At 73.4% G+C, this 115343-nt stretch carries 90 protein-coding genes (1 of these 90 only partly in view); 25 read left to right on the top strand and 65 right to left on the bottom strand.

The features are described from left to right. Positions 1 to 27: the 5' portion of a LysR family transcriptional regulator gene (locus OG335_RS37400; RefSeq protein ID WP_405009418.1), read on the bottom strand. Its footprint begins 1005 nt before the window's first position; 27 of the gene's 1032 nt are visible here — the first part of the coding sequence; its start codon is at positions 25 to 27; the stop codon falls past the left edge of the window. A 196-nt stretch (positions 28 to 223) separates the two neighbouring features. Between OG335_RS37400 and OG335_RS37395 the strand changes: the two genes are divergently transcribed. Continuing rightward, positions 224 to 1084 (top strand): EamA family transporter, encoded by an 861-nt coding sequence (locus OG335_RS37395; RefSeq protein WP_405009419.1) that lies wholly within the window; start codon positions 224 to 226, stop codon positions 1082 to 1084. A gap of 260 nt (positions 1085 to 1344) precedes the next feature. Next, positions 1345 to 2697 carry an MFS transporter gene (locus OG335_RS37390; RefSeq protein ID WP_405015294.1) on the top strand — a complete coding sequence of 451 codons (1353 nt, stop codon included), beginning with the start codon at positions 1345 to 1347 and terminating at the stop codon, positions 2695 to 2697. A 145-nt stretch (positions 2698 to 2842) separates the two neighbouring features. Here the strand turns inward: OG335_RS37390 and OG335_RS37385 are convergent, their stop codons facing one another. The 14 genes from OG335_RS37385 to OG335_RS37320 form a co-directional block, all read right to left on the bottom strand. Next, a complete protein-coding gene (locus OG335_RS37385) occupies positions 2843 to 3952 on the bottom strand; it encodes an LLM class flavin-dependent oxidoreductase (RefSeq protein WP_405009420.1) in 1110 nt (369 codons plus the stop codon). Beyond that, positions 3949 to 4482 carry a flavin reductase family protein gene (locus tag OG335_RS37380; protein ID WP_405009421.1) on the bottom strand — a complete coding sequence of 178 codons (534 nt, stop codon included), beginning with the start codon at positions 4480 to 4482 and terminating at the stop codon, positions 3949 to 3951. The genes OG335_RS37385 and OG335_RS37380 overlap by 4 nt, the downstream gene beginning before the upstream one ends. After that, positions 4479 to 5249 carry a serine aminopeptidase domain-containing protein gene (locus OG335_RS37375; RefSeq protein WP_405009422.1) on the bottom strand — a complete coding sequence of 257 codons (771 nt, stop codon included), beginning with the start codon at positions 5247 to 5249 and terminating at the stop codon, positions 4479 to 4481. Before OG335_RS37375 ends, OG335_RS37380 begins: the two co-directional genes overlap by 4 nt. Continuing rightward, positions 5246 to 6382 (bottom strand): LLM class flavin-dependent oxidoreductase, encoded by a 1137-nt coding sequence (locus OG335_RS37370; protein ID WP_405009423.1) that lies wholly within the window; start codon positions 6380 to 6382, stop codon positions 5246 to 5248. The genes OG335_RS37375 and OG335_RS37370 overlap by 4 nt, the downstream gene beginning before the upstream one ends. 3 nt (positions 6383 to 6385) lie before the next feature. Beyond that, positions 6386 to 7576 carry an acyl-CoA dehydrogenase family protein gene (locus tag OG335_RS37365; RefSeq protein ID WP_405009424.1) on the bottom strand — a complete coding sequence of 397 codons (1191 nt, stop codon included), beginning with the start codon at positions 7574 to 7576 and terminating at the stop codon, positions 6386 to 6388. Then, positions 7573 to 9909: a molybdopterin-dependent oxidoreductase gene (locus tag OG335_RS37360; RefSeq protein ID WP_405009425.1), complete on the bottom strand. Its 2337-nt coding sequence runs from the start codon at positions 9907 to 9909 to the stop codon at positions 7573 to 7575. The genes OG335_RS37365 and OG335_RS37360 overlap by 4 nt, the downstream gene beginning before the upstream one ends. After that, positions 9906 to 11039, bottom strand: coding sequence for an LLM class flavin-dependent oxidoreductase (locus OG335_RS37355; RefSeq protein ID WP_405009426.1), 1134 nt, complete (start codon positions 11037 to 11039; stop codon positions 9906 to 9908). The genes OG335_RS37360 and OG335_RS37355 overlap by 4 nt, the downstream gene beginning before the upstream one ends. 76 nt (positions 11040 to 11115) lie before the next feature. After that, positions 11116 to 12135: an ABC transporter ATP-binding protein gene (locus OG335_RS37350; protein WP_405009427.1), complete on the bottom strand. Its 1020-nt coding sequence runs from the start codon at positions 12133 to 12135 to the stop codon at positions 11116 to 11118. Continuing rightward, positions 12132 to 13163 (bottom strand): ABC transporter ATP-binding protein, encoded by a 1032-nt coding sequence (locus OG335_RS37345; protein ID WP_405009428.1) that lies wholly within the window; start codon positions 13161 to 13163, stop codon positions 12132 to 12134. Before OG335_RS37345 ends, OG335_RS37350 begins: the two co-directional genes overlap by 4 nt. Continuing rightward, entirely contained in the window at positions 13150 to 14085 is a 936-nt protein-coding gene (locus OG335_RS37340) for an ABC transporter permease (RefSeq protein ID WP_405009429.1), read from the bottom strand. Before OG335_RS37340 ends, OG335_RS37345 begins: the two co-directional genes overlap by 14 nt. Further along, positions 14082 to 15125, bottom strand: a complete 1044-nt coding sequence (locus OG335_RS37335) for an ABC transporter permease (RefSeq protein WP_405009430.1) — start codon at positions 15123 to 15125, stop codon at positions 14082 to 14084. Before OG335_RS37335 ends, OG335_RS37340 begins: the two co-directional genes overlap by 4 nt. Continuing rightward, complete coding sequence (locus OG335_RS37330) at positions 15122 to 16672, bottom strand: ABC transporter substrate-binding protein (RefSeq protein ID WP_405009431.1); 1551 nt, start codon at positions 16670 to 16672, stop codon at positions 15122 to 15124. The genes OG335_RS37335 and OG335_RS37330 overlap by 4 nt, the downstream gene beginning before the upstream one ends. 631 nt (positions 16673 to 17303) lie before the next feature. After that, positions 17304 to 18233, bottom strand: a complete 930-nt coding sequence (locus tag OG335_RS37325) for a DsbA family protein (RefSeq protein ID WP_405009432.1) — start codon at positions 18231 to 18233, stop codon at positions 17304 to 17306. Positions 18234 to 18301: 68 nt separating this feature from the next. Further along, a complete protein-coding gene (locus OG335_RS37320; protein ID WP_405009433.1) occupies positions 18302 to 18742 on the bottom strand; it encodes an RrF2 family transcriptional regulator in 441 nt (146 codons plus the stop codon). A 233-nt stretch (positions 18743 to 18975) separates the two neighbouring features. On the opposite strand from OG335_RS37320, the gene OG335_RS37315 reads away from it, so the two are divergent. Next, a complete protein-coding gene (locus OG335_RS37315; RefSeq protein ID WP_405009434.1) occupies positions 18976 to 19518 on the top strand; it encodes a cupin domain-containing protein in 543 nt (180 codons plus the stop codon). 106 nt (positions 19519 to 19624) lie between these two features. Here OG335_RS37315 and OG335_RS37310 read toward each other — a convergent pair whose 3' ends face one another. Beyond that, positions 19625 to 22375: a beta-L-arabinofuranosidase domain-containing protein gene (locus OG335_RS37310; protein WP_405009435.1), complete on the bottom strand. Its 2751-nt coding sequence runs from the start codon at positions 22373 to 22375 to the stop codon at positions 19625 to 19627. A gap of 783 nt (positions 22376 to 23158) precedes the next feature. On the opposite strand from OG335_RS37310, the gene OG335_RS37305 reads away from it, so the two are divergent. Beyond that, positions 23159 to 23455: a hypothetical protein gene (locus OG335_RS37305; RefSeq protein ID WP_405009436.1), complete on the top strand. Its 297-nt coding sequence runs from the start codon at positions 23159 to 23161 to the stop codon at positions 23453 to 23455. Here OG335_RS37305 and OG335_RS37300 read toward each other — a convergent pair. Further along, positions 23415 to 24317, bottom strand: a complete 903-nt coding sequence (locus OG335_RS37300) for a helix-turn-helix domain-containing protein (protein ID WP_405009437.1) — start codon at positions 24315 to 24317, stop codon at positions 23415 to 23417. The two genes, OG335_RS37305 and OG335_RS37300, sit on opposite strands and share 41 nt — an antisense overlap. Positions 24318 to 24555: 238 nt before the next feature. Here OG335_RS37300 and OG335_RS37295 point away from each other — a divergent pair, with 238 nt between their 5' ends. Both OG335_RS37295 and OG335_RS37290 read left to right on the top strand, forming a co-directional pair. Beyond that, positions 24556 to 25698 carry an MFS transporter gene (locus OG335_RS37295; RefSeq protein WP_405009438.1) on the top strand — a complete coding sequence of 381 codons (1143 nt, stop codon included), beginning with the start codon at positions 24556 to 24558 and terminating at the stop codon, positions 25696 to 25698. 405 nt (positions 25699 to 26103) lie between these two features. Beyond that, complete coding sequence (locus OG335_RS37290; protein WP_405009439.1) at positions 26104 to 26499, top strand: transglycosylase family protein; 396 nt, start codon at positions 26104 to 26106, stop codon at positions 26497 to 26499. A gap of 344 nt (positions 26500 to 26843) precedes the next feature. Here the strand turns inward: OG335_RS37290 and OG335_RS37285 are convergent, their stop codons facing one another. The 5 genes from OG335_RS37285 to OG335_RS37265 all read right to left on the bottom strand — a co-directional run bounded on the left by OG335_RS37285 (position 26844) and on the right by OG335_RS37265 (position 36256). Continuing rightward, entirely contained in the window at positions 26844 to 30224 is a 3381-nt protein-coding gene (locus OG335_RS37285; protein WP_405009440.1) for a glycoside hydrolase family 3 C-terminal domain-containing protein, read from the bottom strand. A 671-nt stretch (positions 30225 to 30895) separates the two neighbouring features. Beyond that, positions 30896 to 31948 (bottom strand): formylglycine-generating enzyme family protein, encoded by a 1053-nt coding sequence (locus tag OG335_RS37280; RefSeq protein WP_405009441.1) that lies wholly within the window; start codon positions 31946 to 31948, stop codon positions 30896 to 30898. Positions 31949 to 32109: 161 nt separating this feature from the next. Continuing rightward, positions 32110 to 33525 (bottom strand): sulfatase, encoded by a 1416-nt coding sequence (locus OG335_RS37275; RefSeq protein ID WP_405009442.1) that lies wholly within the window; start codon positions 33523 to 33525, stop codon positions 32110 to 32112. A gap of 450 nt (positions 33526 to 33975) precedes the next feature. Further along, on the bottom strand, positions 33976 to 35484 hold the full coding sequence (locus OG335_RS37270) for an MFS transporter (protein ID WP_405009443.1): 1509 nt from the start codon (positions 35482 to 35484) through the stop codon (positions 33976 to 33978). A 139-nt stretch (positions 35485 to 35623) separates the two neighbouring features. Next, positions 35624 to 36256 (bottom strand): hypothetical protein, encoded by a 633-nt coding sequence (locus tag OG335_RS37265; protein ID WP_405009444.1) that lies wholly within the window; start codon positions 36254 to 36256, stop codon positions 35624 to 35626. Positions 36257 to 36487: 231 nt separating this feature from the next. Here OG335_RS37265 and OG335_RS37260 point away from each other — a divergent pair, with 231 nt between their 5' ends. Next, a complete protein-coding gene (locus OG335_RS37260; protein ID WP_405009445.1) occupies positions 36488 to 36871 on the top strand; it encodes a VOC family protein in 384 nt (127 codons plus the stop codon). A 196-nt stretch (positions 36872 to 37067) separates the two neighbouring features. Here OG335_RS37260 and OG335_RS37255 read toward each other — a convergent pair whose 3' ends face one another. Together OG335_RS37255 and OG335_RS37250 are read right to left on the bottom strand one after the other, a co-directional pair. Continuing rightward, positions 37068 to 38405 carry a chloride channel protein gene (locus OG335_RS37255; RefSeq protein WP_405009446.1) on the bottom strand — a complete coding sequence of 446 codons (1338 nt, stop codon included), beginning with the start codon at positions 38403 to 38405 and terminating at the stop codon, positions 37068 to 37070. A 212-nt stretch (positions 38406 to 38617) separates the two neighbouring features. Then, positions 38618 to 40051 carry a DUF2252 domain-containing protein gene (locus tag OG335_RS37250; protein WP_405009447.1) on the bottom strand — a complete coding sequence of 478 codons (1434 nt, stop codon included), beginning with the start codon at positions 40049 to 40051 and terminating at the stop codon, positions 38618 to 38620. Positions 40052 to 40768: 717 nt separating this feature from the next. On the opposite strand from OG335_RS37250, the gene OG335_RS37245 reads away from it, so the two are divergent. After that, positions 40769 to 41971 (top strand): hypothetical protein, encoded by a 1203-nt coding sequence (locus OG335_RS37245; RefSeq protein ID WP_405009448.1) that lies wholly within the window; start codon positions 40769 to 40771, stop codon positions 41969 to 41971. Here the strand turns inward: OG335_RS37245 and OG335_RS37240 are convergent. The 5 genes from OG335_RS37240 to OG335_RS37220 all read right to left on the bottom strand — a co-directional run bounded on the left by OG335_RS37240 (position 41961) and on the right by OG335_RS37220 (position 48392). After that, positions 41961 to 42926, bottom strand: a complete 966-nt coding sequence (locus OG335_RS37240; protein WP_405009449.1) for a DUF389 domain-containing protein — start codon at positions 42924 to 42926, stop codon at positions 41961 to 41963. The genes OG335_RS37245 and OG335_RS37240 overlap by 11 nt on opposite strands. A gap of 25 nt (positions 42927 to 42951) precedes the next feature. Next, entirely contained in the window at positions 42952 to 44757 is a 1806-nt protein-coding gene (locus tag OG335_RS37235; protein WP_405009450.1) for a cation:proton antiporter, read from the bottom strand. Positions 44758 to 45052: 295 nt separating this feature from the next. Beyond that, positions 45053 to 46057 (bottom strand): 2-hydroxyacid dehydrogenase, encoded by a 1005-nt coding sequence (locus OG335_RS37230; protein ID WP_405009451.1) that lies wholly within the window; start codon positions 46055 to 46057, stop codon positions 45053 to 45055. A 158-nt stretch (positions 46058 to 46215) separates the two neighbouring features. Next, a complete protein-coding gene (locus OG335_RS37225) occupies positions 46216 to 46800 on the bottom strand; it encodes an HdeD family acid-resistance protein (RefSeq protein ID WP_405009452.1) in 585 nt (194 codons plus the stop codon). 251 nt (positions 46801 to 47051) lie between these two features. Continuing rightward, complete coding sequence (locus tag OG335_RS37220) at positions 47052 to 48392, bottom strand: glycoside hydrolase family 43 protein (protein WP_405009453.1); 1341 nt, start codon at positions 48390 to 48392, stop codon at positions 47052 to 47054. Between the two features lie 816 nt (positions 48393 to 49208). Between OG335_RS37220 and OG335_RS37215 the strand changes: the two genes are divergently transcribed. Beyond that, a complete protein-coding gene (locus OG335_RS37215) occupies positions 49209 to 50615 on the top strand; it encodes an AbfB domain-containing protein (RefSeq protein ID WP_405009454.1) in 1407 nt (468 codons plus the stop codon). Between the two features lie 127 nt (positions 50616 to 50742). Here the strand turns inward: OG335_RS37215 and pulA are convergent, their stop codons facing one another. The 6 genes from pulA to OG335_RS37185 all read right to left on the bottom strand — a co-directional run bounded on the left by pulA (position 50743) and on the right by OG335_RS37185 (position 60907). Continuing rightward, positions 50743 to 54090, bottom strand: coding sequence for a pullulanase-type alpha-1,6-glucosidase (pulA, locus tag OG335_RS37210; protein ID WP_405009455.1), 3348 nt, complete (start codon positions 54088 to 54090; stop codon positions 50743 to 50745). Positions 54091 to 54160: 70 nt separating this feature from the next. Next, entirely contained in the window at positions 54161 to 55900 is a 1740-nt protein-coding gene (locus OG335_RS37205) for a glycoside hydrolase family 13 protein (RefSeq protein ID WP_405009456.1), read from the bottom strand. A 91-nt stretch (positions 55901 to 55991) separates the two neighbouring features. Beyond that, positions 55992 to 56933, bottom strand: a complete 942-nt coding sequence (locus OG335_RS37200) for a sugar ABC transporter permease (RefSeq protein WP_405009457.1) — start codon at positions 56931 to 56933, stop codon at positions 55992 to 55994. Then, on the bottom strand, positions 56930 to 57916 hold the full coding sequence (locus OG335_RS37195; protein ID WP_405009458.1) for a carbohydrate ABC transporter permease: 987 nt from the start codon (positions 57914 to 57916) through the stop codon (positions 56930 to 56932). The genes OG335_RS37200 and OG335_RS37195 overlap by 4 nt, the downstream gene beginning before the upstream one ends. Positions 57917 to 58068: 152 nt before the next feature. Further along, complete coding sequence (locus OG335_RS37190) at positions 58069 to 59346, bottom strand: extracellular solute-binding protein (RefSeq protein WP_405009459.1); 1278 nt, start codon at positions 59344 to 59346, stop codon at positions 58069 to 58071. A 466-nt stretch (positions 59347 to 59812) separates the two neighbouring features. Then, positions 59813 to 60907, bottom strand: coding sequence for a LacI family DNA-binding transcriptional regulator (locus tag OG335_RS37185; RefSeq protein WP_405009460.1), 1095 nt, complete (start codon positions 60905 to 60907; stop codon positions 59813 to 59815). A 362-nt stretch (positions 60908 to 61269) separates the two neighbouring features. Between OG335_RS37185 and OG335_RS37180 the strand changes: the two genes are divergently transcribed. From OG335_RS37180 to OG335_RS37170, 3 genes are all read left to right on the top strand, one after another. After that, on the top strand, positions 61270 to 62160 hold the full coding sequence (locus tag OG335_RS37180; RefSeq protein ID WP_405009461.1) for an SDR family NAD(P)-dependent oxidoreductase: 891 nt from the start codon (positions 61270 to 61272) through the stop codon (positions 62158 to 62160). Positions 62161 to 62169: 9 nt separating this feature from the next. Continuing rightward, entirely contained in the window at positions 62170 to 62748 is a 579-nt protein-coding gene (locus tag OG335_RS37175; RefSeq protein WP_405009462.1) for a TetR/AcrR family transcriptional regulator, read from the top strand. Positions 62749 to 63609: 861 nt separating this feature from the next. After that, the gene (locus OG335_RS37170) at positions 63610 to 66207 is read left to right on the top strand and encodes an alpha-amylase family glycosyl hydrolase (RefSeq protein ID WP_405009463.1); all 2598 of its coding nucleotides are present in this window, start codon (positions 63610 to 63612) and stop codon (positions 66205 to 66207) included. A 118-nt stretch (positions 66208 to 66325) separates the two neighbouring features. Here OG335_RS37170 and OG335_RS37165 read toward each other — a convergent pair whose 3' ends face one another. Next, positions 66326 to 67264 (bottom strand): SDR family NAD(P)-dependent oxidoreductase, encoded by a 939-nt coding sequence (locus OG335_RS37165; RefSeq protein WP_405009464.1) that lies wholly within the window; start codon positions 67262 to 67264, stop codon positions 66326 to 66328. A gap of 181 nt (positions 67265 to 67445) precedes the next feature. On the opposite strand from OG335_RS37165, the gene OG335_RS37160 reads away from it, so the two are divergent. Continuing rightward, positions 67446 to 68042 (top strand): TetR/AcrR family transcriptional regulator, encoded by a 597-nt coding sequence (locus tag OG335_RS37160; protein WP_405009465.1) that lies wholly within the window; start codon positions 67446 to 67448, stop codon positions 68040 to 68042. An 84-nt stretch (positions 68043 to 68126) separates the two neighbouring features. Here OG335_RS37160 and OG335_RS37155 read toward each other — a convergent pair whose 3' ends face one another. Then, positions 68127 to 69164 carry a hypothetical protein gene (locus tag OG335_RS37155; protein ID WP_405009466.1) on the bottom strand — a complete coding sequence of 346 codons (1038 nt, stop codon included), beginning with the start codon at positions 69162 to 69164 and terminating at the stop codon, positions 68127 to 68129. 54 nt (positions 69165 to 69218) lie between these two features. Here OG335_RS37155 and OG335_RS37150 point away from each other — a divergent pair, with 54 nt between their 5' ends. The 3 genes from OG335_RS37150 (at position 69219) to OG335_RS37140 (ending at position 71879) form a co-directional block, all read left to right on the top strand. Further along, complete coding sequence (locus tag OG335_RS37150; RefSeq protein ID WP_405009467.1) at positions 69219 to 69731, top strand: EndoU domain-containing protein; 513 nt, start codon at positions 69219 to 69221, stop codon at positions 69729 to 69731. Positions 69732 to 69907: 176 nt separating this feature from the next. Then, positions 69908 to 70288: a hypothetical protein gene (locus OG335_RS37145; RefSeq protein WP_405009468.1), complete on the top strand. Its 381-nt coding sequence runs from the start codon at positions 69908 to 69910 to the stop codon at positions 70286 to 70288. 484 nt (positions 70289 to 70772) lie between these two features. Next, complete coding sequence (locus tag OG335_RS37140) at positions 70773 to 71879, top strand: hypothetical protein (RefSeq protein WP_405009469.1); 1107 nt, start codon at positions 70773 to 70775, stop codon at positions 71877 to 71879. A gap of 108 nt (positions 71880 to 71987) precedes the next feature. Here the strand turns inward: OG335_RS37140 and sucB are convergent, their stop codons facing one another. From sucB to OG335_RS37125, 3 genes are all read right to left on the bottom strand, one after another. Continuing rightward, positions 71988 to 73364, bottom strand: coding sequence for a 2-oxoglutarate dehydrogenase, E2 component, dihydrolipoamide succinyltransferase (sucB, locus tag OG335_RS37135; protein WP_405009470.1), 1377 nt, complete (start codon positions 73362 to 73364; stop codon positions 71988 to 71990). A 63-nt stretch (positions 73365 to 73427) separates the two neighbouring features. After that, positions 73428 to 74816: a dihydrolipoyl dehydrogenase gene (gene lpdA / locus OG335_RS37130; RefSeq protein WP_405009471.1), complete on the bottom strand. Its 1389-nt coding sequence runs from the start codon at positions 74814 to 74816 to the stop codon at positions 73428 to 73430. Between the two features lie 28 nt (positions 74817 to 74844). After that, the gene (locus OG335_RS37125; protein ID WP_405009472.1) at positions 74845 to 77187 is read right to left on the bottom strand and encodes a transketolase-like TK C-terminal-containing protein; all 2343 of its coding nucleotides are present in this window, start codon (positions 77185 to 77187) and stop codon (positions 74845 to 74847) included. Between the two features lie 159 nt (positions 77188 to 77346). Between OG335_RS37125 and OG335_RS37120 the strand changes: the two genes are divergently transcribed. From OG335_RS37120 to OG335_RS37110, 3 genes are all read left to right on the top strand, one after another. Continuing rightward, a complete protein-coding gene (locus tag OG335_RS37120) occupies positions 77347 to 77868 on the top strand; it encodes an Lrp/AsnC family transcriptional regulator (RefSeq protein ID WP_405015295.1) in 522 nt (173 codons plus the stop codon). A gap of 1526 nt (positions 77869 to 79394) precedes the next feature. Then, the gene (locus tag OG335_RS37115; RefSeq protein WP_405009473.1) at positions 79395 to 80174 is read left to right on the top strand and encodes a CoA transferase subunit A; all 780 of its coding nucleotides are present in this window, start codon (positions 79395 to 79397) and stop codon (positions 80172 to 80174) included. After that, positions 80174 to 80809, top strand: a complete 636-nt coding sequence (locus tag OG335_RS37110) for a CoA transferase subunit B (RefSeq protein ID WP_405009474.1) — start codon at positions 80174 to 80176, stop codon at positions 80807 to 80809. Before OG335_RS37115 ends, OG335_RS37110 begins: the two co-directional genes overlap by 1 nt. Before the next feature lie 175 nt (positions 80810 to 80984). Here OG335_RS37110 and OG335_RS37105 read toward each other — a convergent pair whose 3' ends face one another. The 3 genes from OG335_RS37105 to OG335_RS37095 all read right to left on the bottom strand — a co-directional run bounded on the left by OG335_RS37105 (position 80985) and on the right by OG335_RS37095 (position 84908). Next, a complete protein-coding gene (locus OG335_RS37105) occupies positions 80985 to 83309 on the bottom strand; it encodes a SpoIIE family protein phosphatase (protein ID WP_405015296.1) in 2325 nt (774 codons plus the stop codon). A 218-nt stretch (positions 83310 to 83527) separates the two neighbouring features. Continuing rightward, positions 83528 to 84166: a nuclear transport factor 2 family protein gene (locus OG335_RS37100; protein ID WP_405009475.1), complete on the bottom strand. Its 639-nt coding sequence runs from the start codon at positions 84164 to 84166 to the stop codon at positions 83528 to 83530. 163 nt (positions 84167 to 84329) lie between these two features. Further along, complete coding sequence (locus OG335_RS37095; protein ID WP_405009476.1) at positions 84330 to 84908, bottom strand: NADPH-dependent FMN reductase; 579 nt, start codon at positions 84906 to 84908, stop codon at positions 84330 to 84332. 385 nt (positions 84909 to 85293) lie between these two features. On the opposite strand from OG335_RS37095, the gene OG335_RS37090 reads away from it, so the two are divergent. Further along, on the top strand, positions 85294 to 85992 hold the full coding sequence (locus OG335_RS37090) for a GntR family transcriptional regulator (protein ID WP_405009477.1): 699 nt from the start codon (positions 85294 to 85296) through the stop codon (positions 85990 to 85992). A gap of 81 nt (positions 85993 to 86073) precedes the next feature. Here the strand turns inward: OG335_RS37090 and OG335_RS37085 are convergent, their stop codons facing one another. The 16 genes from OG335_RS37085 to OG335_RS37010 all read right to left on the bottom strand — a co-directional run bounded on the left by OG335_RS37085 (position 86074) and on the right by OG335_RS37010 (position 102311). Then, positions 86074 to 86931 (bottom strand): SDR family oxidoreductase, encoded by an 858-nt coding sequence (locus OG335_RS37085; RefSeq protein ID WP_405009478.1) that lies wholly within the window; start codon positions 86929 to 86931, stop codon positions 86074 to 86076. Between the two features lie 172 nt (positions 86932 to 87103). Next, positions 87104 to 88312, bottom strand: coding sequence for an acyl-CoA dehydrogenase family protein (locus OG335_RS37080; RefSeq protein WP_405009479.1), 1209 nt, complete (start codon positions 88310 to 88312; stop codon positions 87104 to 87106). A 233-nt stretch (positions 88313 to 88545) separates the two neighbouring features. Then, the gene (locus OG335_RS37075; protein WP_405009480.1) at positions 88546 to 89409 is read right to left on the bottom strand and encodes an SDR family oxidoreductase; all 864 of its coding nucleotides are present in this window, start codon (positions 89407 to 89409) and stop codon (positions 88546 to 88548) included. Between the two features lie 123 nt (positions 89410 to 89532). Continuing rightward, entirely contained in the window at positions 89533 to 90177 is a 645-nt protein-coding gene (locus OG335_RS37070) for an NAD(P)-dependent oxidoreductase (RefSeq protein ID WP_405009481.1), read from the bottom strand. Positions 90178 to 90274: 97 nt separating this feature from the next. Then, complete coding sequence (locus tag OG335_RS37065) at positions 90275 to 90736, bottom strand: hypothetical protein (protein WP_405009482.1); 462 nt, start codon at positions 90734 to 90736, stop codon at positions 90275 to 90277. Positions 90737 to 90824: 88 nt separating this feature from the next. Further along, positions 90825 to 91670, bottom strand: coding sequence for a fumarylacetoacetate hydrolase family protein (locus OG335_RS37060; RefSeq protein WP_405009483.1), 846 nt, complete (start codon positions 91668 to 91670; stop codon positions 90825 to 90827). Positions 91671 to 91849: 179 nt separating this feature from the next. Next, positions 91850 to 92410: a VOC family protein gene (locus OG335_RS37055; RefSeq protein ID WP_405009484.1), complete on the bottom strand. Its 561-nt coding sequence runs from the start codon at positions 92408 to 92410 to the stop codon at positions 91850 to 91852. Positions 92411 to 92485: 75 nt separating this feature from the next. Next, positions 92486 to 93340 carry an oxidoreductase gene (locus OG335_RS37050; RefSeq protein WP_405009485.1) on the bottom strand — a complete coding sequence of 285 codons (855 nt, stop codon included), beginning with the start codon at positions 93338 to 93340 and terminating at the stop codon, positions 92486 to 92488. 110 nt (positions 93341 to 93450) lie between these two features. Next, positions 93451 to 94659 (bottom strand): sugar ABC transporter substrate-binding protein, encoded by a 1209-nt coding sequence (locus OG335_RS37045; protein ID WP_405009486.1) that lies wholly within the window; start codon positions 94657 to 94659, stop codon positions 93451 to 93453. Positions 94660 to 94726: 67 nt separating this feature from the next. After that, positions 94727 to 95785 (bottom strand): ABC transporter permease, encoded by a 1059-nt coding sequence (locus OG335_RS37040; RefSeq protein ID WP_405009487.1) that lies wholly within the window; start codon positions 95783 to 95785, stop codon positions 94727 to 94729. A gap of 43 nt (positions 95786 to 95828) precedes the next feature. Further along, positions 95829 to 97442, bottom strand: coding sequence for a sugar ABC transporter ATP-binding protein (locus OG335_RS37035; protein WP_405009488.1), 1614 nt, complete (start codon positions 97440 to 97442; stop codon positions 95829 to 95831). A gap of 161 nt (positions 97443 to 97603) precedes the next feature. After that, positions 97604 to 98815, bottom strand: a complete 1212-nt coding sequence (locus OG335_RS37030; RefSeq protein ID WP_405009489.1) for an acyl-CoA dehydrogenase family protein — start codon at positions 98813 to 98815, stop codon at positions 97604 to 97606. 28 nt (positions 98816 to 98843) lie between these two features. Beyond that, a complete protein-coding gene (locus OG335_RS37025) occupies positions 98844 to 99383 on the bottom strand; it encodes a flavin reductase family protein (protein ID WP_405009490.1) in 540 nt (179 codons plus the stop codon). A 97-nt stretch (positions 99384 to 99480) separates the two neighbouring features. Further along, a complete protein-coding gene (locus OG335_RS37020; RefSeq protein ID WP_405009491.1) occupies positions 99481 to 100440 on the bottom strand; it encodes a dihydrodipicolinate synthase family protein in 960 nt (319 codons plus the stop codon). A 13-nt stretch (positions 100441 to 100453) separates the two neighbouring features. After that, positions 100454 to 101029 (bottom strand): VOC family protein, encoded by a 576-nt coding sequence (locus tag OG335_RS37015; protein ID WP_405009492.1) that lies wholly within the window; start codon positions 101027 to 101029, stop codon positions 100454 to 100456. A gap of 601 nt (positions 101030 to 101630) precedes the next feature. Continuing rightward, on the bottom strand, positions 101631 to 102311 hold the full coding sequence (locus tag OG335_RS37010) for a GntR family transcriptional regulator (protein WP_405009493.1): 681 nt from the start codon (positions 102309 to 102311) through the stop codon (positions 101631 to 101633). 536 nt (positions 102312 to 102847) lie between these two features. On the opposite strand from OG335_RS37010, the gene OG335_RS37005 reads away from it, so the two are divergent. From OG335_RS37005 to OG335_RS36995, 3 genes are all read left to right on the top strand, one after another. Then, the gene (locus OG335_RS37005; RefSeq protein ID WP_405009494.1) at positions 102848 to 103372 is read left to right on the top strand and encodes a SigE family RNA polymerase sigma factor; all 525 of its coding nucleotides are present in this window, start codon (positions 102848 to 102850) and stop codon (positions 103370 to 103372) included. Between the two features lie 11 nt (positions 103373 to 103383). Further along, positions 103384 to 103791 carry a cellulase gene (locus OG335_RS37000; RefSeq protein ID WP_405009495.1) on the top strand — a complete coding sequence of 136 codons (408 nt, stop codon included), beginning with the start codon at positions 103384 to 103386 and terminating at the stop codon, positions 103789 to 103791. A gap of 175 nt (positions 103792 to 103966) precedes the next feature. Next, the gene (locus tag OG335_RS36995; RefSeq protein ID WP_405015297.1) at positions 103967 to 105658 is read left to right on the top strand and encodes a dolichyl-phosphate-mannose--protein mannosyltransferase; all 1692 of its coding nucleotides are present in this window, start codon (positions 103967 to 103969) and stop codon (positions 105656 to 105658) included. 660 nt (positions 105659 to 106318) lie between these two features. Here the strand turns inward: OG335_RS36995 and OG335_RS36990 are convergent. From OG335_RS36990 to OG335_RS36980, 3 genes are all read right to left on the bottom strand, one after another. After that, on the bottom strand, positions 106319 to 106711 hold the full coding sequence (locus tag OG335_RS36990) for a CBS domain-containing protein (protein ID WP_405009496.1): 393 nt from the start codon (positions 106709 to 106711) through the stop codon (positions 106319 to 106321). A 163-nt stretch (positions 106712 to 106874) separates the two neighbouring features. After that, positions 106875 to 108464 carry a DEAD/DEAH box helicase gene (locus OG335_RS36985; RefSeq protein WP_405009497.1) on the bottom strand — a complete coding sequence of 530 codons (1590 nt, stop codon included), beginning with the start codon at positions 108462 to 108464 and terminating at the stop codon, positions 106875 to 106877. Positions 108465 to 108825: 361 nt separating this feature from the next. Next, positions 108826 to 109029 carry a cold-shock protein gene (locus OG335_RS36980; protein WP_030918248.1) on the bottom strand — a complete coding sequence of 68 codons (204 nt, stop codon included), beginning with the start codon at positions 109027 to 109029 and terminating at the stop codon, positions 108826 to 108828. A 900-nt stretch (positions 109030 to 109929) separates the two neighbouring features. On the opposite strand from OG335_RS36980, the gene OG335_RS36975 reads away from it, so the two are divergent. Next, positions 109930 to 110826 (top strand): hypothetical protein, encoded by an 897-nt coding sequence (locus OG335_RS36975; protein ID WP_405015265.1) that lies wholly within the window; start codon positions 109930 to 109932, stop codon positions 110824 to 110826. A 197-nt stretch (positions 110827 to 111023) separates the two neighbouring features. Then, a complete protein-coding gene (locus OG335_RS36970; RefSeq protein WP_405009499.1) occupies positions 111024 to 112139 on the top strand; it encodes a hypothetical protein in 1116 nt (371 codons plus the stop codon). 84 nt (positions 112140 to 112223) lie between these two features. Here the strand turns inward: OG335_RS36970 and OG335_RS36965 are convergent, their stop codons facing one another. The 3 genes from OG335_RS36965 to OG335_RS36955 all read right to left on the bottom strand — a co-directional run bounded on the left by OG335_RS36965 (position 112224) and on the right by OG335_RS36955 (position 114991). Then, complete coding sequence (locus OG335_RS36965; RefSeq protein WP_405009500.1) at positions 112224 to 112925, bottom strand: 2-phosphosulfolactate phosphatase; 702 nt, start codon at positions 112923 to 112925, stop codon at positions 112224 to 112226. Between the two features lie 102 nt (positions 112926 to 113027). Continuing rightward, the gene (locus tag OG335_RS36960; RefSeq protein ID WP_405009501.1) at positions 113028 to 113675 is read right to left on the bottom strand and encodes a class I SAM-dependent methyltransferase; all 648 of its coding nucleotides are present in this window, start codon (positions 113673 to 113675) and stop codon (positions 113028 to 113030) included. A 224-nt stretch (positions 113676 to 113899) separates the two neighbouring features. Continuing rightward, positions 113900 to 114991: a vWA domain-containing protein gene (locus tag OG335_RS36955; protein ID WP_405009502.1), complete on the bottom strand. Its 1092-nt coding sequence runs from the start codon at positions 114989 to 114991 to the stop codon at positions 113900 to 113902. Between the last annotated feature and the right edge of the window lie 352 nt (positions 114992 to 115343).

Raw genomic sequence — 115343 nt, 5'->3', positions numbered from 1 at the left:
CAGGCGGGACGGCCCGTCCGCGGTCATCGGGTCGGTCTGTCGGTGGTCATCCCGGGATCATCCACCATCGGTGGACGGTCGGTCCACCGATGGCCCGTGGACGGAAACGGGTGCGGGCCGGTCCAATGGCCGGGTGACCTCCACCGCCGCACCGGCCCCGGCCGCCCCTCCCGTCCTTCCCGTCCCTGCGCCACCGTCCTTGCCGACGTCCACGCCGACCGGCGTGCCCGCGCCCGGTCGGCGCCGGGTGCCCGGGGCGGTGCTGCTGCTCGTCTCCATGGCGGTGCTGCACACCGGCAGTGCGCTCGCCACCGAGCTGTTCCGGTCGCTCGGCCCGGCGGGCACGACCTGGCTGCGGCTGACGTTCGCCGCCGCGGTCCTGCTCGCGTTCACCGGGCGCTCGCTGGGCCGTACGCTGCGGGCCGCATCCCGGCGGGACGTGCTGGCCACGGTGCTGCTGGGCGCGGTGAGCGCGGGCATGATGCTGCTCTTCTCGGAGGCCGCGGCGCGACTGCCGCTCGGCACCGCGACCGCGCTGGAGTTCCTCGGGCCGCTGGCCGTGGCCGTGGCGGCGTCGAAACGGCGGGCGGAACTCGGCTGGCTCGCTCTGGCGGCGGGCGGGGTGCTGCTCCTCACCTCGCCGTGGACGGGCACCGCGGGCCTGGCGGGCGTGCTGTTCGGGCTCGGCGCCGGCGCCTGCTGGGCGCTGTACGTGCTCGGCACGGCGCACGTGGGCAGCAGGTTCTCCGCCGCGCACGGACTGGCGATGTCGCTGACGGTGGCCACGCTGGTCGCGGCGCCGTTCGGCGTGCCGGGGGTCGTCGGCCACCTCACGTGGGGTGCGGTGGCCGCGGTGGCGGGGATCGCGGTGCTGATGCCGCTGGTGCCGTTCCTGCTGGAGATGCGGGCGCTGCAGCGGCTGGGCGCGACGGCGTACGGCACCCTGGCCGGCCTCGAACCGGCGGTGAGCCTGCTGGCGGGCGTGGTGCTGGTCGCGCAGACCCCGACAGTGGTGCAGGTGGCCGGGACGGCCCTGGTGGTGGCCGCGGGCATCGGCGCGGCCCGCCGGGAGGACGGGGGCTGAGTCGGCGCCCTCGACGGGCCGGGACGCACAGCCAAACTGTACAGCCAAACTGGACAGATGCGGCTGAAGAGATCTACGGTGGGCGGCATGAACGGCATCGACCACGGCAGCGGAAGGACCCCCCCGACCGAGGCGGCGGCGGGCGACGGACGGAGCGCCGACGGACGGAGCCCGGCGGCACGGCCGTGACCGGACTCGCCACCGCCGGCCCCGGCCGGCGCACCCGCGCCGCGGGCTTCGACCGGCGGCTGCTCGCACCGATGATGCTCGGCTCGGTGCTCAACCCGATCAACTCCTCGATGCTCGCCGTCGCCCTCGTCCCCATCGGCCACGCCTTCGGCGCACCGCCCTCGCAGACCGCCTGGCTCGTCACCGGCCTCTACCTCGCGACCGCCGTCGGCCAGCCCGTCATCGGCCGGCTCGTCGACGCGTACGGCCCGCGCCCGCTCTACCTCACCGGCACCGCCCTGGTCGGCGTCGCCGGACTCACCGGCGTGCTGGCCCCGAACCTGTGGGTGCTGGTGCTCTCCCGGGTGCTGCTGGGCTTCGGCACCTCCGCCGCCTACCCGGCCTCCATGCACCTGCTGCGCAGCGAGTCCGACCGCACCGGCGCCGACAGCCCCGCCGGGGTGCTCGCCGCACTCTCGATCGCCAACCAGGTCGTCGCCGTCGTCGGCCCCACCCTCGGCGGGCTGCTGATCGGCGCAGGCGGCTGGCACCTGATCTTCGCGATCAACGTGCCGCTCTCCGCGGCCTGCCTCGTACTCGGCGCCCGCCGACTGCCCCGGCGGGCCACCCGGACGGTCCGCCCCGACAGCACCGACAGCCACGGCGGGTCCGGCGGCGTCGACGTCACCGGCATGCTGCTCTTCGCCGCCGCCCTCACCGCCCTCATGGTGTTCCTGATGGAGCCGCAGGCCGCCCACCGGCCGCTGCTCCTGGTCGGCGCCGCGGCCGGCACCGGCTTCACCGCCCGCGAGCTCCGCACCGCCCGCCCGTTCGTCGACCTGCGGGTGCTGAGCGGCAACCCACCACTGCTCGCGACGTACGGCCGCCAGTTCCTCGCCTACACCACCTCGTACGCCTTCCTCTACGGCTACACCCAGTGGCTGGAGGAGGGCAGGTCGCTCGGTGCCTCCACCGCCGGGCTCGTCCTGCTGCCCATGTCGGCGGGCGCGATCGCCGTCACCGCGGCCACCGGCCGCCGGGCCGGCGTCCGCGGCAAGCTCCTCGTGGGCGGGCTCGCGCAGCTCGCCGCGTGCGGTCTGCTCCTGCTGCTCGGCCCGGGCAGCCCGGTCTGGCTGCTCGTGGCACTCGGCGCGCTCGTCGGCATCCCGCAGGGCCTCAACGGCCTCGCCAACCAGAACGCCCTCTACGCCCAGGCCGACCCGGCCCGGATGGGCTCCTCCGCCGGCCTGCTCCGCACCTTCATGTACCTCGGCGCGCTCGGCGCCTCCGCGGCCACCGCCGCGTTCTACGGGCAGGGCGCCGACACCGGCGGCCTGCACCACCTCGCCGTGCTGCTGCTCGGGGTCTCCGCGCTCTTCCTCGCGACCACCCTCGCGGACCGCTCGCTCGGCCGCGTCGGCAGCCTCGGCCGCCGGACCGGCTGAGCCGCCCCGCGCCCGTCCGCGGCTCCCCCGTCCCGCCCGTTCCCATCCTGCCCGTTACCGTCCCCCCGCCCGGCCGGTGCCGCGCCGGACGCCGGGCCCGACAGCACCGGCACCGGCACCGGAGCGGGGATGCCGAGCGGGTGTGTCAGGTGCCCGCCCCCGGCCGGTGCCACAGCCCGCGCCGGGCGAGCAACGGCAGCACGCCCTCCCCGACCCGGTACGCCTCCTCCAGGTGCGGGACACCGGAGAGCACGAACTCGTCGACGCCCAGGCGGTGGTACTCCTCGATCCGGTCGGCGACCTCCGTGTGGCTGCCGACCAGGGCCGTGCCCGCGCCACCGCGGACGAGGCCGATGCCGGCCCACAGGTTCGGGTACACCTCCAGCCTGTCGGTGGCCCCGCCGTGCAGCTCCCGCATCCGGCGCTGGCCCTCCGACTCGCTCTCCGCGAGGGCGCGCTGGGTCGTGCGGATGCGCTCCGGGTCCATCCCGGCGAGCAGCCGGGCCGCCTCCCCCCAGGCCTCCTCGGAGGTGTCGCGGGTGATGGTGTGCAGCCGGATCCCGAAGCGCGGGGTGCGGCCGTGCCGGGCGGCGAGGGTGCGGATCCGCTCGATCTTCTCCGCGACCTGCGGCGGCGGCTCGCCCCAGGTGAGGTAGACGTCGGCGTGGCGGGCCGCGACCTGTTCGGCCGCGGGCGACGACCCGCCGAAGTACACCTCCGGCACCGGGTCGGGCAGCCGGTTGAGCCGGGCCCCCTCGACCCGCAGGTGCGGGCCGTGGTGGTCGACGGTCTCCCCGCGCCAGAGGCGTCCGACGATGTCGAGGAACTCGCCCGTCCGGGCGTACCGGCCGTCCTTGTCGAGGAAGTCGCCGTACGCCCGCTGCTCGGCCGACTCGCCGCCGGTGACGACGTTGAGCAGCAGCCGTCCCCGGGACTGCTGCTGGTAGCTCGTCGCCATCTGCGCGGCCAGGGTCGGGCTGATCAGGCCGGGCCGGAACGCCACCAGGTAGCGGAGGCGTTCGGTCTGCTGCGTGAGCATCGCGGTGGTCAGCCAGGCGTCCTCGCACCAGGGACCGGTCGGGGTCAGCGCACCGGAGAACCCCGACTGCTCGGCGGCGCGCGCGATCTGGCCCAGGTAGGCGATGCTCGGCTGCCGGTCGGAACCGGCCTCGCCCGGGGTGGAGCCGTGGCCGCCGCCCACCACGTGGCGGCTGTCGCCCGTGGTGGGCAGGAACCAGTGGAAGGTCGCCGTCACCGTGCGGCCCGGCCTGCCGCCCCGGCGACGAACCCGCCGAAGGCGCCGTCGTGGTGGAGCAGCGGCGAGCCGCCGTCCGCGTCGGCGTCGAGCACCTCGCCGACGACCAGCAGGTGGTCGCCGACCTGCTGGAGGAGCACCGGCCGGGCGGTCAGCCGGGCGGCGACGCCGTCGAGGAGCGGGGTGCCGTGCGGGCCTGTCCGCCAGCCGGTGCCCGCGAAGCGGTCGATCCCGCTGGTGGCGAACCGCTGGGCCAGCGCCTCCTGTTCGCGGCTCAGCACGTGCACGGTGAACGCCTCCGCGGCACGGACGGCCGGGGCCGCCGAGGCGGTGCCGGCGAGGTAGAAGGAGACCAGGGCCGGTTCCAGGCTGACCGAGGTGAAGGAGGTCGCGGTGAATCCGGCCGGGCCTGGCACGGTGATGACGGTGACCCCGGCCGCGTGCCGGCGCAGGGTGCGGCGCAGCAGGTCGGCGCGCTCGGTGTCCTCCACCGGGCGTGCGCTGACGGGGCGTTCGTCGACGGCGGTCATGAGGTGGTTCCTTCCCAGGAGGAGGACGCGGTGAGCAGGTGGGGCAGCGTGGTGCGGTCGGCGCGGAGCCGTTCGAGCCACTGGACGATCTGTGCGGCGACGCTGCGGTGCGCGGCGTCGTTGAGCACGTCGTGCAACCCGTCGGTGACGAGCACGAGTTCGGCGCGCTTCAGGCGGGCGGCGAGTCGGCGGGCGGCCGCCGGCGGGGCGACCGGGTCGGCCAGGCCGTGCAGCACGAGGACCGGCAGGTCGGGGGTGGCGGCCTCGGCGGCGGCGGCGAGTTCGGCCGGTACGGGCACGCCGAGCCGGCCGGGGCGGAAGTCGGGGTCGGCGGCGAGCAGTCCGCGGTGCACCGGGCAGGCCGTCCGCGCGGTCAACTCGTCGTGCCAGACGGGACGTTCCTCGGCCGCACCGCCGGCGGGCAGGGTGGCCGGGGCTCCGACGAGCAGGACGCCGTCGGGGCGGGCGGCGCCCGCGGACGCCGCCAGGGCGAGCAGCGCCCCGGTGTCGGAGCCCGCGAGCACCACCGGGGCGCCGGCCTCGCGGGCGGTGTCGACCTGCTCGGCGAGGCGCGTGGCGTCGGCGAGCGCGCCGACGTCGGCGAACGCCTGCACGCGGTAGCCGTCGTACGCCAGGCGTCGGCCGAACCGGCCGTACACGCCCGGGTGTTCGCCGCGTCCGGGGAGCAGCAGCACGGTGCCGCGCACGACGACGCCCTCGGCGGGGTGCCAGGTGTCGGCGGACCGCAGGGCGGGGGCGGCGGTCACCGGGCACCGCCCGCGAGCGCGGCGGGACGTGCGGCGGCGGCGTCGCGGCGGGCGACCTCCTGCCGGACCAGCGGCAGCAGCTCGCGGCCGTAGTCGAGGGCGTCCTCCAGCGGGTCGTAGCCGCGGATGAGCAGGGTGGTGACGCCGAGGTCGACGTAGTCGAGCAGGGCCTGCGCCACGGTCTCCGGGGTGCCGACCAGGGCGGTGGAGTTGCCGGCCGCGCCGGTCGCGGCGGCGGGCGCCGTCCAGAGGGCGCGGTCGTGGAGGTCGCCCTTGGCCGCGGCGGCGAGCAGCCGCTGCGAGCCGACGTTCTGCGGTGCGGCGCCGGGACCGGTGGGGAGGATCGCGCGGCGCCCGCCGAAGGCGTCGGCCCGGCCGCGGATGGTTTCGAGGATGCGGTGCGCGCGCTCCCACGCCTCGTCCTCGGTGCGGCCGAGGATCGGGCGGAAGGAGACGCTGAAGCCCGGCGGGGTGGTGCGGCCCGCGGCCTCGGCGGCGGCCCGCACGCGGCCGATCTGCTCGGCGGTCTCGGCGAGCGGCTCGCCCCACAGCGCGAACGTGTCGGCGTGCTTGCCGCCGACGCGGTAGGCGGCCTCGGAGGAGCCGCCGAAGAAGAGCGGGATGCGCGGCTGCTGGAACGGCCGCACCTCGGAGCGGAAGTCGGCGAAGCGGTAGTAGGGGCCCTCGTGGTCGAAGGGCTTCTCCTCCGTCCACGCGCGGGTCAGCACGGTGAGGTAGTCGTCGGTGCGGGCGTACCGCTCGTCCTTGGTGAGGTAGTCGCCGTCGCGGCGCTGCTCGGCGTCGTGGCCGCCGGTGATGATGTGCACGGCCACCCGGCCGGCGGAGAACTGGTCGAGGGTGGCGAAGGTGCGGGCGGCGACGGTCGGGGAGATGAAGCCCGGCCGGTGCGCGATGAGCAGGCCGAGGCGCTCGGTGTGCGCGGCGGCGTAGGCGGCGACCTGGTTGGGGTCGGGGCTCGCGGAGGAGTGGGCGACGAGGATGCGGTCGAAGCCGGCCTCCTCGTGGGCCTGCGCGAAGCGGCGGGTGTAGTCGGCGTCGACGACGGGTCCGTGGGCCGCGCGGGTCTCGGAGACGTCGTGGGTGGAGATCATGCCGATGAATTCGACGGGCACGGGTCAGCCTCTTTCGTGGGAAGGGGTGGCGGCGGCGAGGGCCGCTCGGCCGAGGGCGAGCAGGACGATGTCGTCCTGCGGGGTGTGCACGCGGCTGCAGAGCACGTCGCGCAGGTGGCGCTGGAGCGGGTGGTGGTGGGTGAGTCCGTGGTTGCCGACCAGGGCGACGGCCTGCTGCACGGCGTCGATCGCGGCCCGGGTGCCGAGCAGCTTGGCGCCGGCCGACTCCTCCGCCGCCCCGGGCTCGTCGGCGTCGACGGCGGCGGCGAGGGCGCCGACGAGGCGTTCGGCCCCGGAGAGGGCGATGTCGATCTCGCCGACGGCGCTCTGGAAGCGCGGCAGGGTGGCGAGCGGGGCGCCGAGCGCGGTGGGGATGCGCTCGTGCAGGAAGCCGGTGAGCCAGTGCTGGGCGGCGCGGGCGACGCCCAGGTAGAGGGCGGTGAGGCCGAGGGAGTTCCAGGCGCCGCCGGTCGCGTCGCGCCCGCCGTCCGCGCCGGGTACGGCGAGGTGCGTGGTGCGGTCCAGCGGCACGGGTACGGCGTCGAGGAGCACGTCGTCGCTGCGGCTGGCGCGCAGGCCGAGGTGGTCCCAGGTGGGCAGCACGGTGAGGCCGGGGCTGTCGGAGCGGACGAGGAACGAGCCGACGCGCGGCTCGGGTTCGTCGGTGCGCGCCCAGACGAGCATCCAGCGCAGCGCGACGGCGCCGGTGGAGAAGATTTTGCGGCCGGTCAGCTCCCAGTGGTCGCCGCGCCGGTGGGCGACGGTGGCGGGCAGGCCGCCGCGGACGGGCGTGCCGAGTTCCGGTTCCACCCGCAGCGCGTTGACCAGCACCGGCCGTTCGGCCGACTCGTGGAGCAGGTCGGTGAGCGCCGACGGGGGCCAGTGCGGGGCGCGGGCCTCGGCGGCGTGCGTGAAGAGGGTCATCGCGGTGACCAGCGCCACCGCCGGATCGCCCTCGCCCAGGGCGCGCAGGATGCGGGCGGTGTCGGCGAGGCCGCGGCCGGGGCCGCCGTGGCGCCGGGCCACGGTGGCGGTCAGCAGCCCTGCCCCGTGGACGAGTTCGACGCCCTCGTACGGGAAGGTGGCGTGCCGGTCGTGGTCGGCGGCGCGGGCGGCGAGCGCCGCGGTGAGCTCGGGCAGCCGGTCGAGGTCGGGCGGGGCGAGTGCGGGCGGGGGTGGTGCGAGGGCGTTCACGGGGTGTTCTCCAGGACGGGCGGCGGCGGTCGGTGCGGCAGCAGTACGGGCGCGTGGCGGACGGTGACGGGTGGCGGTTCGCCGTCGGCCCAGCGTTCGATCTCGACGAGCGCGTGCTGGCCGGTGCAGCCCTGCGAGAGGCGTGAGCTGGGCTCGTCCGCGGTCAGCACGTTGGGGTTGCCGTGCGCGCAGAGCGGCGGTTCGGTGCCGGGCACGGGGTCGAACCAGGCGCCGGTGGGCAGCCGGACGACGCCGGGGCGCAGCCGGTCGGTGAGCCGGGCGCCGGCGAGGCAGGCGCCGCGGTCGTTGAAGACGCGGACGAGGTCGCCGTCGGCGATCGACCGGGCGGCGGCGTCGGCCGGGTGCAGTTCGACGGCCTCCCGGTCGGCCACCTTGTCGGCCAGGCTCGGTGCGCCGACGTCGAGTTGGCTGTGCAGCCGGGTGGCGGGCTGGTTGGCGACGAGCAGCAGCGGGTGGCGTTCGGCGGCGCGGGTGCCGAGCCGTTCGGGCGGGTCGAGCCAGGTGGGGTGGCCGGGGCAGTCGGGCAGGCCGAGGGCCGCGACGGTGGCGGAGTGGAGCTCGATCCGGCCGCTGGGAGTGGCGAGCGGGTGGCCGGCCGGGTCGGCCCGGAACGCCTCGAACAACGTGCGCTCCTGGGCCTGTTCGGGCAGCTGCCACTCCCCCGCGGCCCAGAGCTCGGCGAACGGCGGCGGGTCGCCCGCGCCTTCGGCGCGCAGGCTGTCGGCCCATCCGCCGTAGAGGTGTTCGAGCCATTCGCGCGGGCTGCGGCCCTCGGTGAACTCCTCGGCGAAGCCGAGGCGTTCGGCGAGGCCGGCGAGCACGGCGTGGTCGTCGCGGGCCTCGCCGAACGGGGCCACGGCGCGGTGCATGGCGATCAGGTGGGTGTCGCGGCGGCCGCCGCCGAGGTCCTCGCGTTCGAGGGCGGTGGTGACGGGCAGCACGATGTCGGCGTGGCGGGCGGTGGCCGTCCAGTGCGGCTCGTGCACGACGACGGTGTCGGGGCGGGCGAAGGCGCGGCGCAGCCGTCCGAGGTCCTGGTGGTGGTGGAAGGGGTTGCCGCCGGCCCAGTGGACGAGCCTGATGTCGGGGTAGGTGCGGCGGGTGCCGTCGTAGTCGTACGTCTCGCCGGGGTGCAGCAGCAGGTCGGCGATGCGTGCGCAGGGGATGAACTCGTCGACGGGGTTGGGGCCCTGGGGCAGGAAGGGCAGGCGCAGCGCGGGGCCGGTGTCGCCGACGTCGCCCATGGAGCCGTAGCCGTGGCCGAAGCCTCCGCCGGGCAGGCCGATCTGGCCGAGGGCGGCGGCGAGGGCGATGGCGGCCCAGACGGGCTGTTCGCCGTACCGGGCCCGCTGGAGCGACCAGGTGACGGTGACCAGGGTGCGGGTGGCGGCCATCCGGCGGGCGAGGGTGCGGATGCGGTCGGCGTCGAGTCCGCAGATCGGGGCGGCCCAGTCGGCGCTCTTGGGGGTGCCGTCGGTGCTGCCGTCGAGGTAGGCGGCGAGGGTGTCCCAGCCGGTGGTGCAGCGGTCGAGGAAGGCGCGGTCGTGCAGGCCCTCGGTGAGCAGGGTGTGGGTGAGGGCGAGCATGAGGGCGGTGTCGGTGCCGGGGGCGACGGGGTGCCAGTCGGTGGCGGGGCCGTCGGGCAGGTCGTCGCGGAGAGGGCTGACGAGTGCCACCTCCACCCCGGCGGCGGCGAGTTCGGCGAGGTGGCCGGGGGTGCCGTGGCGGGTGACCCCGCCCGGCGTGACGTGCACGTTCTTGGCGGGGATGCCGCCGAAGGCGACGATGAGCCGGGTGTGCCGGGTGATGACCGGCCAGGAGGTGGAGGCGCGGAGCACCGTCTCGGCGTCGCCGACGACGTGCGGCAGCAGCACGAGCGAGGTGCCGAGGCTGTAGGAGTTGCGGGAGCCCGTGTAGCCGCCGAACTGCGCCAGGAACCGATGCAGTTGGCTCTGCGCGTGGTGGAACCGCCCGGCGCTGGCCCAGCCGTAGGAGCCGCCGAAGACGGCCTGCGGGCCGTGTTCGGCGCGGACGCGGGCGAGTTCGGCGGCGACCAGGTCGAGTGCGGTGTCCCAGTCGACCTCGACGAAGGGCTCGTCGCCGCGCCGCGCGGACGGCCCGGGCCCGTGCTCCAGCCAGCCGGCCCGGACGGCCGGGCGGGCGACCCGGGTCGGGTGGCGGAGCGACCCGGGCACGCCGGCGAGCAGTGGCGACGGCGAGGGGTCGGCGGGGTGGGGCTCGACCGTGAGCGCGCCGCCGGGCCGGGTGCGGACCCGGAAGGCGCCCCAGTGCGAGGTCGTGGGCGTGGTCACGGCCGGCCGGCCCCGACCAGCGCGTCCGTGTCCGCGCTCTGCTCGCGCACCAGGCGGACGAGCGCCCCGTAGTCGCGGGCGTCCTCCAGCGGGCTGAAGCCGCGGATCAGCAGGGTGGAGACGCCGAGCGCGGTGTAGTCGAGCAGCGACTCGGCGACCTGCTCGTAACTGCCGACGAGTGCCGTGGAGTTGCCTGCGGCGCCGGTGGCCTTGGCGATGGCCGTCCAGAGCCGCTTGTCGTGCACCTCCGCCTGGTCGGCGTAGTCCAGCAGCCGCTGCGAGCCCTGCTGGGCGGAGTGGTCGAGGTTGAACTGCTTCCGGAGGTCGCCGACCCGCTCCCGGGTGAGCCGCAGGATCTCGGCGGCCCGCTGCCAGGCCTCGGCCTCGGTGGCGGCGGGGATCGGCCGCAGGCTCACGCTGAAACGCGGGTCGCGGCCGTGGGGTGCGGCGGCGGTGCGCACCTGCCGGATACGGTCGGCGATGCCGGCGAGCGGCTCGCCCCAGAAGGCGTACACGTCGGCGTGCCGGCCGCCGACCCGGACGGCGTCGTCGGAGGCGCCGCCGAAGTAGACGGGGATCGGCTCCGCCGGGCGGACGCCGGAGAGGGCGCCGCGCACGGTGTAGAACTCGCCCTCGTGGTCGAAGGGTTCGGCGGACTCCCAGGTGCGGCGGACGATCTGCAGGAACTCGTCCGTACGCCGGTAGCGGGTGGGCTTGTCGGTGAGGTCGCCGTCGCGGGCCTGGTCGGCGTCGTCGCCGCCGGTGATCACGTGCAGGGCGACGCGGCCGGGGTGGAAGGCGTCGAGGGTGGCGAACTTGCGGGCCGCCAGCGTCGGGGCGACGAAGCCGGGGCGGTGCGCGAGCAGCACGCCCAGCCGCTCGGTGTGCGTGAGCACCTGGTCGGCGACGGTGAAGCCGTCCGGGCTGGCGGAGGTGTGCGCCACCAGCACCCGGTCGAAGCCGGCCTCCTCGTGGGCGGTGGCGAGCGCCTTCAGGTAGCCGGGCTGGATGACGGCGCCGCTCGGCGCTCCGGACTCGCTCTGCGTGGAGACGGCGTCGGCCGCGCCGGAGGCGTTGCCCGTCTCGCTGACGGGCTGGGTGGCGGTGATGCCGATGAACTCGACGGACACGGGGGCGCTCCTGGGATCGGTGCAGCTGAGCGGGGAGGGGTTCGGGGCGGCGGCGCGGACGGGCCGGCCTGCGGGGTCAGCGGGCGGCGGGCCGGGAGAGGCGGGCCCGCCAGTGCGGTGCGTGGTCGCAGGCCACGGCCCGGTCGGCACCGGCCGGCTGCACGGCGGGACGGCCGGTGCAGGCGGCGTCCGCGAACGGGCAGCGGTGCGCGAAGGCGCAGCCGGAGGCCGCCGGCGGCCGGGCCGCCGGGGTGCGCAGCAGCGCGAGGTCGGCACGGTGGGCCCGGTCGAGGCTGGGCGCGGAGGCGGTGAGCAGCGCGGTGTACGGGTGGTGCGGGTCGGTCAGCACGGCCTCCGCCGGTCCGTGCTCGACGAGGCGGCCGCGGTAGAGGACGGCGATGCGGTCGGCGATGCCCGCGAGCGAGTCGAGGTCGTGGGAGATGACGACGACGGCGAGGCCGAGCTCCCGGCGGAGGGTGTCGAGCAGCCGCAGCACGTGGTTGCGGTTGGAGGCGTCCAGGGCGCTGACGGGTTCGTCGGCGATGAGCAGCCGGGGGCGGGTGACGATGGCCCGAGCGAGGGCGACGCGCTGGCGCTGGCCTCCGGAGAGCCGGCCGGGGGTGCGGTCGGCGAGTGCCCGGTCGAGGCCGACCCGGTCCAGTGCCTCCAGCACGCGGGGTTCGCGTTCCTCCCGCGCGACCCGGGCGACGGCGAGGGGTTCGCCGACGAGTCGGCGCACGGTCAGGTCGGGGTCGAGGGAGCGCAGCGGGTCCTGGAACATGTACTGGACGGCGCCGCCGCGCCGCGTCAGGCGCAGGGCACGGCCCCGCAGCGCGGTGCGGTCCTCGCCGTCGACGGTGATGCGGCCCGCGGTGACGGGGGCGAGGCCCACGACGGCCCGGGCGAGGGTGGTCTTGCCGGAGCCGGTCTCGCCGATCACGCCGAGGATCTCGCCGGCCCGGGCGTCGAGGTCGATCCCGTCGAGGACGAGGGGCCCGCCGGGGTGGCGGACGTCGAGGCCGCGGATCCGCAGCAGCGGTGCGCCGGGCGCGACGGCCAGGGGGGCTGCGGCGCGGAGCTCGGTGGTGACGGTCATGCGGGCACCTCCGTACGGTCGGTGGATCGGGCTCCCTGCAGGGCGAGTTCGTCGGCGCGCAGGCAGCGCACGGCGCGGGTGCCGTCGGCGGCACTGTGCACGGCGGTGAGCGGCACCGGGGCCGCGGTGCACGCGTCGGTGGCGTACGTGCAGCGGTCGGCGAAGCGGCATCCGGCGCCCGCGGTGCCGGGCTCGGGCGGGCGGCCGGGGATGACCGCGAGCTCGCGCCGGTGCCGGTCGCCGAGCGAGGCGACCCGCAGCAGCGCCTCGGTGTAGGGGTGGGCCGGGGCGGCGATGACCTCGGCGGTGGGGCCGTCCTCGACGATCTCGCCGGCGTAGAGGACGAGGAGGCGGTCGGTCACCTCGGCGACGACGGCGAGGTCGTGGGTGACGAGCAGCAGGGCGAGGCCCCGGTCGCGGCGCAGCCGGTCGAGGAGGTCGAGGACCTCGGCCTGGACGACGGTGTCGAGGGCGGTGGTGGCCTCGTCGGCGACGAGGAGTTCGGGCTCGCCGGAGACCGCGATCGCGATGAGGACGCGCTGCAGCATGCCGCCGGACAGCTCGTGCGGGAAGCGGTCGTGGACGCTCTCGGGGTCGTGCAGGCCGACCGCGGCGAACAGCGCGACCGCACGGCGGCGGGCCTCGGCCCGGGAGAGGCCGAGCCGCAGCCGCAGCGGCTCGGCGAGCTGCCGGCCGACGGTGAGCGACGGGTTGAGGTAGGAGCCGGGGTCCTGGAAGACGGCGCCGAGCCGGTCGCCGCGGACGCGCTGCCAGCCGCGCTCGCCGAGCGTGGTGAGCTCGGTGCCGCCGAGGGTGATCCGGCCGGCCGAGACCGCGGTGCCGGGCGCCGGGAGGCCCAGCACGGAACGGCAGGTCAGGGTCTTGCCGCTGCCGGACTCCCCGACGAGGCCGACGGCCTCGCCCGCGCGGACGGCGAAGGAGACGTCGCGGACGGCCTCGGTGCGGCCGTGGCCGACGGTGATGTGGAGGCCCTCGACGGCGAGCACGGGCTGGTCAGGCGTGGGCATCGGCCTTCTCCTTCGCTGCTCCGGTGGCGCTGTTGCCGGGAGCGGTGGCGCCGGGAGTGATCGCTGCGGGGTTGTCGGCCGTGGCCGCGGTGCCGGGGTGCCGGACGTCGGCCGGGTCGGCGTCGCGGACGGCGTCGGCGAGCAGGTTGAGCGCGCCGACGGTGAGCATGATCAGTGCGGCGGGCAGGGCGGGCGCCCAGGGCTGCTGGGCGAGGAAGCCCAGGTCGCTGGCGAGCATGCCGCCCCAGGTCGGTGCGGGCGGCTGGACGCCGATGCCGAGGAAGGTCAGCGAGGCGACGGTGAGCAGCGCCGTGGCGAGGGCGTGGGCGGTGGTGACGGCGACGGTCGGCAGCACCTTGCGCCAGATGTGGGTGCGCAGGATGCGGGCCCGGGTGGCGCCCATCAGCTCCGCGGCCTCCACGTACTGGGCGCGGTCGAGGCCGAGTGAGGCGGCCCGGGTGACGCGGAAGAACAGCGGGGCGAGGAGCACTCCGAGGGCCAGCATCGCCTGGTGCAGGCCGTTGCCGAGAATGCCGACGGCGGCGATCGCGAACAGGGTGAACGGCAGTGTCATCAGGGCGTCGACGGCGCGCAGCGACACCCAGGTGAGCGCGGGTGCCAGGCGGACGGAGACGATGCCGGGCACGACGCCCAGGAGCATCGCCGCGCCGACCGCCTCGACCGCGGCGAGCACGGAGAGGCCGGTGCCGGAGAGCAGTCGGCTGAGGACGTCGCGGCCGAGGTAGTCGGTGCCGAGCAGGTGGCCGCCGCCCGGGCCCTGCAGCACGTGCGCGACGTCCTGGGCGAGCGGGTCGAACGGGGCGACCGCCCCGCCGAGGACGGCGAGCAGGGCGATGAGGACGAGCACGGCGAGGGCGACGCGGGCGACGGGCTGCCGGAGGACGGCGCGGGTGGCACTCACGGTCGTACCTCCGTGCGGGCGGCAGGGCGGCGGGCGGCGGGGTTGAGGGCGAACAGGCCGGCGTCGACGGCGAGGTTGGCGGCGAGCACGACGGCGACGGTGACGAGCAGGGTGCCCTGGATGACCGGCACGTCGTGCTGTTCCGCCGCCCGCAGGGAGAGTTGGGCGATGCCGGGCAGGTTGAAGATCCGCTCCGTGACGACGGCCCCGCCGATGAGCATCGGCACGCTCATGCCGAGCACGGTGACGGCCGGTCCGGCCGCGTTGCGCAGCACGTGGCCGAAGAGGACGCGGCGCCGGGAGAGGCCGCGCATGACGGCGCCGGTGGCGTAGTTCTCGCGGAGGGCGCCGACGAGCGAGGTGCGCAGCTGCCGGGCGATGCCGGCTGCGGCGTCCAGGCTGAGGGCCAGCGCCGGCAGCAGGGCGAACTGCAGCCACTGGCCCGGGTCCTGGCCGAACGGCACGTACCCGCCGGAGGGCAGCAGGCCGAGCTGGACGGAGACCAGGGTGATCAGGCCGATGGCGATGACGAAGGCGGGCAGGGTGCCGAGCAGGGTGCAGACGGCGGTGACCGCCCGGTCGGTGCGGCCGCCGTTGCTGAGGGCGGCCGCGATGCCGGCCGCCGAGCCGAGCAGTACGGCGAACACCAGGGCCAGGCCGGCGATGGAGAGGTCGACGGGCAGCGCGGCGGCGATGCTGTCGGAGACCGGCACGGTGGTGAACCAGGAGCGGCCGAGGTCGCCGCCGAGGGCGTGCGTCAGCCAGCTGCCGTACTGCGCGGCGAGCGACCGGTCGAGGCCGAACTCGTGGTCGAGGCGGGCGATGTCGGCGGGGGTGGCGGTCTCGCCGAGGACGGCGGCCGCCGGATTGGCGTCGGAGACCGCGCCGAGGCCGAAGGTGAGCACGGAGGAGAGCAGGAAGACGGTGGCGGTGCCGGCCAGCACCCGGCCGGCCGAACGGGGCGCCCGCGCGGCCCGCCGGGCGAGCCTCCCGGCCGCCGTCCACCGGGCGGCCGGGAGGGAGGCGACCGCGGCGCTCATGACGCGGTCACTCCTTCGAAGCGCTGCACCACGGTGAACTCGGGGATCTTCGAGATGGAGCGGCGGCGGGCGAGCAGCCGGGGCACGCTGTAGAGGAAGACGTTGGGCATGGTGCGCACGGCCAGGGCCGTGGCGGCCTGCAGCACCTTCGGGTAGTCGGGCGAGTCGAGGGGGGTGCGGGAGACCTTCTCGACGGCGGCCTTCAGGTCGGGCGGGGTGGTGCGGCCGGGGTTCATCAGGCCCTGCTCGCCGAAGAGCACCTGGAAGGCCTGGGCGGCGGAGTCGCGGCCGGCGAACTGGTCGGTGAACAGCGCCTTGGAGTGCTGGATGTAGATGATCTGGGTGGCCTGCGCGGCCGGGACGACCTCGATGGTGGCGCGGATGCCGACGGCCTTGAGCTGGGCCTGGATCTGCTCGGGCAGGCCCTGCGCGGCGGAGGTCGTGATGGTGAGGTCGATCCCGTCGGCGTGGCCGGCGCGGGCGAGCAACTCCTTGGCCTTGGCGGGGTCGTACGCGAAGAGGTCCTCCGAGCCGGGGTCGTGTCCGACGTAACCCTTCGGGAAGGGCTGGTAGTTGACCTCGCCGTAGCCGAAGAGCTGGGTCTTGACGAGGGCTTCGCGGTCGATGGCGTACTTGACCGCGGCGACGACGTCGGGGTTGTCGAACGGCGCCTTGGCGGTGTTGACGTCGAGCACGGCGACCACCAGCGACGGGATGACCTGCACCTCCAGGCCGGCGGCCTTGGCGGCGGCGACCTGGCTGCCGGGGATCTGCGCGACGTCGAACTGCCCGGACTGCAGGCCGCCGACGACGGTGGCCGCGTCGGGCAGCGGGTACACCTCGAAGTTCTCGACCTTGATGGCGGCGGCGTCCCAGTAGACGGGGTTGCGGCGCAGCACGGCCTTGGTGTTGAGGGTGTAGGAGGTGAGGGTGAAGGGTCCGGCGCCGGCGGGCTTGGTGGCGATGCCGGCGGCGTCGGCCTCGAAGGCCTTCGGGTTGACGACGAGTCCGGTCTTGCCCGCCAGGAGGTTGGGCAACTGGTAGTCGGGCTGGGTCAGTTGGAGCACGACGGTGGTGGCGTCCGGCGCGGACACCTCCTTCACGTGCACGAGCTGCGGGGCGACCAGCGACTTGGCGGCGGTGCGGCCGCGGTCGAGGCTCTTCTTGACGGCGGCGGCGTCGAGCGGGGTGCCGTCGCTGAAGGTGAGGCCGGCGCGGAGCTTGAAGGTGACCGAGGTGCCGTCGGGGCTGTACGTCCAGCCGGTGGCGAGGGCGGGCACCGCGGTGCCCTTCTCGTCGAGCTTGGTGAGACCGGCGTAGACGAGCGACAGCACGTGGACGTCCCAGCCGGCCGAGGAGAACACCGGGTCCCACGAAGTGGGCAGCGCCCAGCCCCACTTGAGCGTTCCCGAGGTGCCTCCGGCACCGGTGGCGACCGTGCCGGCGCTGCCGCAGGCGGCGAGCGCGAGCGCAGCCCCGGCGCCCAGGCCGAGGCCGAGGAAGGAGCGTCTGGCGAGGTTCGGTGCGGTCTCGGGAAGTCGGTTCATGAGCGTGCGTCACCTTTCGCGGGCACACCGGGGAGGCCCGGGGCAGGCCTCCGCTCCGGGGCACGGGGGCCACGGGCAGGGGTCTGGGCACGGGCGTCGGCGGGCACCGACGGTTCTGGGCCGAGTCTGGGGAGGCGGCGGCCGGCGCAGGCCTGCTCAGAGCAGGGTGCGGTGAACGGCCGGGCCGGGAATTTCGGCCGACGGGGCCCGGCGCTCAGAGGCGCGGCGAGGCGGGTCGGCGGGTGCGGCGGGCAAGGAGGCCGCCGGGGAGAGCAGGGCGCTCAGCGACAGAGGTCGCTGCTGGTGCGCCGGAAGTCCACGTAGCGGCACACCACGTTGGGGTGTGTGGAGAGCATGCGCTCATCCTGGCCAGTGCGGGGCCCGACTGTCAATGGACACCAATTGGTGTCTCATTGGGCGGTACGGCCGCCCCGCACCGCCCCGATCCACCGACTGCGAACGGTCCTTGCTGCTCAGAGGCGTACGGACACGCGACGCCCCGCGGGCCGCGGCACCGCGCGGAGCACCCGCGCCGCACCGGGCACCGGCGCCGCGCGGCCGGTCCCGCACGGAGGCCGGGACCGTACGTGCGGACGGTCGTTCCCCACGGACGGTCGTTCCCCACGGGCGGTCAGCCCCGCACCGGCGACGGGTCACGGCCGGCGAGCAGCAGCGAGCCGGCTGCCTCCCCCGGGTGCAGGTACAGCGGGCCGTTGGCGGTGGGCACCTCGACGGCACCGCTCGGCCGGGCCCCGCCACCCCCGGGCAGGTCCTGCACCGTCAGGCTGCGGTACCGGTCGAGGAGTTCCCCGGCGGACGGCACGGACGGCTCCGGCACGGCGGCGCGCAGCCCCGGACACACCGCCTCGGCCGCCGCCAGGTACGCCGGGAGCGGTCGCCAACCGGGCACCGCCCGGCGGCCCGCGGGACCGTGGAACACCAGCGTCGGCAGCGCGTACCGGTGGCCGTCCTCGGTCTCCTTCGCCGCCCCCGGGTGCGGGCCGTCCGCCCGCAGCCCGACGACCTCGGGCACCGGGCGGCGGGTCTCGGCGCGGTCCCGGGCGATCCGGGCACGCGCGGCGGGGCCGTCGGCGTCGGCGCACAGCCGGTCGAGGTCGAGCCCGGGTACGCCCCGCAGCGCGGCCCGCACCCGGGCCGGCGTGTCGGCGGGCTCGCCGAGCACGAACACCGTCTCGCGCAGCCGACGCAGCACCCGTTCCGCGACCTGCTCCCCCTGGAGTTCGGCGGCGGCCGCGGCGAGCGAGGACGGCACGCTGCTCGCCGCCACCCAGCGCAGCTCCGCGGCGCGCGGGGCGCCGGTGTGGGTGGCGATGCCGTCGAGCCGGGCGGCGTACCAGGCCGTCTCGGCGGCGGGATCGGGAGCCGGGTCGTCCTCGTCCTCGAAGAGGAGGCCGAAGACGCGGCGGTGCCGGGCGCGGCCCGCCAGCGCGCGGCGCAGCCGGCGCAGCACGGGTTCGGAGCCCCACGCCCACGGACAGAGCGGGTCGGTGTACTCGACGACTTCCAGGGCCTCGCCGGCCGCGGCAGGGCCGGCAGGCACGGCGGGAGCCGGAGGCGCGGCGGGCCCAGGCGGCGCGGCGGGCCCGGCGGTCCCCTCGTGCGGCCCGCTCACACCGGCTCCCCCACCCGGGGGCGGCCGGCGGCCGGGCCGGTGGCGTGCACCAGTCCGGCGACCGTGGTGTCGGCGAGAATCGCCCGGGCGTGCTCCTCGACGGTGCGCCAGACGGCGGGCAGCGCGTCGGCGGGGCCCGGGTAGTCGAGGCCGCCGAGCGGCTCGCCCCTGAGGGTGATGACCTCGCCGTCCACGGCCTGCACCACGTCGAGCAGGGTGATCTGGTCGGCGGCACGCCCGAGCCAGTAGCCACCCTCGCAGCCGCGCTGGCTGCGCACCAGCCCGGCCCGGCGCAGGTCGCCGACGACGGACTTCAGGAACCGGAACGGAATGCCCTGGGAGGAGGCGATGGCCTCGCACGTGAGCGGACGCGCTGCGTCGCAGGCGAGTTCCACCAGCGCGCGGGCGGCGTAGTCCGCCTTCGCGGAAATATGCATGTGCACGAGTATCCACTGCGCGGCGCCGTCTTCAAGCCCCTTCCCGGCGTGGCGGGTTGGCACGCCGGCCGAAAGGACACCTCTTGACATCCTTTCGGTCGCCCGCCTAGCGTCCACCGTACGTCGGCCGCCGCGCCCGACCGGCGGCCGCGGCACGCCCACGGCCCCGGGGCGCCCTGCAGCGCGCGCCCGTACGCCCTCCGCCAGCCTCGCCCCCGCACCGGGAGACCGCCATGTCCACAGCCTCCAGCCACCCCGCACCGGCCGCCGGCCCGGCGGGCGCGGCCTGCACCGAGGCCGGCACCGGCTTCCACCCGCACCTGCCCGGCGAGGGCGCCGCGGCGTCCGGCGGGCTGCGCGCCCGGCTGCACCACATCCGCGCGGACGCACTGGACGGCGACACCGCACAGACCGGCGGCATGCGCCGGTTCGCCGCGATCAGCGGCGGCACGGTCGGCTCGGAGAAGCTCTGGATGGGCCAGACCCACGTCGCCCCCTCCACCGCCTCCTCCGACCACCACCACGGCGATTCCGAGACGGCGATCCACGTGGTCAGCGGGCACCCGGAGTTCGTCTTCGTCGACGACTCCTCCGGCGAACCGGTCGAGGTGCGGCTGCGCACCGGCCCGGGCGACTACATCTTCGTGCCGCCCTTCGTGCCGCACCGCGAGGAGAACCCCGACCCCGCCGAGGAGGCCGTGGTGGTGATCGCCCGCAGCACGCAGGAGGCGATCGTGGTCAACCTGCCCGGCCTGTACCCGCCCGCGGCAGGCTGACCCGCCCCCGCCCGTCCCTGGGCCTGCGGACCCGCGAACCCGCAGGTCCGCAGCCCCGCAGGTCCACGGGTCTGCAGGTTCGCAGGTCCGCAGGTCGGCGGCACGGTCAGACGAAGCGCCAGAGGTGGTCGCGGGTGCCGTTGTCGTCCCACTGCACGATCTGGGCGCCCTGCGCGGTGGACGCGCCGGTGACGCCGAGCACCTTGCCGCTGTTGAGGTTCTCGATCCGGAAGTACCCGTCGGCGCCGTAGCGCAGCCGCCACAGGTGGTCGCGGGTGCCGTTGTCGTCCCACTGCAGCACGCGGGCCCCGGCGGCGGTCGACGCCCCTTCGACCCCGAGCACCTTGGCGCTGTTGAGGTTGCGCAGCCTGAACGCGCCGTCGGCGTCGCGCACCGCCTCCCAGAGGTGGTCGGCGGTGCCGTTGTCGCCCCACTGCACGGCGAGGCCGCCGGCCGCCGTCGACATGCCGGAAACGCCCAGCAGCAGTCCGCTGTTGAGGTTCTGGATGCGCCGCTGCCCGTTCGGCACGAACCACCAGTCGTGTCCGGCGGTGCCGTCGTCGGTGTCCTGCACCACCTTGGCGCCGGCCGCCGTCGAGGCACCGAGCACGGCCAGCACCTTGCCGCTGCCGCCGTTGCGGAGGCGGTGCCGTCCGCCGCCCCCGTCGACCGGGGTCCACAGGTGGTCGGCGGTGCCGGTGTCGCCCCACTGGAGGGCGTCGGCGTCGTCGGCGGTGGACATGTCCCTGATGCCGAGCACCTTGCCGCTGTTGCCGTTGCGCAGCTTGAGGGCGGTGCCGGAGACGACGAGCTGCCAGTCGTGGTCGGCGGTGCCGCTGTCGTTCCACTGCAGGGCCTGGCCGCCGTCGGCGGTCGACATGTCCTTGATGCCGAGCACCAGGCCGCTGGTGGCGTTGACGAGTCGGAAGCCCGACGTGCCGGCGCGGCCGTCGGCGTTCCAGTAGACGCTGTAGTTCTGGTGGTGGTTGTCGTAGAACGGCACGAGGTTCACGGTCGCGCCGTCGGCCGTCGCGGTGAACGTCAGCGGCGTGCCGGCCGCCTTGACCGAGCCCGAGGTGAGCACCGGCAGCCGTCCCGCGAGGTTGGTCGTGCCGTACGCACCACTCAGCACCACGGGCCCGTAGGTGAGGGCCTGCACGTACGGGTCGTCGTTGGCCGCGCGCACGCCCAGGCTCATCGGCAGCCGCACGGTGACGGTGTCGCCGGAGGCCCAGGTGCGCGTGACGGCGGCGTAACTGCCGGGTGTGGTGGCGATGTTCTGCACGGTGCCGTTGACGCTGACGGTGGCGCCGGTGGTCCAGCCGGGGATGCGGATCCGCATCGTCCAGCTGCCGGCGGTGCCGGTGACGGTGAGCGTGCTGGTGTCCGACGCGGGGAACGTCGTGGCCTGGGTGACGGTGACGCCGCGGGCCGCCCAGGTGAGCGTGGAGGCGATGAAGAGGTTGACGTGGAGCGAGGAGTCGTCGGAGAAGTAGATCGAGTCCATCAGCTTGGTCTGGGTCTCCAGACCGGTGCCCTGGCAGCAGGTGAAGGTGTCGTAGTCGCGGCTGTAGAACCGCTGCCCGCCCGGCACGGTGGGGGTGAAGTAGCAGACGTGGCCGTGCGCGTCGGCCGGGTCCTGCTGGCCGAGCAGCTGGTTCGTCAGCGCGTTCTCGTAGTAGTCGGCGTACGCCACCCGGCCGGGGTCGAGGGCGAAGAGCTCGCGGGTGAGCTTGAGCATGTTGTACGTGTTGCAGCTCTCGCACGTGTTGTCGGTCAGGAACCGGGCGACGGCGTTCGGCGGCTGGAAGAACTCGCCGACGCTGTTGCCGCCGAAGGCGTACGTGTGGGCGCCGGTGACGATGTCCCAGAAGTTGACGGCGATGTCGCGGTAGCGGGTGGTGCCGGTGGCCTTGTACTCGCGGACGGCGCCGACGATCTTCGGGATCTGGGTGTTGGCGTGCAGGCCGGAGAGTTCGTCGGCGCGGGCGGCCAGCGGGTCGATCACCGCGGCGTGGTCGAAGCGCTGTGCGACGGCGAGCCACCGGGCGTCGCCGGTGTACTGGTACAGGTCCGTGAGCACGGCGTTCATGCCGCCGAACTCGGTGCGCATGGTGGTCTGCATCTGCGCGTAGGTCAGCCGGCCGGTGCGGAAGTCGACCCATCCGGCCAGCCGGAGCAGCACGTCGCGGGCCTGGGTGCTGCCGGTCAGCCGCCACACGTCGAGCAGGCCGGCCAGCGTCTTGTGGATGCAGTAGTACGGCACGCCCTTGCGGGTGCCGGTCTCCACGGTGTCGAAGTCGGACTCCGGAAAGCCCGACAGGTAGCCGGAGTTGAACCCGGCCGCCGCGGCCTGACACTTCGCCAGCTCGGCCACCATGTAGGCGGCCTTGTCACGGAAGGCGGTCTCCCCGGTGACGGCGTACGCCTGTGCGAGCCCGCTGAGGAAGTGGCCCTGGCTGTGCGTGCGGAACTCGAAGGTGGGGGCCTCCCAGCCGTAGCACTGCTCCGCCCCCAGGGTGGAGAGCCGGTGGTTGAGGCGGAAGTTGTAGAGCAGCCGGTCGGCGTTGACGAAGCGCAGGTAGGCGAGGGTGCGGTTCATGTTGTCGCGCCAGCGTCCGGCGCCCAGTTGGACCTGGCCCAGCTCGAACGGCCGGACGACGGCGCCGATGTCGGTGCGGACCTGCGGTAGGACGGTGACGGCGGCCGCAGCCGCAGCCGCGGCGTCGGGTGCTGCGGCGGGTGCAACGGCTGGTGCTGCGGCAGGTGTTGCGGCGGCGGCCGTGAACGGGGTGGCGCCGGCCAGGGCGGTCCCCCCGGCGGCGGCGAGGAAGAGCCTGCGGTTGATCTCGGACATGGTGCCGGGACATCCCTTCGACGGGGGAACCTGGCGACGCGCGGGTGTCGGGGCGGGTGCGCGATCGCGGTCCGGGGATGGTGGAGCCGGTGCCCGCGCGGCGCGCCGCTCGGAGCGGCGCCGGGGTCATCGGCGCTCTGGATTGTTAGCGCTCACAGATTGAGTGTCAAGACATCCGGCAGAGTCGCGGTCCACCCCGACCCGCTTGAGCAGGAGACCGGCAGGCGAGGCGGGCCCAGCGCCCACCCGCCCGCAACGGGACGGGGACTGCCGATCGAGGCCACCCCCGCCCGATCCGCGGACACTCCCAAGCCGCGCTTCTTTCGGGCGCCTTGGCGCGACCAGGGCTTCCGGCGCGACCCGGAAACACGGCCGCGCACGCATATTGACATGTCATTTGTGAGCGCTAACACTCAACTCTGGTACAGACGCCGCCTTCCAGCGCCTCCCCCACCCACCCGTCGACCCCGGATCGAGGCACCATGGCGCACTCCGGGCGACTGCTCTCCGGCATCCTCGGAGCGGCCCTCGCCTTCGGCCCTCGGACGCCTCCGCCGACCGGGCCGCCGACACCACCCGGCCGACCGCGGCCCCCTGGCGCCCTGACGACGCCCCGTACCGCGCCGGGCGGGGCTGCCCCCCGCCCGGCGCACCCGGGCTGCTCCCGCCCCTCGCCCGGCGCGGCCCGAACTCCCCTGCCGTACCGGCCTTCTGGGCGACCGTCCGGAAGGCCGGTACGCTGCCGTAGGCGGTCCGTGCCGTCGCCGACGCGGGGGGTCGCACATGTCGAACACCGTTCTGCTGCTCCTGTCCCTCGGCCCGCTCGCCCTGATCCTGGCGCTGATCGCCGTACAGCGGGCGAACGAGGTCGACGACGCGTACACCGGGGAGGTGACCGACCGGTGGGTCAGCACGTCGTCCGGCACCTACGGCACGACGACCCGCTGCATGGTGCGGATCCGCACCGACGGGGGCCGGGAGCTCGCCGTGGCGGTGGACGGCCGGACGTACCAGGCGCTCGGCGTCGGCGACCGGGTGGTCAAGACGCCGGGTACGCGCTGGCCGGTGCGGTCGGAGTGACGGGCTCCGCCGGCGACTCCGCCCGGCTCGGGACGGCGGGGAGGGTCGGGGTGACCGGGAGGACCGGGGTGACTGGGAAGTCCGAGGGCTCCACGACGGGGCCGTCCGGGCCGCCCGGGGCGTCCGCCCGTCCGTGGCGGCCCGGCGTCGTGCCGAAGGCGAGCCGGAACGCCTCGATGAAGCTGCTGGGCGTGGCGTAGCCGCAGGCCGCTGCCGTCGCGGTGACCGTGCGGCCGGTCGCGAGCAGGGTCAGCGCGTGCTGCAGCCGCAGCTGGGCCCGCCACTGCGGGAAGCTCATGCCGGTCTCCCGCCGGAAGAGGCGGCTGAGCGTGCGCTCGGACGCCCCGACGGCCGTGCCCAGCTCGGCCAGCGTCCGCGGATCACCCGGGTCGGCGCCGAGCAGGGCGGCGACGTCGCGCAGCCGGGGGTCCTGCGGGGTGGGCAGCCGCCGGTCGAAGGAGGGCGCCTCGGCGAGTTCGTCGAGCGCGACCAGTTCCAGGCGCTCGCGGCGGCCGCCGGTCGGCGCGTGCGGCCCGCTGAGCACGCCGATCACCTCGCGCAGCAGCGGACTCACGGCCAGCACGGTGGGGGCGTCGAGGGCGAGCGGGTTGACGTCGGCGGCGAAGGTCAGGCAGCGCAGCTCGCTGGGCCCGTGCGCCCGGTGCGCGTGCGGCACACCGGCCGGGATCCACACCGCGCGGTGGCCCGGCACCGCCCACGAGCCGCGCGCGGTGGAGACCTGGAGCACGCCGCGGGCGGGGCAGATCAGCTGGTTGACGCTGTGGAAGTGCCAGTCGATGCGTTCGCGGTCGGCCAGCGGCACCCTGCTGGGGCCCTGCGGATCACGGCGGGTTGTCGACACAAGATGTCAGAATACCGAAAGCCCGCACCCGGTCGCGGACGCCAGGCTGGTCGCCGTCAGCGGACACCATGGACGGCAGGGGGCACGGCGCATGGCCGGCACACGGCACCAGCAACCACAGCGGCACCGTCGCGAAGGGCACGGCACGGGCGCGACGCCACCAGCGCCACCAGCGGCAACGGAAGCGACGGCAGCCACGGCGGCCGGGCAGGACACCCGGCAGGGGGTGTGGCGGCGGATGCGGCTGTGGGGCCTGGCGCACGCCGTCGACGACCTCTACCAGGGGCTGGTGCCCGCGGTCGTGCCGTACTTCGTGCTCGACCGCGGTTACGGCTACGTCGCCGCAGGCGGGCTCACCCTGGCCGCCACGCTGGGCAGCTCGGTGCCGCAGCCCGCGATCGGGATGGCCGTCGACCGGATGCGGCTCGGCCGGCTGCCCGCGGCCGGACTCGCCCTCGCCGGCATCGGGCTGGGCCTGTCGGGCCTGGCGCACTCGTACGCCGCCGTGTGGGCGCTGGTGCTGCTCTCCGGGCTGGGCGTGGCGATGTTCCATCCGTCCGCGGGCAAGGCCGCCCGGGAGGCCGCCGGGGACAGTACCGCCGCGATGAGCGTCTTCGCGGCGGGCGGCAGTGTCGGCTTCTTCCTGGCGCCGGTGCTCGCCACCCCCGCCCTGGCGGCCTGGGGCGTGCGGTCGACCCTCCTCTTCATGCCGCCCGCCCTCCTGATGGCGTACGTGCTGCTGCGCGGCCGCCACCGGCAGCGCGCCCTCGCCGCGGCGCGGGCGGCACAGGTGCGGAACGGCGCCGACCGGTGGCCGCCGTTCCTGGTGCTCACGGCGGTGGAGGTGGTGCGGTCGGTGGTCTTCTTCGGTGTCAGCACCTTCGTCGAGCTGTACTGGCTGCGCGACCTGCACGCCTCGCACGCCCTGGCGGGCACCGCGCTGGCGTGCTTCCTCGGCGGCGGTGTCGCCGGGACGCTCGGCGGCGGGCGGCTCGCCGACCGGATCGGCATGGTGCGCACGGTGCAGCTGGGCACGGCACTGGCGGTGCCCGCGCTCGCGGGGCTGTGCCTGGCACCGGGCCGACTGGTGCCGCTGCTCTTCGCGGTGCTGACCGGCGCCGCCCTGAACCTGCCGTTCGCGGTGCTGGTGAAGCTCGGGCAGGACTACCTGCCCACCCGGCCGGGAACGGCGGCCGGCGTCACGCTGGGCCTGGCCGTGAGCGCCGGCGGGCTGGTGGCACCGCTGCTGGGCCTGGTGGCGGACGCGCACGGGCCGCAGGGCGTGCTCGCGGTGCTCTGCGGGGTGCCGGTGGCCGGGCTGGCGCTGGGTGCGTTCCTGGTGGAACCGGGGCAGGAGGCGGGTCCGTCGTCGCCGGTGTGACGGGGGCCATGTCGGGGGTGGTGGTGCGGGGGTGGGTGGTGGGCGGGGGGTGGGGTGGTGGTGACGGTCTGTCGATGGTGTGGGCGGGGTCACGGGGGTTTTTCGGTGACGGGGGCCACATCGGGGGGTGGTGGTGGGTGGTGGGTGGCTCAACGGTGGGGGCGGGTGGGGTGTCGTACCGGTGGTAACGGTGCTCTGGCCTGCGGTGAAACCGAAATGCTGGATTTGTCCGGTTCGGCCTCGTAGCTTCGAAACCAGTGCAGCGAGCCACCGCGGCCCCCGGGCCGAAGGAGCGGGTTCCGCAGCACCGAGGAACGCAAGGCCCATCGCTGGGCCTGTCGACGCAGGGTCCGGCCGTACGGTCGTGGCCCGCCCGGAACCGCCCGGGACACCGAGAGGAACCGTATGATCTTCCGTCGCGAGACCACCACCGCCGGCACCACCACCGCCACCCCGGGCAAGCGCCGGGTGCGGATGGCGGTCATGGGCGGCGCGCTGGCCGTCCTGCCGGTGGCCGGGCTCGTCACGGCGAACACCGCCTCCGCCGCGCCGGTCTCCACCTGGGACAAGGTCGCGCAGTGCGAGGCGACCGGCAACTGGGCGGTCAACTCGGGCAACGGCTTCTACGGCGGTCTGCAGTTCACCTCGCAGACCTGGGGCGCCTTCGGCGGCCACGCCTACGCCGCGAACGCGCACCAGGCCAGCAAGGCCCAGCAGATCGCCGTCGCCGAGAAGGTCCTGGCCGCGCAGGGCCCCGGTGCCTGGCCGGTCTGCTCCGTCAAGGCCGGCCTCACCCGCTGAGCCCTGGCACCCGAACCCGCTGAACACCCGGCCGGGACCCGGCCGACCCCGCGCGTAGCCCGCGCCACCCGAACGGCCCGCACCCCTACCCCGGGAGCACGGCCGCCGACGCCCCCTGCACCGCCGCGACCCGGCGAGGCAGGGGGCTCGCCGTTTTCCGGGATCACGGACGGACGACGACCGCCGGCGGCGGGAACGGCTCCCGCAGGGTGAAGGCCTGCGGGCTGTCGATCGGGACGAGTAGGCGAGCAGGCGAGCGATCCGCGCACCGCGCGCGGGACCGAGCCGGAACGGGCCGGGGCCGCCACCGGCGTACAGGTGGCGGCCCCGGCCCGGCAGCGGCGTCAGGCGTAGGCGTTGAACTCGGTGACCGACCACCAGGAGGTGGCCGTGCCGGTCTGCACGACCTTCACGTACCGGGCGCTCTGCGCCGGGAAGTCGACCGTCACCAGCGCCCCCGCACCACTGCCGGACGCCACCGCCGACCCCCACGACACCCCGTCCGAGGACAGGAACACCTGGTAGCCCCGCGCGTAGTCGTTCGCACTGCCACCCGAGTCCATCGAGATCCGCGCCAACGACCGCACCGCACCGGTGTCCACCGTGATGCTCTGCCCCGACACCATCGGCGCACCCGACGACCAGCGCGTCCCCGCGACACCGTCCAGCATGTTCGCCGCCACGTCACCGCCCCCGGTCGAGGACGCCGACGCCGACCACCCCGTCCGCGGCAGGACGGTCGGCGAACCGCCGGTGCCGCCGCCGGTGGTGTACGCGTTGAACTCGGTGACCGACCACCACGAGGTGGCCGTGCCGGTCTGCACGACCTTCACGTACCGGGCGCTCTGCGCCGGGAAGTCGACCGTCACCAGCGCCCCCGCACCACTGCCGGACGCCACCGCCGACCCCCACGACACCCCGTCCGAGGACAGGAACACCTGGTAGCCCCGCGCGTAGTCGTTCGCACTGCCACCCGAGTCCATCGAGATCCGCGCCAACGACCGCACCGCACCGGTGTCCACCGTGATGCTCTGCCCCGACACCATCGGCGCACCCGACGACCAGCGCGTCCCCGCGACACCGTCCAGCATGTTCGCCGCCACGTCACCGCCCCCGGTCGAGGACGCCGACGCCGACCACCCCGTCCGCGGCAGCAGGGTGAGCCCGCCGCCGGTGCCGCCGCCGGTGGTGACGGTGGTCTGGCCGGTCAGGCGGAGGTCACGGGAGGAGGAGCCGACGGAGACGGTGTGGGTGCCGGCGGCGGTCGTCCACGAGCCGGACCAGTACTGGAAGCTGCGGGCGTCCAGGGTGAGGGTCACGTGCTTGGTCTGTCCCGGGTCGAGGGCGACCTTCTGGAAGCCGCGCAGGTTCTTCGGCGGCTCACCGCTCGCGGCCGGCTGGCCCACGTACACCTGGGCGACCTCGGAGCCGGCACGGGTGCCGGTGTTGGTGACGTCGAAGCCCACCGCGACGCTGCCGGAGGCGTCCGGCGCGGAGACGGTCAGGCCGGAGTAGCCGAAGGTGGTGTACGAGAGGCCGTAGCCGAACGGGAAGAGCGGCGCCTTGTTCTTCGCGTCGTACCAGCGGTAGCCGACGTTGATGCCCTCCGTGTACTGCACGCTGCCGTTCTGGCCGGGCCACTGGGCGGCCGTCGCGGCCGGCACGTCGGCGAGCGACTTCGGGAAGGTCACCGGCAGTTTGCCGGAGAAGTTGGTGTCGCCGTAGAGCAGGGAGGCGATCGCCGTGCCGTCCTCCTGGCCGGGGTACCAGTTCTCCACGATGCCCTGCACCGCGTCGGCCCACGGCATGGTCACCGCGGAGCCGCTGTTGACGACCACCACCGTCCGCGGGTTGACCGCGGCGACATCGGCGACGAGCTGGTTCTGCGCGGCGGAGAGGTCGATGTCGCGCAGGTCGGAGCCCTCGGACTGGAAGTCGCTGACGAAGACCACGGCGACGTCGGAGGTGCGGGCGGTGGCCACGGCCTGGTCGTGCGGCGTCTGGCCCGGCACCTGCCAGCCGAGGGCCGCACTGCTGCCGCCGCCCGCCTGGTAGTAGTCGACCTCGATGCTCACCGGCTGCCCGGCGGTCAGCGTGATGCTGCCGGTGCGGGTCGTCGGGCCCTGGTTGTACCAGTTGTTGATGACCTGCTGGCCGTTGACGATCAGCCGGGAGCCGTCGTCGCTGTTCAGCGAGAACTGGTAGCTGCCGCTGGTGGGGGGCGTCAGGGTGCCCGTCCACTTCACCGACCAGTTGGTGGTGTTGACGCCCGGCGCGGGCGAACGGCCGCCCCAGACGGTGTCGACGGCGGAGTCCACCCGGCTCGTCACCACGGCGCCGGAGAGGTCGGTGCTGTTGTGGTACTCGCCGTACAGGCCCGTACCGGTGCCCGAGGACGGCTTCAGGACGGACGTCGGCACGGGCGGCAGCGAGCCGTCGGCCGACGGCACCCCCTGCGCGAACGTGACGGTGGCGGACGATCCCGCCCGGTCCTTGATGCCCTGGTAGGGCGTCACGACGTACGGGGCGTTGACCGCGGCACTGCCGCCGCCCTGGGTCATGGCCCCGGCACCCGCGCTGTCGCCGATCACCGCGATCGAGCGGACCGACGGGGCCACCGGCAGCACGGACGCGCTGTTCTTCAGCAGGACGCTGCCGTCCTGGGCGACCTTCCGGGAGACGGCCGCGTTGGCGGCGGAGGTGACGACGGCGTCCCGGTTGCCGTTCTGGGTGCGGTCGAAGAGGCCGCGGCGGAACATCGACACGAGCACCCGCCGGGTGTGGTCGTCGACCGTCGCCTGCGTGACCTGCCCGGCGGCGACGGCGTTCGTCAGCGCGGTGCCGTAGTAGTCGCTGCCCGGCATCTCCACGTCGAGGCCGTTGTTGGCGGAGGCCACGGTGGAGTGGGTGGCGCCCCAGTCGGCGGTGATGAAGCCCTTGAAGCCGAACTCACCCTTGAGGATGCCGTTCTGGAGCGGTCCGTTCTCGCAGGCGAAGGCGCCGTTGACGGCGGAGTACGAGCACATCGCGGAGTCCGCGCCGCCCTGCCGCACGGCGGTCTCGAACGCCGGGAGGTAGACCTCGTGCTCGGCCCGGTCGGAGACGACCGCGTTGTCGGCGATCGAGTTGCGATTGGTCTCCTGATTGTAGACCGCGAAGTGCTTCACCTGCGCCATCGGGCCCTGGCTCTGGATGCCCGTGATGTCCGCCGCGGCCAACTGGCCCGCGAGGTAGGGGTCTTCACCGAACGACTCGAAGGCCCGGCCCCAGCGCGGGTCACGGACGATGTTGACGGTCGGGGCGAGCACGACGTTGGTGCCCTTGCCCCACTGCTCGGAGCCGAGCACCTGGCCGTACTGCCGCATCAGGTCCGGGTCCCAACTCGCCGCCCCGGCCACGGGCGCGGCCAGCTGGGTCACGCCGGTCAGGCCGTCGCCCGCACCGACCGGGCCGTCCTGGAAGTGCAGCGCGGGAATGCCCAGCCGGGTGTTGGCGGGCACGCAGCCCGCGTAGCCGCAGGACGGGCCACCGTGCAGCATGGTGAGCTTCTCGGCCTGGGTCATCGCGGCGAGCAGTTCGTCGGCACGCTGCTCGGGGGTCTGGGCCGCGTTGGTCCAGGGCTGGTCTGCGGCCTGCGCGGGGGCGCCGAGGACGGCGAGCGCCCCGGCCACCAGCAGCGCGGCGACGGACCCGGCCAGGGCGGATCGCGGTTTCGGACGACGCACGGGGACTCCTGACGACAAGAGAGGCCGCGGGCCTGCACGGCACGCGGCCGAGTGGGGGGTGACCGCCGCCGGGCACCGGTCCGGGGCCGCCCCGGGTGGGGAGGCGGCCCCGGAGGGGCGGCGGACCGTTGGGGTCGCCGCGCGGGGGGTGGGTGCGGGGCCGGTGCCCGTGGTGGGGGTCCGGCGCTGCGGGTGGGGGTTCGGCGGTTCTGGTGGGGGCTCGGCGGTTCGGTGGGGGGTTCGGCGGTTCTGGTGGGGGCTCGGCGGTTCGGTGGGGGGTTCGGCGGTGGGGACGGCGTGCTCGTACGTGCGCGTGCCCGTACGGGCGGGTGGGGGTGCCGTCGCGCGAGGAGAGGCCGCCGGTGCGTGCGGTGGGGTGGGTGGGCACCGCGCAGCCTCAGAGAGCGCTCTCCCGGAGTCTGCTGGGACTCCGGGGACCTGTCAAGACATCGCACCGCACCGGCGGCGTCGACCATCGCAGCACAGGAGCTCGCGCACGGCTCGAAAACCCGCCCGGACCTGCCGGAACGTCACTCCGCAGCGCCGAATCCCGGCTCGGCCCCGACTCAAGGCCGGAGGCGCCGCACGGTCACAGGAAGGCGACACCTCGGGAGAGCGCTCACTCGCCCTCCCGGTCGTCAGCCCTCACCCCCGGGCGCTCCCCCGGGTGCTCACGCCTGCACGGGTGCGGCCGCGGCGACGCGGAAGCCGGTGTTCCCGGTCGAGCTGTCCGGCGTGTTGGAGCTGCGGGCCGCCACCCGGTAGCGGTTGCAGTACGAGTCGTGGCACATGTGCGAGCCCCCGCGCATCACGTGGGCGGTACCGGTGGGCGGCCCGACCGGGTCGACGCGCGGTCCCGTGCGGTGGAAGTCGGCGCTGAAGCGGTCGGCGCACCACTCCCACACGTTGCCGACCGTGTTGTAGAGGCCGAAGCCGTTCGGCCGGTACGAGCGGACGGGTGCCGTGCCGCGGTGCCGCCCGGTGTTCGACGTCGGGAAGACGCCCTGCCAGATGTTGAGCATCTCCCTTCCGTCCGGCGCGAGTTCGTCGCCCCACGGGTAGCGGCGCTGCTCCAGGCCGCCACGCGCGGCGTACTCCCACTCGGCCTCCGTGGGGAGCCGGGTGCCCGACCACGCGCAGTAGGCCCGGGCGTCGTTCCAGGAGACGTGCACCACCGGGTGGTTCTGCCGGGCGGCGAAGCCGGAGCCGGGGCCTTCGGGGTGCCGCCAGTCGGCACCCTCCACCGCGTGCCACCACGGGGTGCCGGCGACCGTACGGGACGCGGCCCGCAGCGCGTCGGGCAGGAACCCGGCGAAGACGAACGAGAAGCCGAACCGCTCGGCGTCGGTGACGTACCCGGTGTCCTTGACGAACGACGCGAACTCGGCGTTGGTGACCGCGGCCGGGGCGATCCTGAAGGCCCCGATCTCCACCGGGCGGACCGGCCCCTCGCCGTCCGCGGGGAAGCCCACCGGATCGTCGGTGCCCATCAGGAAGCGCCCGCCGGGCAGGTCGACCAGACCCCGGGCGGCCCGCAGCGCCGCCGGCGAGGGCCGCTCGGGCGCGGCGGGGTGCACGTCCGTGGGGTGCACGCCTGCGGGGTGCGCGTCCGCGGGGGCCCCGGCCGCGGGAGTCCGGGCCGCGGGGGCGGCGAGCGCGAGCAGGACGGGGCCCGCCGGGTCCTCGTCGGACGGCGGGTTTCCGGGGGTGCAGCAGGCGCGCATCGGTGCTTCCAGGGGGTCGTCGGGCGGGCGTGGTCGAGCCTAGCGGCCGTGGGAGGGAGCCCGGCCGGGCCGCCCGGAGCGTGGGGTGCTCCGGGCGGCCTGCGGCGAACCCCGGGTGGGGCCGGGGCGTTTCGGTCCCGGGCGGCCGGCGCCCGGGCGGATCAGGCCGACCGGTCAGCGGCCAGTGCGGACGCCAGCGCGGGTATGCCGAGCCGCTGTTCGTCCTGCGGCGTGGCCTGGTAGAGCAGGTTGGTCAGCTGGTGCGGGTCCGCGACGAGGTCGTAGTACTCGCGGAAGACCACCTCGCCGGTGCCGACGGGCTTGCCCGCGGCGTCCGTGTGGATCTTGTAGTACTCGGTGTACTGCTTGCTGTCGCTCACGTACGAGGACCACGTGTTCGGGCCGCCCGCGGCCGTGCCGTGCTTCCACCACTCGACCAGCAGGTGGTCGCGCCGGTACGAGGTGAGGAGGGAGTGGCCGTCGTGCGGGGTGTCCGGCGTGATGCCGGCCGCGTCGAGGATGGTCGGGGCGATGTCGATGTTGGCCACGATCCGGTCGTCGACGGTGCCCGCACCGAGGCCTCCGGCGGGCCACGAGACGTAGAACGGCACCTCGATGGACGGCCGGTAGGGCACCGACTTCTTCAGCCAGCCGTGGTCGGCCCAGGTGTAGCCGTTGTCGCCGAGGTAGATGACCAGGGTGTTGTCCAGCTGGCCGAGTGCGGCGAGCTTGTCGTGGAAGGCCTGCACCGCGTCGTCCACGGAGAGCAGGGTGCGGAGCTGACGGCGGCGCAGCGCCTGGCCGTCGGCGAGGGTACCGGTGGCCTCCTGGATGAAGCCGGGCTTGTCGCTGCGGTCGGGCTCGGTGACGCCGGGGCGGCCGTTCCAGGCCAGCACGGCCGTGTCGGCGTACTTCGCCTCGGGCGTGTTGGGCTCGTGCGAGGCCTTGGGGGCGACGAAGGCGAACCACGGGCGGGTGTCGGTGGCGGCCTTGTCGAGGAAGGCGAGGGCGCGGTTCTTGATGACCGTGGTGCTGTAGCCGGGGATGGTGCGCAGCGTGCCGTTGTCGTTCCAGGTGCCGTCGTTGTAGACGACGGGGCTCTCCAGCAGCCACTCCTCGAAGTGCGGCGGGTTGTCGGCGGCGTGCCAGGCGTTCAGGTACTTGCCGAAGAGGCCGGTACGGTAGCCGGCCTGCTTGAGGTAGCGCTGCACGGTGGTGTGCTGGTCGAGGTTGTAGGGCGAGGAGTTGTCGAGCACGCCGTGGTTGTGGGCCTGGCGGCCGGAGAAGATCGAGGAGCGGGACGGGGCGCAGAGGGGGGTGGCGACGTGGCCGCCGCTGAAGCGTACGCCGTGGTCGGCGAGCCAGCCGACGGTCTTCGGGGTGGCCCACTCGGTCTGCTTGGGCTGGTCGTCGGTGAGGATGACCAGGATGTTGGGGCGGCCTGCGGCGGGTGCGGCGGCAGCGGGCGTGGCGGCGGCCAGGGTGCCGAGGGCGGGTGCGGCGCCCGCGGCTGCGACGGCGGCGGCTCCGGCGAGGAATCCCCGGCGTCCGACGCGGTTCCGGTCGTTCCGGCTCATGAGGCGGTCCCTTCGTGAACGGGTGGGCGGCGCGGGTCGGCCGCGTGCGGACCGCGCCGGGGCCGCCGGGCGGCGCGCGTGCACGCCCCCGGGTCGGTCCGGCGCTGCCGCACGCGGCCGTGCGTCCGCCGGACGGCGGTGCACGGGTGGGTACGGTGGCCGGGCACCGCCCGGCCTGCGCTGGGTGCTTCGGGAACGATCTCCCGCAGCCCCGGAAGCGAAGGTAGGTGGCGCGGGAGAGGGCCCGCAATGCGGGCAGGGCGTTCACCATGCGGATTTCACAGTGCCGTTGCGGGACGTCACGCAAAGGTCGCCGACGCACCGTCAGCGGACGTACCGCTCCGCCCGCCGGTACATGCCAAGCGGGCGGAGCGGGGGTGCGCCGAGGCCGAGGCGCCGTACGCGGGCCGCACTCGGCCGTACGCGGGGCCGCACTCGGGCCGTACGCGGTCAGGCCGGGGTGCCGGTCCGTTCCTCCTGGGACACGGCCGACAGCGGGCGGGCGAGCGATTCCAGGCTGCGGCGTTCGGCCCGCACCCCGATGAAGGCCTCCACCAGGCCGGCGAGAGCCATCAGCGAGGCGCCGATGCAGAACGCGAGCGTGGTGTCGCCCGGCACCCCGCTGCCGACGAGCCCGTTGAAGAGCAGCGGGCCCGTGATGCCGCCGAGCGCCGTGCCGACGGCGTAGAAGAACGCGATGCACAGCGCGCGGGTCTCCAGCGGGAAGATCTCGCTCACCGTCAGGTACGCGGCGCTGGCACCGGCCGAGGCGAGGAAGAGCACGGCCGTCCAGCACGCCGTCATGCTCACCGCGTCGAGGGAGCCCTGCTGGAAGAGGTAGGCCGTCCCGAAGAGCAGCACACCGGAGCCGATGTACGTCCCCGCGATCATCGGTTTGCGGCCCACCGAGTCGAAGAGGTGACCGAGCAGGAGCGGGCCGAGGAAGTTGCCGATCGCGATGACCGCGAAGTAGTAGCCGGTGTGCCCCTCGGGCACGTCGAAGAACGTCGTGAGGATGACCGCGTAGCCGAAGGTCACCGCGTTGTAGAGGAACGCCTGGCCGACGAAGAGCGCGAGTCCGAGGACGGTCCGGCGCGGGTAGTCGCGGGTGACCGTGCGGGCGATCGCGAGGAAGGAGATCGCACCGCGCGGCTGGATCACGATGCTCTCCCCGGGCTTGTCCAGGGTCTTCCCGGCCTCGCGTTCCACGGTCCGTTCGGCCTCCGCCACCAGGCGGTCCGCCTCGGCGGCCCGGCCGTGGGTGAGCAGCCAGCGAGGGCTCTCCGGCACGTGGCGGCGGACGAGCAGGATGACCAGGCCGAGGACGACGCCGATGCCGAAGGCGAGCCGCCAGCCGACGTCGGTGGCGAAGAGCGCCGTGTCGAGCAGGGCGATGGAGGCGAAGGCCCCGACCGCTGCGCCGATCCAGAAGCTGCCGTTGATGATCAGGTCGATCCGGCCGCGGACCCGGGCCGGGATGAGCTCGTCGATCGCGGAGTTGATGGCCGCGTACTCGCCGCCGATGCCGAACCCGGTGAGGAAGCGGCAGATGAAGAAGAACCACGCCGTCCACGAGAAGGCCGTGACCGCGGTGGCGGCGAGGTAGACGGCCAGGGTGATCATGAAGAGCTTCTTCCGGCCCAGCCGGTCGGTCAGCCGTCCGAAGAAGAGCGCGCCGACGCAGGCGCCGGCGACGTAGAGGGCGGCGGCGGTGGTGGTGACCTGGGCGGTGCTGATGGCGATGCCGCTGCCGGGCTCCGCGAGGCGGCCGGCGATGTTGCCGACGATGGTCACTTCCAGGCCGTCGAGGATCCAGACGGTGCCGAGACCGATCACGATCCGCCAGTGCCACCGCGACCACGGCAACCGGTCGAGTCTGGCCGGTACGTCCGTTCGGACGGGTGGCCCGTAGTCCTTCGCGGCACCGCCGGACCGTGCGCCCGCTGCGATCCCCTGCATGGCTGCCTCCCGAGCCGGGTCGGGCCGGGCGGGGTCGGCCCGGCGCTGCACGGCGTCTGCCCGGCGGACCGGCGGGCACACCGCCCGCGCGGCGACGGATGCGGGCGGCGCGAACGGCGCGAACGGCGCGGGCTGAGGGTCAGTCGGGAGGCCCGCCAGGGCGGACCTCCTGCAGCAGGCCCCAGGTGAAGTCGGCCGTCCAGGGCCGCGGAGTGCCGGCCGAGTCGGGCGCGGTGAAGTCGAGGTGCCGCCGGGTCGGCGCACTGCCCTCCCGGAGCACGGCGGGCGGGAACGCCAGGGCGACGTCGCCGACGACGCGGCTCCACGGGGCGAGGTCGGCGACCGTCGTGGCGGCGGGGGGCGGCACATCCTCGGCGCGCACCAGCCACTCGTTCCAGACGGGGCCGCCGGCCGGGCCACCGCTGTGCGGGCCACCGCCGTGGGGGACGCCGCCCTGCGGGCCGAGCAGGATCTCGAAGCGCAGGTCCGGCCAGAGCGGCAACGGCCACTGCTGCGCCGTGCAGTCGAGGTCACCGATGCGGCGCGGCAGGACGACGGGCGGCGGGCCGAGCACCGCGGCGAAGCGGCGCGCGCCGTGCGGGAAGCGGGGCGAGCGGAGCATCGCCTGCCACCGCTTGTTCGCCTCCCGCATCGCGGCACGGGAGGATCCGAGCCGCTCGACCGCCTGCTCGACCAGCTCGGGCCGGAAGTCGGCCATCCGCCGCAGCAGCACCAGCTGGAACTCGGTGGTCGCGAAGCCGTGGATCGCCATCCGGCCAGGCTAGCCCGGCCCACAGCCCTCCTGCCGCGCGCCCGGACCGGCCGCACCCGCGGTGGTCCCGGCCCGGACGACCTGCCGGGATCGACCCGGCTCCGGGCGGTCGGCTCCGTCAATATGTCGACCTGGCGACAGTGCCGTCGGCGGACGGTCGGCGCAGTCGTCTCAAGTACCTTGCGGCGGGAGCCCGGTGGACCTCCCCGCTGTCCACGTACACTGACCGGCATGGCATGCCGCATCAGTGAGCTGGTCATCGACGCCGCCGACCCCGACCGGCTCGCCGCGTTCTGGAGCCGGGTCCTCGGCTACGTCGAACTCGGCCGGGAGGACGACGGAAGCATCGAGATCGGGCCACCTGACGTCGGCTTCGGCGGCCCGCAGCCCACCCTGATCCTCAGCCCCAGCAGCGACCCGCGGGCCGGGAAGCTCCGGCTGCACATCGACGTCAACGCCACCGACCGCGACCAGGACGCCGAGTTGGAGCGGCTGCTCGCCCTCGGCGCCAGGCACGCCGACGTCGGCCAGACCGGCACCGAGAGCTGGTACGTCCTGACCGACCCGGAAGGCAACGAATTCTGCCTCCTGCGCACCCGGCTCAAGCCCATCTGATCCCTGCACGAGCCTGCACCGAACCGTTCGGTGCCCGAGCCGTTCGGTGCAGGCTTCCCTCGGTGCCCGAGCCGTTCGATGTCCACTTACCTCGGTGCCCACTTACCTCGGTGTCCGAGCCGGTCGGTGCCCGAGCCATCCGGTATCCGAGCTATCCGGCCTCCGAGCCGGTCGGTGTCGGATTGGCGCTGCGCTCCTACGCCGGTTGCTCGGCGCGGGCCGCGACCGGCTTCGGAGTGAGGCGCAGCACGAGCACGTACGAGACCACCACGGCGACGATGACCAGCGGCACGACGGTGACGCCGTCCGACCCGATGAGGAGGGTGGCGAGCAGCACCGAGGTCAGGGGGAGCTTCAGCATGGCCACGCACATCGCGCCGATGCCCATCGCCAGTCCGGCCGTGGTGCCCAGGCCGGGCAGGTGGGAGAGCGCGAGTCCGCCGGCGGCGCCAGCGAACAGCGCCGGGAAGACGGGGCCGCCCCGGAATCCGCTCATCGTGACGGCGTAGGCGAGTGCCTTGCAGGCGGTGAGCACGGCGAGGGTGACGGCCGAGTAGCCGGTGCTCGCCGAGATCAGGGGTGCGAGCTGGTCCTGCCCGGAGTAGAGCACCTCGGAGATGTCGTTGCCGGTGCCTTCCGCGTACACGAGGGCGATCAGGCCGACGACCACGCCGGCCAGCACGGTGCCCACGACGCGTCGGCGATCGACCCGGTCCTGCAGGACGAGGGCGACCCGGTGGATCGCCGTACCCACGAGGGCGGCGGCGATGCCGATGACGAGGGCCCAGCCGAACCCGGCGAGGTCGGGCCGGCTTGCGTGGGGCACGTCGCCGAGGCCGAGTGAGTAGGTGCCCAGCCCGGTCCACGAGCCGAGGCCGGTGAAGATGAGTGCGCCGATGCCGGCCGCGAGCAGGCCCGGCACCAGGACCATCCCGAGCATGGCGCCGCCGATACCGGACGCCTCCATGAGGAGGAAGGCTCCGATCAGGGGCGAGCCGAGCAGGGTGCTGACGGCGGCGAAGCTCCCGGCGACGCCCACGACCTCGGCGCCTTCCTTCGGGAAGTCGCGCTTGGCCAGGCGGACGGCTCCGATGGCCAGCCCGCTGCCGAGGGCGATGAGCGGCGCCTCGGGCCCCAGCACCGCGCCGAGGCTGAGGGTGGTCAGTGCCGCCAGGGCGATGCCGGGGAGGTCGACCGGCCGGGTCTGGCCGGTGGCGACCAGTCCTTCCGCGGGCTTGTGCCCGGCGGTGCCGGGCAGGTGGCGGATGGTCAGGGCGACCAGTAGTCCGGCGATGGCGAGCAGCGGCACCGCCCACCACGACGGGGTGCCGTCGAAGCCCAGGCCCTTCGGCAGGTCGGTGTAGACGAGCGACTGGAGTTCGGAGACGAGGGCGAGGAAGCCGAACGCCGCCGCCGACACCGGCACGCCCAGCACCGCCGCCACCACGAGCACGATGACGTAGCCGCGGGTCCGGACGAGCGCGTACGGGTCCTTGGCGGCCGTCTCGGGCCGTCCGCCGGGTCCGTCCGGCATTGCGCACCGCCTCCTCAGCACTCGATCCGGGGCGCCGCACGGGCGCCGGTGGGCCGTCGGCCCGTGGTGTCATGCCTGGTGTCCCGATCCATCACCGGTCGTTCCAGGCGGCAGCCGTCGTCCCGGAGATCGGGCGGACCGGAGATCGGGCGGACCGGAGATCGGGCGGACCGGCGGGGGGCCATCAGGGCAGGCCCACCCGGGCGGGCCGCTCAGGAGGCGGCCGGGTCGGCCACGGCGGGCAGACGGCCGTCCCGGACGGCGTCGACCAGTGTCCGGTGGTCGCGCTCGTTCTGGTCGGCGTAGCTCTCCCCGAAGACGGCGAGCGCCCGGTCGAAGGCCTCGCCGCCGCCGAGGTACCCGGCGATGGCGATCCGGTCGCCGGAGCGCGCGTGCGCCCGGGCGAGCGTGGCACCGCAGATCTCGCCGAACGCGTGCATGCCCTGCGGCACCATCAGTTCGGGCTGGGCGATGCCCTTCCAGTCGCGCAGCTGCCGGACGTAGAAGTCGCGGCGCCTGCCGTCGATGCCGTCGACGTGCTCCCAGCCGAGGAAGATGTCGCTGGCGGCCTGCATCAGCCGCTGGCCGGAGACGACGCGCTCGCCCTGGTTCTTGTACACGCTGGCGCCGACGTGGGGGGCGAGCACCGAGGGGCCCGCCTCCTTGGCCTGCAGCAGGAGCGGGTCGCCGCCGTCACGGCCCAGCATGAGGAAGATCCAGCAGCGGGTGCCGACGCTGCCGACGCCGACGACCTTGCGCGCCACGTCGACCAGGCGGTAGTCGTCCAGGAGGGTGCGCCGGTCGGAGGCCAGCGTGCGGCCGTAGCGCGTGACGAGCTTCTTCAGCTCGCCCTCCAGCGCGCTGCGTTCGACGTCGGGCAGCAGGTCCCCGATCGGTGTGAGCAGCGGCGGGTCCGCCGCGATCCGCAGCTGCCCGCCGACCGTCTCGGTGAGCTTCTCGAAGGCCTGCAGGCTGTCGCGGGTACGGGCCTTGGCCATCGTCTTCGCCAGCGCCTTCCGGCCCCGCTTGGCGAGGCGTCCGGCCGCCAGGTCCTGGAGCCGCTCCGCGTCGATCCGGGCGTACCAGACGTCGAGGTTGCGCATCCCGGCGAAGCGGGTCATCGCCTCGCGGTACGCCCGTACGGCGGCCTGCACGATGTCGGCGCGTTCGGCGTCGTCGAAGTCGTTGGCCCGGCCGGCGATGACGAAGCTGGTCGCGAGCCGCTTGACGTCCCACTCCCAGGGGCCGGGCAGCGTCTCGTCGAAGTCGTTGATGTCGAACAGCAGGTTCCGTTCGGGTGACGCCAGCAGGCGGAAGTTCAGCAGGTGTGCGTCGCCGCAGAGTTGGGCGCGGATGCCGGAGTCGGGGGTGCCGGCCAGGTCGGAGGCCATGATCGCCGCCGCGCCGCGGTAGAAGCGGAACGGCGACTCGGTCATCCGCCCGTAGCGGATCGGTACCAGCTCGGGCACCCGGGTGGCCGACTGGGCTTCGAGGATGTCCAGCGGGTCCGGGCGGTCGGCCGGGGGCCGGTACTCGGCGTGAGCCGAACGGGGTACGGCGCGGCGGGCCGCCCTGCCGCGGGCCGTCCGCTGCTCCGGGGTCTCGCCGGGCACCGCGCGGATCGCCGCACCGGATTTCTCTGCCATCGGGGTCTCCAGACTGCCGCACGGCCGTGGCCGCGGCCTCCAGGGCACCTGCCGGGGCCCGTCGGTGACGCTGCACCGGCCCGCCGTGAGAACGTCGTGGCCGGGACGGGCGGGGTGCTCGCAGCACCATCATCACGGACGGCACCGGTTCCGGCATTGCCGACACGGGTGGCCCCGGCAGCGGTCGGCGGGCGGCGGCAGCACCACCCGGACACGCCGCCCCGGTGGTGGGCGGACGCGCCGGAGTATCTCCTGGGAAGGCGAATCAGCCGTCCGCCGCCCGTCGTGGCGGCGGACGGCCATCGACCCAGGGAGAGCGCGATGGCCTCGAACGAGTCAGGGGCGGAGCCGGCCGACCCGGACGGCACGCCCCCCGCAGAGGGGTCGGCGCCCGACGGCGCCTCGCCCTCCGGGCCGCCTACGGGCGGTCCCGCGAAGACCCCGCCCGGCGGGTCGTCACCGGCGCCGGCCCCGACGCCGCCTCCGGCACCACCCACACCCACGCCCGCCCCCACAGCTGAGACCCCGACAGCCGCAGCAGCAGCACCGGCGGCAGCGGCACCGGCGGTTCCGGCCGCGGCGCCGACGCCGCCGCCGGCCGGCGGGCCGGGGGAGGTCGAGGAACTGAAGCAGCGGATCGCCCTGCTGGAGAAATCGGCCCCGCACCACCGGCGTCACCACTTCTGGCGGACCACCGGCTCCACCGTCCTGATCGTCGTGGCCTCCCTCCTCGCGCTGCTGTCCGTCATCGCCGTGTGGACGAGCAGCTTCGTCGGCGACACCGACCGGTACGTCGCCACGGTCGCCCCGCTCGCCTCGGACCCGGACGTGCAGGACGCGGTCAGCGCACGCGTCACCTCCGCGGTACTGGAGCAGATCGACGTCAAGGCGCTGGTCAAGCAGTTGTCCGACGCCGCGGCGCAGCAGGGGGTGCCGGCGGAGGCCTCCACCCTGATCAACGGTCTGAGCGGCCCGATCACCAGCGGCCTGACCGAGCTGGTGAACTCCACCGTCCACAAGGTCGTCTCCAGCAGCGCCTTCGAGAAGATCTGGACCGACGCGAACCGCGCCGGGCACAGCGCCGTCGACAAGGCGCTGACCGGCGAGGGCGGCGGCGTCGTCTCGCTGGAGAACAACCAGGTCGCCATCGACATCGGCCCCCTGGTGGCGCAGGTGAAGGACCAGCTGGTGAGCTCCGGGCTCGGGGTCGCGGCCAAGATCCCCGAGGTGCACACCCAGTTCGTCGTGTTCGCCTCGAAGGACATCGGCAAGGTCAAGTCGTACTTCCGCCTGCTGGAGATCCTCGGCACCTGGCTGCCGATCATCACGGTGCTGGTCGCCGCGGCGGGCGTCTTCCTGGCCGTCAACCGGCGCCGGGCGCTCGTCGGGGCCGCCGTCGGCGTGGCCCTCGCGATGCTGCTCGTCGGGGTCGTCCTCACGGTGTTCCGGGCGTTCTACCTCGACCACCTGCCGCCGGGCGCGAACCAGGCCGCGGCCGGGACCGTGTACGACACGCTCATCCGGTTCATGCGGGCGAGCGTCCGCGCGGTCGGCGCACTGGCCGTGATCACCGCCCTCGGGGCCTTCCTGATCGGCCCGTCGCGGGTGGCGGTCGCGGTCCGTACGGCGTGCCGCCGGGCGGTCTCCGCGCTGCGGGAGGTCGCCTACTCGTTCGGGCTCCGGCTGGGCGCGGCCGGCCGGTTCGTCCACCGCTACAAGCGGTGGTTCGGCGCCCTGATCCTCGCGGTGGCGGCGATCGTGCTGTTCACCTGGAGCTACCCGACCGCCGCGGTGGTGACGTGGATCGCCGTGATCGTGCTGATCGCCTTCGCCGTCCGGGAGTTCCTCGACACCGGACCGGAGGAGGGCGCGCAGGGCCCGCCGACGGGGCCGGGCGGCGCCGCTCCGGTCAGCCGCTGAGCTTCGCCCGGTCCTCGCGGTCGCGCCGGGCTCCGACCCGCCGCCAGATGGCCCGCTGGCAGCGGAGCGTCCCGGTGCCGACCACGATCAGCACCACGATGTTGAGCAGCAGCTGGATCAGCGAGCCCCGGGCCTCCGTCCAGCTGGTGAAGGCGACGGACACGCCGATGTCCGCGGCGGCCGGGATCGTCGTGACCGAGATGAACACGCCGAGCAGGGCGCTCGTGCGGGCCTCGGTGAGCGACACGATGCCGACGATCCCGGCCAGGGTCGCCACCGCCACGGAGAAGAAGTTCGGTGTGTTGATCAGGTTGGACACGGGCCGCAGCCCGATGTCGAACGCCTGGGACTGCAGCCCGAAGGCCCGGATCAGCACGCTGAAGGCGAACGTGGCCGTGATCGCCAGGGCGAAGCCGAGGCCCAGCGCGAGGAAGCCCCGCCGGACCCGCGGACGGTCACCGCGGTCGATGCCCAGCGCGATGCTGACGATCGCCCCGTACTCGGGGCCGACGACCATGGCGGCGACGATGAGGATCTGGGAGTTGGTGACGATGCCGACCGATCCGATCAGCCCGGCGATGACGAGGTAGAGGAAGAAGCTCGGCGCGTACGTGCCCTCGGCGCGGATCCTCGCCTCGACCTGCTCCCAGACCGGCGCGCGGGTGAGCGGTCCGAGGCGGCGCGAGCCGATCTCGGCGGCCCGCCCGGAGAACGCGATGTCCACCGGCTCGATGACGATGGAGCCGCGGCGGTCCAGGTGCACCGCGCGCAGCGACTTCAGCACCTCGTTCGCCGCGCCGGTCAGGACGTCGCAGGCGATCGCGTCACCGTCCGGGTTGCGGGCGGCGCCGGGCGACACGATCAGGTTGAGCACGCAGGGATCACCCGCGAGGAGGCCGACCACCCGGTCGGTGAGGTCCGGCGGACTCACCGCACGGACGTGGATCATGTCCATACGGAGCCTCCCCGCGAGCCGGCCCTCACGACGGCGTCCCTCCTGCGGACGCCCCGGGCGTGGGTACGGGCGCGGCGTCCGGGGCGGGGCTCAGCAGCACCACGGTGTCCCCGGCCTGCGGGGTCGGCACCCGGGTCACGGTGACCGGGACGAGGCTGCCGTCCGGGCGGACGAGGAACAGCAGTTCGTGCCGGGCCGGCAGGGCGCCGTCGACCCGGTGGGTGACGATCCGCGCCCCGGACGCGTACCGGCGGACCAGTTCGGGGCGGGTCAGTCCCGCGTCGAACAGCGCGTCACCCCCGGTGAAGCGCGCCACCACGCCCTTGCTGTCGGCGGGCGGGCCCAGGCGGTGGACGGGCCCCTCCACGCTCTCCCGCAGCGTCATCGCGGCGAGCGCGTTGAAGTCGTCCTCCTGGGTGAGGAGCAGGACACCGGTGATGCCCTCCAGCTCGGCGCCGGCGCCGGACGCGGCCGCGAGGAGCTCGCCGGCCGCGAGCTCCAGCCCGGCCTGCTCGATCTGCGTGCGCTGGTCGTCGGCTCCCGCCCACATCAGCACGTCCAGCCCGGCCGAACGCAGCGCGCGGCCCAGGTCGACGACCCACGGGTCGCCGCCCACCAGCAGCGGCCGCGACCGCGCAGGACGGAGCACCCCGAGCCGGCGGGCGGCCGGGTAGGCCGTGAGGCCGTACAGCATGACGGTGGCCACGATCACGACGAACGTCGCCGGGAGGATCCGCTCGGCGCCGACGATGCCCCGGTCGACGAGGGTGACGGAGAACGTCGACGCCGTGGCGGCGGCGACGATGCCGCGCGGCGCCATCCACCCGACGAACCACCGCTCGCCGCGCGGGACGTCCGTGCGGAGCGCCGCCAGGTGCGCCACCAGCGGCCTGGTGACGAGGACGAGCACGGCCACCAGGGCGAGCGTGGGCAGCACCACGTGCCGCAGCGAGGCCGGGGTGACGGTGGCCGAGATGGAGACGAACAGCAGGCCGATGATCAGCGAGACCAGCGTCTCGAAGAACGGCCTGCGGGCGGGGATGTCCACTCCCGGGAGGTTGGCCATCGCCATCCCCATCACCACGGCGGCGATCAGGCCCGTGTCGTCGCGGAAGGCGTCGCACGCGGCCGCCACCCCGACCACTGCGGCGAACTGCACCGTCGTGCCGAGCACCTCACCGAGCCGCAGCCGCCGGAGCAGTTCCCACAGCACCCACGCGCCCACCGCTCCCCCGGCCAGTCCCACCCCGGCGCTGATCCAGAACGCCCCGGCCTGCCGCGCCAGACCCTCGTGGTCGGAGCTGGTCACCGCGTGGAAGACCAGTGCACCGAGGATGCCGCCGACCGGGTCGATGAGCGAGCCCTCCCAGATCAGGATGCGCTGCAGCCGCTCGGACGGGCGGACGAAGTTGAGCAGCGGCCCCACCACCGTGGGCCCCGACACCACCAGGATCGCGCCCAGCATGACGGCCGCCCGCTTCGACATGTCGAGCACGGGCACGGCGAACAGCGCCGCCGACGCCCAGGTCAGCAGGGTGCCGAGCCAGAGCAGCCTGATGACGACGCGCCGGTTGTGCCCGGTGAGCCGCTTCAGGTCGAGGCCGAGCCCGGCGTCGTAGAGGATCACGGCCACGGCCAGCGAGACCAGCGGGGAGAAGGCCTCGCCGAGGAGCAGCTGCGGGTTGACGTCGTCGGTGAGCGCGCCCGCGGTGAAGCCCGCGGGCAGGAGGAGGAGCAGGGCCGGCACGCGCAGACGGCTCGCCAGCAGCTGGCACCCGACCGCCAGGACGACGATGATCCCCACACCGGCGAGTACGTCGTCGGCGGTCACGGGCGTCCCTCCCCGGGATGCGGTCCACCGGCCGGCACGTCCGTGCCGACGGCCGTCGAGCCCGCCCCTGCGGTCACTGCTGTCTCCCGTCGCCGCTCGTCCCTCGTACGCCGAGGGCCGGTACCGGGGGACCACCATCGCCGGGAACCGCCGCCACCGGGGCGGCGGCTCGCCCGGCCCGCCCGCACCGGGCGGCGATGTCCCCCGGACGGCGCAACGCGGCGCGGCACGGCACGGCACGGCGCGACGCGACGCGGCAGGTGGGACCAGGTGGCGCGGCGTGCGTGCGGGCCGGTCAGACGCCGGGCCCGACCACCACGTTGTCCAGCGCCTCGCCGGCCGCGTAGCGGTCCAGCTGGGTGCGGAGCAGGCGCAGCGCCCGCGGGAGGAACGCCGAGCTGTTGCCGCCCACGTGCGGGCTGATCAGCGTGCGCGGGGCGCTCCAGAGCGGATGCCCCGCGGGCAGCGGCTCCGGGTCCGTGACGTCGAGGGCCGCGGAGAGCCGGCCGCGGCCGAGTTCGGCGAGCAGCGCCCCGGTGTCGACCACCGCGCCCCGCGCCACGTTGACCAGCAGGGCCTCGTCCCGCATCGCGGCGAGGAACCGGGCGTCCACGAGACCGCGGGTCTCCGCGGTGAGCGGCACCGTCAGCACCACCACGTCGGCCCGGGGCAGCAGGCCGGGCAGCTCGGAGAACGCGTGCACCGGCCCCCGGGCGGCCGTACGGGCGCTGCGGGCCACCCGCAGGATGTCGCACTCGAACGGGACGAGTCGCTCCTCGACGGCCGCGCCGATCGAACCGTGCCCGACGAGCAGCACGGTACGGTCGGCGAGCGACGGGAACGAGCCGCCCCGCCACTCACCGGCGTCCTGCGCCCGGACGAAGCCGGGCACCCCTCTGAGCGCCGCCAGCAGCAGCGTCACGGCGAGTTCGGCGGTGCTGGCGTCGTGGACACCCCGGGCGTTGCAGAGCGTCACGCCGGGCGGGACGAACGGCCGGAGGTCGTCGACGCCCGCCGACAGGCTCTGCAGCACCCGCAGCCGGGGCATCCGCTCCAGCAGCGGCAGCGCGGCGGCCGCCCGGGTGTAGGGGACGACGAAGAACTCGACCTCGCGGAGCACCGACGCGGGTGGCGGCTCCGTGGCACCGTCCCAGACCTCCACCCGCAGCCCGGGGAGGCCGCCGAGCCGGTCGGGCGGGTACGGGAGCAGGATCCTGGCGGGCGCCCCGCCAGAGGCGGCACCGCCGGACCCTGCGGGGTCGACGGGGCCGGTCGGGTTCGTCGGGCTCACGGGGCTCATGAGGTGATCTCATCAGCCTGCGGGCGCCACGGCAATCGACGGCCGCCGACCTGCCCGGCCTTCTGTCCGAGCCCTGCGCGGCCCCTGCGCGGCCTTCCTGCCGGGCGCGGTGCCCGAGTGCAGGGCACCGCGCGGGCGCCCTGCACTCGGGGTGGCGGTCAGGTGCGCTGCCGTACGGCGCTGCGGAGGACGAAGGACGCCACCACCTCGAAGAGGCCCAGCAGGAGCAGCCACAGCCCGAGAAGCCGGGCCAGGGCCACCGCGGACTCGACCGGGTAGGCGAGGACGACGATACCGGCGATGACCCCGAGTGCGCCGAGGAAGACGGCGAGGCCGCGGCCGGGTGCCCCGCGGGACCCGAGCGCGACGAACAGCGTCAGGATGCCGGCCAGCAGCCAGTAGGCGCCGACGATGAGGGCGAGGAAACCGACCGTCTGCAGCTGGTGCCGGAGGCAGAGCACACCGGCGAGGACGGCCAGCAGGGAGAGCACGACGTGCAGCACGCGTGCGCCGGCCGAGTCGTCCTGGGTGAAGGCGGTCACGAAGCGGACCCCGCCGGCGACGAGCAGCTGCAGGCCGATGATGATCGCGACCACCCGGGCGGTCTCCTCGGGCCAGCTGAGCATGACGACGCCGGCGACGATGGTCAGCACGCCGAATCCCAGCGCCCACCACCATGACCTGCCGAGTCCTGCGAGCCAGTCCTGCGGGTCCGCCGGGGTGGTTCCGAGAGGTGTTGTCACGGCTCGACTCCCTCACGTGCCAGGGGCTTGCCGGGGGCGGAACGCCCTACCCCTTCACAGGAAGTGTCGCCCCTCCGGCGCCGTGGGGCATCACCACCCGTTCGGGCGATGGACGCCCGGGCGGGGACGGACCCGGGCGGGGTGCCGCCCGCCCGGGGCGTCGGGGTGCCGCGGGCGGGCGGAGTACGGACCGGGCTGCCCGAAATCCGGCCGACGGGCCGGACCCCGCGCCGGCCCGGTGGCGGCGGGTGTCAGGCCAGCGCGGTGACGGGCGCGAAGCTGGTGTCGCTGCGGAAGAGGTCGCTGCCGTCGGCCGGGTCGACCCGCAGTTGGTAGCTGCTGTGGCGCAGGTAGCGGCCCGGGTAGTTGTAGGACTCCAGGCGCACGCTGCCCACGATGGTGCCGGCGCGGGGAACGAAGGTGGCGTCGCCGGCGAAGGTGGACGTGCCGTCGTTCGGGTCGAACCGGGCGCGGAAGCCGTAGTGCCGCAGGTAGTTGCCGGCGGAGTCCCGGAAGGAGAAGGCGTTGCCGTCGGCGAGGCCCGCCACGACGGAGAACGTCGACGCCTGCCGCTCCGCGGCCGCGCTGGACGAGCCGACCACCGGGAGGTTCAGCAGGCCCGACTGGTTCTGCCAGTGCCGGGTCGGGAAGTTCACCGACTGCAGCGACCGCGTGGTGCCGGCGGTGAGCACGGCGCTCGCGGTGACCTGCTCCCGGAGGACGGTGAAGTGGCGGGCCGTGCCCGAGATGCCCGGCAGCGCCTGCGGCGCCGACCAGGTGGTGAAGGTGTCGTAGCTGTCGCTGAAGTAGTACTGGCCCGCTCCGTAGCCGTCGAAGAAGAGGCGCCAGCCGCCGTTGTCGAGCTTCACCAGGGCGGGGCCTTCGCGGTAGCTGCCCCAGCCCGCCCAGTCGCCGGTCTTCCTGATGGTGTAGGGCCCCGCGAGGGACGTCGCGGTGGCGTACTCGATGTACTTGGTCGTCTCGTTCTTGGTGAAGGCGTGGTAGGTCGACCCGATCTTCACGATGAAGGTGTCGATGTGGTTGGGGCCGATGCCCGCGAGCGCCGTCGGCGCCGTCCAGGCGGTGAGGGCGGAGGTGGTGGCCCGCAGCAGGTAGGGGGTGAAGTTCCACTCGTCGCTGGTGACCGAGCAGGAGACCACGACGTTGACCGAGCCGTCCGTGTCGACGAACCACTCGGGCGCCCAGGCGCGCGACAGGTCGGCGATCGGCACGGTGTGGTCGTAGAGGTGTGTCCAGGTGGTCCGGTCGGTGCTGCGGGCGAAGCCGATGGTGGTGCTGGCGTCCTGCCAGGTGTGGGTGGTGTAGGTGAGGTAGTAGGCGCCGTCGGTGTGCCTGAAGACGCTCGCGTCGCGGATCCGGTCGGCGGGCGGCGTGTAGGCGGCGCTCTTGAGCAGGCGGAAGTCGGTGGCGTCGTCCGACTGGTAGACGTTGACCGTCGCGTCACTGGCGTTGGTGAACGCCACGACGGTGTACCGGTCGGCGGAACCCGCCGCCGGGGCGGCGGCCCGGGCGGTGCCGGCCAGCACGGGCAGCTCGGCGGCCAGGAAGGCCGAGGCCGGCAGGACTGTCATCGCCCGGAGGAGGGTCCGGCGGGACGGGGTACGAGCGTTCATGGTCTTCCCTGGGGGTGGGGGTGTGCGGCGGGGCCTGAACGGCCGCTCGGCGCCGTGCCCGCGACGGCGCTTCCGATCACCGGCGCTGGATGGAAGGGCAGTCGGCGGGGATGCGGCCGGGCCGGGCGTGAAGGCAAGGCTGCGGCCCGGCCCGGTCCGGTCGGGCACGGGAGTCCGATGTCCGGCCGCGCGGGGGTACGGGGGGTACGGGCGGCACCGACGATCTGTTTGCGTTAACAAACGGCTGTGAGTGAGTGTGGTCCGGCGACCGGACGGCGTCAAGCGCTTGCCCACACGTCTCGTTCATCCCGCGCCCGTTGCGGCGGGCACGGTCCGGCGCTCCACCGCAGGCCGTCGAGCACCACCGGAACGGGCTCCGCCACAGGCCAGGGGACTCACCCCGCGGTCCACTCCTCCAGTCCCATGGGGTTCCCAACACCACTCCCCCACTGTGTGGTTGCCGCATGCGCCGGCCACACCACCTCAGCCCGTCCGGGGCGGCCCGACCTCTGCGCAATGTCTTGACACACCGTTTGTGAGCGCTAACAATACGACCCGGCGCGCCGCACCCCGACCGGCGCCGCCTGCACCTGCCACCCCAACTCCCGGTGCAGCAAGCAAGATCGGGCCTGTGGGCACACTCGGCCCGCCTGACCTGCATGCCCTCCACCACTCCGACGGCGGCGGCAACGGCACCGTGCGGCACCACCGTCGACACCACCCGCCCCGAGCCGGCACGCCCCCACCGGCCGCAGCAGTGAGGACACCCCACCCGTGCACCGATACCGCCCCACGACCGCACGCATCACCCGACTCCTCCCGGCCCTCGTCGCCGCGCTCGTCGCGGCCCCCCTCGCCACCCCCGTGCCCGCGGCCAACGCCGCGACGGCGTACAGCGGTTACGTCATGGGGTACTTCACCGAGTCGAACCAAGGGCTCGGCAACAACTACGGCCTCCACCTCGCGGTGAGCAGCGACGGCCTCGAATGGACCCCGCTCAACCAGAACGCGCCGGTCGTCACCCCGACCGCGGGCACGAAGGGCCTGCGCGACCCGTTCATCCTGCGCAAGCAGGACGGCACCTTCACCGTCATGGCCACCGATCTCGCGGGCACGGACTTCTCCCAGACCAACCAGTACATCCACGTCTGGGACTCCACGGACCTGCGGAGCTTCACCAACTACCGTCGGGTGAAGGTCCATTCGATGGCCACCACGCACGCCTGGGCGCCGGAGGCGTTCTGGGACGCCGGCCGGGGCCAGTACGCGCTGATCTACTCCGCCAACAACGGCACGCGCGACGTCATCATGGCCGACTACACCACCGACTTCACCACGTTCAGCGCACCGGTGACGTACTTCGACCCGGGCTTCGGCATCATCGACGCCGACGTCGTGGTGGGCGGCAGCGGCACCAACTACCTCTACTACAAGAAGGGCAACGAGCTCTACGGGGCCAAGTCCACCTCGCTCGCGGCCGGTTCGTTCAACACCACCACCTACACCGGTCCGATCGCCCACGGCGGCACCGAGGCGCCGATCCTCGTGAAGTCCCTGACCGGCAACGGCTGGACGCTCTGGGGGGACACCTACACCCCCAACGGCCTCTTCTACGCCTGGCAGACCTCCGCCATCGACGGAGGCGTCTGGACCGCCGCCGACCAGCGCACCTACACCCAGCCGGTCAACTCCAAGCACGGCACCATCACGCCGATCACCGCCACCGAGATGGCCGCGCTGAAGACGACCTGGGGCACGCCCGCCTGGAACCGGCTGAAGTCCTACAACTACCCGGGCGACTTCGTACGGCACAGCAACTTCACCGGCCGCATCGACGCGTTCCCGTTCGACCCGTACCTCGACGCGGAGTGGAAGATCGTCCCCGGCCTGGCCGACGGCACGGGCGTCTCCTTCGAGTCGGTCAACTTCCCCGGACGCTACCTGCGGCACAGCGGGTTCGCCGTCGTGCTGAACGCGAACGACTCCACCGCGCAGTTCGCCGCCGACGCCACCTTCCACCGCACGGCGGGCCTCGCGAGCTCCGGCGCGGTGTCGTACTACTCGCACAACTACCCCGACCGGTACCTGCGCCACGCCGACTTCCAGCTGCGCATCGACCCGCTGTCCGCCGCGTCCCCCGCCACGGACCGCGCGGACGCGACGTTCCTGGTCACCAGCTGACCGCCTGCGCCCGCCGGCCGCCGCCCGGCCCCGCCCGAACGCCGCGGGCCCGCCTCCGCACCCGCGTGTACGGGTGGCGGAGGCGGGCCCGCGGCCGGGTCGTCCGGGGGGGGCCGGGCGGCCGGTGCTACGGCTGGACGAAGACGGCGACGGTGTGGGCCGGCACGGTGAAGGTGCCGGTGGCCCGGTCGTACGCGGCCTGCCGGACGACCGGGTCGGTGCCGTTCAGCTGCACCGGGTGGAGCGTCTGGCGGCTGCCGGCGAGACCGGGCAGGGTCTGGGTCCGGGAGGTGGAGGTGGCGTTGTAGACGACGGTGACGGAGGTGTAGGTGCCCAGACCGCGGCCGTCGAGGTGTTCGGTGATGACGCCGGGGACCTCGCCGGGGGTGCCGGAGAGGGGGAAGGTCAGGCGCTGCTGGACGGCCCTGGCCGTGGTGAGGGAGAACAGCGGGGTGGAGCGCTTGATCCGCAGGAACTGCTGGTACTGGGCGCTGGTGCTCGCGGTGTCGGTGCAGCTCGGGACGAGCGCCGGATCGGCGAGCAGCGGCTTGGCGTAGCTCCAGGCGCTCTGGCCGCCGAGCGGGAGGCCGTGGCCGAAGCCGTTGCCCTGACTGCAGTCCCAGTGGATGGCGTTGAACCAGTCGCCGCTGTCGTAGGAGTTGCCGTCCAGCGACTTGGAGCGGAGCAGGTCGGTGCCGGCCTGCACCATGCCGGGCCCCTGGGAGAGGGTACCGGTGGCGAGGGCGAGGGCCTGCAGGCGGGCGCGTTCGGCGGGGGTGGTGCCGGCGGGCAGCTTGTGCGCGAGGCTGTCGTACAGGGCGAGGTTGTCGTGGGCGTCGACGTAGGTGACGGCTTCGCCGGGGGCGGCGGTGTAGCCGGCGGGCGTGCCGTTGTAGTCGATGCCGGAGCCCTTGCGGCGGGTGCCGTCGGAGGTGGTGAAGGTGTAGTCGGCGAGGTTGCCGGTGAGGCCGAGCTTGACGAGGTCCATGTCGTGGAGCAGGTCGGCCTTCTGCTGCTGCGGGGTGCCGTTGAGGGGTGCGCCGTTGGGGTCGGTGAACTGCCCGGTGGCGAAGCCCTGTTCGCGCGGGTCGGTGTCGGAGGGGCCGCCGCCGCGGACTCCGTCGCGCAGGCGGTCGTTGAAGGTGCCGATGCCGGTGCCGGCCATGTTGGCCTGGGTGGCCTGCACGAAGCGGGCGTCGTCCGCGACGACGCCGTAGTTCCAGCCCTCGCCGTAGAGGGTGGTGGCCTTGCCGTCGATGCCGTCGCGGCGCAGGGTCAGTCCGCTCAGCGAGTCCTTGACGTCGAGCACGGTCTGCTTGGGGTCGAGGCCCATCAGGTCGAAGCGGAAGCCGTCGACGTGGTACTGCTTGGCCCACGTGGTGACGGAGTCGACGACGAGCTTGTTCATCATCGCGTTCTCGGGTGCGGTGTCGGCGCAGCAACTGTCGCGGGTGACGGTGCCGTTGGCGTCCTGGCGCTGGTAGTAGCCGGGGACGACCCGGTCGAGTACGGAGTCGGGGTCCTGGCCGGCGGCCGCGGTGTGGTTGTAGACGACGTCCATGACGACGCGCAGTCCGGCCTGGTGGAGGGCCTGCACCATCGCGCGGAACTGGACGGTGCGGGCGCCGCCGTCGGGGGTGGTGGCGTAGGAGCCCTCGGGAACGGTGAAGTGGAAGGGGTTGTAGCCCCAGTTGTAGGCGTCGGCGGCCTGGGTGCCGGTGATGCAGGCCTGCTGCTGGTCGGAGTCGGGCGCCATGCCGGGCAGGTCGCATCCGGGGGTGGTCTGGTCGGCGCGCTTCTCGGCGGTGCCGGCGAAGTCGAAGGCCGGCAGGATCTGCACGGTGGTGACGCCGGCGGCGACGAGGTCCTCGAGGTGCTTCATGCCGGCCGAATCCGGGTCGGTGAAGGCGAGGTAGGTGCCGCGTTCGTCGGCGGGCAGGGCGGTGTCCGCGGCCGAGAAGTCACGGATGTGGAGTTCCTGGATCTGCTGCTGTCCGGCGGTGATCGCCTTCGGCGACGCGGTGTCGTCCCAGCCGGGCGGCGTCAGCGTGGCGTCGTCGAGGTCGACGATCTGGCTGCGCCGGGAGTCCGCCGACAGGGCGAGGGAGTAGGGGTCGGTGACGGTGTTGGTGACGGTCCTCAGCACGCTGGGGGCCCAGACCCTGACCTGGTAGCGGTAGTACGTGCCGTTCCAGCTCCTGTCGCCCTCCACCGACCAGACCCCGGTGGCCTCGTCGAGGGTCAGGGGGACGGTGCGGGCGGCGGCGGAGGTGGCGGTGTCGTACAGCTCGACGGTGACGGACTGCGCGGTGGGTGCCCACAGGGAGAGCGTCGGCCTCTTTCCGTGGAAGACGGGGCCGAGTTCGGCGTGGGCGGCCTTGGCGGCGTAGAGGCTGTCGAGTACGCCGGCGGTCTGCAGGCCGGTCGCCGTGGTGAGGTTCCCGGTGGCGTCGAGCGCGGCCACCGCGCTCTGGCCTTTGACCAACTGCTTGGCCTTGGCGGCCCATTCGCGCGGGACGTGTAGTGCGGTGAGCTTCGCGAGGTGCGGAAACTTCACCTTGAGGGCGGCGGGCAGGCCCTTGGGGTCGCGGGTCAGCGGGATGCCGGTGCCGCCGGTGATGCCGGTGCCCGCAGCGGTGAGACCGCCGTCGGGGGCGGTGGCGAGCTGGAAGGTCCTGGCGGTGGCGGCGGTGGCGCCGAGGTCCCAGGCGATGGTGTCGGGGGTGAGCCAGTACGCGGACCGGGGTGCGAGGCTGGGCTTGGGCTGCCCGGCGTAGACGCTGAGGACGCGGGAGGACGCGGTGTAGCTGAAGGTGGTGGCGTCGCCGGTCTTCGCGACGGTGAAGGCGGTGTCGGTGCCGTCGACGGGGGCGGCGGGCAGTCCGAGGGCGGCCCTGGCGTGGTAGCCGCCCGCGGGCAGCGCGGTGGTGGTGAAGGTGGCCAGGCCGTCACCGTCGGGGTCGGTGAGCCAGGCCGACAGGCAGTCCACGGCGTCGGCGGTGCAGCCGAGTTCGTCCAGGAAGTCGCCGGTGGCGGTGACGACGGCGGTGTTGAGCGTGTCGGTGATCCAGTGGGTGGCGGGGTCGTAGAGGAAGGTGACGTCCACGCCCGCGGCCGGGACTGCGAGCGGAATGTTGGCACCGCCCGGTGCCGCGTTCAGGCCGTAGTTGACGTCCCAGCTCTTCTCCAGGGCGGCCTTGTAGGAGTAGGCGCCGGCGGGCAGGTGCGCCGAGAGCTGCCAGATGCCGTCGGGGCGGCGGGTCATCTGGGCCTGGTCGCAGTCGGGGGACCAGTCTCCGGGACAGCCGAGCAGGTGGTCGAGGTCGCCGGCCACGGCGACGGCGGACGGCGTGGCCGCCCGGTCGGCGGCCAGGGCGGGGACGGGGGCCAGGCCGGCGGCGGTGAGGACGACGGCGGTGGCGACGGCCTGGCGGGCGCGGCGGGATCTGTGCGCGGAGGCGGGGCGGGGGGTCATGGCACCTCTTCGTGTCGCGACGGGTGTGGGGCGGCGGCGGGCGCTGGGCGGGCGCCGCCGGGAAGGGGGCTCAACGGATGGTCCACCAGGCGGTGGTGTCGGCGGGCAGCACGGTGTGCGGGCCGCTGCGGGGGCCGTCCGCGGCCAGCGGCGCGCTGGCGAGGGCGAGTTCGCCCGGGGTGGGGATGGTGACCGGTTCGGCGGTGAGGTTGACGGTGCAGCGCAGGACGGCGCCGTCCGCGGCGGTGCGCTCGAAGCTCAGGACGCCCGCGGGCGAGTCGAGCCACCGGAGGTTGTCGGCGCCGCCGAGTGCGGTGTGCCGGCGGCGGTAGGCGATCGCGGAGCGGTAGAGCTCCAGGGTGGAGGTGGGGTCGCCGGTCTGCGCCTCGACGCTGAGCTGCGCCCACTCGGCGGGCTGCGGCAGCCAGGACGGCCCGCCGGGGGTCGGACCGAAGCCGTACGGGGCCTCGGTGCCCGACCACGGGATCGGCACGCGGCAGCCGTCGCGGAAGCCGTCCTGGCCGGCCGCCCGGAAGTACGACGGGTCCTGGCGGACCTCGTCGGGCAGGTCGGTGACGTCCGGCAGGCCGAGCTCCTCGCCCTGGTAGATGTACGCGGAGCCGGGCAGCGCGAGCATCAGCAGGCTGGCGGCCCGGGCGCGGCGCAGGCCGAGCTCCCGGTCGCCGGCGGTGCGGATCTGGGTGCCCAGGCCCGGCTCGTTGGCGAAGCGGGTGGCGTGCCGGGTGACGTCGTGGTTGGAGAGCACCCAGGTGGTGGGCGCGCCGACCGGGCGCATCGCCTCCAGCGACTCGTCGATGACCTCGCGCAGCGCCTCGGCCTCCCAGGAGCAGGCGAGGTACTGGAAGTTGAACGCCTGGTGCAGCTCGTCCGGGCGGACGTAGTTGGCGGTGCGCCGGGCGGTGGGCGTCCAGGCCTCGGCGACGCCGATCCGCTCGCCCGGGTACTCGTCGAGGATCCGGCGCCACTCGCGGTAGATCGCGTGCACGCCGTCCTGGTCGAAGCAGGGGGTGGCGCCGGTGCCGAGCAGCTTCATCGGGTCGTGGGTGCCGAGGTCGGGCAGGCCAGGGGCCTTGACGAGGCCGTGGGCGACGTCGATGCGGAAGCCGTCGACGCCCTGGTCGAGCCAGAACCGCAGGACGGATCGGAACTCGTCGGCGACGGCCCGGTTCTCCCAGTTGAAGTCGGGCTGCTCGGGGGCGAAGAGGTGCAGGTACCAGTCGCCGGGGGTGCCGTCCGGGTCGGTGGTGCGGGTCCAGGCCGGGCCGCCGAAGACGGACTCCCAGTCGTTGGGGGGCAGTTCACCGTCGGCGCCCTGCCCGGGGCGGAAGTGGTACCGCTCGCGCAGCGGCGAGCCCGGTCCTTCGTCCAGCGCACGCCGGAACCACTCGTGCCGGTCGGAGGAGTGGTTGGGCACCAGGTCGACGATGATCCGCAGGCCCAGGGCGTGGGCGTCGCGGATCAGGTCAGTCGCGTCGGTGAGGGTGCCGAACATCGGGTCGACGGCGCGGTAGTCGGCGACGTCGTAGCCCGCGTCGGCCTGCGGGGAGGCGTAGAACGGCGACAGCCAGACCGCGTCGACGCCGAGGTCGCGCAGGTGCGGAAGGCGGGCCCGGACGCCCGGGAGGTCCCCCATGCCGTCGCCGTTCGCGTCGGCGAAACTCCGCGGATACACCTGGTAGATGACCGCGTCACGCCACCAGTCGGCTCTGCGCGCGGCCCCGGCGGTGGCGTCGGCGGCCCCGGCGGTGGCGTCGACTGGCCGGTCGGTTGTGGCGGGATGCTGGGTCATGGGTGTCCTCACGACGGCGGCGCGTGGCGCCTCGGCAACGGTGGGTGACGATCAGGAGGTGCGGCGTACCGTCCGCCCGGGCGGGCGGGGTTCAGCCCTTGGTGCCGCCGGCGGTCAGGCCGGCCACCAGGTGCTTCTGCACGACGTAGAAGACCAGGCCGGCGGGTACGGCGATGAGCACCGAGGTGGCGGCCATGTAGTTCCACTGCGAGTTGAACTGGCTGACGTAGGTCTGCAGTCCGACGGCGAGGGTGTACTTGTCCTCGGAGAGCATGAAGTGCGAGGCGTAGGCGACTTCGCCCCACGCGGTGATGAAGGTGTAGAACGCCGCGACGGAGAGGCCGGGGCGGGCGAGCGGGACGACCAGGCGCCAGAACGTGCCGAACGGCGACAGCCCGTCGATGCGGCCGGCCTCGTCGATCTCCTGCGGGATGGTGTCGAAGTAGCCCTTGAGCAGCCAGGCGCAGTACGGCACCGCGGTGGAGCAGTAGATCAGGATCAGGCCGCTGTAGGTGTCGAGCAGTTGGAGGCCCGCCATGATCTTGTAGAGCGGCACCATCAGGACGGCGACGGGGAACATCTGGGTGAGCAGGAAGGTGTACATCAGCGAGCCGCGGCCCGGGAAGCGCATCCGGGAGACGGCGTAGCCGGCGCTCGCCGCGATGAGGACGCCGACGGCGGTGGTGCCGAGCGCCACGACGACCGAGTTCAGCATCCAGGTGCCGAAGTCGGTGTCGGTCAGGACGTGGCCGTAGTTCGCCAGCGAGGGGTGGTGGAGGATGCGGCCGGGGTGCTGGTAGTCGAACTTGCCTGCGCCCAGGGAGATGAAGGCGATCCAGAGCACCGGGAACGCCGCGACGAACGCCATGACGGTGAGGCCGCCGTGCAGGGTGACGGACGACGACCTCCGGCGCCGGCCGCGCAGCCGGGGCCCCGCACCGGCACGGCCGGTGGCGGGCGCGGCGGTGGGGGCCGCGGTGGTGGGGAGCGCGGCGGGCGCGGTGGTGGGTGTGGTGTCGGGCGCGGTGGTCATGCGAGGACCCCCTCGTCGTTGCGCTTGAGCCAGCGGCGGTAGACGCTCGTGAAGACCACGAGCAGGGACAGGCAGAGGATGCCGACGGCGGCCGAGGAGGCGTAGTCCTGGGGTTGCCGGCCGAAGAAGAGCTTGTAGGCGTACGTCACCAGGATCTGGACGCTGTCGCTGTTGGTGCCGAACAGCAGGAAGATGACGTTGAACTGGTTGAACGTCCAGATGACGCCGAGCAGGATCACGGTGCTGCTGACGGGCCGCAGGCCCGGCAGGGTGACGTGGACGAACCGCTGCCAGGGGGTGGCGCCGTCCATCTCGGCCGCCTCGTGGAGTTCGCCCGGGATGGCCTGCAGGCCGCCGAGGAGCGAGACCATCATGAACGGCACGCCGCACCAGATGTTGACGCCGACGGCGGCGGCCTTCTGCGCGAGCGGGTCGCTGAGCCAGGACGGGCCGGTGATGTGGGCCAGGCCGAGCAGTTGGTTGACGGCGCCGTCGTCGGCGAGGACGAGCCGCCAGGCGAAGATCGTCACGAAGGTCGGGACCGCCCAGGGCAGGATCAGCAGCATCCGGTAGAGGCCGCGGGCGCGCATGTCGCGGTTGAGCACGACGGCCAGGGCCAGGCCGATCGCGTAGGTGAGGGCGACGCAGGCGACGGTCCACCCGATCGTCCAGACCAGGTGGGGCCAGAACTGGTTGTTGGCACCGGTCAGGATGTCGGTGTAGTTCCGGAGCCCGACCCAGTGGTAGGTGTCGGGGATGTGGTTGGCGCCGATGGTGCGGCCGACGTTGCGGCTGGTGGCGTCGGTGAAGCTCAGGTGGATCCCCTGGACCAGGGGGTAGCCGACGACGGCGCCCAGGACCAGCACCACCGGCAGGCACATCGCCCACGCGTACCAGTACCGGTCGTAGGAGTGCTTGATGCGGTGGAGCAGGCCCGTACGGGGCGTGGTGCGGGCGGTCTCGCCCTGGACGGCGACGGTCATCTGACACCTCGGGAGGCAGGGAGCGAGCTGCGCGCCGCTCCGCCGGTCGGTTCGCCGCGCGGGCGCGGCCGGCGGAGCGGGCGGCTCCGGGACGGGGTGGCACCGGTGCCGGCCGGCCGCCCCGGCAGAGAGGGCGGCCGGCCGGGCCCGGGTCACCGGGTGGCGTAGTCCGGGATCAGCTTCTTGGCCGCGGCCGCGACGTTGTCCAGCCCGGCCTTGGTGCTCTCCTGCCCGGAGAGGATCTTGATGAGCTCGGTGCCCAGCGGGTCGTAGAGGGAGCTGTACTGGGCGAGTTCGGGTCGCGGCTGCCCGGAGGCGAGGACCTTCTGGTAGCCGGCGATGCCGAGGTTCCTGGTGACCTCGGGGGTGTAGGCGTCGGTGCGGGTCGGCAGCGTGGAGTTCTTGCCCGCGGTGTAGACCTGGGAGTTGGCCGAGGTCATGAAGGCGATGAACTTCTGCGCGGCGGCCTGGTGCGCGGCGTCCGAACCGGCGTAGGCGACGAGGTTGTGGCCGCCGAGCGGGGCGCCGGCCTTGCCCGCGGAGCCGGCCGGGAGGGTGGCGATGCCGAGGTTGTCGTTCTTCAGGAACGCCTGGCTCTTGAAGACGTTCGCGCTCTCCCAGGGGCCCTGGACGATGGAGGCGGCCTTGCCGCTGCCGAAGGCGTCCATGACGTCGGCGTAGCCGTTGCTGGTGGTGTCGAGCTTGGCGACGCCCGGGGAGGCGACCAGGGCCTTCAGGGTGTCGATGCCCTTGACGGCGGCCGGCGAGTTGACGGTGATCCTCTTGCCGTCGACGTCGATCATGTCGGTGCCCTCGCCGTACAGGAACGGCATCGCGTAGTAGCCCTGCGGGTTGAAGGCGAAGCCGTCCACCCCGGTCTTCTCCTTGACCGCTGCGGCGTCGGCCTTCAGCTCGTCCCAGGTGGTGGGGGCCGCGGTGATCCCGGCCTTGGCGAAGAGCTCCTTGTTGTACATCAGCGCCAGGGTGTCGGTGACCTGGGGGATGCCGTAGAGCTTGCCCTGGTACTCGGCCTGCCGGACGAGGTTGGGCTGGAACGCGGCGGCGTCCTTCGCGGCGTCCGTGCCGTCCAGGGGTGCCAGGTAGCCCGCCTCGGCGAAGGCCGGGGTCCAGCCGACGTCGGCCCGCAGGACGTCCGGGGCGCCCTTGCTGCCGGCCGCCGTCTGGAACTTGCTCTGGGCGTCGGCGAAGGGGACGTTGACGTAGGTGACCTTGACGTCCGGGTTGGCCTTCTCGAAGTCGGCCACCATGACCTTGAAGGTCGGCGCCTCGTTGGTCGCGTCCGAGGTGTCCCACCAGGTGATGGTGACGGGACCGGATCCGGCCGCGCCGGAGCTGCCGTCCGAGCCGCAGGCGGTCAGCGAGACGGTGATCGCCGCTGCCAGCGTGAGGGCCGCGATGCCACGTCGCATGGTGACTCCTTGAGGAGGTGGGGGGTGCGGTGGGAGAGATCCGGGGGTGGTCGCGCCGGGCCGCCGGAGGAGTCCGGCGGAAGCGGGCGAGGTGTCCCTTGGTGCGCACGGCGGATGCTGCACCGAGGGCCCGGGTGGTGGGCGGGGCTCCGCCGGTCGCGGCGGGCAGGTGCTGCCCGGATTCCGCGAGGCGGGCCGTCGCGCCGGTGTTCTGACGCCGATGACGTTAGCAGGTAACTAACAGGAGTTAGCTAACGTTTATGTAACACGCTCGACGCACCGCGGACACGGCCCGGACGGTTCCCCACCCAGTCGATGGACAGCGCCGCCGGAACGCAGGAACGGCGCCTTCCCGCCCGCTGCCACCGGGAGGGAAGGCGCCGTTCCGCGCGCTCGCCGTGTCTGCCGAGCCCGCCGAGCCGCCGTGTCCGCCGTGTCTGCGCGCCTGCCGCGCCTGCCGCGCCCGTCAGCCGTTGGGCAGGACGGCGTCCCGGGCGGCGCGCACGCGGGCGCTGGAGTCACGCACGATCAGACTGGTGCCGAGCAGCTGGTGCGGGTGCTGGTCCTCCCCGCGGATCGCGGAGATGAGGAAGTCCGCGGCGGTGCGGCCCTTGGCGGCGATGGCCTGCCGGACGCTCGTGAGTCGCGGCCTCAGCCACGCCGATTCGGGCAGGTCGTCGAAGCCGGTGACCGAGACGTCGTCGGGCACCCGCAGGCCGAGGTCGTGCAGGGCGTCGACCGCGCCGAAGGCCAGGATGTCGGAGAGCGCGACGATCGCGGTGGGCGCCGTCCCCGGCGCGGCCATCAGGGCCTTCGCCGCGCGGTAGCCGTCCATCCGCGTGGCGGGCACCTCGACCAGGGTGACGTCCTGCAGATCCATGCCGACCTGGGAGAGCGCGTCCGTGACACCGGCCATCCGGCGGGCCAGCGGCCCCCGGTAGCCGCGCTCGGCCCGCTCCGGGCCCGGGTCGATCGAGAGGAGCGCCACCTTGCGGTGGCCGAGCTCCAGGATGTGCCGGGTGACCTCGCGCGCGCCGCTCTCGTCGTCGACGTCGACGCTCGGCACGTCCGCCCACGGGCTGCTGTCCACCAGGACGAACGGGATGCCGCGCCGCTGCAGCTCGGCGACCTCGCCGCGGTCGTGCTCCAGCCCGCACACCACGAAGCCGTCGACCGCCGCGTACGGGATCGCCTTCAGCATGGAGTCGCGCAGCGGCGGGGTGAGCAGCAGGGTGTACCCCTGTTCGTCGCAGACCTGGCCCACCCCGGTGAGGAACCGGGCGTAGTACGGGTTCTCCATGATCTTGGCGAGGTTCTGCGGGAGCAGGACGCCGAGCGACTGGGTCTGCCCGGCCTGCAGCATCCGCGCCAGGGTGTTCGGGGAGTACCCGAGCTCCTTGGCGGCGGCGAGGATCCGGTCACGGGTGGCCACGGAGAGCCGCTCGGGGCTGTTGAACGCGAAGGAGACCGCGGAGCGCGACACCCCCGCCGCCTTGGCCACATCGGTGGAGGTGGGCCGTGACCGCCCGGCCGGGGCCGGTCCTGGCGTGCTCGCCGACATCGTGTCCCCGCATTCGTAGGTGCGTTCAGGCTGCTCTCGGAACGATAACGCATGTTACTAACGTGTCATGCGCGGTCGGCGCAGAAGCCGGCCGACCTGTCTCGTCGAAGTCTGACGAGTCTCGCCGAAGTTTGACCGGCAACGGCTTGTCCCGTCGAAGTTCGGCCACCGGGTTCAGAGGTGGTCGCCTTCGAAGCCATCCCGCTCGACGTCGCCGCGACCGCCCGCACCCCGGCGCGACCGCCCGCACCCCCGACGCGACCCTGCGGGCCGCGCAGCGCCGACACCAGCGAAGCGGATAAGTAATCCGCATGTGCTAGCGTCGGCGCAAATGGATGACCTATCCGATTCCTGGAGGGCGTGTGCGCAAGACAGCTGTGGTGACGGCGGGGACCGGAGGCATCGGACTGGAGACGGCCCTGGGCCTGGCCGCCGCCGGGTTCTCGGTGACGGTGGTCGGGCGAGACCCGGATCGCGGTGCCCGGGCGGTGGAGCGGATCAGCGCCGTGGACCCGTCGCGTCCGGCCCGGTTCGTACAGGCCGACCTCGGCTCGCTCGGCCAGGTCCGCGCGCTCGCCGCGCGGCTCGCCGATGATCCGCTGACCGTCCTGGTCAACAACGTCGGCGCGATGTTCCCGCGGCAGACGGAGCTGAACGGCGTCGAGGCGTCCTTCGTCGTCAACCACCTCTCGCCGTACCTGCTGACCGAACTCCTGCTGCCCGCCCTGAAGGCCGGCGCGCCGAGCCGGATCGTGAACGTCACCTCGGGCGCGGTCGGCGTCGCCAAGCGGGTGTTCGACTCGGTCGAACCGCCCGGCGGCTACTACGGGTTCCACTGGTACGGCCGTGCCAAGCTGGCGCACCTCGCCCACACCCTCGACCTGGCCCGGCGCCTGGACGGTACGGGCGTCTCGGTGTTCGCCGCCGACCCGGGCGGCGCCGCGACGGAGATGACCGACAACACCCTGACCGACCCGGCGATCGTCTCACCCGCCCTGCGGCTGCTGTGGCCCCTGGTGCGCCGCCGGTTCGAGCGCTCGACGTCGGGTTCGGCGTCCGTCGCCGCCCGGCCGTCGATCGTCGCCGCCACCGACCCGGCCCTCGACGGGCGGACGGGCGTGGTCATCGGAGCCGACGCGCAGCCGCACGCGCCGTTCCGTGCGGCCACCGACCCCCGGACCGCGGCGGCCGTACGGCGGCTCAGCGAGCAGTACGCGCCGGTCCCCGCTCATGCGGATGGGCCATCCGATTAGCATGTCCGGATGACCACGCCCCTGCGCAAGGATGCGGCCCGCAACTGGGACCGGATCGTCTCCGTCGCCCGCGCCCTGGTCGACCAAGGCGCCGCGTTGCAGCTCAACGACGTCGCCCGGCGCGCCGGGCTCGGCGTGGCCACCGTCTACCGGCACTTCCCCACCCCTGAGGCGTTGCTGGAGACGGTGGCCGCGCCCTGCCTGGAGGCGCTGGTCGCATACGCGGAGCGGGCCCTCGCCGAGCCCGATCCGTGGACCGCGCTGGCAGGCTTCCTGCAGCGCACCGTCGAGGCCCAGGTCACCGACGCCGCCCTGCCCCCGGTCGCCGCCGCGCCCGTCGACGCCCTGCCACGCACCACCGAACTCAAGACGGCACTCCGTACGGCCGGCACCGCGCTGCTCGACCGCGCCCGCACTGCGGGCGCGGTCCGACCCGACCTGACCGCCGCCGACCTGGTGCCCCTGATGTGCGGCATCGCCCACGCAGTCGACGTCCACGGCGGCGCCCCCGCCGACCGCGCCGCCACCGCCCACCGCTACCTGGCCACCCTCCTCGGCGGCCTGCGCACCACCCCGCAGGCCGGCTGACCCGCGCTCCGCCACCGACCGACCGGCGCCCCGATCACGGCCGCGGACACCGACCACCCCGCCGTCGCCCACGCCCACCGTGTCCTGCCGGTCGCCGATCCGGAGACCCGGGACGCGATTGGGGCAGCGCGATGACGGCAGCGGAGACCGCCTCTGCGGCGCGCACGCTCGCACCCGGGGCCCTTCGCCGCGAGCTTCGCCGAGACTCGTCAGAGTCCGACGGGACGGGTCACCGGCCCGGCCCGCCGAGGGGCGGCGCGGGGAGGCCGCACCGAGTGCGCCGGTCGCGGCGGGTTTCGACCGACGCCTTGACCGCGCCGCCGTTCACCCATTATTAACATGAGTTAGCAACCTGCCGACCAATGCGCGACCCCAACGGTCGGTTGCCCCACCCGGTCGGTTGCCCCACCCGGTCGGCTGTCCCGGTCGACTGCCCCCAGCGGTCGGCTGCCGCGCCGGCCGGCCGAACGCCCGCCGGGTCGCGTCCCGGACGCGTCCAGGCCCCGGCAGAACCCGCCGGGCGGGCGCACAGCTCCTCCTCCCCACCCACCGCCCCGCCCGTGTGCCGCCTGCCGCGGGGCTCCACAGGAGGTCCCACCCGTGCACTCCGCACCCGGCCCGTCCACGCCGCGAAGAGCGCCCGCCCGCGTGGCACCCGCCGTCCTCCCCGCCGCCACCCGCACCGTCGCGGGGTTCCGCGGCACCTGAGCCGTCCGGGGCCCGCAGGACCTGACCCCCGCGCGCCCCGGACACCCGGTCCGGCCTCCGCACCGGAGCCCCGGACCACGCCCCCACCCCCACCCCCACCCGACGCCCGACGCCGCCACGGCCGAGGGCACCCACCCAGCAGAGGTCCCCCACATGCACCGCACCCACCGCCGCCCCGGGCGGCAGCGAGCAGCCGCCGCCACGGCCGTCGCCGCAGCGGCAGCCCTCGGACTCACCCTCGTCGCGTTCCTCCCGTCGCCCGCCGGCGCCGCCACGCCCGGCACCGTCTCGGTGCCCGGCACGTTCAACAGCGAGATCGGCTGCGCCGGCGACTGGGCCACCGACTGCGCGCAGGACCAGCTCACCCGGCGGGCCGACGGGCTGTGGTCCGCGACCTTCGACCTCCCCGCCGGCAGCTACGCCTACAAGGTGGCGATCGACGGGAGCTGGACCGAGAACTACGGCCAGAACGGCACGGCCGGCGGCGCGGACATCCCGCTCACCGTGCCGGCCGGCGGAAAGCCCGTCACCTTCGTCTACGACCCGGCGACCCACCGGATCACCGACGACGCGGCCAGCAGGACGGTCACCGCCGCCGGCAGCTTCCAGTCCGAGATCGGCTGCCCCGGCGACTGGGCCCCCGACTGCCTGCTGTCCAAACTCCTGGACACCGACGGCGACGGCACCTACACCTGGGCCACCACCGCGATCCCCGCGGGCAGTTGGGCGGTCAAGGCCGCCATCGACCGTTCCTGGGCGGAGAACTACGGCCAGAACGGCACGGCCGGCGGCGCCGACATCCCGTTCACCGTGCCGGCCGGCGGCGCGACCACCACCTTCGGCTACACCGCCGCCACCCACCTGCTGACCGTCGTGAGCGGCACCGGCTCCACCGCCACGCCCTCCCCCGGCCCGACGACCACCCCGCCCGGCACCGGGAACACCCTCGGTGCGATCTGGACCAGCACCGGCACGACCTTCCGGATCTGGTCGCCGGACAGCACCGCCGTCACGGTCGGCGTCGGCGGCAGGACCTACCCGCTGAGCCCGGTCACCCTCGGCGGATACAGCGGCGTCTACCAGGCCGTCGTCGCCGGCGACCTCAAGAACCAGCCGTACCAGTTCTCCGTCGGCGGCAACGCCGTCCGCGACCCGTACGCCCAGATGGTGAACCCGGGCACCACCCAGGGCGTCGTCGTCGACTCCGGCTCGGTGCTGCCGACCGGCGGCAGCTGGGCCGCGCGGCCCGCCCGCACCAACCGCGAGGACTCCGTCGTCTACGAGCTGGACGTCCGGGACTTCACCGTCGACGCCAGCTCCGGCGTCGACCCGGCCAAGCGCGGCAAGTTCCTCGGCCTCGTCCAGGGCGGCACGACCGGCAACGGCGTGAAGACGGGCATCGACCACCTCAAGGAGCTGGGTGTCACCGACGTCCAGATCCTGCCGTCCTTCGACTTCAACAGCACCGTGCCCAACTGGGGCTACGACCCGGCGAACTACAACGTGCCCGAGGAGCAGTTCTCCCAGTACACCGCGCCCGAGGACCGGATCCGCGAGTACAAGGACATGGTCGACGCGTTCCACCGCGCCGGGATCCGCGTGATCATGGACGTCGTCTACAACCACACGGCCGGCAAGGACGTGTTCGGCGGGATCACCGGGAAGTACTACAACGGAACCGACCTCTCCGGCACCGGCAACTCCGTCGACGACGGCAACCCCATGGTCAGCCGGATGATCCGCGACTCCCTGGAGCACTGGGTGCGCGACTACAACGTCGACGGCTTCCGCTTCGACCTCCTCGGCGTCCACTACTCGACCAACGCCGCCGAGTGGGGCAGCTACCTCAACGCCACCTTCCCGGAACGGCAGTTGCAGATCTACGGCGAGCCCTGGAGCGGAGGCGTCGCCGACGCCGCCGAGGCGCAGAAGGTCCGCTACGCGGCCGTCCCCACGCTCGCCGACGCCCACGTCGGCGTCTTCAACGGCGCCTACCGCGACGCGATCAAGGGCGGCACGCAGGACGCCGTCATGGCGTACATGAACGGCGGCGGCACCGCCTCCTCGATCGCCCTCGGCATGCGCGGCTCACCGCTCGCCGCCAAGAGCACCGGCCGGCTCGCCGACACCTGGAACCCGGCGTTCGCCTACGACCCCGAGCAGACCGTCAACTACGTCTCCGTCCACGACGACCTCAACCTGTGGGACAAGATCACCTACTCCGGCGCGACCGGCGGAGCCACCGGACGGGCCGGCCGGATCGACCGCTTCGCCACCGGCATGGTCCTCACCTCCCAGGGCATCCCGTTCTTCGCCGAGGGCGACGAGTTCCTCCGCTCCAAGGTCGTCGGCGGCAACTACGAGACCGCCAAGAACTCCTACAACGCCGGTGACGACGTCAACGCGATCCACTGGGGCGACAAGGCGGCCAACGCCGCCACCTTCGCCTACTACAGGGACGCCATCGCCCTGCGGAAGGCCACGCCCGCCCTGCGCCTCACCACCTGGGACGCCGTCAGGAACCAGATGTCCACCCAGGTGAACGGCGCCGTCGTGGTCTCCTCCATCAGCTCCAGCGCGGGCGCACCCACCGGCTACGACACCGTCGTCGTCTACAACCCCACCGACAGCAGCTACACCACCACCCTCCCCGCCGGTTCCTGGACCAAGGTCTTCGGCACCAACGGCGCCACCAGCGCGACCGGGAGCGTCGCCGACCCGCTCGCCGTGACGGTCTTCCGGAAGAACTGACCCGCGCCACACGGGAGCCCCCGTCCCTGCCGGGGTCCGTCCGCGCCGCCGCCGTCCCTCCGTGGCGGCGCGGACGCCCGTCCGGTTCCGACCCGCCGGCCCGCCGCGGGCCGGCGGGTCAGAGCCGGGTGGTGCGGGTGTCCGCCCCGAAGTCGTCCAGGAGCGCCAGGGCAGCGCCGTGGGCCGCCTCGTCGCGGGCGGCGGGCGAGGTGCGGGCGGGCCGGCCTTTCGCGTCCAGGTAGATTCCGGTCCGGCCTTCCAGCGCGGCCGACGACGCCGCGGCCAGCGTGGAGGCGGCGGCCGTGTCGGCGCTGCGCCGAGCCGGGCCGAGCCGGTAGTACAGGCCCCAGCCGGCCCGCATCGCGGGCGGCAGGAAGGTGCGGTCCATGGCGCGGGTCATGCCGGTGTCCGCCGGGCCGGGGTCGACGGCGGTGACCGTCACCGGGCCGGTGCCCGGCTCCCGGGCGAGCGCGAGGCCGGCCATCAGGACGAGCAGCTTGCTGCGGGCGTAGACGGTCATCGCGACGTACGGCCCGGCCTCCGCCTGCGGGTCGTCGAGCGCGTCGACGGCCCGCCGCACCATCTTGTGCGCACCGGAGTTGACCAGCACGACCCGGGGGGCCCGGCCCGGCTCCGCGCTCGCGGCCAGCCGGCCGAGGAGCAGCCGGGTCAGCAGGACAGGTGCGACGGCGTTGACGGCGAGGTTCGCCTCCAGGCCGTCCGGGGTGCTCCGGCGGGAGCCGTGGTTGACGCCGGCGTTGTTGACCAGCAGGTGCAGCCGGGGGTGGTCGGCGAGGATCCCGTCGGCGAGCCGACGGACGTCGCCGAGCACGCCGAGGTCGGCGATCCGCAGGTGGACGGCCTCGGGGGCGATGCCCGCGGCCTCGGCGATCCGCCGGACCGCGGCGTGCCCGCGCTCCGGGTCCCGGCCGGTGACGACGACCTCGGCGCCGCGACGGGCCAGCCCGACGGCGGTGCTCAGGCCGATGCCGCCGGTACCGCCGGTCACCAGGGCGACCCGCCCGGACAGTGAACGGTCGGGAGCTCTCGTGCTCACGGCCGCCTCCTCCCATGATTCGGGTAGAGCAATGGGTGCAGCGAATGCATTCAGTGCATTGACTGCACCGAATGGCCGCACCCGGATGGTAGGCCGAGCCGAGGCCGACTGCAACACCTGCACTTCCTGCAGCACACGTATCCGATGCAGTCACTGCACCGGAAGGGCTAGGATGGAACGCATGGACCAGCGACCCACCCTGCGCGAACGCGAGCGGCAGCAACGGCACCGGCTCATCGCCGACACCGCGCTCCGGCTGTTCGCCGACCGGGGGTTCGAGGACACGACCGTGCAGGACATCGCCTCGGCGGTCGGCATCGCACCCCGCACGTTCTTCCTGCACTTCCCCGGCAAGGACGACGTGCTGTTCGACCTGGACGTCCGACGCTGCGCCGACCTTGCCGACCGGCTCGCCGACCGCACCTCGGGGACCGGCGCGCTCGACACCGCCGCGCAGGTCGTCCACGGCTGGATCACCGAACGGGGCGCCGGGACGGAACGGCTGCTCGCCCGGATCATCGGCGGATCACCCGCGCTCGCCGCCCGCGGCCGCCTCCAGGTGTCCCGCTACCAGGACCTGCTGACCGCCGCACTGCACGCCGACCTCGGCACCGGCCCGGACGACACCCGCCCCGCCATGGCCGCTGCGGCCGCCCTCGCCGGCTGGGAACACACCGGCCGCCGCCACGCCCGCGGCGAGGTGGCCGTCGCAGACCTGCCCGGACTGCTCGCCCGTGCCACCGCGTCAGCCGCCACCCTGCTCACCGGTACCCCCTGACCGGGCTTCCCTCCCGGACCGGGACGGTTCACCGCGCCCCTCGTCTCGCTCCGTCGCCGGCTGCCGGCTGCCGGCACCGACGGGTCACCACTCCCACCGGAAGCCGACCACGGCCTCCTCCAGGTAGGGCAGGAACTGGTGCATCACCCCGTCCGCGCCCACGGCGAGCGGGACTTCACGGACCAGCTCGCCGGCGTCGTAGTCGTCCCACGCGCACCACCAGGCCCGGCGGGGCACGGCGCGGTCGAAGACGATCCGCATGTCCACGTTGTCGATCCGCTTGCGTGCCGCCCGCCGCAGCTGGACGCACGGCCCGGGGGTGGGCCGGTGGACGGTCGTGTAGTGCAGCGAGGCGTGCTGGCCCCGGCGCAGCCGTCGGTCCAGGCCGAACCTCAGCCCCACGAAGCCCGGGCTGCTCGGCCGGAAGCCGCTGAACGTGCCGCCGACGACGGACTCGACACCGGTGACGGTGTCGCGCGGGCTGTACGCGTAGGAGTCGACGCCGTCCTCCAGTGCGAGCAGCACGTGGCTGTGCTCCGTCCGGCGCAGCATCCGGTCCGCGTCCAGGTGGTAGCGCGAGAACAGTGCGGTGGTGCGGTGGCGCTGGGGCTGGACCAGCGGAACGGGCGGGTGCCGCAGGGTGAACGTGATGCCGCTGCCGTCGAGGTCGAGTTCGCTGCGGCCGGAGAAGGCCTCCCAGACCAGCGCGGTGTCCTCGGCGGAGAACCCGAAGGAGTCGGTCAGCCAGGTGACGGTCTCGTGGGTCAGCTGTTCGCCGAGCAGGGCCTGGCGCACCCGGTCGCGCAGGCGGCGTGGGAGGTCCCGGTCGGTGTCCGGTCTCAACCCGCTGTCCCAGACGTGGAGTGCGACGACCTGGGAGACGGCGGAGTAGCTGATCCCGTCGCCGCGCTTCCGCCGGACGTGGGCCAGCCAGCGGTTCCGGTAGGCGGGGCGGCCGGTGAGCAGTCCGCGCAGCGCGCTGCCCGCGGCAGCGGCCCCCTGTGCCTGCGGGTCGTCGTCCGGGCGGGGCAGGTCGGTCCGGAGGTGTCGGGGCGGGCCGGGGTGCCGGGGCCGAGGGGTCCGCGGGTCGTGCGGTTGCTGTCCGGTGGGGGTCGCCGCCAATGCTGCCGCCTTACGGTAGGAGCCGAACGTCACCACGACACGGGGGTCGAACCGATGGTGCCCGAGCAGGAGCCCTACCGTCCCGCGAACGTCTACGGCCACGAGGCCGGTGGTCGGGGGGCGCTGCCCGGACGGTTCGGCGGGTGGGAGGACGTACCGGTGGAGGAGCCGGACGAGTCGGACGGTCCCGAGATCACGCCCGAACTCCGCAAGGCCGGAAGCTATCTGTCGCCCTTCCGGATGGACCACATCGCGGAGCTGCACTCGGCGAGGGCGGCGGCGCGGGGCTCCGGCAAGAGCCTCTTCCCCGCGGGCTGGACGGACGATCAGATCTTCGAAGCGGTGCAGGCGGTCGCCGCCGACCCCTCCTCCCGCTGGACCCGCGGGGACGACGACCTGAGCGGACAGCCGGGGACGCTGTTCAACCCCTGGCACCGGCTCCCGGACGTGGAGTGGGCGATCCCCGCGCGGTTCCGGGTGGACGGCACGCACCGCTCGGTGCGGATCCGGGTGATCGTGGAGCCCTACGGGGAGGGTGTCATCTCGGGTTACACGTACGGGGGTTGAGGGCTGCGGGGCACGGTCGGCGGCCATCGCCGTAGCGTCGCCGCAGCCTTCGTACGGTGGTCAGGTCCGCCGGATCCGGTCCGGGCGTCCCGCCACCGGGCCTGCCTGTCAACGAGCTTGCCGCTCGACGGATCCGACGGACCATCAGCACCGCACACCGAGCGAAGGGTCAGGACATGAATTCCCTCCTCCAGCGAGCTGCCGCGGTCGTGGCAGCCTGCGTCCCCCTGGCCGGGCTGACGGTCGCGGTCGCGCCGGCCGCCGACGCGGCGGGCTACGCGACGATGACCGTCCAGGCCGGGGCCGCGGCGCGCACCGCGCCGTACGCGGAGTCCTGGTCGTTCATCGGCTGGGTCACCTCCGACGGCTGGCGCAACCCCAACGGGCAGGCCTCCTGGGTGTCCTGCTGGAAGGACGCGGGCTGGGCCACGGGGAACTACTCCAGCAACCGGTGGTTCTACGCGTACGTGAACTACTCCGGCGGCGCGCAGCCGACCTGGGCCTACGTCCACTCCTCCTACGTCACCAACCAGTCGGCGGTTCCCGCCTGCCCGTAGCGGACGGACCGGCCCCGCTGATCGAGGTGTCCCGGGGCCGCGGCCCCGGGACACCTTCCGCGCCGCGGCCCGCGGCACGGTTCCGTGCACCGTTCCGGCCGTCGGGGCCGCACCCGCACCGGGGACGGCCGGGGAGGGCGGGAGCACCGGGGCTCCCGGGCAGGGTGTGGCGGGCCACGGGCCCGTGCGGCGGGTCCGGAGCGTCCGCCGGGCCCTGGTGGGGCGGGTGGGGCGGTTCCCGTGAACGGCCGACAACCGACCATCGGGAGCATGCCAGAGGTCTGTGCCACGGCGTTGGGCGATCCTACGATGTGAGGCGCCGCCGGGCCCGATCACCGGGAGCGGCCGACGCCGGACACCGTCCGGCGCACCAGAGCAGCCCGTCCCGGCGGAGCCGCCCGCCCCGGAGCCCGGGAGCGGGCTCGCAGCGCAGGCTGCACCGCGCAGGCAGCACACCCGTCCTCACCACCCAGGGGGTACGCACATGCACGCCCGCACCGTCGCACCGTCGTTCAGACCCGTCCGCGCCGTCCTGCTCGTCCTGGCCATGGTGGCCGGTCTCATGGCCGCCGCTCTGCCGGCCGCCGGGCCCGCCCACGCCGCCGTACCGGACCGCTGGGGCTTCGCGTTCCTCGACAACCCGACCCCGCCCGCGGGGTACGTCCCCGACCTCACCCGGCAGTGGGGCAGTTGGCCCTCCCCGGCCGCCAACCCGGTCAAGGTCGACCAGCTCGGCGTGGGCGCGTACGTGGTGCACTTCCCGTTGATCGCCGGCCCGGGCGGCATCGCCCACGCCACCGCCGTCGGCCGCACCGGCAACTGGTGCCAGATCAAGGGCTGGTCCACGGCGGGCACCGGGCAGGACGTCGCGGTCAACTGCTACCAGCCGAGCGGCGCCCCGTCGAACACCCTGTTCACCGTGCTCTACACCACCAGCAGCGGGACGCCCTCGCCGGCCGGCGGCAGCTACGGGTACACCTACTCGGCGGTCAGCGGGGCGGTGCTCGCGCAGTACAACTCGGCCGGGGCGGTCAACACGGTGAGCCACGGCTCGACCGGCATCTGGAAGGCGTGGCTGCCCGGCCTGGGGGTGTCCACCGCCGCCGGGAACATCGAGGTCACGGCGGTCAACGGGATCCAGGGCGCCCGCTGCAAGGTGGCCGACTGGGTACCGGGCGCGAGCGGGCAGACCGTGGTGGTGGCCTGCTTCAACGCCGCCAACGCGCCCTACGACACCACCTGGACGCTGAGTTACTCCCTCAAGCGGGCGGTGCACGGGCCGGCGTTCCCGCCGAAGTCCTTCGGCTACCTCTGGTTCAACGGCGGCGTACCGGCGAACACGAACTTCAACTCCGTAGGGGCGGTCAACACCCTCGCCGGATCCGCGCCGTTCACCGTCACCCTGCCCGGCGTGGCCGTCCCCTCGGACACCGCCCACGCCACCGCCTACGGCACCGGACCGGGCTGGTGCGGCCTCGCCATGCCCTGGGCGCGCACCAGCGGCACGGTGCAGCTCTACACCCTCTGCTTCAACCCGGGCGGCACCCCGGTCGCGGCCCCGTTCCTCACGGCCTACACCTCGGCCTTCTGACTCCCGCCCGACCCCTGTGGGCCCGGTCCGGCAGGCCGGGCCGGGCCCACGGCACGACACGCACGCCACGGCGGCCACGACATCCCGTCGTGGCCGCCGTGGCGGAGGTCAGAGCCCGAGGTCGGCCTCGAACGCACCCTCCTCCAGTCGGGCCTTCACCGTGCCGAGGAAGCGTGCGGCATCGGCACCGTCCACGATCCGGTGGTCGTACGACAGGGCCAGGTAGACCATGTCGCGGACGGCGACGACGGTGCCCTCCGGGGTCTCCAGCGCGACCGGGCGCCGGACGGTCGCCCCGATGCCCAGCATGCCGACCTGCGGCTGGTTGAGGATCGGGGTGTCGAACAGCGCACCGCGCGAACCGGTGTTGGTCACCGTGAAGGTGCCGCCGGCCAGTTCGTCCGGCTTGAGGCCGCCGTCGCGGGTCCGGGCCGCGAGGTCGGCGGTCCTCCGGGCGATGCCCGCGGTGCTGAGGTCGCCCGCCCCGTGGATGACCGGGACGAACAGGCCCCTGTCGGTCTCCACCGCGATGCCGATGTTCTCGACGTCGTGGTAGGTGATGGTGTCGTCCTCGTTCACCCGGGCGTTGAGGACCGGGTGCAGCTTGAGCGCCTCGACGGCGGCCTTGACGAAGAACGGCAGCGGGGAGAGCTTGACGCCCTCACGCTCCCGGAACCCGGCCATGGCGAGCTCCCGCAGCCGGATGATCCGGGTGACGTCGGCCTCGACCACGGTGGTCAGCTGGGCCGACACCTGGAGCGACTGGACCATGTGCCTGGCGATGGCCTTCCGCACCCGGGTCATGGGCACGGTCTGCCCGCGCAGCGGCGAGGGGGCGGCCGCCGCGGACGGCCCGGCCGGAACCGGGGACGGTGCGGCGGAAGGGGCGGCGGACGGGGAGGCGGGAGCAGCGGCGGGAGCCGGGGCCTCGGCGGCGGCGAGGACGTCCTGCCGGCGGATGCGGCCGCCGATGCCGGTCCCCTGCACGGCTGCCAGCGGGACGCCCAGTTCGGCGGCCAGTTTGCGGACCAGCGGGGTGGCGTAGGCGGCCTTGCCGCCGTCACCGGCCGGGGCCGGTGGGGTGAACGGGACCGGCGCCGGCGCCGCGGTCCGAGCGGGCGCAGGGGCCGGTGCGAGGGCCTGGGCCGGTACGGGCGCAGGGGCCGGGGCGGGCACAGGGGCCGGGGCGGTTTCCGTGACGGGGGCGGGTTCGGCGGCGGGGGCGGGTTCGGGGGTGGGGGTGCCGGTGCCGTCGTCGATGACGGCGAGTTCGGCGCCGACCTCGACCGTCTCGTCCTCGCCGACCTTGATCGAGGCGAGGATGCCGGCGACGGGGGCCGGGATCTCGGTGTCGACCTTGTCGGTGGAGACCTCGAGCAGCGGCTCGTCGACCTCCACGCGCTCACCCTCGGCCTTCAGCCAGCGGGTGACGGTGCCCTCGGTCACGCTCTCGCCCAGTGCGGGCAGTGTTACTGAGACCGCCATGGTGTCAGCGACTCCTATCAAGTCTTGCGTTCGGGAATGGATGGACTGCGGGGGGCCCGCGGATCAGTCGTGCGCGTGCAGCGGCTTGCCGGCCAGTGCGAGGTGTGCCTCGCCGAGGGCCTCGGACTGGCTGGGGTGCGCGTGGATGAGCTGCGCGACCTCGGCGGGCAGCGCCTCCCAGTTGTAGATCAGCTGGGCTTCGCCGACCTGCTCGCCCATGCGGGCGCCGACCATGTGGACACCCACGACGGCGCCGTCCCTGACCTGGACGAGCTTGATCTCGCCGGCGGTCTTGAGGATCTTGCTCTTGCCGTTCCCGGCGAGGTTGTACTTGAGCGTGACGATCTTGTCCTTGCCGTACTGCTCGACGGCCTTGGCCTCCGAGAGGCCCACGGAGGCGACCTCGGGGTTGGAGTACGTCACCCGCGGGATGCCGTCGTAGTCGATCGGGACGGTCTTCAGGCCGGCCAGGCGCTCGGCGACGAGCATGCCCTCGGCGAAGCCGACGTGGGCGAGCTGCAGGGTCGGCACGAGGTCGCCGACGGCGGAGACGGTCGGCACGCTGGTGCGCAGGTACTCGTCGACCAGGACGTAGCCGCGGTCCATCGCGATGCCCTGCTCCTCGTAGCCCAGGCCGGCCGAGACGGGACCGCGGCCGATGGCGACGAGCAGCAGGTCGGCGTCGATCTGCTTGCCGTTCTCGGTGGAGACGCGGACACCGTTCTCGGTGTACTCCACGCCCGAGAAGCGGGCCTTCAGCTCGAACTTGATGCCGCGCTTGCGGAAGGCGCGCTCCAGCAGCTTGGAGGAGTTGTCGTCCTCCAGCGGCACCAGGTGCGGCAGGCCCTCGACGATGGTGACGTCGACGCCGAAGGACTTCCAGACCGACGCGAACTCCACGCCGATCACGCCGCCGCCCAGGATCACGGCGGACTTCGGGATGTAGTCGAGCTTGAGGGCGTGGTCCGAGGAGATGACCCGGTCGCCGTCGATGGTCAGGCCCGGCAGCGACTTGGGGACGGAGCCGGTGGCCAGCACGATGTGGCGGCCCTCGATGCGCCGGCCGTCGACGTCCACCGAGGTCGGCGAGGAGAGCCGGCCCTCGCCCTGGACGAAGGTGACCTTGCGGGAGGCGACCAGGCCCTGCAGGCCCTTGTAGAGGCCGCTGACGACGTCGTCCTTGTACCTGTGGACGCCCTTGATGTCGATGCCCTGGAACGTCGCGAGGACACCGAACTCGGCGGCCTCGCGGGTCTCGTCGGCGACCTCGGCCGCGTGCAGCAGGGCCTTGGTCGGGATGCAGCCGCGGTGCAGGCAGGTGCCGCCGAGCTCACCCTTCTCGATCAGTGCGACGCTCAGACCCAGCTGGGCGGCGCGAAGCGCCGCGGCGTAACCGCCGCTTCCGCCTCCGAGAATGACTACGTCGAAAACGGTGCTGGCGTCGTTCGCCACGTCACGTCCTCCATGGGGGAAGGGGATGTCAGTCGGTGAGGTCGAGGGCGGCGGCGACGATGCTGTCCGTGTCGATGCCGTGGTAGCGGTAGACGTCCTGGATGGTCCCCGACTGCCCGAACCGGGTGACGCCGAGCGAGGTGACCGGCACGTTGTTGATCGTGGCCAGGAACGCCAGGGTGTGGGGGTGGCCGTCGAGGACGGTGACCAGGGGCGTGGCCCGGTCGGCGGGGAAGACCTGGTCCAGGATCCGGTGCGACCCGTCCTCCAGCCCGCGCCGGGCCTGCAGGGCCCGGAAGAGCAGGTCGGGGCTGGTGACGCAGACGACGTCGGCGCCGATGCCCTGCGCGGCGAGCCGGTCGGCGGCCGCGAGGGCCTCGGGGATCATCGCGCCCATCGCGGCGACGGTCACCGCCGGGGCCTCGTGCCGTCGCAGTGCGTACGCGCCGGCGACCGCCTGGCGGCGGCGGCGCTCACGGGCGACCGGGTCGGCCGGCACGGCGGCCAGGGTCTGGTCCACCGGCCGGGTGGACAGCCGCAGGTAGGCCGAGCTGCCGTCCGGGCCGCCGAGCCTGTTCATGGCCTCCAGGAGGCACCACTCGGTGTCCAGGGCGAAGGCCGGTTCGTAGCTGGTGACGCCCGGCTGCTCGATGCCGAGGGACGGGGTGGTGATCGACTGGTGGGCCCCGCCCTCCGGGGCGAGGGTGACGCCCGACGGGGTGCCGACCAGGATGGACCGGCCGCCGGCGTAGATGCCGAACGACCAGGGCTCCAGGGCGCGGTTGACGAACGGGTCGTAGACGACGCCGATGGGCAGCAGCGGCTGTCCCCAGCGGCTCCACGTGGCGCCGAGCTCGCCGAGGAGTCCGACCAGGTTGGTCTCGGCGATGCCGAGTTCGAGGTGCTGGCCGGTGGGGCGCTCCCGCCAGTGCAGGATCGTCTCCGCGTCGTCGGCGAACCAGTCGGTGCGCTCGGCCGCCGACCAGATGCCGACCTTGTTGATCCAGCCGCCCAGGTTGGTCGAGGAGCTGACGTCCGGGCTGACGGTCACGATCCGCGCCGCCGCCTCGGGCGCCTGCCGGGTGAGGTCGAGCAGGACCCTGCCGAGGGCCTGCTGGGTGGTGCCGGTACCGGACGGGGTGCGTCCGATGTCGGCGGGCACGGACGGGGACGGCTGCGCGGGGAGGTCTGCGCGCCGGAGCCGGTCGGCCGCGCGGAGGCACAGTGCGGCTTCGGCACTGCCGTCCGGGAAGCGGCCCCAGGGGGCGTCGAGGTCCGTCCCCACGCGGGCGGCCAGCTCCCGCATCTGTCCTTCGGTCAGCAGGGAGGAGTGGTTCTGCGGGTGGCCCTCGTTGGCGAGCCCGCGGCCCTTGACCGTGTAGGCGAAGATGACGGTCGGCCGCGTGTCGTCGATGGCGTCGTAGGCGTCCAGCAGCGCTCCGAGGTCGTGGCCGCCCAGGTTGCGCACCGCGGTGTGCAGTTCGGTGTCGTCCAGGTCCGCGACGAGGCGGCCGATCGGCTCGCGGGTCGAGCCGGTGCCGGGCAGGCGGTCGCGCAGCTGCTCGGGGGTGCAGCGCAGCAGCCGCTGGTACTCGGGGTTGCCCATGGCGTCCAGACGCACCCTCAGGGCGTCGCCGCCGGGGCGGGTGAAGAGGTCCTGGAGCTGCTGCCCGTACTTGAGGGTGAGCACCTGCCATCCGGCGGCGGCGAACGCGCCCTGCAGCCGGTCGGCGGCGATGTCGGGGACCACCCGGTCGAGGGACTGCCGGTTGAGGTCGACGACCCACACGATCTCGCCGAGGCCGGCGACCATCGGGTCGTGCACGGCCTCCCAGATCGCGCCTTCGTCGAGTTCGGCGTCACCGAGCAGCGAGAACTGGCGGCCGTGGCCGGCCTGTCCGAAGCGGCCGTCCACGTAGCGGCGGGCGATCGCCCCCCAGATCGGAGCCGTGGCACCGATGCCGACCGATCCGGTGGAGTAGTCCACCGGGTCCGGGTCCTTGGTGCGGCTGGGGTAGCTCTGCAGGCCCCCGAGGGCGCGCAGCGTGCCGAGGTACGACTCGTCGAGTTCGCCGAGCAGGTAGTTGATCGCGTGCAGCACGGGCGAGGCGTGCGGCTTCACGGAGACGCGGTCGTCCGCGCCGAGGTGGTGGAACCAGAGCGCCGTCATGATGGACGCCATGGAGGCGCTGGACGCCTGATGGCCGCCGACCTTGAGCCCTTCCGGGTTGGGGCGCACCCGGTTCGCCCGGTCGATGATCGCCGTCGACAGCCACAGCACGCGGTCCTCGACCGCTCGAAGGGTCTCCAGCACGTCCTGCCGGGAGCGGCCCGGCGTCTCCGATCCAGTCGACGCGGCACTCATGACCATGGTCCGACACCTCCGATACCTCATCTGCGCGCCTGCCGCGTAGAATCAACTTTGTGCTTCGCAAGTACACAGGGCACGCTTCATATGGACAACACATGCTCAAATTGTTGAGCAATGTGCTCAATGATCAAGCTGACGAGGGGTGCCCGCTTGAACACCGTGAACAGTGGCCGGACCGTCGACGCCACCGACGCCCGGATCCTTCTCGCCCTGGCGGAAGAGCCGCGGGCCACGGTCCTGGCCCTGGCCCAGCGCCTGGAGCTGTCCCGCAACACCGTCCAGGCACGGCTGGCGAGACTGGAGCACGGCGGCGCCCTCGGCTCCGGCGAACGCTGGGTGCTGCCCAGCGCGCTGGGCTATCCGCTCACCGCCTTCGTGACCATGCAGGTGGACCAGCACCGGCTCGCCGAGGTGTCCGACGCCCTCGCGGCCATCCCGGAGGTGGTCGAGGTCGTCGGTCTCAGCGGCGGGACGGACCTGCTCGCCCGGGTGGTCGCCGCCGACGCCGAGGACCTCTACCGGATCGCCGGGCAGATCCTCGCCAGCCCCGGCGTGGAGCGCACCAACACCGCTCTCGCGATGCGGGAGTTGGTGCCGCACCGGCTCACGCCGCTGCTGCAGCGGGTCGCCGGGGTCGAGCCCTCCCGCCGCCCGGCGGGGAACCGGCACCCGGCACGCTGACCGCTCGCGCGGCGGCGCCTGCCGCGGCGTTCCGGACGACCCGGCGAGTCGTCCGGCCCGGCGAGCCCCGGCCGGAGGACGGCCTGTGCTCAGGCCGCCCGGTCCGGGCCGTCCGGGGGCGACCCGGCCGGCTCGGGCGGCTCGGGTTCGACCGCGCCGGGTGCGACCAGGCCGATCCGGCCGCCCACCGCGAGCTGCCCGGAATTGACGGGCGACGACAGCCGCCTCGGAGAAGCCGGTGCGCCGGACCATTGTCGGCGCACCCCGCCCAGAGCATTCATGACCGCCTCGATTCACGGCTGTTGCACACGATCGGACAATGGCAGGGCGCGGCAGTTTCCGGGTGTCCGCGCACGGTCCCGAAACCGGACCGAAAGGAAGGTCGACGGCTCCGGAACCGGCCGGGGGCGTAACGGCGATCGCCACCCGGCTGCACGCACCCGCTGAGGGTGAATGCGCCGCGCCCTGCGTGGCAGCCACTGTAAGCGGTCACTGTTATAACAGCAAGGGAAGTGCGGCGCCCGACCATACGGACCAGGCCGGAAGGCATCCGGGGCCGAGCCGGGTCATCCGGCTCCACCGCAGGTCGGAGCAGGTTCGGGCAGGGGCGGAGGGTACGGCCGTATGGCGCCCGCCACATCCCCCTCACCGAAAACCGCACCACAGACGGTCAGCTCCCCCGTCCCGGCCGGGGGTTCCGAATCCGCACCCCCGTCAATACGACGTCAATTCGACGGGGACCGTCCGGATGCCTGCCGCAGGATCCGCTCCGGCCTGAGCACAATGCACACTCCCCGAAAGCCCGGAGGCCCGGGATTGCGCATACTGCGCGAATTCTTCGCGGGTGCTTGTGCGGGCCGCGGCGCGGTGCTGTTCTCGTCCGCAACGACTTTCCTTCCCTGCGACACGCAACCGGCCACCACCGGGTGGCACCGGAACCGTTCCGCACCGGGAGGGTGAGCTCCCGTCAGGGAGGGACCGGCCGCACCGCCCGCACCACCGCGGGCCGCGCCGGCTCCCCGCCGACCGGGCCCGGTCGTGCACACCACCGCACACCACCGCACGCCACGGCCCGCGCCTGCCGCCGCACCGCCGCGAAGGCGCTCAGCCCACCAGGAAACCATCGCCATGTACACCGAATGCACCTGCCAGTGCGCCCCCTCCGGGCACGACCACCTCCTCGTCTGCGCCCACACGGCCTTCCCGGGCCCGGACGCCCCCGTGGACCCCCTCTCCGCGCTCCCCGTCTGCGCCCCGTGCTCCGACGCCCGGCAGGGCCGGGCACGCCCGCGGGGTGCGGTCCCACCCGTACGGCCGGGGCTCGACGGCCCCGCCACGTCGAGGCCGTTCCCGCCCGCGCCGCCGCCCGCACCTCCGGTGACGGAGGCTCAGCACCTGCTCGCCCGGCTCCGGACGGCCCTCGGGCCGGGCACCCCGCCGCGGTGGCAGCCGACCACTCCGTGCCCGGTGCCGCAGCGGCCGCCGGGCCGCCCCGCCTCCACCGCTTCGATGACATGAAGGGTTCCATGGACAAGACGATCATCCACGCCGACCTGGCGGTCGCCGACATCCGCGACGGCGCCACCCTGGCCGTGGGCGGGTTCGGGCTGTGCGGCATACCGTCCGCCCTGATCTCCGCCCTGCACCGGTGCGGCACCACCCGCCTGGGCGTGGTCTCCAACAACTGCGGCACCGACGGGCACGGCCTGGGCGTGCTGCTCGCCGCCGGGCGGATCGCCCGGATCACCGGCTCCTACGTCGGCGAGAACAAGGAGTTCGCCCGGCAGTACCTCACGGGCGAGGTGGAGGTGGAGCTCGTGCCCCAGGGCACCCTGGCGGAGCGGCTGCGGGCCGGCGGCTGCGGCATCCCCGCCTTCTACACGCCCGCCGGCGTGGGCACCCAGGTCGCGGAGGGCGGCATCCCCTGGCGTCACGACGCCTCCGGCGGTGTCGTCGTCACCTCTCCCCGCAAGGAGGTGCGGGCCTTCGACGGCCTCGACCACGTGCTGGAGCACGGCATCACCACCGACTTCGCGCTGGTCCGGGCGGCCCGGGGCGACCGGCACGGCAACCTCGTCTTCGACAGGTCCGCCCGCAACTTCAACCCGCTCGCCGCGATGGCCGGCCGCATCACGATCGCCGAGGTCGAGGAACTCGTCGAACCCGGCGAACTCGACCCCGACGAGATCCACGTGCCGGGCGTCTTCGTCCAGCGGGTCGTTCCCCTCACCTCCCGGCAGGCCGCCGACAAGCAGATCGAACGGCGCACGGTCTCCGTGCCCGCGACCCGAGGGACGGTGGACTGATGGCCTGGACCCGCGACGAGATGGCCGCACGGGCGGCGGCGGAGCTGCACGACGGCGCCTACGTCAACCTCGGCATCGGCCTGCCGACCCTCGTGCCGAACCACGTGCCCGCCGGCGTGCAGGTGGTGCTGCAGTCGGAGAACGGCATCCTCGGCGTCGGCCCGTACCCGGCCGAGGACGAGGTCGACCCCGACCTCGTCAACGCCGGCAAGGAGACCGTCACCGTGCTGCCCGGCGCGGCCTTCTTCGACTCCGCGCTCTCCTTCGGCATGATCCGCGGCGGCCACATCGACACCGCGATCCTCGGCGCCATGCAGGTCTCCGCCACCGGCGACCTCGCCAACTGGATGATCCCCGGAAAGATGGTCAAGGGCATGGGCGGCGCCATGGACCTCGTCCACGGCGCCCGCCGCGTCATCGTCCTGACGGAGCACACCGCCAAGGACGGCACCCCCAAGATCCTCCGGGAGTGCACCCTCCCCCTCACCGGCCGGGCCTGCGTCCACCGCATCATCACCGACCTCGCCGTCCTCGACGTCGGGACCGACGGACTCACCCTGGTGGAGACCGCCCCCGGCGTCACCCCCGAAGAGGTCATCGCCCGCACCGACGCCCCGGTGACCGTCCGGTCGTAGGCGCGGCGGGCGGCGCTTCCGACGACGCGACCCGGTGCCGGCGGCACCGGGTCGCGCGGCATGCCGTCCGGCACCCCGGCCGGGCGGATCGGCGGGGCGGATCCGCCGGTGGGACGGGCCGGGAAGGACGGGCCGGGAAGTGGCACCTGGCGGGCCCGTTCCCGGAGGGGGCGGGTCAGTCGGCCGAGGTCTCCAGCTCCGCCCAGATGGTCTTTCCCGACCTCCCGTACCTGCTGCCCCAGCGGCTGCTCATCTGGGCGACGAGGAAGAGCCCGCGGCCTCCCTCGTCGCCGAGGGAGGCGCGGCGCAGCCGGGGCTGGGAGTTGCTCGGGTCGTTGACCTCGCAGACCAGCACGGAGTCGTGGATGAGCCGGAGGCCGATCGGGCCGCCCGCGTAGCGGATCGCGTTGGTGACCAGCTCGCTCACGATCAGCTCGACGGCGAAGTCGAGATCGCCGATCCCCCATTCGCGGACCTTGCCGCCGGCCACGGCCCTGGCGTCGGCGACCGTGGCGGGATCCGCCGGGAACTCCCACTCGGCGATGGCGTCGACGCGCAGCGGCCGGATGCGGGCGAGCAGCAGGGCGGTGTCGTCGGCCGCCGGGAGGCCCGCCTGTTCGGTGGTCAGGAGGTGGCCGGCCGTCTCCAGGGGGCATCCCGACCGGTGGAGTTCGGTGACGCGGTCGGCGAGGCGGCCCACGGCCACGTCGATTCCCTCGGCGGGGCGGCCGAGGAGGCCGTCGGTGTAGAGGGCGAGCCAGCTGCCGGGGCGCAGGTGGACGGTGGACGTCTCGAAGGGCAGGCCGCCCACGCCCAGGGGCGGGCCGGGCCGTACGCGGACGGGCCGGGCGGTGCCGTCGGGTTCGGCGACGATGGGTGGCGGGTGCCCTGCGCTGGCGACGGTGCACCGCTGGGTGACGGGGTCGTACAGCGCGACCAGGCACGTGGCGCCCACGGTGTCGCGTTCGGCCGGGCCGGCTTCGGCGGCGAGCCGGGTGACCAGTTCGTCGAGCCGGGTGAGCAGTTCGTCCGGGGCAAGTTCGAGGTCGGCCAGGGTCTGGACGGCGGTGCGCAGCCGTCCCATGGTGGCTGCCGCGTGCAGTCCGTGTCCGACCACGTCCCCGACGATCATGGCCACCCGCAGGGAGGGCAGCGGGATCACGTCGAACCAGTCGCCGCCGATCTCCGCGCCGTCGGCCGCGGGCAGGTACCGGCCGACGGCCTCCACGACCGGGGTGTGCGTGGTGGAGGCGGGCAGCAGGCGGCGCTGCAGGGCGACGGCGGCGCGGTGTTCGCGGGTGTAGCGGCGGGCGTTGTCGATGCTGAGCGAGGCGTGTGCGGCGATCTCGGTGAGCAGGTCCGCGTCCTGCGGGTCGAAGGGTTCGTCGCGGTCGATGCGCCAGGCGCCGATCATGCCGAGGACCAGCCCGCGGGCGAACAGCGGGGCGACGGCCATGTAGCGGCCGCCCTCGGGGATGAGCAGTCTGCCCAGCGCGCCCTCGCCGACGGCCTGTTCGAGGGTGGCGCGGTCGGCGACGAACGTGCGCCCTTCGTGGAGGATCCGGACCATGGTCCGGTCCGGGAGCTCGGGGAAGGCGTTCCCGGGTTCGAGGAGGCCGGCCGGCCAGCCGCCCTCCGCCCGGGCCGCCATCCGGTGCAGGTGGAGGTCGCCGCCGACGAACCCCTTGGGCGGCTCGTCGCCGACCAGGACGGCCTCGGCGAGGTCGACGGCGGCGAGGTCCGCGAAGTCGGGCACGAGGACGTCGACGATGTCCTGGGCGGTGCGTCTCACGTCCAGCGAGGGGCCGATCCGGATGGCGGCCTGGTGCCGCAGCCGCAGCCGCCGGCCGGCGAGCCACTCGGAGGTCGCGTCCGTCAGCAGGACCGTGACGCCCGTGGGGTGACCGCGGCGGTCGGTGGTGCGCAGCGCCGTCACCGAGAACGACCACTCGCGTGCCGGGTCGGTCAGGCTGCGTACGTGCTGGGCCCGGTCCACGATCGGCACGCCGGTCTCCAGCACGGCGCGCAGTCCGGCTTCCGTGGCGACGGCGTCCGGGACCGCCATCACGTCCGCCGGTGTGCTGCCCAGTGGCAGGGACCACCGGACGGGAGAGGTGAGGTTGGTGCGTGCGACGGACAGGTCGGTGTTCCGGAGGACGACGCCGACGCGCTGCTGTTCGAACAGGGCGCGCACGAGCGCCGCTCCCTGTTCGAACTCCTCCGCACGGTCGGCGGGGACGGCGAGCAGCAGCCGGTGCGCGGTCCCGTCCAGCGGCAGCAGGCGGCACCGGACGGCGACGGCGTGTCCGCGGGCGTGGCGCAGCAGCACCGTGGTTCCGGGCGGGAGCGCCGCCAGGTCGGCGTCCGGCTCCGCCGGGTCGGCGAGCAGGCCGGAGACGGGTCGGCCGCAGACCTCCTCGGCGGGCCGTCCCAGCAGGTCCGCGGCGGCCTCGGACCACTCCCTGACCGTGCCGTGACCGTCGATCAGGGCGGCCGCCACATCCGTCAGGGCGTCGTCGCCCCGGTCGGGGCCGCCGTCGTCGTGACCGTCGGAGGTTTCCACGCTGGCCCTCACCAACCGCTCGGGGCACCTACCGTCAATGTACGCCTTCGTGTCGTTCCGCAGGCGTCACCGACGGGCCTCCCCGGTGCGCGGGGCGGGCCCCCGGGCGGCTCCGCCCGGCCCCGCGGACGGCGCGCGGGGCCGGGCCGGCGCGGCTACTCGGCGTCCAGCCAGCTCCAGACGGCGGCGTAGAAGGCGGCGAGCTCCTCGGGACGGTCGTCGCCGAGTTCGTCGTGGCCGGGGGTGCGGCCCTCCCGGGCGATGTTCCACGCGAGCACCGCGTAGCTGGACCGGTACCCGGTGAGGTCCTCGGGGGGGATCACGATGCTCTGGCCCGGCACCGACGGGGTGAGGGTGGCGTATTCGTAGACGGCGTCCAGGGAGAGGATGCCCCAGACGTCGGCCCGTCGTTCCAGGCGGTAGTTCAGACGGGTGTGGGAGACGAGGTCGCCCGGTACGCCGTCGATCTCCACCTGGAACCGCATGGCGACGGACGCCTCGACGTAGGCCCTGGTGCCGCGGACGTGGACGACCGGCGCGGACATGTGGTGCAGGGCCACGGCTCCGCGCCGGGCCATCGCCGCGGAGCCCGCCACGAAGCCGGATCCGTCGCCGTTGTACCAGCTGAGGTGGACCGTGGAGTCCGGCCAGTACAGGGCGGCCATCTGCTCCCACCAGCCGCGGTCGCGCCCCTGGCGCTCGGCCAGGACGACCTGGGTGACGAGCGCGACGTCGCCGCCGCTCCCGGCGGGGTTCGCCCCCCGTGCACCGACGCCGATGTCTGTCGTTCCCATGCGATCCTCCTGCTGCCGGCGGGGCGCCCGTCGTTCGCCGGGCGCGGTGCGGCGGGTCGGGAGGTGTCCGGTCCTCCCCGCCTGCCGCCTGTCGTCAACTGTGCTCCTCGCTGCCGGACACGGGGAGGAGCGTCGGGCGCCGTCCGGCGCCGTCGGGGTCGGTTCAGTGGCCCGTCGGCCGCAGCTTCCCGGTCAGCCGGGCCAGCTCGCCGAGCATGAGGGCGGCGGCGTTGTCCAGGATCGCGTCCGGGGTGACCCCGCCCTCGGCGGTGAGCCTGTCCCAGGCGAACGGGATGTTGACCGCCTCCAGCACGGGCACCATCCGCAGCGTGGTCACGACCTGCTTGAGCTGCTGGACCGCCCGGACGCCCGCGCCGACGCCGCCGTAGCTGACGAAGCCGACCGCCTTGTCCGCCCACTCCTGGCACAGGTAGTCCAGGGCGTTCTTCGTGACGGCGCTGTAGCCGTAGTTGTACTCGGGGGTCACCAGCACGAAGGCGTCGGCGCGGTCGACGATCGCGCTCCAGTCCTTGGTGTGCTGGTGGACGTACTGCCGGAGCCTGGGGTGGTTCGGCTCGTCCAGGAGCGGCAGGCCCACCTCGGCGAGGTCGACGACCTCGACCTCGAAGCCCGCGTGCTTCTCGGCCGCCTCGGCGAACCACGCGGCGAAGGCCGGGGCGATCCGGTTGGGCCGCGTGCTTCCGACGTGGATCTGCAGGAGGGGACGTGCGGTGGTCGACATGCTGTTCCTCACGGTTTGACTGTCGGGTGGGAGGGATCGTCCGTCGGTCGCGTCCGCACGGGCCGCGCCGCGATGTGCCCGGAGGCGTCCGGCCGTGCCCCGGGCTGCCGCTGCGGCGGGTGTGCGGGCGGCGGGCCGGCGGTGCCGGAAGGCGGCCGCGGCCGCCCGCCGGGGTCGCGGGGGCGGGGTCCCGCCCGGTGGCGCCCGGGCCGGGAGTGGGCCGGAACGGGAGGGTGAGGGCGGCGGACGTCGTGGAGAGTTCCACTCTCGGACCGTACAAGTGTTATATCATATGACGGAGATGGTGCGGTCGCACCACCCCCGCCCGGCGGGCACCGTCGGCGCTACCCTGGTCATCACGTTGAGCGCGAAAGCAGGAACACTGATGAAGCCCCCCGTCCAGCCGATCGAGACCCGGTCGGTCCCGGATCTGGTGACCGCCGAACTGCGGCGCTCGATCGTCTCGGGAGACCTCGCACCCGGCGAGACGTTCTCGCTTCGCAAGATCGCCGCCATGCTCGACGTCAGCTTCATCCCGGTACGGGAGGCCCTGCGCAACCTGGAGGGCGAGGGCCTCGTGATCACCCGGCCCGGCCGCAGCGCCTGCGTGGCACCGCTCGACCTCGACGACCTCCAGGGGATCTACCGGATCCGCCGCAACCTCGAACCCGAGCTCGCCGGCCGCTCCTGCCTGTTGATCTCCGACGCCGAGCTGGACCGGCTCCAGACCCAAGTCGAGGACTTCGGGGATCCCCAGCACACCATCCAGACGGTCTACGACTCGCACCACGAGTTCCACGCCGCCCTGCTCGCACCGGCGGCCGGCACGTGGGAGATGCGGGTCCTGAACATGCTCTGGCGCGCCGCCGAACGCTACATCCGGATCGGCTTCGGCCGGATCGACCCCGCACCCGAGGACAAGCTGCGGCGCCGGCACGCCCACGAGGTCCTCCTCGAAGCGTTCCGCCGGCGCGATCCCGACGCCGCCGCGGAGGCCGTGCTGGTCCACCTCACCCGGAACGAGGAGACGGCGCTGCGCGCGCTCGCCGTCGTCACCGACGCGAAGGCGGCCGGGGGCTCCTGACGGACCGCCCGCCGCCGGCCCGCGGTCGGAGCGACCCGCCCGCGGGCCGTCCGGCGGCGGCCGGCGCGGGCCGACCCGCCGTCAGGCGTTCGCTGCCCCGAGCTCGCGCAGGACGTACGCGCGGAGCGTCGTCGGGGCGCGGCCCAGCAGCCAGGTCAGCACGTTCGGGTTGCCCGTGATGCCGTAGCGGCTGTAGTGCCCGAAGAGGCGGTACATGATGTCGTACGGGAACTCGGCCTCCGCCAGCCGCTGACGCTCGGGGCTCACCAGGTCGGCGAGCGCCTCGACCTCGGCGACGACCGGCCGGCCCGACAGCTCGGCGAGGACGCCGGCGATCTCGTGGCCGCTCACGTAGTCGGACCCGCACAGCTCGTACGTCGCGTAGTGGTGACCCGGATCCCCCACCACCTTCGCGGCCACCTCGGTGACGTCCTCCAGGTCGACGTGCGCGAGGCGGGAGTCGGCCGAGTGCGGCTTGCCGTACACGCCCGACGCGACGGTGCCGACGACGTCGATGTTCTGCAGGTAGTGCATCGGCTGCAGGATCGTGAACGGGATCGGCGACTCGATCACGGCCCGCTCCACCGCCAGCTTGGCCTGGTGGTTCAGGAGCGCCTCGATCTGCGGGTGCACCACCGAGAACTGCACGAAGTGCCGCACGTCGTGACGCCGCGCCTCCGCGACGACCGCACGACCGATGTCGGCCTCACGGTGGTGGAACAGCGGACCGATGTGAACCACCGACTCCACCCCCTCCATCGCCTTCCGCAGATCCGCCGGCTCCAGCAGGTCCGCCACCACCGACTCGGCCGCACCCAGCTCACGGACCTCGTGCACCGACGGCGCGATGTCCGCCGCCCGCACCTCCTTGCCCTCCCGCACCAACGCGCGAATCAGGCTGCGGCCGGTCCGGCCGCTTGCTGCAGTTACCAGGATCACGATGTCTCCAGACGATCGACTCAGGTCGAGCAGAAAATGAACGTGCTGCCGGCGGCCGTGGCGGGTCGTTCCTGCGCGGGGCACGGGACACCGGGCGCCCCTCTCCCGCACCCGCGCCCCGCGACCGCCACGGCTGCTCCGGCTGCTCCGGCGGTGACCCGCCGTGCGGGGCCTAGATCATGGGGGTGATCCGCTCCTCGGAGCCGACGAGCGCCTTGCCGTAGATCTCGTAGCAGACCATCGGCAGGATGCCCGCATGGCGCGAGGCCACCTCGGAGTCCCGCCAGATCCGCTGCAGCGGGTTGGCCTCGGCGAAGCTGCCCGAGCCGTGCGCGTAGAGCAGGACGTCGATCGCCTTCACGACGTTCTCGATCGCGTAGCCGATGTCCGCCCGGATCCGTGCCCGGTCGAGGAATTCGAGCTTGCCGCCCTCGGCCGCGGCCGTGTCGAGGTCGTCGGTCACCCGGTGGGCGTGGAAGTGGGCGGTGTCGAGCAGCATGGTCGCCTGCGCCAGCTGGATCTGGAACGCCACCGAGTCTGCCTGCCGCGCGTAGACGGTGTTGGCGACGCCCTTGGTGGCCGCCTTCTCCTTCACGATCTCCAGCGCGGCCCGGCCCAGACCGAGCTGCGGCCCGACCATGCCCACGGCGAAGAACGGCCCGAGCGGCGAGCGGTAGAGGAGTTCCTCGGTGTACTCCGTCGGGAAGTTGCCCTCGATCGCCGGGCCGACGGACATCAGCCGGTGCTCCGGGACGAACACGTCGGTGGCGATGAGGCAGTTGGATCCCGAGGCGCGCATGCCGGCGACGAACCAGGTCTCCTGAAGGTCGAGGTCGCTCCGCGGGACCAGGGCCATCGCCATGTCGACGACCTCGCCGGCGTCGTTGGTGACGGGCACGCTGAGCACGGCCCAGTCGGCGTGCCAGGAGCCGGAGTTGTAGAACCACTTGCCGGTGACCCGGAAGCCCCCGGTCACCTTCGTCGACTCGACGAGCGGCGAGAAGACACCCGACACGAGCGCCCCGGGGTTCGCCGCCCAGACGTCGTCCTGGGCCTGCGCGGGGAAACAGCCGGCCAGCCACGCGCCCGAGTTGAGCAGCGAGACCACCCATGCCGTGCCGCCGTCCGCCTCGCCCACGGCGGCGGAGACGTCGACCAGGGTGCGCATCGAGGTCTCGAACCCGCCGTAGCGCTTCGGCTGGAGGAGCTTGAACAGCCCGGCCTTCTGGAGCGCCTGGATGCTCTCCTCCACCACGCGGCGGTCCTGCTCGCCCTGCGCCGAGTTCGCGCGCAGCAGCGGCCGGAGTTCCCTGGCACGGGCGACGAGGGCGGCCGCGTCGAGGTCGCCGGTGAGGGTGTGTGTGTCAAACGACGTGGTCATGCGTTGTCCCTCGAAGTTCGGTGCGCCGCGAGGGCGCGTGGTGTCTGCGGACGTGCGGGTGGCCGGTCGGCGGTGGCGCCCGGTCCCGCGCTCCTCGCTCCGGGTCGATCCCTGGTCACGGCGTCGTCCGTACGACGGCGACGGCCGGGATCACCCGGTCATTCCAGTGTGTACCGCTCCGCGGAACGGGGCGGTGGGCCCGGCGGGGCAGCCGCCGGGCCGCCAGCCGCTGTTCAGGCCGTGGCGGCCGCGGCGGCGAGTTCCCGCGCCACGTACGCGCGGAGCGTCGTCGGGGGGCGGCCGAGCAGCCAGCCCAGCACGTTCGGGTTGCCGGTGATGCCGTACCGGCTGTAGTGGCCCCACAGCCGGTACATCACGTCGTACGGGAACTCGTCCTCCTGGTGCTGCCGGCGCTCGCTGCTCGCGAAGTCGCCGATCGCCTGGAGCTCGGTCGTGATGGTGCGACCGGCGACCTCGCCGATGGCGGCCGCGATCTCGTGGCCGTTCACGTAGTCGGACCCGCACAGTTCGTAGGTGGCGTGGTGGTGGGACGGGTCGCCGACGACCTTCGCGGCCACCTCGGTGACGTCTTCGATGTCGACCTGCGCCAGCCGGGTGTCGTGGGAGAACGGCTTGCGGTGGACCCCCGACCGGACGGTCTCGACGACGTTGATGTTCTGCAGGTAGTGCATCGGCTGCAGGATCGTGAACGGGATCGGCGACTCGACCACCGCGCGCTCCACCGCCAGCTTGGCCTGGTGGTTCAGCAGCGCCTCGATCTGCGGGTGCACCACCGAGAACTGCACGAAGTGCCGCACGTCGTGACGCCGCGCCTCCGCCACCACGGCACGGCCGATGTCGGCCTCACGGTGGTGGAACAGCGGACCGATGTGGACGACCGACTCGACGCCCTCCATCGCCTTGCGCAGATCGGCCGGCTCCAGGAGATCGGCCACCACGGACTCGGCCGCTCCGAGCTCACGGACCTCGTGCACCGAGGGCGCGATGTCCGCCGCCCGCACCTCCTTGCCCTCGCGCACCAGCGCGCGGACCAGACTGCGGCCGGTGCGGCCGCCGGCCGCTGTTACCAGGATCATGGGGACCTCCGGATTGCCTGGCCCGCCCGTGACCGGGCGGGCCAGCAGGAATGCTGGGTTCTTGCACGTGCCGTCCGGTCGCCACCGGGGACGGGCCCGGCCGACGAACGGCGGAAGTGCCTGTCAGTAGGCGACCGTGAACCGCGCGCGGCGGTGGACGGGACGCTCGATCTCGTCGACGAAGGCCGTGGCGAAGTCCGCCCCGGAGATCTCCGAGCGGCCCTGCTCGTCGGTGAGCATGACCTCGCCGCCGACCCGGAACGTCCCCGTCGCCTCGCCGGGCGCGTAGTGCCCGAAGCCCCGGGGCGGGCTCAGCACGAACCAGTCGAGGCCCGGGTCGCTGCCGCGGAGTGCCTGCAGGACGGTGTCGCCGATGCGCGCGTAGCCCCGGAACTGCTCGGGGAACTCCGGCGCCTCGTAGACCACCGGGCCGTCCGCCGTGAGCAGCAGGGATCCGGCCCCGCCGACGACGCCGAGGCGGGCGCCCCGGCTGCGGGCGAGCTCGGCGATCTCCGCGTTCAGCTCCACGAAGCCGTCCTGGAGCTCCCCGCTCGGCGCCAGCGCGACGACGATCACCTCCGCGCCCGCCGTCGCGCGTTCGAGATCGGCCCGGCTCTGCGCGGACCCGGTGACGGAGACGACCCCGTCGATCGCCTCGTCGGCCGCCTTGCGGCTGAAGGCGACGACCTCGTGTCCGCGCGCGGCTGCCTCGCGGACGATGGCGCTGCCGGCGTAGCCGGTGCCGCCGAGAACGGTGATGCGGGCCATGAGGACTCCCAACTGATCTGCGCCGGGGCGTCTCCCCGACGTGCACTGCACTGCCGCGGCACCCGGAGGTAACCGGTGTGCCGGCCCCGCGTCCGGCTCAGCTGCCCTCTGCTGCCGAGGCCGCGAGCGCCCCTGCCGTGATCGCCGCGTAGGCCTCCCGGACGGCCGGGACGAGCGCCCTGGCGGCCTCGGGGTCGGACTGCTCGGCCCGGAGCTTGAGGATCTCCCCGGAGCGACGGTCGGCGGGCACGTCGGCGGTGCGCGCCGTGATCAGGACGTGGAAGTGCGGGAAGGCCTCCCCGAACATCAGCATGTACGTGGCCTCGGCCCCGGTGGCCCGGGTGACGGCCTCGACCAGGTCCCTGGCGCGCCGGCCGAAGGTCTCCTGCTCCTCCTCGCTCAGGCCGGTGATCCGCTCCGCGTGGCGGCGGGCGCGCAGGAAGAACCACCCGGGGACGTCGTAGCCGGGGACGATCTCGCCGGCCCAGAGCTCGTCGCGGAAGACCACATGGGACTCCTCGGAATTCTCGAGTCCGCAGATCTGGCAGTTCGGTTCCATGGGTACATCCATTCGCTTCGGGGTCGTACGGGGGACGGTCGTAAGGGGGACGGTCGGACGCGCGGCTCGATCGGGGACGGGGCTGCCGTCAGCTGCCGGCGACGAAGCGCGTGCGGATCGATCCGATGCCCTCGATGCCGGTGACGAGCTCGTCGCCCGGCCGGATCAGCACCTTGGGGTCGCGCGCGAAGCCGATGCCGGAGGGCGTGCCGGTGAAGATGACGTCGCCGGGCGCCAGGGGCACGGTCGCGGAGAGCCGCGCGATGATCTCGGCGACCGGGAAGATCATGAGCTTCGTGCGGGACTGCTGCATCGACGCGCCGTTCAGGGTGCAGCCGATCGCGAGGTCGTCCGGGTTCTCGAACTCGTCGACGGAGACGAGGGCGGGCCCCATCGGCGCGAAGCCGGGGAAGGACTTGCCCATGCTGAACTGCGGCGTCGGCGGACGGAGTTGCAGCTCCCGCTCGGAGAGGTCCTGCCCCACGGTCAGCCCGGCGACGTGGTCCCAGGCCTGGGAGGCGTCGATCCGGTGGGCGTGTCGGCCCATGACGATCACGAGCTCGGCCTCGAAGTCGACCGAGCCACGGGGCAGTTCGACCTCGGCGAACGGGCCGGTGATCGAGGAGCGGAACTTCGCGAAGACCACCATGGCGTCGGTGGAGGCGTCGAGTCCGGCCTCCTCCGCGTGGTCGAGGTAGTTGAGCCCGATCGCGAAGACCTGCCCGGGGCGCGGGGCCGGCGAGCCCAACTGCGCCTCGTCCAGGGGCTTCACCGGCGCGTCGTCCGCTTCGGCCGCCCAGGCGGTGAACTCCGGCCACCGGTCGTAGACCGCGTGGACGTCCGGCGGGAACAGGCCGCCGCTCGCCTCGGCGATGTCGACGACTCCGTCGCCGACGAGCAGGCCCGGCCTGCCCGCCACGTTGACGATCCGCATAGGTCACTCCTCATCTCGGCGCTCTCCGGGACAGCCCCGGGAGACACCGATCGGCCGCCACAACAGCGGACTTCAATATATGTGATAACACTTGGTCTTTGGCAAGCCCGGTGCTCCGTGGATCCGGTTCGGCACCGGGCCGCCCGGCCCCGGCGGTGCCGGGGCCGGGGAAGGCCGTCTCAGTCGGCCATCGGGTGCGGGAGCTCGGGGCTCGTCCTGAGCGCCCACTCCCGGGTCTGCAGCTCGGCGGCCGCCACGCCGGCCCGGCGCGCCTCCACCATCAGCTCGGGCCTGTACCGCACGCCGATCGGATCGGCGTCGTACTCCGGGCCCTCCATGTAGGCGGTGGCCTCGTCCGCCGTGGCGAAGTTGTCGACCTGCATCTCCACGTGGTTGCCGTCGGGGTCCTCGTAGTACAGCGACGTCGTGACCCCGTGCTGGACGGGCTTCCACGGCTCGATGCCCTTGGCCAGGAGCTCCTGGTAGCGGTCGAGCAGCTCGTCGAGCGAGTCGAAGGTGTACGCGACGTGGTTCACGATCGCCGCCTTCGGCGACTTGCGCTCCAGGCCGGGGATGTGGGCGAGGGCGATGCGGTGGTGCTCGTCGTCGAAGGTCAGGAAGGTCAGGCCGTGACCCTCGTAGACGACGTGGGCGCCCAGCAGCGCGCAGTACCACTCGCGCATCACGTCGGGTTGGGACGTCTGGAACACGACGTGGGCGAACCTGGGGGTGGAGGTCATGCTCGTGTCTCCTCTGCGGGGTGGTGGGCGGTCGGGCCGGTGGCACGGGCGCCCCCGCGGGGGCGCCCGGCCGCGTCACCCCGCGATGGCGTCGAGTTCGGCGACGGCGTCGTCGGGCAGGTCGAGCCCGGCACCGGCGACGTTCTCGCGCAGGTGCCCGATCGAGGAGGTGCCCGGGATCAGCAGGATGTTGGGCGAGCGCCGCAGGAGCCACGCCAGCGCGACGGCCTTGGGGGTCGATCCCAGGCGGGCCGCGACGTCGTCGAGCACCCCGGACTGCACCGGGGAGAACCCGCCGAGCGGGAAGTAGGGCACGTAGGCGATGCCCTGCTCCGCGAGACCGTCGATCAGGGCGTCGTCGCCGCGGTTCGCGATGTTGTACATGTTCTGCACGCACACGACGGGCGCGATGGTCCGGGCCTCGGCGACCTGCTCGGCACTCACGGTGCTGAGCCCGAGGTGCCTGATCAGGCCCTGCTGCTGCAGCTCGGCGAGGACGGTGAAGGGCTTGGCCACCGACTCGGCCGGCCCGCCCATGCGGAGGTTCACGACGTCGAGGGCGTCCAGGCCCAGGTTGGTCAGGTTGTCCTGGACGGCCTGGCGCAGCTGGGCCGGCTCGGCGGCCTGCGGCCAGCCGCCCGCCGCGTCGCGGGCGAATCCGACCTTGGTGACGACGTGGAGGTCGCCGGGGTACGGGTGGAGGGCCTCGCGGAGGATGCCGTTGGTGACGTGCGGACCGTAGTAGTCGCTGGTGTCGATGTGCGTGATGCCGAGTTCGACGACCTCGCGGACGACGGCGACCGCGGCGGCCCGGTCGGCGGGGGGCCCGAACGCCCCCGGGCCGGTGAGCTGCATGGCGCCGTAGCCCATCCGGGTGACGGTGAGGTCGCCGCCGAGGACGTAGGTGCCTCCGGGGACGGTGTGCGGCATGTCGGGTGCTCCTGGTGTTCCTGGGGTGGATGCTGGCTGCGTGGCGGCGCCGGCTCGTGCGGCGCCGCTCCCGCGCGGTCCCGTGTCGGGCCGTGGAGTGCGACCGGTGGTCAGTTCGCCCCCCACAGCTGCGCGTAGGTCTTCCGGAACGAGCCGTCGGTGAACCACGCCCCGCTCTTGAAGTCGTCGACGCTCCGGCCGTTCACGGAGTTGATGTTGCTCTTGTTGAAGATGCGCCGCGGGATGGTGTAGGCGGTCTGCTCCGGGATCTCCGTCCCCGCCATCATGCGCAGCAGGCGGTCGGTGTTGTTCCACGCCACGAGTGCCGGGTCGACGGCGACGTCCGCCAGCTGGGTCCCGTTCGCGAGCCGCTGCATCGCCGTGACGTCCGACCCGTAGCCGACCAGCTTCAGCTTGTCGGCCCGGCCGGAGAGCTGCATGCCCTGGATGGCGGGCGGGCTGGCCGGCTGGTCGTAGCTCACGAAGACGTAGTCGATCTCCGGGTGCGAGTTGAGCGCGACGCTGACGGTGGTCGGGACCTTCTGGACGGCGGTGCTCTCCCAGGCCGCCGTGGTCACCTTGCAGCCGGGGCACTGGGTCTTGAACTCGTCGAGGACCGCGTCGGACGACCTCTTCGTGGTGCTGGTCGACGTGGTGTTCACGAAGAGCACGTTCGCGTCGCCGCCCGAGTCGGCGATGATCGCGTCCGCCATCAGCCGGGCCCCGACGTCCTGGCCGTTGTCCGTGGTGACGACCTTGCCCGCGAGCGCCGGGGGCAGCGGGTCGGAGACGTCGGAGGCGACGACCGGGATGCCGGCGTCGGCCGCCGCCGTGTAGGCGTTCCTGGCCAGGGCGAACGGGAGCGAGTCCGTGATGATGCCGGCCGACTTGGCCGCGACGGCCTGGTTGAGGCACTGGGTCGCCACGGTGGGCTGCGCCTGGGCGTCGCAGACCTGGACCTTCATGCCGAGCAGGGCGGCGGCCGCGGTGATCTGTTCGAGCTGGGCCTGGAAGTACGTCGCCTTCAGGGTGATGGGGACGTAGGCGATGGTGCCGCCCCTGAACTTGTCGAGGCCGGTGATCTCACCGCCCGGAGCCTTGAACGAGTCGAGGACCCGCACGTGGCTCTCGACCGCTGCCGTGGCGAGCTCGACGCCCTTGGCGTTCGTCACGCCGCCGTCGGACCCGCCGGAGGTGGCCGAGCTGCCGCAGGCGCTCAGGCCGGCGGCCGTGAGGGCGGCGACCGCGACGGCGGTCCAGGTGGTGCGGGCCGGTCTGCGGCCTGCGCTCGACGATCCGGTGTTCAGCATGGTTCTCATTCGGTTCCCTCGGTTCACGGGTGGGTGATGACCGCCACCGCGGCACGGTGGCTGCCGGCCGTACTGGTCAGGAGTGCCGCCTGTCCCGACGGAACAGGGTGGAGAGGACGATGGCGATGATGAGTGCCGAGCCGTAGAAGACGTCGCTGATCCAGCCCGCGAAGCCGAGCAGCTGGAGCCCGACGATGCCGGTCGCCAGGAAGTAGATGGCGATCATGCTGCCGGCGGGGTTGAACCTGCCGGGCTGGATGACGGCCGTGCCGAGGAACGTCGCCGACAGGGCGGGGAGGAGGTAGGAGGAGGCGCTCGCCGGGTCGAAGCCGCCGACGGTGCCGACGAGCAGCACGCCGCCGACGCCGCAGAGCAGCGAGGACGAGATGTACGCGCCGACCCGGATCCGGTTGACCCGCACCATGGCGAGCCGTGCGACGTTGCGGTTGGAGCCGACGAACAGCATGTGGCGGCCGAGCGGGGTGGACGTCATCACGTAGGTGAAGACGGCGGCCACCGCGAGTCCGTAGAAGAAGCTGACCGGCAGGCCGAGCACCTTCGTCGCGGCGACCTTGTAGAGCGACGGGCTGTCGAGGAAGACGCTGCCGCCGTTGGAGATCCGCGAGGACACGCCGGTGAGGAGGGTGGCCACGCCCAGTGTCGTCACGATCGGGTTGATGCCGATCTTGATGATGAGCAGCGCGTTGAAGGCGCCGACCCCCACCGCGACCGCCACGGCCACGATCGCCGCGAGCCACACGTTCAGGCCCTGCTCGCTGACGAGCACGGCGACCAGGGTCGCGGAGAGCCCGGCGACCGCCGCCACCGAGAAGTCGAACTCCCCCACCGAGAAGGCGCAGAGGGCACCGAGGGCGATGAACACCAGGGCCTGCTGGGAGCCGAAGATCGTCTGGAGCGTACCGGTGGTGGGGAACTGGTCGGGGGCGAGCAGTCCGAACACGATGAACAGGGCGATCCAGACGAGGATCAGGCTGCCCCGGCGCGACAGGTCCGCCGCCGCCGTCTTCCGCCGGCGGCCCGGGGGGGCCGGTGCGGGCCCCTCCCCCCGGCCGGGGTCGGCGGCCGGCGTGCGCCGCACGTGGGTGGTGGAAGTGGCGCTCTCGTTCGGTGTCATGGTGGTGTCTCCTTGGTCGTGCGCAGCCGGCGGGTGAACCGGGTCAGGCATAGGTGGCCCTGGTGATCGCTTCGGCGGTGACGTCGTCACCCAGCTCCAGGTGGTCCCGGCCGGCGCGCAGGACGATCACCCGGTCGCACACGGCCGCGAGGTCCTGCACCTCGATCGAGCAGATCACGACGGCCTTGCCCTCGTTGGCGGCTCCGCGGAGGGCCCGCAGGATGTCGAGGCGGGCGCCGACGTCGACGGCCTGCGTCGGCTCGCAGGCCATCAGGACCTGTGGCGCGTTCAGGAGCCACTTGGAGATCAGGAGCTTCTGCTGGTTGCCGCCGCTGAAGGAGCCGACCGGGGCGTTCGGCAGCGCCGGCCTGATGCCGAAGGACTCGACCGCGGCCCTGAACTCCTTCTGCTGCCAGCCGCGGCCGAGGAAGAGGCGGCCCCGTCCGGTCACGCGGGGGAGGGTCACGTTCGCCATCGCGCTCACCTCGGCGGCGAGTCCGTCCTCCATGCGGTTCTGGGGGATGACGGCGAGCCCGGCCTCGTGGAGGGCCTCGCGGTTCGTGACCGGCAGGGCGAACTCCCGGCCGCCGACCCTGAGCCGGCCGCCGCAGGCGCGGCTGTTCCCGCCGATGATGTCGGCGATCTCGTCCAGACCGCAGTCGCCGGCGCCGGTGATGCCGACGACCTCGCCGCCGTGCACCCGCATGTCGAGCGCGCGGAGGGTCCTGCCGGAGACGCCTGCGACGTCGAGGGCGATGTCGGGCTTGACGGCGTGGGGGTCGACGACGGCCCCGATGCGGCCGCTCGCCAGCTCGCGGCCCAGGATCAGCCGGCTCAGCTCGGCCTCGCTGAGGTCCGTGACGGGAACGCCTTCGGCGACCGCCCGGCCGTCTCGGAGCACGGTCACCCGGTCGGCGAGGCTCATCACCTCGTCGAGGCGGTGGCTGACGATCAGGATCCCGGTGCCGGAGCGCGCGATGGTGCGCAGGATGTCGTAGAACTCGGGCAGGGTCTCGCGCGGCAGCGACTGGGTGGACTCGTCGAACACGATGCAGCCGGTGCCGGGGTGACGGCCCTGGACGGCTCGTGCGATCGCGACGACCGCCCGCTGCCCCGCGGGCAGCGACCCCATCCGGGCGTCCATGGGGATCGACGCGTTGAGTCGCGCGAAGGACTCCTCCGCGAGGCGGCGTTCCTGGTCCCAGGCGATGTTCCGGAGGACGCGGCCGGGCCTGTACTGGCCCACGCGCACGTTCTCCACGACGGTCAGGTCGTCGACCAGGCCGAGGTCCTGGTGGACGAACGCGAGGTTGTGCTCCCGGAGGTCGGCCGGGCGGACGGGGGTGGAGAGGGCCTGGCCCCCTACGCGGATCTGCCCGGCGTCGGCGGTGTGGACACCGGAGAGGATCTTGATCAGGGTGGACTTCCCCGATCCGTTCTGGCCCACCAGGGCGTGGATCTCGCCCGGTGCGACGGTCAGGTCGACGTCGCTGAGGACGGTCGCGCGCCCGAAGCGTTTCGTGAGGCCCCTGATCTCCACCGCCTCGCGGCCGCGCGAGCCCTTCGGGTGGGGCGCCGCGCCGGTCGATCCGCGGCTCCAGGCGTCGTCGCCGACTCGGGCGGGTTCTCGACGGACCTGTGCCTTTCTGCTCCGCATCAGTTCTCCTGCCTCCGGGTCAGCACTGACCCGGGGCTCGATGTGCAGTGACTGGCGTCACTCTCAGGCATAAGCAAATATATGTGATAACAGCAGACTTTGCAGTGGTCCCCGGCCGGGAATTTCGGGTGGGCCGGTCCGGGCGGCGCGAGGGCGCGGCCTCAGAGCATCGGGGTGATGTTCGCGTCGCGGGCCAGCATCGCCGTGCCGTACATCTCCAGGCTCACCCCGGGCACGATGTACGCGTGCCGGCCCGCCACCGCCGAGTCGCGCCAGTGCCGCTGGATCACGTTGTTCTCCGCGAAGCCGGCCGCACCGTGGGCGAAGAGCAGGAGGTTGATCGCCTTGGTGATGTTCTCGACCACCCAGCCGGCGTCGGCCCGCGCGCGGGCCCGCATGAGCTCGTCGGGGAAATCGCCCTCGCGGGCGGCCCGGTCGATCTCGTCGACGGCGCGGTAGGCGTGCAGGTGGGCGGTGTCGATCAGCATCGCCGCCTCGGCGATCTGGTGCCGGAAGACCGGCGAGTCCGCCTGCGTCGGGTAGAAGGTGAAGGTGAGCGGCTTGACGGCCGCCTTCGCCCGCACCAGGTCGAGCACCTTGCGTCCCATGCCCAGCTGGGGGGCGGCGATGCCCAGTGCCAGGACCGGCGTGAAGGCACTGCGGTAGAGCGCCTCGTCGGTGTGCTCGGTGGCCACCTCGCCCTGCCAGGCCTTCGGTGCCGAGATGATGCGGTGGTCGGGGACGAAGACGTCCCTGGCGATGAGGCAGTTGGAGCCCGACGACTTCATGCCGGCCACGAACCACGTCTCCTCGAAGTCGAGGTCGGCCCGCGGGATGAGCGCGATGCCGTGGTCGACGGCCTCGCCGGCCTCGTTCACGACCGGCATCCCGAGCACCGCCCAGTCGGCGTGCCAGGAGCCGGAGTTGTAGTACCAGCGGCCGTTCACCACGAACCCGCCGTCCACCTTGACGGACTCCGAGCTCGGGGTCACGACGCCGGAGATCTTGGCGTCGGGGTTGGTCTTCCAGACGTCGTCCTGGGCCTGCTCGGGGAACAGCCCCGTCATCCAGGCGCACTGGTTGCAGAGGGTCACGACCCACGCGGTGCCGCCGTCCGCCTCGGCGACGGCTGCGGACGCCTCGATCTGCGCGCGCACCGGCATCTCGTAGCCGCCGTACCGCTTGGGCTGGGCGATCCTGAAGACGCCGGCCTCCGTGAGGGCCTGAATGCTCTCCTCCACCACGCGGCGGTCCTGCTCTCCCTGCGCCGCGTTCCTCTCCAGCAGGGGGTGGAGCTCCCTGATCCGGGTCACCAGTTCCTCGGTGCCGGGTGCGGTGCCTACGGTCGGCGCTTCGGTGGTTGCGGATGCCATGGTGCGTTCCTTCTCGTATCGGTGGTCGTCAGCGGGCCAGGGCGGCGAGGGAATCGGTGATCGCCGGCCGGCGCCGCTCGTCGTAGCGGGAGTGGGTGCCGAAGGTGCGGTACGCGTAGACGAGCGGGGGGAGTTCCGCCCGGCTCGCGCCGACGACGTGCCCGAGGAGGAGCAGGTGGTCACCGCCCTCCACCGCCTCGTGCAGGTCGCATTCGAGCCATCCGGCGGCCCCGTCGAGGCGGGGCAGGCCGTGGTCGAGGTGCCAGTCGATCCGTGCGAACCGGTCGACGTTGCGCGAGGCGAACAGCATCGCGAGATCGGCCTGGGCGTGGCCGAGCAGGTTCACACCGAACCGGCCCTCGGCGAGGATCTGCGCCAGGACCCGCGATCCGCGGTCGAAGGCCACGGTCACGAGCGGCGGATCGAGCGAGAGCGAGGCGAAGGAACTCACCGTCGCGCCCGCCGGTCCTCCGTCGCCGGCCGTCGTGACCACGGTGACCGGCGCGCAGACGCCCGCCATCATGTCGCGGAAGACCTGCGGCGCAACGCTGCGGCTCTCGGTCGTCATCATGTGCTCCTCTGCGTGGGCCTGCTGTCCCCGTGTCCCACCGGGCGGCCGGCCGGTCGCGGCGCGACCGCGCCGGCGGCCGCGGTGCGGTGCGGCCTCATCCCAGGCCTTCGAGGTCTCGAAGGCCGACAGCGTCGATCATCAGGGCGAGGGCCTTGGTGGCGTCCTCGCCCAGTTCGAGGTACGGCTTGCGGGCGTGGCCCCCGGGAAGGCCCAGGATGCGCAGCATCGCCTTGTAGACGACGACCCGCGGCGCGGAGAACTCGGCGGCGAAACCGGAGATCCCGCTCCACAGCCGGGTCACGGTGCGGTAGGTCTCCCCCGCTGCGGAGAGGTCTCCCCGGTGCAGCGCGTCGTGAAGGCTGCGGCACAGGCGCGGGGCCACGTTCTGCAGGTTGTCCAGCTCCCCGGCCGCCCCGGCCGCGAAGGAGAACATCAGCTTCTGCGTCATCGTCAGCACCGTCGTGCGCGGCGCGAACCGTGCGACGAACTCGGCGACGTTGTGCTGGTCGGGGTGGTGCTTGAAGATCCCGACCACGTGGGGGTGGTCGGCCAGCGGCCGGTCGAAGACGGACGCCGGCACCTCGAACCCGGTCATGAAGTTGCTGGACAGGACGACCGGCACCTCGACCGCCGAGAGGACCTCGTCGTAGAACTGCCGGAGCATCCCGGCGGTCGGGGAGAACGAGTGGCCCAGGGTCGGCGGGTAGAGCTGCACGGCGTCGGCGCCGCGCGCCTGTGCCTCGGCGGCGAAGCGGACGTTCTGCGCCGCCGTCGGGAACTCCCGGTTGCCCGCGACCACCGGGCTGCGGCCCGCCGCCTCCTCGGACACGATCTCCACGACCCGGAGGATCTCCGTGTCGCTCATCTGCGCGCCCTCGCCGGTGGCGGGGCTCGCCGGCCAGAAGCCGACGTTCTCGCGGGCCATCCACTGCACGTGGGCGCGGAGCGCGCCTTCGTCGAGGTCGCCGTCCCGGTTGAACGGGGTCAGTCCCATCACGTAGGAACCGGCGGGGAGGCCGGGCGGCCGGTCGGCCGTCCGTTGCTCTCGAATCATGCGTCTGTTTCCCTCAGTTGCCTCCGCCCATGAGTATGGGCATCGGGTCGGGCAGGTGGGAGTCGAGCGCCCAGGCGCGGTCGGAGAGCTGCTCCGCCGTGGCGCCGTTGGAGCGGGCGTCGAGCAGTGCTTCCGGGTCGAAGGAGGGCCCGACGGAGTCGGCCGCGTACTCCGGCCCCTTCATGTAGGCGGTGGCGTCGTCCGGCTCCGCGAACCGGTCGATCTGCATCTCGACCATGTTCCCGTCGGGGTCGCGGTAGTACATCGAGGTGGTGACGCCGTGCGCGATGCAGACCGTGGGCAGCACACCCCGGTCGCGCAGCAGGACGTACCTGGCGAGCAGGTCGTCGATGGAGTCGAACGTGTACGCGACGTGGTGCATCGCGGCCGTGTCGGGTGTCCTGCGCTTCAGCGGGACGGGCGGGTGGATCAGGGCGACCCGGTGGTGTTCCTCGTCGAACGTGATGAACGAGAGGGCGTCGTCGCGGTAGACGACGTGGCCGTCGAGGACGGTGCAGTACCAGTCGCGCATCTCTTGCGGCTGGGCCGTCTGGAAGACGACGTGGGCGAACTTCGGGCTCGCGGGCATGGCGGATCTCCCTGGCTCTTCCGTCGGACTCGGACAGGCGGCGCCGATGTCGCTCCGGGCGCTTCGATGGCCTGTCGTGCGCCTCACCCTAGCGGTGATATGTGATAACAGGAACCCTCCGGGCGGGTTCTTTCCCCGGATCGAGGCCTTCATGCAGGACGGCACGGCATCGAACGCCGACGGTCGGCGCGGCGCGCAGCAGTGGACCGAACGGCTGTGACCTGCACAGACGTGGTCGCCGACGGACGCCTTCGGGGAGTCGGACCCCGGCGTCGTCCGGCCCGGGCGCGGGCAGCAGGCCCCCGCGGCCCCCTCACCCGCGGCCGGGAGCGGCGCTCCGGAGAGGCGGACGGCCGGCGCGGAGGAGAGGCGGACGGCCGGCGCGGAGGAGAGGCGGACGGCCGGCGCGGAGGAGTGGGGCGGGCAGGTGCCGCAGGGGTGCACGCACGCGGCGGGAGGGCGGGGTCGTCACGCCGGGCCGGGCGGCATCACCGGCATCGCGACGCACGGGCCCCGGGCCCCGTGCTCAGAGCACGGCCGCAGCGCGCCCGGAGGAACGCCGCGGGTGCACCGAACAGGTGCGGCGGCGGGCAGGGAACCGTCAGTCCGCGATGGCCGCGATGCCCTGCTGGGCGATCCGCTCGTTCGTGTCGAGGTGGACCATGACGGCCTGGGCGGCGCGGCCCGGATCGCGTTCCGCCACCGCGGCGAGGAGCTGCGCGTGCGCGGCTTCCCGGCGGTGGGGCTCGTCGGGGTCGTTGTCACGGCCGCCGAAGGCGAGCCGGACGTAGCGTTCGGCCGCGTGCCAGAGCATGTTGAGCATGCGGAGGTCCCAGTCGGTGGCCGCCGGGCGCAGCAGGTCGAGGTGGAACTCGTGGTGGACTTCGTAGATCTCGTCGAGTCCGAGGCGCTCGTTGCCGAAGATGGCCAGGTGGGACATGAGCCGGGCATGGTCGCGGTCGGTCAGCAGGAGGCACGCCCGTCCGACGAGCTCCGGTTCGATCTGCCGGCGCAGCCGGTAGACGGCGCGCAGGTCGTCGTGGCTGAGCGGGGCGACGGTGGCGCTCTTCCCTCGCTCGGTGATGACGAGGCCCTGGCCTTCGAGGTGACGCAGGGACTCGCGGACGGGGATGATGCTGACACCGAGGCGGCCTGCGATCTCGCGCAGGGAGAACTCCTGCCCGGGCGGCAGGTCACCGGCGAGGATGGACCGCCGGATCTCCTTGGTCACCTGATCCACCACCGACAGTGGCTGCACGCGGCGTACGCCGGTCGTGCTCACACCTGCCACGTTGGCCCCCCCTCTAGGCAGCTCCACAAGCACCGCCAGCGCCCAGATGTTATCAGACATATCACAGCAGTGTCCCGGTCATGACGCAACGACCACGGGGAGCGGGGCGGTGCGGTAGACGAGCGTCCGATGCGGGACACCTGCGGCGGGCGGGCGCGCCGACGATTCCACAAGGCCATTGCACTGCGGGACAACTGACCCCTCGTACGTGGCCGGGAGCCGCACCGCACGGCGGTGGGAGGAGGGCGGCGCGGGGGCGGCGGCTCGCGGGGACGGTGACGGCCCGCCGGTCCCGGGACGGGGGCGCCGGACGGGGGCACGAACGCCACCGGACGGCACTGGGCGGCAGATGTGACCCAGGGCACAGGGCGGAGGTGCATAGCGGGGCGGGGGCCGGTGCCTTGGTAAGGGTGAGGGCGTGTCCGCGGTCGCGCGGCAGCGCGTACGTGGTCGACGACGCGTGCACCGCCCTGCGGTCCGACCGGACCGCAGGCAGGTCCGGCGCGGGCGCGGGGGGACGAGGGGAGATGGAGGGGGTGGCGTTGACGGGGCAGGCGCGGGCCGACGCGTTCGACCGGTTCGTCGCGGACCGGTGGTCGGCGCTGCTCCACCTGGCGCGGCTGCTCACCGGCGGGGACCGCCACCGGGCCGAGGATCTGCTGCAGGAGTCACTGGTCAAGCTGTGGTTCGTCTGGCCGAAGGTCGCCGAGCAGGCCCCCGAGGCGTACGTGCGCACGATCCTGGCCCGGGCCGCGGCCCGTTCGGCACGGCGGCGCTGGTGGGGCGAGCACCCTGTCGACCGGCTGCCCGACCCGCCCGGGGTGGACGACGAGACCGCCGCCGTGGACGAACGGACCCGGCTGGAGGCCATGTTGGCGCTGCTGCCGGTGCGGCAGCGGACCGCGGTGGTGCTGCGCTACTACCAGGACCTGCCCGAGCAGTACGTCGCGGAGGTGCTGCGGTGTCCGGTGGGTACCGCCCGTTCGCTCACGGCGCGCGGCGTCGCGCGGTTGCGGAAGCTTCTGGCCGAGGCCGTCGAGCCGGTCGTGTGAGGAGGGGAACCATGGATCAGTTCGAGCAGGAACTCGCACGGATGATGCGTGACGGGCAGGAGGACACGCCGTACGAGGCCCGGCACCGGGACCGGCTGCGCGTCGGCGTCCGCGCCCGGCAGCGGGCCCGGACGGCCTGGACGGCCACCGGGTCGGTGCTGGCCGTGACCGGGCTCGGGGTCGGGCTGGTGGTCCTGACCGGCGCCTTCACCCAGGGCGGGCCGAGCGGTCCGCAGCCCCGTCCGCTCGCCTCCACCGGGTCCGCCCCGATGCCGTCGACGGTCCGCCCCGTGTCCACGGCCGAGGGCGCGCCGATGCCGTTCCGTCGGTCGGCGCCCGGACCGGCCACCGTGCCGACCCGGATCTCGGTCACCGGGGTGGCGGCGCCCCGGCCGGGTTCGAGCAGTCCCGCCGGCTGAGGGCCGGCCGGGCCCGCCTCACCGCCGCACGCCGACCGGGCCCGTATGACCACCGCCGCACGCCGACCGCGTCCGCGTGACCGTCGGCGGTGCGCCGTCGCGTCCCCGTACGTCCTGTCGTCCACGAGCAGAGAGTCACCACGTGGTGCATGAGAACGCGCCCTCGTCCGTCGACGTGCCGCACGAGCCGGCGGAGAGCCGGCCGACCTCCTGGGAGGAGCGGCTGCGAACCGTCGGCCACGTCGAGCGCCCGCAGACGTCCGTGACCGACCGCCTGGTCGTGCCGTTTCCCGGGCCCGGGTCGCGGACGTGCCGCGGGCCCCGGCTGCCCGCGGCAGTGGCGGGCCTGCCGGCGCGGTGGTCGGGCTGGGGCGGTCCGCTGCTGGTCGCGCTCTTCGCCGGACTGCTGCGCTTCCGGCACCTGGGCAGCCCGCGGGCCGTCGTGTTCGACGAGACGTACTACGCCAAGGACGCCTGGTCCCTGCTGCGGCTCGGCTACGAGAGCAGCTGGCCGGACCGCACGGTCTCCGACCCGCAGATCCTGGCCCGTCCCCAGGTGGTCCCGCTCTCCGACGCGGGGGCCTTCGTCGCTCATCCGCCGGCGGGCAAGTGGGTGATCGCCCTCGGGGAGTGGATGTTCGGCCTCACCCCGTTCGGCTGGCGCTTCGTGACGGCCGTCCTCGGCACACTGTCGGTGCTGATGCTGTGCCGCATCGGACGCCGCCTGTTCCGTTCGACGCTCCTGGGCTGCGTGGCCGGAGCACTGATGGCGGTGGACGGCCTGCACTTCGTGCTGAGCCGCACCGCCCTGCTCGACCTCGTCGTCATGTTCTTCGTGCTGGCGGCGTTCGGATGCCTGCTCGTCGACCGGGACGGTGCGCGGGCCCGGCTCGCGGCGGCCCTGCCGGCCGGCGGGGACGGCCGAGCGCGCCCGGACCGGCACCCCGGCGACCGTGCCGGGACGGGGGTGCGCCCCTGGCGGCTCGCCGCCGGCGTCTGCCTGGGACTGTCGGCCTCGACCAAGTGGAACGGCCTGTACTTCCTCGTCTTCTTCGCGGCCCTCACCCTGCTGTGGGACGTCGGCGCGCGCCGCGCGGCGGGGGCGCACCGTCCCTACCGTGCGGTGCTGCGCAGGGACCTCGGCGGGTCGCTGCTGGCCCTCGGCCCGGTCGCCGCCGTGACGTACCTGGCGACCTGGACCGGCTGGTTCCTCTCCGACCACGCCTACGGACGCCACTGGGCCGACGGCCGCGGCGGCACCTGGTCGTGGATCCCCGCCCCGCTCCGCAGCCTGTGGCACTACGAGTACGGGGTGTACCAGTTCAACGTGGGGCTGCACAGCCCGCACACCTACCAGTCGAACCCCTGGAGCTGGCTGGTCCTCGGGCGGCCCGTGCTGTTCCACTACACGACGGCGAAGCCCGGGACGGACGGCTGCCATGCCACGGCCGACTGCCCGCAGTCGATCCTCGCGCTCGGAACTCCGCTCCTGTGGTGGTCGGCCTGCGCCGCCCTCGTGTACCTGCTGTACCGGTGGGCGCTCCGCCGCGACTGGCGGGCCGGCGCCGTCCTCTGCGCGGTGGGCGCCGGCTACCTGCCGTGGTTCCTGTACCAGGACCGCACGATCTTCTCCTTCTACGCGGTCGTCCTCGTGCCCTACCTGTGCCTGGCCGTCACGATGATGCTGGCGGCCGCGCTGGGCCCGCCGGGAGCGTCCGAGCGGCGCCGCGTACGCGGTGTGACGGCCGCCGGGACACTCGTCCTGCTCATCGTCGTGAACTTCCTCTACTTCCTCCCGGTCTACACCGGACAGGCGATCCCGTACGCCGACTGGCACGCCCGGATGTGGTTCACCACCTGGGTCTGAGCCCGGCCGCACCACCGGCTCGACAGGTGTCGGGCCAGGCCCCGCCGGGCGGGCCGTCCGTGAGGAACGCGGTCAGCCTGGTCGACTGCGGGGAAGGCGTCGAAGGTCACGCTGCCGCGGGTCGTGGAAGGTCTCCCTTGTGGGTGTCGGGCGGACGTTCCACCGGAGGTGCGCTCCTCGCGCGAACGGTCCGGGAAGCCCGTGAGGACCGGGCGGGCGGCGTTCGGCCACGACGAATGGCTCGCCCGGAACGTGTGGTGCGGCAGCCTGCTCTGACCGGGCCCGGCCCGCGGGCGCGGCGGGCGGACGGCACGCGCCACCTACCCCGGAGCAGGCTCGACGGGGCTTCCTCCCGACCTGGAGGTGGTCACCGGGGAGGGCAGGATCTCGCCCTCTCACACCGGTGAGAGGCGCGGACGTACTGGACGGCGTGACACCGACATCCGACCCGGGCGGGCTCCGCGCCTTCCGCAGGGCCCGCCGGGATCAGCCGACACCGGCCGGCGCTGCTCGACGGCGCCCGTTCGACCGTGCCGAGCGCCGGGCCCGGCAGCCGTCCCGGTGCCGAGGTCGGCACGGTCCTCGTCCGGGGCGACCTCGCGGATCAGGCCCGCCGCATCCGGGCCGGCCGGAGGGACCGTGCCCGTCGGGGCGACGCGATCAGTTCTCGGACAGGCCGTAGGCGCTGATGAGGCCGACGACATGGCCGTCCTCGTCGACGACCGGCCAGGTGTCCAGGCCGCGGGAGCGCATGGCGTCGGCCGCGACGGTGGCGGGCATGCCGACGGTCGCGAACGGGGCGCGGTCGTGCACGATGTTGCGCACCGGGGTGCGCTCGGTGTACCAGGACCGGGCCTGGAAGGGCGCGAGGTGCAGGCGGGTCAGCAGTCCGGCACAGCGGCCCTCCTCGTCACGGACCAGGGCGTGGTCCGCTCCGGAGCTCAGCAGGATGTCCATCGCCGTGTCGACCGTGACGTCGTCGCCGATCTGGAGTTCCGGGTGCTTCATCAGGTCGCCGACCGTGGCAGTGGGCTGTTCGAGAACGATGGTCATGGGCGAGCTCCTTCGCGGTGGTCCCGCCGGGACCGGCGGGCGGCACTGGCGGGCGGGCACTGGCGGGCGGGTGGTCCGGCGGGCCGTCGTCGTGGAACCGGTTTCTGGTGCTCGGTGCCCTGCGTGGGCCCGGCCCGTGGATCGGGCCGGGCCCACGCGGTGCTCAGGCGGAGAGGGCGTCGCGCCTCGGTGCGGCGCTGCGGGAGCCGGTGCCGGTCTGCGGGGTGCGGCCGGTGAAGGAGGGCCGGCTGCGGCGGTTGCGGCCGGCGGAGGCACTGCGGCGGGGACGCTCGACCACCGGGGCGGCGACGACGACGGGCACGCCGGTGGGGACGCGGGCGCCGGTGATGCGGGCCAGCTCCTCGTCGCTGGAGTGCACCTGGGCGGAGGTCGGGGTGATGCCGGCGGTGGCCATCATCCGGGCCATCTCGCGCCGCTGGTTGGGGAGCACCAGGGTGACGACCCGGCCGGACTCGCCGGCCCGGGCGGTGCGTCCGCCGCGGTGCAGGTAGTCCTTGTGGTCGGCCGGCGGGTCGAGGTTGACGACCAGGTCGAGCCCGTCGACGTGGATGCCGCGGGCGGCGACGTTGGTCGCGATCAGCGCGGTCACCTGGCCGGTGCGGAACTGCTCCAGGGTGCGGGTGCGCTGCGGCTGGGACTTGCCGCCGTGCAGCGCCGCGGCCTTGACGCCGTTCGCGAGCAGGTCCTGCACCAGGCGGTCGGCGCCGTGCTTGGTGTCGGTGAACATGATCACGCCGCCCTCGCGGGAGGCGATGTGCGCGATCGCGGCGTCCTTGTCGCGGTTCTGCACGTGCAGCACGTGGTGCTCCATGGTGCTGACCGTCGCGGCGGACGGGTCCACGGAGTGGGTGACCGGGTCCTCCAGGAAGCGGCGCACCAGCCGGTCGACGTTGCGGTCCAGGGTGGCCGAGAACAGCATCGTCTGGCAGCCGGTGGCGACCTGTTCGAGCAGCTCGGTGACCTGCGGCAGGAAGCCCATGTCGGCCATCTGGTCGGCCTCGTCGAGCACCGCGATGCCCACCCCGTCGAGCTGGCAGTCACCGCGCTGGATCAGGTCCTTCAGTCGGCCGGGCGTGGCCACCACGACCTCCGCACCGCGGTTCAGCGCCTGGGCCTGACGGCCGATCGACATCCCGCCGACCACGGTCGCCAGGCGCAGCCGGACCGCGTGGGCGTAGGGCGTGAGGGCCTCGGTGACCTGCTGGGCCAGCTCGCGCGTCGGCACCAGCACCAGGGCCAGCGGGCGGCGGGGCTCGGCCCGCTGACCGGCGGTACGCGCCAGCACGGCGAGGCCGAAGGCGATGGTCTTGCCGGAGCCGGTGCGGCCACGCCCGAGGACGTCGCGGCCGGCCAGCGAGTTCGGCAGCGTCGCGGCCTGGATCGGGAACGGCGAGGTGACGCCCTGCCGGGTCAGCGTCTGCAGCAGCGCCTTCGGCATGTCCAGCTCGTCGAAGGACTCGACGGCGGGCAGCGACGGCGTGGTGCTCACCGGCATCGCGAACTCGCCCTGGACGGACGAGCCCTGACGCCGGGACGAACCGGAGGAGCGCGATGCGCCGCCGTAGCGCGAGCCGGAGCCGGAGCCGGAGCCCGAGCCACCGCCGAAGCGGGAACCCGAGCCACTGCCACTGCCACTGCCGAAGCGGGAGCCGTAGGCGCTGCCGCCGGCGCGTGAGCCTCCGGCGGAGCGCGAGTTGGCGTTCTGGTACGAGGAGCGACTGGAGCGGTTCATGCGAAAACCTTCCTCAGGGCGGCACGTCGCGAGGAGGACTCCGCGGCGTGGGCGCCGGCGGAGATCGCAAGGAACGGGCCAGAAGTGTGAAGAGCGGGGCGTGGACGGTAGAACCGTGCGGCACGTCACCTACGGTCGGCGCTCACCGACGTGCGGGAGCGAAGAGCCTCGAACCGTGAGATGTCACGGCAGGGCGCCGATCCGGACGCGGCACTGTGTGTCTCGCGTGGGGGCGGCACCGGTGGCGGAGCCAAGGGGCCCGGGCGGCCGGGAAGGGCGCGTCGGGCGCAATGCACAGGGACCCGCACCGTACGTGTACGCGGTGCGGGCCCCTGTTGCCAGGCGGGTGCCCTGGCGAAAACTACAGCGGACGAATGTTCTCGGCCTGCGGGCCCTTCTGGCCCTGCGTGACGTCGAACTCGACCTTCTGGCCCTCGAGCAGCTCGCGGAAGCCGTTGGCGTTGATGTTCGAGTAGTGGGCGAAGACGTCCGGGCCGCCACCCTCCTGCTCGATGAAGCCGAAGCCCTTTTCCGCGTTGAACCACTTCACAGTGCCATTAGCCATAAAAAATCTCCTTCAAGGGGCTGTCCGAAGTCCGCACCGTGCGAACCCCGAGTGCCGCGATGATGACCCACCCGGGGAAGAGCCGGGAAACAGAAATGCGCCTGCGACACATCAGCAGGCGCACACAAGTTCATGGGAACCACTACTGCAACTACGTAGACTTTAGCAGGTCCCGGCCCGCAGCAGTGGGATGTGTGGCCCCCGGAACTGCCGACACCCTTTCCGGGGCGATGACGCCGCGGGGCCACCACGGACAACAGGTCGCTCCCCCAGGGGAGTTGTCGATCACAGGGCAGGTTCCTGCCCGGCCGAAAGTGGCCCGCGCGCGGTGTCGCGAATGTGGGTCGGTGCCCTGATTATGGGATCTCGTGCCGATCCGACCGGCCCATGGCCGCCACGAGGCGTGCAGGAGTGAACCGCTCCCTACCACGGGAAGCCCGGGAAAACCCGGGTACCGGAAGGCAGCGCACAGGCGCCGACCCCCGTGCATACCCTCCGACGGAGCGGTCGGTGACGCCCGGTCGGGAACGGAGAGGTGCGGCGACGGGGTCGCCGTCCGGTCCCCGGCCCGCCGTCGGCGTCGTCGGCACACGGAGCGTGCAGCACACAGACGGAGAACACGGCCGGGGCCGACGGGCCCCGCCCGCCCCCTTGCCCGGGGGAGAGTCGGAGAGGCCCACCCATGCGCATCCACCCAGCCGGATCCCACCGCCCCACAGGACGCGGTACCCGGGCCGTCCTCGCGTCGGCGGCGGCCCTCCTCACGGCGTGCGGTCAGGCCGGTGGCCCTGCCGCCGACACGGCGACGCCGGGCGGACCCCGGGCGGACGACTCCGCCTCCGCCCGGGTTTCCGGATCCGCCTCCCCTCCCCCACCACCGAACCGCGCCCGTCCGGCATCGTGTACTCCTCGCTCCAGGGCGGCAGCTGGCGCCTGGCCGTCGTCGACCCCGGCACCGGCACGTCCACCCTCCTGGCCTCCTTCACCCCCGCGGACGACGACGTCCGCCTGGACGCCGAGTACGCCGCCATGAACGACAACGGGCCCATCGCCCAGCGCCACCTGTTCTCCGCCGACCTCACCCGTGCCGTCGCGAAGCGCACCCTGCCCGACGGAACCGGGCACGTCGGGTGGATCGACCGCTCCGGCGCCTTCACCGACGTCACCGCCGCAGAACCGGCCGGCGCCGACTTCGCCTCCACCACCACCGACGACAGCCCGGCTTTCGGTCCCGACGGCGCCTTCTACTTCGCACACCGCCCGAGCGACGGGGCCTGGAAGCAGCCGCCCGCCGTCTGGCGCCTGGAGGGCTCCGATCCGGCCGCGGCCCGCGAGGCGGCCCGTGTCGACGAGGTCAACTACACCGTCGACGCCCCGTCGCGGATCACCGGCCTGTGCGCCGGATGCGCGCCCTTCTCCCGACCCGCGGGACAGGACAAGGGGGCGTTCCGGGTCACCGGTTTCCTCGGCCACGACGCCTACCTGTCCACCGACAGCGGCAACCACATGGTCTACCGCTCGCCGTTCAAGGCGGAGAAGGACACCGACCTCATGGACTGGGGCACCGACGGCACGAAGCTCATCCCGGAGACCAACCGCACCGTCTGGAGCCCCATCGCCGATCCGTCCGCCACCACGGTCGCCTTCCTCAGCGAGGCCGACGGCTCGTCGTCCGGCACGTCGGGCCTCCCGCACGAGCTGTTCACCGTCCCCGCCACGGGCGGCACGCCCCACCGCGTCCCCGTCACCGGCGAGACCCTCACCGGCCCCTCCCCCGCCCTGATCGACTGGCTCTGACCGGACGCCCGCCACCGACCCGGCCCGGCCGGCCCTGCCGGGGGTCGGGGGCCGCAGGTCGGCGCTCCGTGCGGAGCGGGATGCGGGGGTGCGAGGGCGGGGTGCCGTTGTGCAGAATCCATGGACGTGGTGACGGAGAGTCACTAGTGTTGACCGCAGGGGAACCGTCAGGTTCGAAGCGGATGGGGGGACCATCGGTGTTCACCGTTGCGGGTCAGCAGTACACGGGACAGGAACTTCTCGCAAAACTGGGGGCGCTGGCCGCCGACAAGGAGAGCGGCGTCGTCTGGCACGACGGGTACGTCGCCGCGCTGCCGGAGCTGGCAGAGGCCGGGCGGACGGTGTTCACCTCGGTGGACGCCGTCCTGCTGAGCCTCGGCGGGTGCCTCACCGGCCGCAGCGTCTACGCGTACGCGTACCGGGCGCAGGTGGACCTCACCGCGCGCAGGATCCTCGCCGGGAAACCGGTGTTCGAGAACACCGGGCGGGCGAAGGCGTACAACAAGCTGAACTGGGCGCAGCAGGGGCAGGGTGACGACGCCTTCCTGCAACTGCGCAACGACCGGTCGCCGTACGACGCGGTGCGCGAGCTGGCGGACAACTCCGGTGCCTGGACGCTGGACTGCGCCACGTTCGTGCAGGCCGTCCAGCTCGGCGCGTGGGCCGCGGCGGTCGGCAAGGAGACGTTCGACCAGTCGGTCAAGCGGCCGTTCAACCTCAAGGATCACGCCTCCACCGGGCTGACCCACCACAAGCTCTGGTTCAGGGAGTCGCAGGGTTCCGAGTACCGGCTGCGCACCCCCGCCACCGACCGCGTCAAGGCCCAGGAGCCCGTCGCCGACGTAAACGAGCAGAAGCTGCTGCGGTCCGCTCCCCCGGGCAGCCGGGTGGCGTTCGTCAACGCCGATCCGCAGTCCGCGGGCACCGACTTCGAACGGGAGAACACCGTCAAGCTGCCCGACGGGACGTACGCCTCGCACCCGTTCGGCATCCTGTCGGCCGCGGCCATGAAGCACGCGCTCGCACTGCAGACCGTACTGCGCTACGGCGACGAGATCGACGTCACGCTCAAGCACGCGGCGGCCGGCAAGCACCAGTCGATCACCCCTGACCAGGCCCTCTCCGCACAGACCGCGCTCGACCGACTGCTCGCCGCCGGGGACCGGACGGCCCTGGCCGCGTGGATCATGGAGCACCGCACCTGGACGGAGAACCTGCTGTACGACGACCTCGACGAGTACGTCGAGGACCTGCTCTACCTCGGCGAGGTGGAGATCTACACGATCACCCCGGAGACCACCGACCGGAAGTAGCCGCCCGCGGCCGGGCCCCCGCGCCGATCTGCCGATGTGCCGGCCGGCGTATCGGCGCGGGGGCGGTCGGACCTCAGCCGGCGATCAGGTCGAGACCGCGCCGGTCGGCGAAGGCGCGGGGCACGGACGGAGGACCATCAGCGAGTCCTCCAAGGTCGCCACCATGGCGAACGGGAACCGGTCGAGCTCAAGGCAGAGCGCGACGTCATCCGGGTGGGCTCCTTGACGCACGCCCTCCGCCAACTCGGTGGCGGCGAGCGACCCGCCGGCGCGGCGGAGGAACTCGGCGGCATCCGCCTCCGCCCCGGCGGCCCTCCGAGCGATGTACTGGGCGCACGCCAGGTCTTCCTCGGCGCGCCCGTCCTCGCCTGTCACCACGAACGTGACACTGCCGCACTCGCGTGCCCGCAGGAGCCGGGCCGTCGCCTCCGCCACCACGAACCCGGCGCACAGCACCAGCGACGCCTCCTTGACCGCGAGGGCGCCGACCGTGCCTGCCGTGGTCTTCTGCACGACGGTCCGTCCGCCGAGGTCGACGGACCGCAGCAGGGCCGGCGAGTTGACCGCGTCGAACCCGGGTGCGGGCGGACCGTCCTTCAGCGCCACCCAGTCCGGATGGCGGGCCTTGAGTGCGAGCGCTTCGTCCAGCGACCCGGCCAGCACGATCTTTTCCGCCCCCCGGGCGAACGCCCAGGCGGCCACGGTGAACGCCCGCATGACGTCGACCACGACCGCCACGGTCGGCGCTTCGACCAGATCAGGGATACCGAGGAATCGAGAGTCCATCCGACCATGATCGCGCATGCCCGGGCCTGCGGCGGCGGCACCTCTCCCCGGGGGCGGAGCTCCCGGGAGTTCGAGGACGGCAACGCCAACGACCGGCCCTGCCTAGGCTTTGCGGGCGAGCAGGTGAATCTCCCGGAACTGACGCCGGTCGGTGGGCTGAGGCTCACGAACCATCCGGGCCACCTCGGCCAGCCCGGACGTGCGCAGCAGTGCGGCGAGGTGGTCCGGCCACCATCGATAGGCCGGCGCGACCGCGTGATCGAAGACCTGTGTCGGGTGGGACGCGTCGTCGCTCGCCGAGAAGCCGAGCAGCAGGTGACCGCCGGGTGCGAGCACGCGGTGGAACTCCGCCAGGATGACGGGGAGTTCCTGCGGCGGGGTGTGGATGATGGACCAGCGTGAGAATACGCCGCCGAGGACGCCGTCGGCGATGTCCAACGCGGCCATCGACCCCACGTCGAACTGCAGACCGGGATAGGCCTGTCGGGCCAGCTCGATCATCGCGGGAGAGGCGTCGACGCCGAACGCCGAGAGCCCCAACCCGTCGAGATGGGCGGTGACGTAGCCGGGTCCGCACCCCAGATCCGCGACCCGACCGTCCCCGCTCGTCCGTGCGACCTCGGCGAAGGCGCTGATGATCGCGCGATCCAGGGGCCTGTCGTGCAGCGTGTCGCGGAACAGCTGTGCGTAGGTGTCGGCAGCGGCGTCGTAGGCCTCGCGGGTGGCACGGAGGGCATCGTGTTCGACCATGCTCGCGACAGTAGTTCCCGGCGCGGGCCCGACGCCGGGGCGGGCCGGGAATTCACGATCTCCGCTCCTGTCCGGCCCTTCGGCCGGACCCGCACCTGCGGCCCCGACTCGTCGGGATCGTCCACGGCCTGCCTGGCCTCGCCGCCGGGGTCCGCACCGACCTCGTGGCCCGGGGCCCGGGAGGTGGACCGCCGTCCTGCGGTCGCCGACCCGGCGGATGCCGGCTACAGGAGGACGAGCAGCTTGGTGCCCTGCACCAGCTTCCGGTTGACGGAGGTCGACTGGACGAACACGGTGTACGACGGGTTGTCGCCCGGCTTGACCGTGGCCTCCGACTGCGGCAGGCCGAGCAGTTGGCGGGCCGCCGGGCCGGAGAAGACCCTGCCCGTCATCCGGCCGGTGGCCGGGTCCTTCTCCGCCACGGCGAGCTGCTTGCCACCCTGGACCTTCTCGCGCTTGGACAGTTCGTAGTAGGCGCAGCCGGTCTTGTACGGGTGCCCGGCGCTGGTGACGAAGTCGCGGATCGGCATCGGCTGGTCGACCGGGACCAGGATGTACCTGCCGGTGTCCAGGGCGTCGAGGTTGGCCCTGACCTCGGCGGTGTTCAGGTCCTGGCCCATGGCGAACAGGTTCCGGGTGCCGCGCACGCCCTGCTCGCGGCCCCGCAGGAAGCTGGTCGCCGCCGACTTGACGGTGCCGATGGCCTCCTCGACCCCCTTGCTGGAGTCCGCGTCCCAGATCGCGATGTTGCCCGCGGGGAAGCCGTACTCCTGGGCGGTGCGCTTGGCCAGGGAGTTCGGGACCAGGATCGCCGACGTCCAGTGGTCGGGGAGGTTGTCCATGCCGCTCTGGATGCGGTCCATCCACGTGCGCAGGACGGCGGTGCCCCGGGCGCCGCCCAGGCGGGTGTGCATCTGGCCGGTCTCCGAGCAGCCGGAGGCGTTCTCCTGGCCGTCGGTGACGACGACCTGGAGGAAGGAGTGCTCGCCGTAGCCCTCCCAGATGTTCTTCAGGTCGTCGATGGACTTGACGGCCGCCTCGATGAGCGCGGTCGCACCGTTGTCGACCTTGTACAGGCCCTTCAGGGAGGGCAGGTGCTTGACGTCCATGTCCCAGACGAGGTTCTGCACCTCGTGGTCGAACGCGTAGAGGCTGATGCGGGTCTCGTGCCCGAGCCGGTCGGACTCCTCCTGGAGGCCCTTCACGAACTCGTCCACCACGCGGACGAGCTGCGCCTCGTGCTGGCGCATCGAGCCCGACTTGTCGACCACGAGCGAGACGTGGTTGACCTTGTGGTTGATCCTCTTCGCAGACATGGCCATACCCCTTTTCCAACGCCCTTTCGACGCCATTTCCGGCGTCCCCTCCGACGTTGTTCCCACACTACGGTGGGACACTGACAGTCCTTCCTGACCTGGGGTTTCACAGACCCTGACCGCTCATCTCCCGGAGGGTCGGGAATTGACGGGCGGTCGGATCACTGCGGTCGCCGGGAATTCCGCCCCGGCCGTTTGCCCGAAGGCGCACGTCCATGGCTCAGGAGGTTCTGAGCGCCTGCCCCCACCGGAACCCCCCGCGGCGTGACGGTTCACCTTCGCAGGGCTGCGCGCTGCCGACGCGCGCGCCGTCCGCGGAACTCCCGACGTCCGGGTGGACCTGCCGGGGCGT

Origin of the sequence: Kitasatospora sp. NBC_01539 (assembly GCF_045040525.1) — a bacterium.
Taxonomy (GTDB): domain Bacteria; phylum Actinomycetota; class Actinomycetes; order Streptomycetales; family Streptomycetaceae; genus Kitasatospora.
The sequence above is the reverse complement of the archived record's forward strand: the minus strand, read 5'-3'. Positions and strand labels throughout refer to the sequence as shown.

Bases quoted from the DNA above. Each gene is read 5' to 3' on its own strand.
- OG335_RS36990 (WP_405009496.1), bottom strand. From the start codon at position 106,711: ATGACCATCGTTCTCGAACAGCCCACTGCCACGGTCGGCGACCTGATG.
- OG335_RS37290 (WP_405009439.1), top strand. From the start codon at position 26,104: ATGATCTTCCGTCGCGAGACCACCACCGCCGGCACCACCACCGCCACC.
- OG335_RS37390 (WP_405015294.1), top strand. From the start codon at position 1,345: ATGATGCTCGGCTCGGTGCTCAACCCGATCAACTCCTCGATGCTCGCC.
- OG335_RS37380 (WP_405009421.1), bottom strand. From the start codon at position 4,482: ATGACCGCCGTCGACGAACGCCCCGTCAGCGCACGCCCGGTGGAGGAC.
- OG335_RS37050 (WP_405009485.1), bottom strand. From the start codon at position 93,340: ATGCCGCACACCGTCCCCGGAGGCACCTACGTCCTCGGCGGCGACCTC.
- OG335_RS37280 (WP_405009441.1), bottom strand. From the start codon at position 31,948: ATGCGCGCCTGCTGCACCCCCGGAAACCCGCCGTCCGACGAGGACCCG.
- OG335_RS37270 (WP_405009443.1), bottom strand. From the start codon at position 35,484: ATGCAGGGGATCGCAGCGGGCGCACGGTCCGGCGGTGCCGCGAAGGAC.
- OG335_RS37080 (WP_405009479.1), bottom strand. From the start codon at position 88,312: ATGACCACGTCGTTTGACACACACACCCTCACCGGCGACCTCGACGCG.
- OG335_RS37220 (WP_405009453.1), bottom strand. From the start codon at position 48,392: ATGACAGTCCTGCCGGCCTCGGCCTTCCTGGCCGCCGAGCTGCCCGTG.
- OG335_RS37345 (WP_405009428.1), bottom strand. From the start codon at position 13,163: ATGCCCACGCCTGACCAGCCCGTGCTCGCCGTCGAGGGCCTCCACATC.
- OG335_RS37030 (WP_405009489.1), bottom strand. From the start codon at position 98,815: ATGGCATCCGCAACCACCGAAGCGCCGACCGTAGGCACCGCACCCGGC.
- OG335_RS37140 (WP_405009469.1), top strand. From the start codon at position 70,773: ATGCACGCCCGCACCGTCGCACCGTCGTTCAGACCCGTCCGCGCCGTC.
- OG335_RS37000 (WP_405009495.1), top strand. From the start codon at position 103,384: ATGGATCAGTTCGAGCAGGAACTCGCACGGATGATGCGTGACGGGCAG.
- OG335_RS37350 (WP_405009427.1), bottom strand. From the start codon at position 12,135: ATGACCGTCACCACCGAGCTCCGCGCCGCAGCCCCCCTGGCCGTCGCG.
- sucB (WP_405009470.1), bottom strand. From the start codon at position 73,364: ATGGCGGTCTCAGTAACACTGCCCGCACTGGGCGAGAGCGTGACCGAG.
- OG335_RS37025 (WP_405009490.1), bottom strand. From the start codon at position 99,383: ATGACGACCGAGAGCCGCAGCGTTGCGCCGCAGGTCTTCCGCGACATG.
- OG335_RS37195 (WP_405009458.1), bottom strand. From the start codon at position 57,916: ATGACCGTCGCCGTCCAGGGCGAGACCGCCCGCACCACGCCCCGTACG.
- OG335_RS37320 (WP_405009433.1), bottom strand. From the start codon at position 18,742: ATGCATATTTCCGCGAAGGCGGACTACGCCGCCCGCGCGCTGGTGGAA.
- OG335_RS37065 (WP_405009482.1), bottom strand. From the start codon at position 90,736: ATGGAACCGAACTGCCAGATCTGCGGACTCGAGAATTCCGAGGAGTCC.
- OG335_RS37190 (WP_405009459.1), bottom strand. From the start codon at position 59,346: ATGCGACGTGGCATCGCGGCCCTCACGCTGGCAGCGGCGATCACCGTC.
- OG335_RS37170 (WP_405009463.1), top strand. From the start codon at position 63,610: ATGCACCGCACCCACCGCCGCCCCGGGCGGCAGCGAGCAGCCGCCGCC.
- OG335_RS37275 (WP_405009442.1), bottom strand. From the start codon at position 33,525: ATGAGCCGGAACGACCGGAACCGCGTCGGACGCCGGGGATTCCTCGCC.
- OG335_RS37240 (WP_405009449.1), bottom strand. From the start codon at position 42,926: ATGGACATGATCCACGTCCGTGCGGTGAGTCCGCCGGACCTCACCGAC.
- OG335_RS37185 (WP_405009460.1), bottom strand. From the start codon at position 60,907: ATGTCGGCGAGCACGCCAGGACCGGCCCCGGCCGGGCGGTCACGGCCC.
- OG335_RS37250 (WP_405009447.1), bottom strand. From the start codon at position 40,051: ATGGCAGAGAAATCCGGTGCGGCGATCCGCGCGGTGCCCGGCGAGACC.
- OG335_RS37310 (WP_405009435.1), bottom strand. From the start codon at position 22,375: ATGTCCGAGATCAACCGCAGGCTCTTCCTCGCCGCCGCCGGGGGGACC.
- OG335_RS36955 (WP_405009502.1), bottom strand. From the start codon at position 114,991: ATGTCTGCGAAGAGGATCAACCACAAGGTCAACCACGTCTCGCTCGTG.
- OG335_RS37305 (WP_405009436.1), top strand. From the start codon at position 23,159: ATGTCGAACACCGTTCTGCTGCTCCTGTCCCTCGGCCCGCTCGCCCTG.
- OG335_RS37035 (WP_405009488.1), bottom strand. From the start codon at position 97,442: ATGCGGAGCAGAAAGGCACAGGTCCGTCGAGAACCCGCCCGAGTCGGC.
- OG335_RS37115 (WP_405009473.1), top strand. From the start codon at position 79,395: ATGGACAAGACGATCATCCACGCCGACCTGGCGGTCGCCGACATCCGC.
- OG335_RS37110 (WP_405009474.1), top strand. From the start codon at position 80,174: ATGGCCTGGACCCGCGACGAGATGGCCGCACGGGCGGCGGCGGAGCTG.
- OG335_RS37330 (WP_405009431.1), bottom strand. From the start codon at position 16,672: ATGAACCGACTTCCCGAGACCGCACCGAACCTCGCCAGACGCTCCTTC.
- OG335_RS37090 (WP_405009477.1), top strand. From the start codon at position 85,294: ATGAAGCCCCCCGTCCAGCCGATCGAGACCCGGTCGGTCCCGGATCTG.
- OG335_RS37020 (WP_405009491.1), bottom strand. From the start codon at position 100,440: ATGATTCGAGAGCAACGGACGGCCGACCGGCCGCCCGGCCTCCCCGCC.
- OG335_RS37045 (WP_405009486.1), bottom strand. From the start codon at position 94,659: ATGAGAACCATGCTGAACACCGGATCGTCGAGCGCAGGCCGCAGACCG.
- OG335_RS37060 (WP_405009483.1), bottom strand. From the start codon at position 91,670: ATGCGGATCGTCAACGTGGCGGGCAGGCCGGGCCTGCTCGTCGGCGAC.
- OG335_RS37005 (WP_405009494.1), top strand. From the start codon at position 102,848: ATGGAGGGGGTGGCGTTGACGGGGCAGGCGCGGGCCGACGCGTTCGAC.
- pulA (WP_405009455.1), bottom strand. From the start codon at position 54,090: ATGACCCCCCGCCCCGCCTCCGCGCACAGATCCCGCCGCGCCCGCCAG.
- OG335_RS36960 (WP_405009501.1), bottom strand. From the start codon at position 113,675: ATGGTCGAACACGATGCCCTCCGTGCCACCCGCGAGGCCTACGACGCC.
- OG335_RS37205 (WP_405009456.1), bottom strand. From the start codon at position 55,900: ATGACCCAGCATCCCGCCACAACCGACCGGCCAGTCGACGCCACCGCC.
- OG335_RS37260 (WP_405009445.1), top strand. From the start codon at position 36,488: ATGGCATGCCGCATCAGTGAGCTGGTCATCGACGCCGCCGACCCCGAC.
- OG335_RS37145 (WP_405009468.1), top strand. From the start codon at position 69,908: ATGAATTCCCTCCTCCAGCGAGCTGCCGCGGTCGTGGCAGCCTGCGTC.
- OG335_RS36980 (WP_030918248.1), bottom strand. From the start codon at position 109,029: ATGGCTAATGGCACTGTGAAGTGGTTCAACGCGGAAAAGGGCTTCGGC.
- OG335_RS37335 (WP_405009430.1), bottom strand. From the start codon at position 15,125: ATGAGCGCCGCGGTCGCCTCCCTCCCGGCCGCCCGGTGGACGGCGGCC.
- OG335_RS37125 (WP_405009472.1), bottom strand. From the start codon at position 77,187: ATGGTCATGAGTGCCGCGTCGACTGGATCGGAGACGCCGGGCCGCTCC.
- OG335_RS37175 (WP_405009462.1), top strand. From the start codon at position 62,170: ATGACCACGCCCCTGCGCAAGGATGCGGCCCGCAACTGGGACCGGATC.
- OG335_RS37200 (WP_405009457.1), bottom strand. From the start codon at position 56,933: ATGACCACCGCGCCCGACACCACACCCACCACCGCGCCCGCCGCGCTC.
- OG335_RS37160 (WP_405009465.1), top strand. From the start codon at position 67,446: ATGGACCAGCGACCCACCCTGCGCGAACGCGAGCGGCAGCAACGGCAC.
- OG335_RS37295 (WP_405009438.1), top strand. From the start codon at position 24,556: ATGCGGCTGTGGGGCCTGGCGCACGCCGTCGACGACCTCTACCAGGGG.
- OG335_RS37100 (WP_405009475.1), bottom strand. From the start codon at position 84,166: ATGGGAACGACAGACATCGGCGTCGGTGCACGGGGGGCGAACCCCGCC.
- OG335_RS37040 (WP_405009487.1), bottom strand. From the start codon at position 95,785: ATGACACCGAACGAGAGCGCCACTTCCACCACCCACGTGCGGCGCACG.
- OG335_RS37315 (WP_405009434.1), top strand. From the start codon at position 18,976: ATGTCCACAGCCTCCAGCCACCCCGCACCGGCCGCCGGCCCGGCGGGC.
- OG335_RS37075 (WP_405009480.1), bottom strand. From the start codon at position 89,409: ATGATCCTGGTAACAGCGGCCGGCGGCCGCACCGGCCGCAGTCTGGTC.
- OG335_RS36985 (WP_405009497.1), bottom strand. From the start codon at position 108,464: ATGAACCGCTCCAGTCGCTCCTCGTACCAGAACGCCAACTCGCGCTCC.
- OG335_RS36965 (WP_405009500.1), bottom strand. From the start codon at position 112,925: ATGGACTCTCGATTCCTCGGTATCCCTGATCTGGTCGAAGCGCCGACC.
- OG335_RS37255 (WP_405009446.1), bottom strand. From the start codon at position 38,405: ATGCCGGACGGACCCGGCGGACGGCCCGAGACGGCCGCCAAGGACCCG.
- OG335_RS37150 (WP_405009467.1), top strand. From the start codon at position 69,219: ATGGTGCCCGAGCAGGAGCCCTACCGTCCCGCGAACGTCTACGGCCAC.
- OG335_RS37230 (WP_405009451.1), bottom strand. From the start codon at position 46,057: ATGAGCCCCGTGAGCCCGACGAACCCGACCGGCCCCGTCGACCCCGCA.
- OG335_RS37265 (WP_405009444.1), bottom strand. From the start codon at position 36,256: ATGGCGATCCACGGCTTCGCGACCACCGAGTTCCAGCTGGTGCTGCTG.
- OG335_RS37095 (WP_405009476.1), bottom strand. From the start codon at position 84,908: ATGTCGACCACCGCACGTCCCCTCCTGCAGATCCACGTCGGAAGCACG.
- OG335_RS37070 (WP_405009481.1), bottom strand. From the start codon at position 90,177: ATGGCCCGCATCACCGTTCTCGGCGGCACCGGCTACGCCGGCAGCGCC.
- OG335_RS37055 (WP_405009484.1), bottom strand. From the start codon at position 92,410: ATGACCTCCACCCCCAGGTTCGCCCACGTCGTGTTCCAGACGTCCCAA.
- OG335_RS37015 (WP_405009492.1), bottom strand. From the start codon at position 101,029: ATGCCCGCGAGCCCGAAGTTCGCCCACGTCGTCTTCCAGACGGCCCAG.